The 112578-nt window shown below is 59.1% G+C and carries 106 protein-coding genes and 2 pseudogenes; 49 read left to right on the top strand and 59 right to left on the bottom strand.

What is annotated here, in order from left to right:
• Nucleotides 1–355: 355 nt before the first annotated feature.
• From FBZ97_RS19550 to FBZ97_RS19530, 6 genes and pseudogenes are all read right to left on the bottom strand, one after another.
• Nucleotides 356–715, bottom strand: coding sequence for a hypothetical protein (locus FBZ97_RS19550; protein WP_113421319.1), 360 nt, complete (start codon nucleotides 713–715; stop codon nucleotides 356–358).
• A gap of 157 nt (nucleotides 716–872) precedes the next feature.
• A complete protein-coding gene (gene adhP / locus FBZ97_RS19545) occupies nucleotides 873–1946 on the bottom strand; it encodes an alcohol dehydrogenase AdhP (protein ID WP_246661803.1) in 1074 nt (357 codons plus the stop codon).
• A 96-nt stretch (nucleotides 1947–2042) separates the two neighbouring features.
• A complete protein-coding gene (locus FBZ97_RS19540) occupies nucleotides 2043–2558 on the bottom strand; it encodes a GNAT family N-acetyltransferase (protein ID WP_186449512.1) in 516 nt (171 codons plus the stop codon).
• Nucleotides 2559–2878: 320 nt separating this feature from the next.
• A pseudogene (locus tag FBZ97_RS19535) lies at nucleotides 2879–3061 on the bottom strand (hypothetical protein); the annotation flags it as partial.
• A gap of 24 nt (nucleotides 3062–3085) precedes the next feature.
• Nucleotides 3086–3226 (bottom strand): hypothetical protein, encoded by a 141-nt coding sequence (locus tag FBZ97_RS34470; protein ID WP_156090759.1) that lies wholly within the window; start codon nucleotides 3224–3226, stop codon nucleotides 3086–3088.
• A 66-nt stretch (nucleotides 3227–3292) separates the two neighbouring features.
• Nucleotides 3293–4477 carry an acetate/propionate family kinase gene (locus FBZ97_RS19530; RefSeq protein ID WP_145321124.1) on the bottom strand — a complete coding sequence of 395 codons (1185 nt, stop codon included), beginning with the start codon at nucleotides 4475–4477 and terminating at the stop codon, nucleotides 3293–3295.
• Nucleotides 4478–4751: 274 nt separating this feature from the next.
• On the opposite strand from FBZ97_RS19530, the gene FBZ97_RS19525 reads away from it, so the two are divergent.
• Both FBZ97_RS19525 and FBZ97_RS19520 read left to right on the top strand, forming a co-directional pair.
• Entirely contained in the window at nucleotides 4752–5585 is an 834-nt protein-coding gene (locus FBZ97_RS19525; RefSeq protein ID WP_113391330.1) for a universal stress protein, read from the top strand.
• 66 nt (nucleotides 5586–5651) lie between these two features.
• Nucleotides 5652–6092, top strand: a complete 441-nt coding sequence (locus tag FBZ97_RS19520; protein WP_113355809.1) for a hypothetical protein — start codon at nucleotides 5652–5654, stop codon at nucleotides 6090–6092.
• Nucleotides 6093–6117: 25 nt separating this feature from the next.
• Here the strand turns inward: FBZ97_RS19520 and FBZ97_RS19515 are convergent, their stop codons facing one another.
• Nucleotides 6118–6843, bottom strand: coding sequence for a response regulator (locus FBZ97_RS19515; RefSeq protein ID WP_113355808.1), 726 nt, complete (start codon nucleotides 6841–6843; stop codon nucleotides 6118–6120).
• A gap of 142 nt (nucleotides 6844–6985) precedes the next feature.
• Between FBZ97_RS19515 and FBZ97_RS19510 the strand changes: the two genes are divergently transcribed.
• Entirely contained in the window at nucleotides 6986–7744 is a 759-nt protein-coding gene (locus FBZ97_RS19510; protein ID WP_113355807.1) for a helix-turn-helix domain-containing protein, read from the top strand.
• Nucleotides 7745–7765: 21 nt separating this feature from the next.
• Nucleotides 7766–9685: a PAS domain-containing sensor histidine kinase gene (locus FBZ97_RS19505; RefSeq protein WP_113391331.1), complete on the top strand. Its 1920-nt coding sequence runs from the start codon at nucleotides 7766–7768 to the stop codon at nucleotides 9683–9685.
• A gap of 9 nt (nucleotides 9686–9694) precedes the next feature.
• Here the strand turns inward: FBZ97_RS19505 and hemN are convergent, their stop codons facing one another.
• The 13 genes from hemN to FBZ97_RS19440 form a co-directional block, all read right to left on the bottom strand.
• On the bottom strand, nucleotides 9695–11041 hold the full coding sequence (gene hemN / locus FBZ97_RS19500; protein WP_113391332.1) for an oxygen-independent coproporphyrinogen III oxidase: 1347 nt from the start codon (nucleotides 11039–11041) through the stop codon (nucleotides 9695–9697).
• 79 nt (nucleotides 11042–11120) lie between these two features.
• Nucleotides 11121–11234, bottom strand: coding sequence for a cytochrome bd-I oxidase subunit CydX (cydX, locus tag FBZ97_RS19495; RefSeq protein WP_113391333.1), 114 nt, complete (start codon nucleotides 11232–11234; stop codon nucleotides 11121–11123).
• An 18-nt stretch (nucleotides 11235–11252) separates the two neighbouring features.
• Nucleotides 11253–12407, bottom strand: a complete 1155-nt coding sequence (gene cydB, locus FBZ97_RS19490; protein WP_145321126.1) for a cytochrome d ubiquinol oxidase subunit II — start codon at nucleotides 12405–12407, stop codon at nucleotides 11253–11255.
• Nucleotides 12408–12413: 6 nt separating this feature from the next.
• Nucleotides 12414–14009, bottom strand: a complete 1596-nt coding sequence (locus FBZ97_RS19485) for a cytochrome ubiquinol oxidase subunit I (RefSeq protein WP_145321128.1) — start codon at nucleotides 14007–14009, stop codon at nucleotides 12414–12416.
• An 80-nt stretch (nucleotides 14010–14089) separates the two neighbouring features.
• Complete coding sequence (locus FBZ97_RS19480) at nucleotides 14090–15778, bottom strand: ATP-binding cassette domain-containing protein (protein WP_113388850.1); 1689 nt, start codon at nucleotides 15776–15778, stop codon at nucleotides 14090–14092.
• A complete protein-coding gene (gene cydD / locus FBZ97_RS19475) occupies nucleotides 15775–17535 on the bottom strand; it encodes a thiol reductant ABC exporter subunit CydD (RefSeq protein ID WP_145321130.1) in 1761 nt (586 codons plus the stop codon). Before cydD ends, FBZ97_RS19480 begins: the two co-directional genes overlap by 4 nt.
• 458 nt (nucleotides 17536–17993) lie before the next feature.
• Nucleotides 17994–18695: a CBS domain-containing protein gene (locus FBZ97_RS19470; RefSeq protein WP_113353526.1), complete on the bottom strand. Its 702-nt coding sequence runs from the start codon at nucleotides 18693–18695 to the stop codon at nucleotides 17994–17996.
• Between the two features lie 219 nt (nucleotides 18696–18914).
• On the bottom strand, nucleotides 18915–20231 hold the full coding sequence (locus FBZ97_RS19465) for a divalent metal cation transporter (RefSeq protein WP_113353525.1): 1317 nt from the start codon (nucleotides 20229–20231) through the stop codon (nucleotides 18915–18917).
• The gene (locus tag FBZ97_RS19460; protein WP_113353524.1) at nucleotides 20228–20932 is read right to left on the bottom strand and encodes a CBS domain-containing protein; all 705 of its coding nucleotides are present in this window, start codon (nucleotides 20930–20932) and stop codon (nucleotides 20228–20230) included. The genes FBZ97_RS19465 and FBZ97_RS19460 overlap by 4 nt, the downstream gene beginning before the upstream one ends.
• A gap of 91 nt (nucleotides 20933–21023) precedes the next feature.
• A complete protein-coding gene (locus tag FBZ97_RS19455; RefSeq protein ID WP_145321132.1) occupies nucleotides 21024–21335 on the bottom strand; it encodes a hypothetical protein in 312 nt (103 codons plus the stop codon).
• A 141-nt stretch (nucleotides 21336–21476) separates the two neighbouring features.
• The gene (locus FBZ97_RS19450; protein WP_113388845.1) at nucleotides 21477–23411 is read right to left on the bottom strand and encodes a heavy metal translocating P-type ATPase; all 1935 of its coding nucleotides are present in this window, start codon (nucleotides 23409–23411) and stop codon (nucleotides 21477–21479) included.
• A 183-nt stretch (nucleotides 23412–23594) separates the two neighbouring features.
• Nucleotides 23595–24350, bottom strand: coding sequence for a glycosyltransferase family 25 protein (locus FBZ97_RS19445; protein WP_113353521.1), 756 nt, complete (start codon nucleotides 24348–24350; stop codon nucleotides 23595–23597).
• Nucleotides 24351–24353: 3 nt separating this feature from the next.
• Nucleotides 24354–25208: a glycosyltransferase family 25 protein gene (locus FBZ97_RS19440; RefSeq protein ID WP_113388844.1), complete on the bottom strand. Its 855-nt coding sequence runs from the start codon at nucleotides 25206–25208 to the stop codon at nucleotides 24354–24356.
• Nucleotides 25209–25571: 363 nt separating this feature from the next.
• On the opposite strand from FBZ97_RS19440, the gene FBZ97_RS19435 reads away from it, so the two are divergent.
• From FBZ97_RS19435 to FBZ97_RS19405, 7 genes are all read left to right on the top strand, one after another.
• Nucleotides 25572–26249, top strand: a complete 678-nt coding sequence (locus FBZ97_RS19435) for a response regulator transcription factor (RefSeq protein WP_145321134.1) — start codon at nucleotides 25572–25574, stop codon at nucleotides 26247–26249.
• Nucleotides 26246–27583: an ATP-binding protein gene (locus tag FBZ97_RS19430; protein WP_145321136.1), complete on the top strand. Its 1338-nt coding sequence runs from the start codon at nucleotides 26246–26248 to the stop codon at nucleotides 27581–27583. Before FBZ97_RS19435 ends, FBZ97_RS19430 begins: the two co-directional genes overlap by 4 nt.
• A 206-nt stretch (nucleotides 27584–27789) precedes the next feature.
• Nucleotides 27790–28437, top strand: a complete 648-nt coding sequence (locus FBZ97_RS19425; protein ID WP_113420640.1) for a BON domain-containing protein — start codon at nucleotides 27790–27792, stop codon at nucleotides 28435–28437.
• A 41-nt stretch (nucleotides 28438–28478) separates the two neighbouring features.
• A complete protein-coding gene (locus FBZ97_RS19420) occupies nucleotides 28479–28778 on the top strand; it encodes a hypothetical protein (protein ID WP_113353516.1) in 300 nt (99 codons plus the stop codon).
• Nucleotides 28779–28790: 12 nt separating this feature from the next.
• The gene (locus tag FBZ97_RS19415; RefSeq protein WP_113353515.1) at nucleotides 28791–29219 is read left to right on the top strand and encodes a universal stress protein; all 429 of its coding nucleotides are present in this window, start codon (nucleotides 28791–28793) and stop codon (nucleotides 29217–29219) included.
• Between the two features lie 201 nt (nucleotides 29220–29420).
• Nucleotides 29421–29951, top strand: coding sequence for a cytochrome c (locus FBZ97_RS19410; protein ID WP_162748845.1), 531 nt, complete (start codon nucleotides 29421–29423; stop codon nucleotides 29949–29951).
• Between the two features lie 33 nt (nucleotides 29952–29984).
• Entirely contained in the window at nucleotides 29985–30752 is a 768-nt protein-coding gene (locus FBZ97_RS19405; RefSeq protein WP_113353513.1) for a cytochrome b/b6 domain-containing protein, read from the top strand.
• On the opposite strand, the gene FBZ97_RS19400 is transcribed toward FBZ97_RS19405, so the two are convergent.
• On the bottom strand, nucleotides 30749–32092 hold the full coding sequence (locus tag FBZ97_RS19400; protein WP_145321138.1) for a HAMP domain-containing sensor histidine kinase: 1344 nt from the start codon (nucleotides 32090–32092) through the stop codon (nucleotides 30749–30751). The two genes, FBZ97_RS19405 and FBZ97_RS19400, sit on opposite strands and share 4 nt — an antisense overlap.
• A complete protein-coding gene (locus tag FBZ97_RS19395; RefSeq protein WP_113353511.1) occupies nucleotides 32085–32768 on the bottom strand; it encodes a response regulator transcription factor in 684 nt (227 codons plus the stop codon). Before FBZ97_RS19395 ends, FBZ97_RS19400 begins: the two co-directional genes overlap by 8 nt.
• Nucleotides 32769–33161: 393 nt before the next feature.
• Here FBZ97_RS19395 and FBZ97_RS19390 point away from each other — a divergent pair, with 393 nt between their 5' ends.
• From FBZ97_RS19390 to FBZ97_RS19380, 3 genes are all read left to right on the top strand, one after another.
• Complete coding sequence (locus FBZ97_RS19390; RefSeq protein ID WP_113353510.1) at nucleotides 33162–33425, top strand: DUF982 domain-containing protein; 264 nt, start codon at nucleotides 33162–33164, stop codon at nucleotides 33423–33425.
• A 157-nt stretch (nucleotides 33426–33582) separates the two neighbouring features.
• Complete coding sequence (locus FBZ97_RS19385; RefSeq protein ID WP_069614715.1) at nucleotides 33583–33774, top strand: hypothetical protein; 192 nt, start codon at nucleotides 33583–33585, stop codon at nucleotides 33772–33774.
• 371 nt (nucleotides 33775–34145) lie between these two features.
• Complete coding sequence (locus FBZ97_RS19380) at nucleotides 34146–34394, top strand: hypothetical protein (protein ID WP_145321140.1); 249 nt, start codon at nucleotides 34146–34148, stop codon at nucleotides 34392–34394.
• On the opposite strand, the gene FBZ97_RS19375 is transcribed toward FBZ97_RS19380, so the two are convergent.
• Nucleotides 34391–35368: an ABC transporter transmembrane domain-containing protein gene (locus tag FBZ97_RS19375; protein ID WP_113388867.1), complete on the bottom strand. Its 978-nt coding sequence runs from the start codon at nucleotides 35366–35368 to the stop codon at nucleotides 34391–34393. The genes FBZ97_RS19380 and FBZ97_RS19375 overlap by 4 nt on opposite strands.
• Nucleotides 35369–35430: 62 nt before the next feature.
• Nucleotides 35431–35553, bottom strand: a complete 123-nt coding sequence (locus FBZ97_RS35075; protein ID WP_267903952.1) for a hypothetical protein — start codon at nucleotides 35551–35553, stop codon at nucleotides 35431–35433.
• A 255-nt stretch (nucleotides 35554–35808) separates the two neighbouring features.
• Between FBZ97_RS35075 and FBZ97_RS19370 the strand changes: the two genes are divergently transcribed.
• A complete protein-coding gene (locus tag FBZ97_RS19370) occupies nucleotides 35809–36801 on the top strand; it encodes a zinc-dependent alcohol dehydrogenase family protein (RefSeq protein WP_113388841.1) in 993 nt (330 codons plus the stop codon).
• A 37-nt stretch (nucleotides 36802–36838) separates the two neighbouring features.
• On the opposite strand, the gene mgtA is transcribed toward FBZ97_RS19370, so the two are convergent.
• Nucleotides 36839–39439, bottom strand: a complete 2601-nt coding sequence (gene mgtA / locus FBZ97_RS19365) for a magnesium-translocating P-type ATPase (RefSeq protein ID WP_113388840.1) — start codon at nucleotides 39437–39439, stop codon at nucleotides 36839–36841.
• 259 nt (nucleotides 39440–39698) lie between these two features.
• Complete coding sequence (locus FBZ97_RS19360; RefSeq protein ID WP_246661814.1) at nucleotides 39699–40625, bottom strand: universal stress protein; 927 nt, start codon at nucleotides 40623–40625, stop codon at nucleotides 39699–39701.
• Between the two features lie 181 nt (nucleotides 40626–40806).
• Between FBZ97_RS19360 and FBZ97_RS19355 the strand changes: the two genes are divergently transcribed.
• Nucleotides 40807–41313: an Hsp20/alpha crystallin family protein gene (locus tag FBZ97_RS19355; protein WP_113388839.1), complete on the top strand. Its 507-nt coding sequence runs from the start codon at nucleotides 40807–40809 to the stop codon at nucleotides 41311–41313.
• A 97-nt stretch (nucleotides 41314–41410) separates the two neighbouring features.
• On the opposite strand, the gene FBZ97_RS19350 is transcribed toward FBZ97_RS19355, so the two are convergent.
• Nucleotides 41411–42058: a BON domain-containing protein gene (locus FBZ97_RS19350; RefSeq protein WP_113388838.1), complete on the bottom strand. Its 648-nt coding sequence runs from the start codon at nucleotides 42056–42058 to the stop codon at nucleotides 41411–41413.
• Between the two features lie 326 nt (nucleotides 42059–42384).
• Nucleotides 42385–43218 (bottom strand): universal stress protein, encoded by an 834-nt coding sequence (locus tag FBZ97_RS19345; protein ID WP_113388865.1) that lies wholly within the window; start codon nucleotides 43216–43218, stop codon nucleotides 42385–42387.
• Nucleotides 43219–43344: 126 nt separating this feature from the next.
• On the opposite strand from FBZ97_RS19345, the gene FBZ97_RS19340 reads away from it, so the two are divergent.
• The 8 genes from FBZ97_RS19340 (at nucleotide 43345) to FBZ97_RS19305 (ending at nucleotide 54380) form a co-directional block, all read left to right on the top strand.
• A complete protein-coding gene (locus FBZ97_RS19340; protein ID WP_145321142.1) occupies nucleotides 43345–44946 on the top strand; it encodes an MBL fold metallo-hydrolase in 1602 nt (533 codons plus the stop codon).
• 18 nt (nucleotides 44947–44964) lie between these two features.
• Entirely contained in the window at nucleotides 44965–45324 is a 360-nt protein-coding gene (locus FBZ97_RS19335; protein WP_113388836.1) for a hypothetical protein, read from the top strand.
• Between the two features lie 708 nt (nucleotides 45325–46032).
• Nucleotides 46033–46203: a hypothetical protein gene (locus tag FBZ97_RS34465; protein ID WP_156090760.1), complete on the top strand. Its 171-nt coding sequence runs from the start codon at nucleotides 46033–46035 to the stop codon at nucleotides 46201–46203.
• Nucleotides 46204–46478: 275 nt separating this feature from the next.
• The gene (locus FBZ97_RS19325; RefSeq protein WP_145321144.1) at nucleotides 46479–47513 is read left to right on the top strand and encodes an HlyD family efflux transporter periplasmic adaptor subunit; all 1035 of its coding nucleotides are present in this window, start codon (nucleotides 46479–46481) and stop codon (nucleotides 47511–47513) included.
• Complete coding sequence (rbbA, locus tag FBZ97_RS19320) at nucleotides 47510–50227, top strand: ribosome-associated ATPase/putative transporter RbbA (RefSeq protein WP_113388833.1); 2718 nt, start codon at nucleotides 47510–47512, stop codon at nucleotides 50225–50227. Before FBZ97_RS19325 ends, rbbA begins: the two co-directional genes overlap by 4 nt.
• A 1-nt stretch (nucleotide 50228) precedes the next feature.
• Nucleotides 50229–51350, top strand: coding sequence for an ABC transporter permease (locus FBZ97_RS19315; RefSeq protein WP_145321146.1), 1122 nt, complete (start codon nucleotides 50229–50231; stop codon nucleotides 51348–51350).
• A gap of 72 nt (nucleotides 51351–51422) precedes the next feature.
• Nucleotides 51423–52682 (top strand): MgtC/SapB family protein, encoded by a 1260-nt coding sequence (locus FBZ97_RS19310; protein WP_348642379.1) that lies wholly within the window; start codon nucleotides 51423–51425, stop codon nucleotides 52680–52682.
• A gap of 207 nt (nucleotides 52683–52889) precedes the next feature.
• Nucleotides 52890–54380, top strand: a complete 1491-nt coding sequence (locus tag FBZ97_RS19305) for an acetyl-CoA hydrolase/transferase family protein (protein ID WP_145321151.1) — start codon at nucleotides 52890–52892, stop codon at nucleotides 54378–54380.
• Between the two features lie 212 nt (nucleotides 54381–54592).
• Here FBZ97_RS19305 and arcC read toward each other — a convergent pair whose 3' ends face one another.
• The 11 genes and pseudogenes from arcC to FBZ97_RS19250 form a co-directional block, all read right to left on the bottom strand.
• Entirely contained in the window at nucleotides 54593–55531 is a 939-nt protein-coding gene (gene arcC / locus FBZ97_RS19300; RefSeq protein ID WP_113353494.1) for a carbamate kinase, read from the bottom strand.
• Nucleotide 55532: 1 nt separating this feature from the next.
• Nucleotides 55533–56534: an ornithine carbamoyltransferase gene (gene argF / locus FBZ97_RS19295; protein ID WP_113388829.1), complete on the bottom strand. Its 1002-nt coding sequence runs from the start codon at nucleotides 56532–56534 to the stop codon at nucleotides 55533–55535.
• A gap of 17 nt (nucleotides 56535–56551) precedes the next feature.
• Complete coding sequence (locus FBZ97_RS19290) at nucleotides 56552–57769, bottom strand: arginine deiminase (RefSeq protein WP_145321153.1); 1218 nt, start codon at nucleotides 57767–57769, stop codon at nucleotides 56552–56554.
• 14 nt (nucleotides 57770–57783) lie between these two features.
• Nucleotides 57784–59250 (bottom strand): arginine-ornithine antiporter, encoded by a 1467-nt coding sequence (gene arcD, locus FBZ97_RS19285; protein ID WP_113388864.1) that lies wholly within the window; start codon nucleotides 59248–59250, stop codon nucleotides 57784–57786.
• A 167-nt stretch (nucleotides 59251–59417) separates the two neighbouring features.
• Nucleotides 59418–59912: an NUDIX domain-containing protein gene (locus FBZ97_RS19280; protein WP_113353491.1), complete on the bottom strand. Its 495-nt coding sequence runs from the start codon at nucleotides 59910–59912 to the stop codon at nucleotides 59418–59420.
• Nucleotides 59913–60191: 279 nt separating this feature from the next.
• Nucleotides 60192–61400: an MFS transporter gene (locus FBZ97_RS19275; RefSeq protein ID WP_145321155.1), complete on the bottom strand. Its 1209-nt coding sequence runs from the start codon at nucleotides 61398–61400 to the stop codon at nucleotides 60192–60194.
• A gap of 57 nt (nucleotides 61401–61457) precedes the next feature.
• A complete protein-coding gene (locus tag FBZ97_RS19270) occupies nucleotides 61458–62447 on the bottom strand; it encodes an AraC family transcriptional regulator (RefSeq protein ID WP_183809921.1) in 990 nt (329 codons plus the stop codon).
• A gap of 143 nt (nucleotides 62448–62590) precedes the next feature.
• Nucleotides 62591–63211, bottom strand: a complete 621-nt coding sequence (locus tag FBZ97_RS19265) for an NAD(P)-binding domain-containing protein (RefSeq protein ID WP_145321159.1) — start codon at nucleotides 63209–63211, stop codon at nucleotides 62591–62593.
• Nucleotides 63212–63221: 10 nt separating this feature from the next.
• A complete protein-coding gene (locus tag FBZ97_RS19260; RefSeq protein ID WP_145321161.1) occupies nucleotides 63222–63821 on the bottom strand; it encodes an NADPH-dependent F420 reductase in 600 nt (199 codons plus the stop codon).
• 28 nt (nucleotides 63822–63849) lie between these two features.
• Nucleotides 63850–64617 (bottom strand): SDR family oxidoreductase, encoded by a 768-nt coding sequence (locus FBZ97_RS19255; RefSeq protein ID WP_145321163.1) that lies wholly within the window; start codon nucleotides 64615–64617, stop codon nucleotides 63850–63852.
• Between the two features lie 60 nt (nucleotides 64618–64677).
• Nucleotides 64678–65411 (bottom strand): annotated as a pseudogene (locus tag FBZ97_RS19250) (SDR family oxidoreductase).
• A gap of 138 nt (nucleotides 65412–65549) precedes the next feature.
• Between FBZ97_RS19250 and FBZ97_RS19245 the strand changes: the two are divergent.
• Both FBZ97_RS19245 and FBZ97_RS19240 read left to right on the top strand, forming a co-directional pair.
• Entirely contained in the window at nucleotides 65550–66128 is a 579-nt protein-coding gene (locus FBZ97_RS19245; protein WP_145321165.1) for a TetR/AcrR family transcriptional regulator, read from the top strand.
• Nucleotides 66129–66454: 326 nt separating this feature from the next.
• Nucleotides 66455–68056: an ABC transporter substrate-binding protein gene (locus FBZ97_RS19240; RefSeq protein ID WP_145321167.1), complete on the top strand. Its 1602-nt coding sequence runs from the start codon at nucleotides 66455–66457 to the stop codon at nucleotides 68054–68056.
• A gap of 36 nt (nucleotides 68057–68092) precedes the next feature.
• Here FBZ97_RS19240 and FBZ97_RS19235 read toward each other — a convergent pair whose 3' ends face one another.
• The 4 genes from FBZ97_RS19235 to FBZ97_RS19220 are packed head-to-tail and all read right to left on the bottom strand — an operon-like array spanning nucleotide 68093 to nucleotide 73113.
• On the bottom strand, nucleotides 68093–69241 hold the full coding sequence (locus FBZ97_RS19235; RefSeq protein WP_145321169.1) for an acyl-CoA dehydrogenase family protein: 1149 nt from the start codon (nucleotides 69239–69241) through the stop codon (nucleotides 68093–68095).
• A gap of 16 nt (nucleotides 69242–69257) precedes the next feature.
• Nucleotides 69258–70295, bottom strand: coding sequence for an ABC transporter substrate-binding protein (locus FBZ97_RS19230; protein ID WP_145321171.1), 1038 nt, complete (start codon nucleotides 70293–70295; stop codon nucleotides 69258–69260).
• A gap of 11 nt (nucleotides 70296–70306) precedes the next feature.
• Nucleotides 70307–71485: an LLM class flavin-dependent oxidoreductase gene (locus FBZ97_RS19225; protein WP_113353480.1), complete on the bottom strand. Its 1179-nt coding sequence runs from the start codon at nucleotides 71483–71485 to the stop codon at nucleotides 70307–70309.
• 23 nt (nucleotides 71486–71508) lie between these two features.
• Nucleotides 71509–73113 carry an ABC transporter substrate-binding protein gene (locus FBZ97_RS19220; protein ID WP_145321173.1) on the bottom strand — a complete coding sequence of 535 codons (1605 nt, stop codon included), beginning with the start codon at nucleotides 73111–73113 and terminating at the stop codon, nucleotides 71509–71511.
• Between the two features lie 288 nt (nucleotides 73114–73401).
• Between FBZ97_RS19220 and FBZ97_RS19215 the strand changes: the two genes are divergently transcribed.
• The 7 genes from FBZ97_RS19215 to FBZ97_RS19185 all read left to right on the top strand — a co-directional run bounded on the left by FBZ97_RS19215 (nucleotide 73402) and on the right by FBZ97_RS19185 (nucleotide 81092).
• Entirely contained in the window at nucleotides 73402–74391 is a 990-nt protein-coding gene (locus FBZ97_RS19215) for an ABC transporter permease (protein ID WP_145321175.1), read from the top strand.
• Complete coding sequence (locus FBZ97_RS19210) at nucleotides 74388–75392, top strand: ABC transporter permease (protein ID WP_145321177.1); 1005 nt, start codon at nucleotides 74388–74390, stop codon at nucleotides 75390–75392. Before FBZ97_RS19215 ends, FBZ97_RS19210 begins: the two co-directional genes overlap by 4 nt.
• Nucleotides 75389–76384: an ABC transporter ATP-binding protein gene (locus FBZ97_RS19205; RefSeq protein WP_145321179.1), complete on the top strand. Its 996-nt coding sequence runs from the start codon at nucleotides 75389–75391 to the stop codon at nucleotides 76382–76384. The genes FBZ97_RS19210 and FBZ97_RS19205 overlap by 4 nt, the downstream gene beginning before the upstream one ends.
• A complete protein-coding gene (locus FBZ97_RS19200) occupies nucleotides 76362–77297 on the top strand; it encodes an oligopeptide/dipeptide ABC transporter ATP-binding protein (protein ID WP_145321181.1) in 936 nt (311 codons plus the stop codon). Before FBZ97_RS19205 ends, FBZ97_RS19200 begins: the two co-directional genes overlap by 23 nt.
• Nucleotides 77298–77311: 14 nt before the next feature.
• On the top strand, nucleotides 77312–78370 hold the full coding sequence (locus tag FBZ97_RS19195) for an aldo/keto reductase (RefSeq protein ID WP_145321183.1): 1059 nt from the start codon (nucleotides 77312–77314) through the stop codon (nucleotides 78368–78370).
• Between the two features lie 61 nt (nucleotides 78371–78431).
• Nucleotides 78432–79667 (top strand): acyl-CoA dehydrogenase family protein, encoded by a 1236-nt coding sequence (locus FBZ97_RS19190; protein ID WP_145321185.1) that lies wholly within the window; start codon nucleotides 78432–78434, stop codon nucleotides 79665–79667.
• A gap of 3 nt (nucleotides 79668–79670) precedes the next feature.
• Nucleotides 79671–81092: an FAD/NAD(P)-binding protein gene (locus FBZ97_RS19185; protein ID WP_145321187.1), complete on the top strand. Its 1422-nt coding sequence runs from the start codon at nucleotides 79671–79673 to the stop codon at nucleotides 81090–81092.
• Between the two features lie 61 nt (nucleotides 81093–81153).
• On the opposite strand, the gene FBZ97_RS19180 is transcribed toward FBZ97_RS19185, so the two are convergent.
• Nucleotides 81154–82770, bottom strand: coding sequence for an ABC transporter substrate-binding protein (locus FBZ97_RS19180; protein WP_145321189.1), 1617 nt, complete (start codon nucleotides 82768–82770; stop codon nucleotides 81154–81156).
• A 316-nt stretch (nucleotides 82771–83086) separates the two neighbouring features.
• On the opposite strand from FBZ97_RS19180, the gene FBZ97_RS19175 reads away from it, so the two are divergent.
• Nucleotides 83087–84097, top strand: coding sequence for a LysR substrate-binding domain-containing protein (locus FBZ97_RS19175; RefSeq protein WP_145321191.1), 1011 nt, complete (start codon nucleotides 83087–83089; stop codon nucleotides 84095–84097).
• An 8-nt stretch (nucleotides 84098–84105) separates the two neighbouring features.
• Here FBZ97_RS19175 and FBZ97_RS19170 read toward each other — a convergent pair whose 3' ends face one another.
• The 6 genes from FBZ97_RS19170 to FBZ97_RS19145 are packed head-to-tail and all read right to left on the bottom strand — an operon-like array spanning nucleotide 84106 to nucleotide 90420.
• Nucleotides 84106–84954: an NADPH-dependent oxidoreductase gene (locus FBZ97_RS19170; protein WP_145321193.1), complete on the bottom strand. Its 849-nt coding sequence runs from the start codon at nucleotides 84952–84954 to the stop codon at nucleotides 84106–84108.
• A gap of 12 nt (nucleotides 84955–84966) precedes the next feature.
• Nucleotides 84967–86295 carry an LLM class flavin-dependent oxidoreductase gene (locus tag FBZ97_RS19165; RefSeq protein WP_145321195.1) on the bottom strand — a complete coding sequence of 443 codons (1329 nt, stop codon included), beginning with the start codon at nucleotides 86293–86295 and terminating at the stop codon, nucleotides 84967–84969.
• Complete coding sequence (locus FBZ97_RS19160) at nucleotides 86292–87512, bottom strand: acyl-CoA dehydrogenase family protein (protein WP_113395170.1); 1221 nt, start codon at nucleotides 87510–87512, stop codon at nucleotides 86292–86294. The genes FBZ97_RS19165 and FBZ97_RS19160 overlap by 4 nt, the downstream gene beginning before the upstream one ends.
• 12 nt (nucleotides 87513–87524) lie before the next feature.
• Nucleotides 87525–87863 (bottom strand): DUF3088 domain-containing protein, encoded by a 339-nt coding sequence (locus tag FBZ97_RS19155; protein ID WP_113395169.1) that lies wholly within the window; start codon nucleotides 87861–87863, stop codon nucleotides 87525–87527.
• Between the two features lie 11 nt (nucleotides 87864–87874).
• Entirely contained in the window at nucleotides 87875–89230 is a 1356-nt protein-coding gene (locus FBZ97_RS19150; protein WP_145321197.1) for an LLM class flavin-dependent oxidoreductase, read from the bottom strand.
• An 11-nt stretch (nucleotides 89231–89241) separates the two neighbouring features.
• The gene (locus tag FBZ97_RS19145) at nucleotides 89242–90420 is read right to left on the bottom strand and encodes an acyl-CoA dehydrogenase family protein (protein ID WP_113395167.1); all 1179 of its coding nucleotides are present in this window, start codon (nucleotides 90418–90420) and stop codon (nucleotides 89242–89244) included.
• 307 nt (nucleotides 90421–90727) lie between these two features.
• On the opposite strand from FBZ97_RS19145, the gene FBZ97_RS19140 reads away from it, so the two are divergent.
• The 5 genes from FBZ97_RS19140 to FBZ97_RS19120 are packed head-to-tail and all read left to right on the top strand — an operon-like array spanning nucleotide 90728 to nucleotide 95640.
• The gene (locus FBZ97_RS19140; RefSeq protein ID WP_113395166.1) at nucleotides 90728–92083 is read left to right on the top strand and encodes an LLM class flavin-dependent oxidoreductase; all 1356 of its coding nucleotides are present in this window, start codon (nucleotides 90728–90730) and stop codon (nucleotides 92081–92083) included.
• Nucleotides 92084–92089: 6 nt separating this feature from the next.
• Nucleotides 92090–92920: an ABC transporter ATP-binding protein gene (locus FBZ97_RS19135; protein ID WP_145321199.1), complete on the top strand. Its 831-nt coding sequence runs from the start codon at nucleotides 92090–92092 to the stop codon at nucleotides 92918–92920.
• 14 nt (nucleotides 92921–92934) lie between these two features.
• The gene (locus FBZ97_RS19130) at nucleotides 92935–94011 is read left to right on the top strand and encodes an ABC transporter substrate-binding protein (RefSeq protein WP_113353461.1); all 1077 of its coding nucleotides are present in this window, start codon (nucleotides 92935–92937) and stop codon (nucleotides 94009–94011) included.
• A gap of 31 nt (nucleotides 94012–94042) precedes the next feature.
• Nucleotides 94043–94861 carry an ABC transporter permease gene (locus FBZ97_RS19125; protein ID WP_145321201.1) on the top strand — a complete coding sequence of 273 codons (819 nt, stop codon included), beginning with the start codon at nucleotides 94043–94045 and terminating at the stop codon, nucleotides 94859–94861.
• 2 nt (nucleotides 94862–94863) lie between these two features.
• Entirely contained in the window at nucleotides 94864–95640 is a 777-nt protein-coding gene (locus tag FBZ97_RS19120) for an ABC transporter permease (protein WP_145321203.1), read from the top strand.
• Between the two features lie 233 nt (nucleotides 95641–95873).
• On the opposite strand, the gene FBZ97_RS19115 is transcribed toward FBZ97_RS19120, so the two are convergent.
• Complete coding sequence (locus tag FBZ97_RS19115; protein ID WP_113353458.1) at nucleotides 95874–96716, bottom strand: DUF1236 domain-containing protein; 843 nt, start codon at nucleotides 96714–96716, stop codon at nucleotides 95874–95876.
• Between the two features lie 311 nt (nucleotides 96717–97027).
• On the opposite strand from FBZ97_RS19115, the gene FBZ97_RS19110 reads away from it, so the two are divergent.
• Together FBZ97_RS19110 and FBZ97_RS19105 are read left to right on the top strand one after the other, a co-directional pair.
• Nucleotides 97028–97402, top strand: a complete 375-nt coding sequence (locus FBZ97_RS19110) for a hypothetical protein (RefSeq protein ID WP_112721678.1) — start codon at nucleotides 97028–97030, stop codon at nucleotides 97400–97402.
• A gap of 235 nt (nucleotides 97403–97637) precedes the next feature.
• Nucleotides 97638–97892, top strand: coding sequence for a DUF982 domain-containing protein (locus tag FBZ97_RS19105; protein ID WP_113353456.1), 255 nt, complete (start codon nucleotides 97638–97640; stop codon nucleotides 97890–97892).
• Between the two features lie 140 nt (nucleotides 97893–98032).
• On the opposite strand, the gene FBZ97_RS19100 is transcribed toward FBZ97_RS19105, so the two are convergent.
• The gene (locus FBZ97_RS19100; RefSeq protein WP_113395165.1) at nucleotides 98033–100027 is read right to left on the bottom strand and encodes an ABC transporter ATP-binding protein/permease; all 1995 of its coding nucleotides are present in this window, start codon (nucleotides 100025–100027) and stop codon (nucleotides 98033–98035) included.
• A gap of 333 nt (nucleotides 100028–100360) precedes the next feature.
• Here FBZ97_RS19100 and FBZ97_RS19095 point away from each other — a divergent pair, with 333 nt between their 5' ends.
• From FBZ97_RS19095 to FBZ97_RS19085, 3 genes are all read left to right on the top strand, one after another.
• The gene (locus FBZ97_RS19095) at nucleotides 100361–100609 is read left to right on the top strand and encodes a hypothetical protein (RefSeq protein ID WP_113331860.1); all 249 of its coding nucleotides are present in this window, start codon (nucleotides 100361–100363) and stop codon (nucleotides 100607–100609) included.
• A 232-nt stretch (nucleotides 100610–100841) separates the two neighbouring features.
• Nucleotides 100842–102635 carry a thiamine pyrophosphate-requiring protein gene (locus tag FBZ97_RS19090; protein ID WP_113353454.1) on the top strand — a complete coding sequence of 598 codons (1794 nt, stop codon included), beginning with the start codon at nucleotides 100842–100844 and terminating at the stop codon, nucleotides 102633–102635.
• Nucleotides 102636–102792: 157 nt separating this feature from the next.
• Complete coding sequence (locus FBZ97_RS19085; RefSeq protein WP_069614031.1) at nucleotides 102793–103062, top strand: hypothetical protein; 270 nt, start codon at nucleotides 102793–102795, stop codon at nucleotides 103060–103062.
• Nucleotides 103063–103087: 25 nt separating this feature from the next.
• Here FBZ97_RS19085 and FBZ97_RS19080 read toward each other — a convergent pair whose 3' ends face one another.
• The 6 genes from FBZ97_RS19080 to FBZ97_RS19055 all read right to left on the bottom strand — a co-directional run bounded on the left by FBZ97_RS19080 (nucleotide 103088) and on the right by FBZ97_RS19055 (nucleotide 108259).
• Nucleotides 103088–103981: a DUF72 domain-containing protein gene (locus FBZ97_RS19080; protein ID WP_113353453.1), complete on the bottom strand. Its 894-nt coding sequence runs from the start codon at nucleotides 103979–103981 to the stop codon at nucleotides 103088–103090.
• A 71-nt stretch (nucleotides 103982–104052) separates the two neighbouring features.
• Nucleotides 104053–104262, bottom strand: coding sequence for a hypothetical protein (locus FBZ97_RS19075; protein WP_113331686.1), 210 nt, complete (start codon nucleotides 104260–104262; stop codon nucleotides 104053–104055).
• A gap of 106 nt (nucleotides 104263–104368) precedes the next feature.
• Nucleotides 104369–104689 carry an oxidoreductase gene (locus FBZ97_RS19070; protein ID WP_113353452.1) on the bottom strand — a complete coding sequence of 107 codons (321 nt, stop codon included), beginning with the start codon at nucleotides 104687–104689 and terminating at the stop codon, nucleotides 104369–104371.
• A gap of 169 nt (nucleotides 104690–104858) precedes the next feature.
• A complete protein-coding gene (locus FBZ97_RS19065; protein WP_113353588.1) occupies nucleotides 104859–106952 on the bottom strand; it encodes a catalase in 2094 nt (697 codons plus the stop codon).
• Between the two features lie 88 nt (nucleotides 106953–107040).
• The gene (locus FBZ97_RS19060) at nucleotides 107041–107478 is read right to left on the bottom strand and encodes a PPC domain-containing DNA-binding protein (protein ID WP_113353451.1); all 438 of its coding nucleotides are present in this window, start codon (nucleotides 107476–107478) and stop codon (nucleotides 107041–107043) included.
• A 16-nt stretch (nucleotides 107479–107494) separates the two neighbouring features.
• Complete coding sequence (locus FBZ97_RS19055) at nucleotides 107495–108259, bottom strand: SDR family oxidoreductase (RefSeq protein ID WP_113353450.1); 765 nt, start codon at nucleotides 108257–108259, stop codon at nucleotides 107495–107497.
• A gap of 176 nt (nucleotides 108260–108435) precedes the next feature.
• Between FBZ97_RS19055 and FBZ97_RS19050 the strand changes: the two genes are divergently transcribed.
• From FBZ97_RS19050 to FBZ97_RS19030, 5 genes are all read left to right on the top strand, one after another.
• Nucleotides 108436–109290 (top strand): SDR family oxidoreductase, encoded by an 855-nt coding sequence (locus FBZ97_RS19050; RefSeq protein ID WP_173002519.1) that lies wholly within the window; start codon nucleotides 108436–108438, stop codon nucleotides 109288–109290.
• 190 nt (nucleotides 109291–109480) lie between these two features.
• Nucleotides 109481–109663 carry a hypothetical protein gene (locus tag FBZ97_RS34760; RefSeq protein WP_083258237.1) on the top strand — a complete coding sequence of 61 codons (183 nt, stop codon included), beginning with the start codon at nucleotides 109481–109483 and terminating at the stop codon, nucleotides 109661–109663.
• Nucleotides 109664–109673: 10 nt separating this feature from the next.
• The gene (locus FBZ97_RS19040) at nucleotides 109674–109880 is read left to right on the top strand and encodes a hypothetical protein (RefSeq protein ID WP_113353448.1); all 207 of its coding nucleotides are present in this window, start codon (nucleotides 109674–109676) and stop codon (nucleotides 109878–109880) included.
• 130 nt (nucleotides 109881–110010) lie between these two features.
• On the top strand, nucleotides 110011–110460 hold the full coding sequence (locus tag FBZ97_RS19035; protein WP_145321206.1) for a DUF2231 domain-containing protein: 450 nt from the start codon (nucleotides 110011–110013) through the stop codon (nucleotides 110458–110460).
• Nucleotides 110457–111800 carry a sorbosone dehydrogenase family protein gene (locus FBZ97_RS19030; RefSeq protein WP_145321208.1) on the top strand — a complete coding sequence of 448 codons (1344 nt, stop codon included), beginning with the start codon at nucleotides 110457–110459 and terminating at the stop codon, nucleotides 111798–111800. Before FBZ97_RS19035 ends, FBZ97_RS19030 begins: the two co-directional genes overlap by 4 nt.
• A 185-nt stretch (nucleotides 111801–111985) precedes the next feature.
• Here FBZ97_RS19030 and rpsU read toward each other — a convergent pair whose 3' ends face one another.
• Nucleotides 111986–112189, bottom strand: coding sequence for a 30S ribosomal protein S21 (gene rpsU / locus FBZ97_RS19025; RefSeq protein ID WP_095438691.1), 204 nt, complete (start codon nucleotides 112187–112189; stop codon nucleotides 111986–111988).
• Between the last annotated feature and the right edge of the window lie 389 nt (nucleotides 112190–112578).

Raw genomic sequence — 112578 nt, 5'->3', positions numbered from 1 at the left:
TCCGCCTTTCACGTTGTCGCACGACGTGGCGGTGTCTTTATAACGTCAGGCGCAATCCCACAGAACGCAATATTGTTGTTCGCGTTTGTAATAGTCTTCGTCAGCTCTTCCACCGTCATGACGCCCGCCCTCCCTGAGATCTAGTGCGTTATGGAGCTCCCCGGTAGAACCTCGAATTGCCAGAATTTGTCCGGGGTAAAGTAAACTTTCATTGGCGCGCACGGTTTGCATCGTCACATTCTCATAGTCATTTCGATTGCTGCGTAGAAAGTCGATGTAGCGGGCAACTTGCCCTTCGCTAGGGCCAATCGCTCCGCGGTCATCCTGTCACGCGCTGCAGGATCGCGAATGCTCACTACTTGCGTCCTATCCTTGGAGTTCTTGACGCGAAGGCCAGTCCACTCACGATGATCAGCAGCATCGCCGCACAAACGAAACTTGAGGTGAAGAAGATCAGCCCACTGAAGCCAAGAAACCACGGTGCCGCGAGCAGGGCTAGGCCTAGCCAAAATTTCAACCAGTCGATCCAGGCTTCAGGATTGAAAATCCCGAGGATGGAGACGTTCACAATCGTCAGACCAACGGCTGTTCCGGTTGCATATACCATCATCGATGCGGTAGCCACCGAAAGAAGATCAGGCGCCAACCACGGCGTCAGGAAGATAAACGTTCCAAGAAGAAGGCCGAACCAGTTTTGCCAGCGTGGTTCCTGCATGGAAAATCCTCCATGGTGACGGATTATTCTTGTATTTTTCAACCATAACATCAGTGACATGCATCAATGCCTTCGCGGTTTTTTGCCGCTTCGATTCGATGTCGGAGGCCGATGAAACTGGACGATGCGAGATGCTGAGGTGTCTCATGCGCCAAGTTCAGACTTGAAGTGCTTTCCTTGCGGATAGCTCTTCAGCGGTGTCCATAGCCATGTCGAGGACGACCCGCCCGCCTATGCGGCCCTGCTTCAAATCGGACAGCACCTTATTTATGTCCTTCAGCGGCGCGCGTCGAATAGCTGCCTTGACCTTGTGATCCGCGGCGAAAGCGATCGCCTCATCGAGATCGCGACGCGTTCCCACGATCGATCCACGGATGGTGATGCGTTTCAGGACGACGTCGAAGATCGGTGTCGCAAACTGGCCCGGCGGAAGACCAACCAGGCTCATCGTTCCCCTCTTGCGGACCAGCGATAAGGCCTGTGAGAAGGCCGATGGTGATACCGCCGTTACAAGAACGCCGTGAGCGCCGCCTTGAGTTACTTTCATTACCTCTGATACCGTATCCGGGACTGCGGCGTTGATGGCGAAGTCAGCTCCGGCCATACGCGCGAGGTTCAGTTTCGATGGCGCGATATCGAGGGCGATCACCTTTAATCCCATTGCCTTGGCGTATTGGATGGCGATATGCCCGAGCCCTCCGACACCTGAGATCACAACCCACTCGCCGGGACGGGCCTCGGTCTCCTTGAGGCCCTTATACGTCGTCACGCCGGCGCAAAGAATGGGCGCGATTTCGGCGAAATCAACATGCTCAGGCAGGCGGGCCGCGAAGCCGGCATCGGCGATGACATAGTCGGCAAAGCCGCCGTCGCAGCTAAAGCCGGTATTGTGCTGATGGTCGCACAGGGTTTCCCATCCAGTCTCGCAATATTCGCATTTCAGACAGGCGTCATGCAGCCAGGCAATCCCAACGCGATCCCCCTCCTTGAGATTGGTAACGCCAGCGCCGACAGCCGCGACTATGCCTGCTACCTCGTGTCCCGGCGTAAATGGAAGCGAGGGGCGGACGGGCCAATCGCCCTCGGCTGCATGCAGATCGGTATGGCAGACACCGCAGGCCTTGACCCTCATCAGGATCTTTCCTGGTTCGGGCCGTGGCACCGGCCTATATTCGATCGACAAGGGCTTACCAAATTCCGTGACAATGGCAGCCCGCATCATCTTGTCCATTTGGACCTCCTGTTGATATCGGCACTCGTGTGGTGATTAAGGCGGCCTGTGCGCAGGGGGCAGACGGTGATCCGAGGCATCATCGCCACGGCCTCCCTAGGCGACCAATGACTTCGATAGCAGCACAAGCCTTGGATCATCGGGATAGGGTTTGACCCTGAAACCCATGTTCTGTTCGATCTCAACAGCGTCATAATTGTTTCTGTCTTCGATGGATTCGATCGTTTGCAGACCCCGGTTCTTGGCTTCCCGTACCATCAGGCTCAGAAGCTCCCAGCCGAGACCATGCCCCTTGAGATCGCTCCGTACGGAAATGGCGACTTCGGCTCGCTTCTTGTCCCGGTCGCAGGCGAGCACCGCCGTTGCGATCGGTGTTGCGGTATTCCTGGCGAAAGCAATATAGCTTTCCACGGCGCCATGATCGACGCCGATCAATTCCGCGATCTGCTTGCGGGAAACATGCTTGATCGCCGAGAAAAAACGGAAACGAAGATCTTGCGGACTGACGTGATCGAAAAGTTCGGTGAGGAGTCCTTCGTCGCCATTTGTGGCCGGTCTGACCGAGACCCGCAAACCATCACGCGTCACTATATTCCACTGCTGTTCCGGCATGACCGCTTCTCCATTCGTGCGATATTTCACTTGCTTAGACTGGTTGGTAATTGACCTTGATCTTAGATCTGCGAAGGAAGTCCGCATTGACGGGGATCAAATCCGCAAAGGTTCTGACAAGAATAATGAGGGAACACCTTCAGGCGCCTCGCAGCATTTATCTACACGATAGCTGGAAAACAGGACCAATCGCCGCGTTGAACCGTGAGAGATCTGATAGGCCAATCGTCAGCCGGTCGGCCCGTTGCGCTTTGGGATGCCAGTTCGCCCACCGACTCCCTGGCGACGCGGCAACGCTTCACAATCCTGGATGCCTATTCCTACCGTAGGGCCAGGTAGGGATAGCCATGATAGGCGAAGATCACGGGCCGATCCCGCGTAAACAGCCTGTCGAAGACGTCATCGGCCAATCCATGCGGATGCTGTTCCTTCGACTGCAACGCTAATAGATCGACGACGTTGACCACGCGAGTTGAGAGTTCCAGAATATTCTCGTGGAAAAGATCGACGGCGGCGGGCGTCCGCCTTCAACGGTTCGCGTAGCGGATTGTCGAGGAGATAGATTGCCCGACCGAAAGATCATTGGCAGCGCGCCGATAGCGGTCGATGAGACGGAGCTCATTGGTGTCGAGCGAATGCGCAAGAATGGCACTTGGCTGGTTTTCCATATCACTACTCCAATTCGAAATGGTCAAATGCGGACTTCGATTGAAGCGGTGAGCCATTGATCTCGATCATTTGCTTGTCAGGAGCGACAAGGCCTCGTCGCCGATGATCTGTTCCTCGTCGGTCGGAATGACGAAGGTTCTAATCTTGCTCGAAAAGGTGCTGATGATTGGGCCGTTGGCGATGTTTTTATCAAGGTCGCGATCCACTCCCAGCCATCGTAGGCGGTCGCAGACTGCGGCTCGGATCTCTGGCTGATGTTCCCCGATCCCGGCGGTGAAAATGAGACCATCGAGGCCGCCGAGAGTTGACGTCATGCGACCGATTTCCCCGGCTATCCGCAAGGTAAAAAGGTCTATCGCCTCGCGTGCCTCCCCACGCGTGTCTTTCAGGAGATCGCGGGTATCGCCGCTGATCCCCGATATGCCGAGCAAGCCAGACCGATAATAGAGCATCTCTTCAAGGTTTCGAAGCGTCCTGCCACTCGTTCCGAGAAGGTACAGCAGCGCACCTGGGTCGAGGGTACCGCAGCGTGTCGCCATCGGAACACCGTCGAGCGTTGAAAATCCCATGCTGCAATCACGACTTTCCCCATTGTCGAGAGCACATAGGCTGGCACCGTTACCGAGATGGGCAACGATGACCTTGCCAGCAGCAATCTCGGGAGCGCGACTGCGCAATTCGCCGATGATGAATTTGTAGGAGAGCCCATGAAAGCCGTAGCGCTTAATGCCACGATCGTGCAAAGCCCTTGGTAGGGCAAATCGGCGAACCAGGTCGCTTTGGGTTGCGTGAAAAGCCGTGTCGAAGGAAGCGGTTTGCTTGAGCGCCGGTCGCAAATGTTTTACCGCGCGGATCACGCGAAGCGCCTGCGGCTGATGTAACGGCGCGAGCGCCACCAACTTGTCCAATTCGCCGATGGTGGTCTCGTCGAGGATGACGGGGCCCGCGAATCGATCGCCCCCATGAACCACGCGATGGCCCGCAAAGTGAACAGCCGACATGTCAAAATGGGCAGCCAGCGCCTCGAATACTTCCGCGACGACATCCCGCAGATCCTCTCCTCCCTCCGCGTATAGCTGAATATCAAAGGAAGCGGGTCCTTCGCTCAGATGAAAGGTGAGGGGTCTTCTGCCGAAATCCACCAGTCCTTTGCCAATGCGACACGCGCCGTGGACGTCGCACTGAAACAGACCGATCTTCAATGTCGAAGAGCCCATGTTGAATGTGAGAAGCAGGGTCGTGTCCGCCATGACTTTTCAATCTGTTCAAAGTCCGCTCTTTTCAAGAGCTTGCTGAAAGTAGTTGGGCACGGTGGACTCTCTATCAGAGATGTCCGCTGCGCATATCGCCCAGCGATTATCGTTTCTTTTGACACAAGTTGGCGGAGGTGGCTTTGACCCATGTCAAGCCGACGAATGCCCGCGATTTCTGATGGTTCCCTCATCTTGACGAAGATCAAGGCGGACTTCCTTTTGTTGCTTAAGCTCGCCTCCATCGACCAACGTCCAAACAGGAGGTGCGACCATGCAAGCCAAGACTATCCTGAGCGTCATCGGTGTTGATCAAAACGACGATGACCTGCATTCCGCAATCGAATTGTGCCGGGCATCCAAGGCCCACCTGTCGGTGCTGGTGACGGCACTTGCTGCTCCGCCGATTGGCGGACATGGCGAAGTGACGTCCACGGTATGGCTCGAGGAGCGTGAGCGCCAGACGGAAAACCTTCGTCGGAAGGTCGCTGCCGCCAATGCCATTCTCAAGGCTGATGATGTTTCGTTCGACGTGACCAGCCTCTTTACGGAATACGGATGGGCGGAGAATGAAATCGGACAACGGGCGCGCTATGTCGACCTGACGCTGATCGGCGGCGGCTTTCTGGCCCAGGACGATATGCGGCAGGAAATTCTGAACGGAGCCCTGTTTCGGTCGCCGGCGCCGATCCTTCTTGTGCCCAAAGGGCATGCCGCTTCTCTTCGGCCGAAAACGGTCTTGGTTGCCTGGGACTCCCGCAACGAAGCAAGCACGGCCGTGCGGGCCACGATGGAGCAGCTGATCGCGGCCGATAGCGTGTGTGTCGCCATGGTCGATCCATCCGCGACGATCGGCAGCAACGGCGAAGAGCCTGGAGCCGATGTTGCGACCTTTCTCGCAAGACATGGCATCCGAGTCTCGGTGGATGTCTTGCCCAGCGCTGGTCGCGCTGTTGCGGACGTTCTACGTCAGCATGCGATCGACATCGGCGCCGAGCTGATTGTCATGGGTGCTTACGGGCATTCGCGGGTGCGTGAGTGGATCTTCGGAGGGACGACGCGCTCCATGCTGGAGCACACGCCTGTTCCATTGATGATGACACGCTGATGCCAATTGGCTCATGACCCAGCCGACAAGCGGGGTCGATTGCTTTATTCTTGGAAAGGAAGAAGAATGGCTGGCACTTATGTTATCGCGGCGCTGCGGCCGGATCAGATCGTGCAAGCCTATCCACTTGTCCAGGCAGCAGTTCCAAACCTTGGTATGGTTGCCTGGCGCCGGATGGCATCCGACGCCAATCGTCACGACGAAATCCTCGCCGCGGTCAACCCTCGAGGTTACATACAGGGTCTAAGCATCTATAGGCTCTGCCATCATCCCGCCGTCGGGCGGCTGCTCGACGTCACTTTTCTGATTGTCGCGAGCGCAGCTGATGAACGTGGCATTGCGCAAACCCTGTTTGCCAGCATTCGATCGCGGGCCAGGGAACTCAAGTGCAACCAAATTAGATTCTGGAATCAAAATCCGGGCAATTGGGAGCAGATGCACAACGAGGAGCGAGTCTATCGATTGGATCACGGGCTTATGATGGTCTGCAACGAAAACGACCGATGAGGATTCGTTCGCAGCAAAGCCGCCTTTATCTCTTCGCGGTGAAGACGTAGCCCACCCCGCGTACCGATTTGATCAACTGTGGATGCGTGGGGTCGGCCTCGATCTTCTTGCGCAGTCGCGCGATTTGGGCATCGATCGTTCGATCATAGACTTCCAGATTACGGCCGCGCGTCAATTCCATCAGGAACTCGCGACTGAGGACACGTCCGGCGTGGCGTGCGAATACAACCAGCATGTCGAATTCGCCGGTGGTCAATTCGATTTCCTTTTTGTCCGGTGATAGAAGCTGTCGTTTGCCGATATCGAGCTGCCAGCCTTCAAAACCAATTATGTCCGTTCGCTCGTTTTCTCGAGCTTTCGTCATAGGCTGGCGGCGGCGAAGAATAGACTTCAGTCGAGCATGCACTTCCCGGAGATGAAAGGGCTTGGCGATATAGTCGTCGGCGCCGACTTCAATCCCGACGATTCTGTCGACCACATCGTCGCGACCGGTCAGCATGATGATCGGAATGTCCGACTGTGCGCGGATTTCGCGGGCAAGGTCCAATCCGTCCTCACCGCCGGGCAGGACCCAATCCAATAAAATGATATCAAAATTCGCTTGCTGCAGAGACGCCCGCATCTCAAGGCCGTTCGATGCTGCGCTAACAACATACCCTTCGTCCTCGAAGTAGCGTGTCAGCATCTGACGGATTCTGGGGTCGTCATCCACGACCAGAAGATGTTCACGCCGTTGCTGATCGATGGCCATTGCAAGGTTTCCAGTAAAGACGGGCTGCGACCTGTGACAATCCGTTACAAAATTGCACGATCTCTAACACGCGTGGCATTCGGCTGTCACTCGGAAGGCATCAATCTACCCGGCATCGGAACAACATTTGAGAGGGATTGTCATGTTGTCGGCAAATAGCGCTGAGCGGGCCCAGAGTTACAATGAGGTTGTTGTTGCCTTCGATGCCGAACCGGTCTGTCTTCAATCATTATTCTCGAAGCAACCACTGGAGCAATTGGATGCCGGCGCAACGTTGTTCTTCGAAGGCGACCAGGCAAAACATCTCTTTGAGCTGGTGGAGGGGGTTTTACGCATTTTCAAGATCATGGCGGATGGCAGGCGCGTCATAACAGGCTTCCTCTATCCTGGCGATCTTGTCGGCGTTTCGCTCAGAAATCACTATCTCTATAGCGCCGAAGCCGTGACCCCTGTCAGATTGCGCCGTTTCTCCCGGAGAGCCTTCGAGGATACGGTCGGCAGTTCGCCGGAACTGAGGCCGCAGCTTCTTGCCCGTCTTTGCGACGAAATGGCGGCGGCCCAGGATCAGATGGTGTTGCTCTCCTGCAAGAATGCCGAAGAGCGGCTTTGCAGCTTCTTGCTGCGGCAGCTACAGCGGAAACGAGAACAGGATCGCTCGTGCGGTGTCGTTGATCTTCCGATGACTCGTCTCGATATCGCCGACTATCTGGGCCTCACGATCGAAACGGTTTCCCGAACCATGACGAGGTTGACAAACAAGGGTATCGTCAGCCCTGTGGGTCGCCATTCCATCCGCGTTTTAAAAGCCAGGATGCTTGCACATCTGGCGGGAGAGGGTGATGAATGCGACGATCGCTATTCGCCCGTCATTTCCTTGGATAATGCCCGGCGGCGCCATTAACCGAATGCAGATGGAAATTCGATGAACGATCGGTCGTCAGGACAGCAAGCCCCAGAAACCAGGTTGGACGAAATCGCCCAGATCCTCGATAGCGCGAATATTGTCGTGCACACCTTCGACGGAATCATCCGGAGGTGGACGTCGGGATGCGAGCGGCTCTACGGCTGGACCCAACAGGAGGCCATTGGCCAGGTGGTTCATGAGTTGCTGTCGACTATTTTCCCGGAGCCTCTCGAGGAAATCCGCGGCAAGGTCGCCCGGCAGATTGCCTGGCAGGGGGAGCTTGTGCATCTGCACAAGGATGGCAGGCCCATCGTCGTGACGAGCCGTTGGGTCGCGGCATCCTCTGACGATCCAGACGAACACGTCATTGTCCAAACCAATAATGACATCAGTCACTTAAAACAGATTCAGGCGGATTTGGCCGAGCGTGAGGCTCATTTGCGGTCAATTCTCGCGACCGTCCCCGAATCGATGATTGTGATCGACGAGTTGGGAGCGATCGCGTCCTTCAGCACCGCTGCGGAAAAGCTGTTTGGATATTCGGCAGAGGACGTCCATGGAAAAAACGTTTCGATGCTGATGCCTTCGCCGGACCGCGAGGCCCATGATGGATATCTCTCGCACTATCTGACAACCGGCGAGCGCCGCATCATTGGTTATGGTCGCGTCGTCAGTGGGCAGCGCAAAGACGGCACGGTCTTTCCGATGGAGTTGTCGGTTGGCGAGGCGGTCACCAACGGCAAGCGGATATTTACCGGCTTCATCCGAGATCTTACGAGCCGCCACAAGATCGAAGAGGAACTTCGACAATCACAGAAGATGGAAGCCATAGGCCAACTGACTGGCGGCCTGGCCCATGACTTCAACAATCTGCTGACCGTCATCAGCGGCAACCTGGAAATGATCGAGGCGCGACTGCAGGATACGAAGTTGCTGTCGCTGGTTGCCGAGGCACAGGCAGCGGCCGAGGACGGAGCCAAGCTGACCGCTCAACTCCTTGCCTTTGGCCGTCGCCAGCCCCTCAATCCCAAGCTTATGGACGTCGGTAGGTTCGTATCCGGCTTTTCCGATCTCTTGCGCCGCACGTTGGGCGAGGCGATCGAATTGCGAACCGTCATTACCGGTGCCGCGAACGAAGCGCTCGTTGATGGCTCGCAATTGCAAAATGCTCTCCTCAACCTTGCAATCAATGCACGGGACGCGATGCCCCGCGGCGGGCTTTTGTCGATCGAGATTTCCCGCCTGCGGCTGGATGCCGACTACGCCCGCATGTATCCGGAGGTCCGGACCGGTGAATACGTGTTGATCGCGGTGACCGACACCGGTGTTGGCATGTCGAGCGAGACAAAGGAGCGTGCCTTCGAGCCGTTCTTTACGACGAAAGGGATGGGGGCTGGCACCGGGCTTGGCCTCAGCATGGTCTATGGCTTTGCCAAGCAGTCAGGTGGCCTTGTCCAGCTCTATAGCGAGATCGGCCAAGGCACGAGCGTCCGTATCTTCCTGCCTGCCGAAAAGGCACGAACGGAAATGGAGCCAGTTCATGCAGACGACAGGAAGCCTGACATTATTCCAAAAGGCTTCGAGCGTATCCTCGTCGTCGAGGACGATGCTCGTGTTCGTCGCGTCACAGTCTCCCGTCTTCTCGACGCCGGATACAGTGTCATCGAGGCAAGCAATGGAACCGAGGCTCTCGCTCTTTTCCAGGAAAATCATGACATTGCACTGCTGTTTACCGATGTCGTGATGCCCGGCGGCATGGCTGGGGATGAGCTCGCACATAAAATCCGGGCCATGCGCCCTGAAATCAAGGTGCTGTTCACATCAGGATATGCGGAGCCCACGATCGCCGGGCGCGAATTGGCGGAGGCTGGCAGTTGGTTGAAAAAACCCTACACCGCCCGCCAGCTCGCCGTCCGTCTGCGCGAGCTCCTTGATTGACTGTCTGCCTCAAACGGCGGCGCTGTGGCGCGCCATGTCACGTGTCAGGTAGCGATCGAAGCGGGAGGCGATCGTGCGAACGAAAGGTTTTCCTTCCGGCTTCACCGAGAATGTATCTCCGTCGAAGGAAACAATAGCGCCTTCCAAAGCGGCAATTGCCGCCGCCTCGACGAGCAGGGAGCCGATCTCGGCTCCGAAAGCTCGCTTCAGATCGGAAATGGAGAAGGAGAAATTGCACATGAGGCTCTCGATCAACCTGCCGATGATGCGATCGGTAGGCGAAAGTGCGAAGCCGCGCATGGTAGGAAGCTCGCCGGCTTTGACCTTGCGGATATAGTCCGCTGCAGAAACCGAGTTCTGGACATAGCCTTGTGGCAGCCTACCGATCGAAGATGCTCCGAATCCGATCAGCGTCTCGGCATCGTCCGTCGTATATCCCTGGAAATTGCGTCTCATCCTTCCATCGCTGGCCGCGGCGGCAAGATTGTCGTCCTGGTCGGCGAAATGATCGAGACCGAGTGCGATATAGCCGGCTTCCGCCAATTGAGCAGCACCACCGCTTGCCATGTCGAACCGTTCGGCCGGACCGGGAAGGGTATCTTGATCGATAAGGCTTTGGTGTTTTTTCACCCAGGGAACATGCGCATAGCCGAAAAGCGCAATACGATTTGGCCGCATCGACACCGCAAGATCGATCGTCCGTCGCAGCGTCTCCGTCGTCTGCAGCGGCAGACCGTAGAGAATGTCGAGATTGATCGAGCCGACGCCGGCGTTGCGCAAGGCTCCCACGACGGCTTGTGTCTGCTCGAAACTTTGTGGCCGATTGATTGCCCTTTGAACGTCGGGATCGAAATCCTGGACGCCGAGGCTTGCACGCGTGATTCCCAAGCGGTGCCAAGCTTCGAGTTTGTCATGGTCCGCGTTGCGCGGATCGATCTCGACGCTGATCTCACAACCCGCATCAAGGTGGAAAGCACCGTCGAGTCTTGCACGAAGATTGTCGATGCCGTCAGGCTCGATCACGGTCGGTGAGCCGCCACCGAAATGAATGGCACTAACCCGTCGCCGACCGGAAAGTGCCGACGCGGTAAGCGCGATCTCAGCCCCAAGCGCGTCGAGATAATCGGCAACAGGATCGTAGCGTCGTACCTGCTTGGTATGACAGCCGCAAAACCAGCAGAGCTGATCGCAAAAGGGCACATGCAAGTAAAGCGAAACGGGTTTATGTGGATCCGTCTCGCCAAGCCATCTGGCATAGCACGCGCCGTCAATACCATTATGAAAATGCGGCGCCGTGGGATAGCTGGTGTAACGCGGCACGGGTTGGGCGTAGCGGGCAAGCGAGCTGGTGAACACGGGAGGGGTCTTTCAATAGATGAGGCAGAGGGATCGGTCGGCGGGCATGGGCCGGGCGACATACCCGGCCGCCCGGGCGCTATCCACGATTGTTCGTCTCGGTATTGTCGTCAGCGAGTTCGTACCACATGGCGTTGAGGACAGCGAATGCTGCAGCAAGAGGGAAGCCGAGAAGCCAGGCAAAATACCACATGCGAAATCTCCTTGCAGATCAGTAGGCGTGGCCGCCCTTATCGTTCACCGTCGCCTCGTCAACCTTGCCCCACAGCACGCGATAAACCCATGCGGTGTAGGCAAGCACGATCGGCAGAAAGATGACGGCGACGACGAGCATGATGAAGAGCGTCAGATGACTGGACGAAGCGTCCCAGACCGTGAGGCTGGAGCGCGGATCAAGTGAGGACGGCAAGATGAAGGGAAACATCGACAATCCGACCGTCGAGATGATGCCGAAGATGGCAAGCTTGCTGAACAGCAGCGCGGTCACTTCACGCCGCCCGAGCATGGCAAGCAAGGCCACTGCCGCACCCAGGAAACCGAGAGCCGGCGCGATCATCATCCATGGATGGCTGCCATAATTGGCAAGCCATGCGCCCGCGCTGTGTTCGACCGTCTTCAGAAGCGGATTGGATGGGCCTTCGACATCGATTGCACTGGCGATGCGATAGCCGTCTATGCCCATCCAAAGGAACAGGCCGCCGAGCGCGAAGAGCACGATCACAACCAGAGCCGCCACCATGCCAAACCGACGCGCGCGTTCGGCGACAACTCCATCTGTCTTTACGAGAAGCCAGGCGGCGCCGTGCATGACGAGCATGGCAACCGACAGCAGACCACAGAGGAGTGCATATGGATTCAGAAGCGCGAAGAAGGAGCCTTCGTAGAAGATGCGCATATCGCCGTCGAACCGGAACGGCACGCCCTGCAGCACGTTACCGACCGCTACGCCGAAGATCAGCGATGGAACGAAACCGCCAACGAACAAGGCCCAGTCCCAGCCCGCCTTCCAGCCGGCGCTATCGCGCTTGGAACGGTATTTGAACGCAACCGGCCGCAGGATCAGCGCCAACAGGATGGCGAACATGGCGAGGTAGAAACCGGAGAAGGACACGGCATAGAGCGGTGGCCAGGCGGCGAAGATAGCGCCGCCGCCGAGGATCAGCCAGACCTGATTTCCCTCCCAGGTCGCGCCGATCGAATTGATGGCGATGCGTCGCTCCGTATCCGTCTTTGCAACGAAGGGAAGGAGCGTGCCGACGCCGAGGTCGAAGCCGTCGGTGACGGCAAAACCGATCAAAAGTACGCCGAGAAGCAGCCACCAGATGATGCGCAGGGTCTCATAATCGATCAATTCATGCAGGATCATGGTGGTTCACTCCGCAGCCGGAACTAGGTTTTCGGAAATCAGCTTGGCCTCCGGCTCGTCATCCGCTTCGGGGCCATTGCGGATCGCCTTGATCATCAGCATCATCTCGATGACGATGAGGACGGTGTAGAGCGCGGCAAAACCGAGGATGGTGAGAAGCACGGTGCCGGCGCCAAGATTGGAGACGGCCGCAGCCGTTGGCAGCACGCCTTCGATGATCCATGGCTGACGGCCGAATTCCGCAACGACCCAGCCAAGTTCGATGGCGACCCAGGGCAGCGGAATGGCGAAGACCGCGATCCTCAGCAGCAGCGGATAGCGATCCAGTTTCCGGCGAGCCGAGAGCAAGAAGAAGACCGTCATCAGCAGGATGAAGAACATCCCAAGGCCGACCATGATGCGGAATGACCAGAAGAGCGTCGGCACATTCGGAATGGTGTCGCGAGCCGCTTGCGCAATCTGCTCCTCCGTCGCCTGGCGAGGATCGTCGACATAGCGCTTGAGCAGCAGAGCATAACCGAGCTCGTGGCCGATATCCTCGAAGGAGGTGCGCGCAGTGGCAACATCCTGCGAGACTTCGCCGGGCGTTGCCGGCTTGGCTGCGCGGATCTTCATCAGCGCGTCATAAGCCTTGATACCCTCCCGAATATGGTCCTTGGCCTGTTCCTCGAGCTTGTCGATGCCAGGGATTTCCGTCGTCAGCGATCGCGTCCCGATCAGGCCCATGGCCCAGGGAATGTGAATGGCATAATGGGTCTCGCGGGCCTCCTGATCTGGGAAGCCGAAAGCGGTGAAGGCGGCCGGCGCCGGTTCGGTCTCCCACATGGCTTCGATTGCCGCGAGCTTCATCTTCTGATGTTCGGTCGTCAGATAGCCGCTTTCATCGCCAAGCACGACGACCGAAAGCGCCGAAGCCAGGCCGAAGGATGCGGCAACCGTCATCGAACGCTTCGCGAGCTCGACGCTGCGGCCCTTCAGGAGATACCAGGCCGAGACACCAAGCACGAAGACCGAGGCACAGACATAGCCGGCCGAGACGGTGTGCACGAACTTCGCCTGCGCCACCGGATTGAAGACGACATCGAAGAAACTGACGATCTCCATGCGCATGGTCTGCGGATTGAGCGCCGAGCCAGCCGGGTTCTGCATCCAGCCATTGGCAATCAGGATCCACAGCGCCGAGAAGTTCGATCCCAGCGCCACCGCCCAGGTCGCGACCAGGTGGCCAACCTTCGACAGCTTGTCCCAGCCGAAAAAGAACAGACCGACGAAAGTCGCCTCCAGGAAGAAGGCCATCAATCCTTCGATCGCCAGCGGCGCGCCAAAAATATCGCCGACATAATAGCTGTAGTAGCTCCAGTTCATGCCGAACTGGAATTCCATCACGATGCCCGTTGCAACGCCGAGCACGAAGTTGATGCCGAAGAGCGTCCCCCAGAACTTCGTCATTTGCCGCCAGATCTGGCGGCCGGTCATGACATAGGTCGTCTCCATGATGGCAAGCAGCACGGAAAGGCCGAGCGTCAATGGCACGAACAGAAAGTGATACAGCGCCGTCATGGCGAACTGCAGGCGCGACAGCGCCACGATATCGAGTTCCATAGTCTTTCCCCACGCTCCAAAAGGTGGTTGATGCACCGCGGCCTTGAACGGCCTTGGCTATGATTGATCGGTCAGATGTCTCAGTCCTGCCTCAGTCGGGCGAGCACTGCATCAAATTCGGTTTCTCCCCGCCGCGCGGTCGCGACGATGCGGCCCTTCTCAAGAACAATGATCCGGTCGGCGATCTCGGCTTCACGGCGAATATGCGTGGCGATCATCAGTGAACGCCCGCGGCTGCGGTCGGCGATGCGGTGCATGACATCACGTCCGGTTTCGCGGTCGAGGCCTTCCGTCGGCTCATCGAGAAGCCAGAGCGGCGTATCGCGCAACAGGAGCCTTGCGAGTGCCAGGCGACGGGATTGCCCGCCGGATAAGCCAAGCCCGCTTTCGCCGAGGCGCGTGGAAAGGCCTTTGGGCAGGGCCTGCACGTCTGGCAGGAGGCCGGCATCCGCAAGCGCCGCGTAGAGCATCTCATCGTCTGCGTCCGGGGCAGCAAGGCGCAAATTATCTCGCAGACTGTCTTGGAACAGCTCCGTGCGTTGGGGGAGCATTGTCGCCGGAACGGTTTCGACCACGCCGCGTTCGATGGCGAGTTCGCCGGCTAGGATGGCAAGCAGCGTCGACTTTCCGGCTCCGCTCGGGCCTATCACCGCGAGATGCTCGCCCAGTGTCAGGGAAAGCGCGAGATCTTCAAGCGAAGCCACCGCCGCTGCGTCATGCCGTGCGGATATGCCGGAGAGCCGAACGGCCAAGCCCGCGGGCGGCATCTGATGCGCGGGGGCCCGGGCAACCTGTTCCAGACGCGGTGAAATGCGACGGGCAGCAAGCATGGTGCGGCCGAGTTCCAGCGCCCCACGGCGCAGCGCTGCAAAGGGTTCGAGCGCTGCAAGGGCCACCAGCAGGCCGAGAGCGGCAATCGGCGCACCGATAAGGCCGCGTTCTGCCAGGGCGGTGAGCGCCAGCAAAGTGCCGGACAGCAACGCGGCCGAGGCGAAGCCGAAGCCGGCGACAACACCGCTTTCGATCCGGTTCAGCGTATCATCTGCCTTTCGTAAACGATAATCGGCGACAGCGAGCGCCGCGCATTGTGCCTGCAATCTCCCGGCCATGAGGAGTTCGGTCTGTCCGGCGACGAGATCGATGGCACGCGAGCGCAGTGCTTCTATGGCGTGCGCCCGCTGTCGCGCCGGTTTCAGCGCCAGGCATCCCGCAAGGGCCGGAATGCCAAGACCGGCAGCGACAAGCCATAGGCCAACGAGCAGCCCGAACGGGACCGAGAGCAGCATCAACGCGATGCTGACCGCCAGGGCGGAGACGATGGCGACGGTAGCCGGCACCAGAACGCGCAAATAGAGGGAGTCGAGCGCATCGATGTCCGCCGTCAGCCGGAAAAGCAGCTTGGCAGGCCTCTGCATCAAAATCGTTGCCGCCCCAGGTGCTGCCCAACCGCGAAACAGATTTTCGCGAAGAGCGGCAAGAACGCCGAGCGTCGCGTCATGGGTCGTCAGCCGCTCGCCGTAGCGCGCGCCAGTGCGAAGGATCGCCAACAGCCTGATGCCGGCGGACGGGGCAAAGACATCAAAGGTAATGGCCGTCGCCGTCAGGCCGGCAAGCGACGTCGCCGTGATGAACCAACCCGAGAGCCCGAGCAGGGCGATGCCAGCGAGCACGGTGAGGGCCGACAGCAGCGCGCCGAGCAACAATACGCGTCCCCGCGCTGCCAGGAAAAGCCGACAGATGGGATAAAGAGTGGAGAATGTCGACGTCATGCGGCTTCCTCCCGGACCGATGCGTCGATATGGATTACCCGACCCATTCTTGCGGCCAGAACGGGGTCATGTGTGGCGACAACGAGTGTCCGCCCGCGAGCAATTGCCAATAACGCATCGGTGACTTCACGTGCGGTTTCGGTATCGAGATGTGCGGTCGGCTCGTCCGCGAGAATGATGTCAACATGCGGGGCCGCGGCGGCACGGGCAATCGCTAGCCGGAGGGCCTCGCCGCCGGACAGACCCGCCCCACCTTCGCCGATGGACGTGGCGCCGCGCTGGGTCACAATTCGCCGTAGATGGGCAAGGTCAATCGCTTGTTGTACCGCGCGCGGGCTGACTTCGGGGCGGCCGAGCGTGATGTTGCCGGTCATCGTGCCGGCAAAAATATGCGGCCGCTGCCCGATCCAGGCCATGCGCCGTCGGACCGCGGACGCGGAAATATCATCAAGCCGCCGCCCGCCGACGTGGATCATTCCACTCTGCGAAGGAACGAGACCGGCAATCATCGACAGCATGGTCGTCTTGCCAGCACCGCTTTCTCCCAGGAGAGCCACATGCTCACCGGCTGCGATCGTTAGGCCGAAATCATGGAAAACAGGCGTTTGTTCGGGCCGGTGCCGGAAACAGAGCCGACTGATATTGATTGAAGGCAATGTATGCTCGCGGCTGGTTTCCTCCACCTTTTCATCGCGCCGGCCCGGCAACCTCGTGCCAGCGCCGGATAGGGCGTCTAGAGCTTCCAGGGCTGCCTCTCCGGCCGCCCGGTCGTGCCAGACCGCCGACAGCTCTCGCAGAGGTTCGAAGAAGCTCGGAGCCAGCAGGAGAATGAACAGACCTTGGGTCAGGCTCAATCTGCCGGACCAGGTGCCGACATCGAGCGCGCCGAGCATATTGAAGCCGACATAGACGGCCATTGCGGCAACGCCCAGCGCGGCGAACAGCTCAAGCACCGCGGAAGATAGGAAGGCGATCCTCAGCACCGCCATGGTGCGCATCTTGAGCTGTTCTGCATCGGCCCGCAATCGCAAGGCGGTGAGATCGACGGCGCCGAGCGCGCGAATAGTGGCAAGGCCGCGCAGCCGGTCGAGGAGAAAAGCATTGAGTCCGCCGGTCTCGGCCAGTTGCTGTTCGCTTGACGCCTTGGCTCGCCAGCCGATCAGGGCCATGAACACGGGGATCAGTGGTGCCGTAAGGAGCAGAGCGAGGGCCGCTATCCAGGAGACCAACGCAACACAGATGAGGATGGCCGGTGGGACGGCACTTGCTTTCAGTCGCGCCGGCCGGAAGCGAGCAAGATAGGGTACGATGGCTTCAGCCTGCTCGGCGATCAGGCTGGCTGCGAGACCGGACGCTGGACGATCGCTGTCCAGTGGCGATCGGGCGGCGAGTGCCGCAACTGCAATATCGCGCCGCCGGCTCAGTTCTGCGCGCGCGGCTCGAAAAGCCAAACGTCCGCCCAAGGCATCGAGTCCGGCACGCAAGGTGCCAAGAAGAAAGACGAGCAGCACACTTACCGCCGTTGCCATCATGCTATGCCTGTCAGCGATCACGCCTATTCCACTGGCAAGCAAGGCTGCTTGAGGAATCCAGAGGAGTGACGCCAGCGTTTGCACGAGAGCGGCCCGTGACAATTTGGCACGCATTGTCCTTGGCGACCGGTCTTTTGTGGAAGACGGTGGGATTGAGCTGTAGGTGCGGTCGGTCTCCGCCTCTCGTTTGACTTGCGATCCCGTATTGAAGAATGCGGTGGTCATCGTGCCTGCCTCTTGTCGATGGGGTTGGCGCTCATGCGCGTGCCCTCGAGTAAACGGCGGGCGTCTTAGCTGCCTCGACAAGCCCGAGATGACTGGGAAAGGATTGGACGAGAGGCGCAGGGCTCATGGTGATTTCCGTCGCTTTAGTGCCTTTAGACGATTCTAAAACGCACTTCATCCGGTGCGAGATTTTTGGGTTGTCTGACCGTCTGCACGGTGAACTTGACGTTTAGTAACCTGCCCGTGACGCTTCAGCTTTGACCTAGGTCAACTTCGAGAAACTATGACAGACGGGTCTTGCTAGGCACGGTCTCCGTCGGTGCGGGAAACGTTTGGTCGTCACCAGCAGCCGATTTTGGGTGACCGAGGAATCCAGACGGCGGCCAAGGCAGGGCGTCGAGCTATTCGTTCGCCGCCCCTCCATGTCGTCTTTCTTGCGCCTATAGAGATTGCGTTGTTCAGACCGCCGGCATGGCAACGCCGAGATAGGGATCGATCCATGTGATGTGGTCGGTAACGGACTTGACGCCTGGCACGTTCTCCGCCGCCACCTTGGCGGCCAGTCGCTCTCTTTCGTCGAAGATTGTACCCGACAATTCGACGACGCCGTTGTGAACACTGACTTTTATGAAGCCATTCTGGCTCCAGTCCTGATGGGACAGCTCGGCAATGACGGCCTCGGCGATCTGATCGTCGCTGGCTTGTCCCTTCTCCTTTGGCAGCATGTTGGCCAGCGCGCGCAAGAGGTCTGATCGGCAGGCCATTCCGATCACTTTGCCTTGTACGACGACGGGCAAGCGCTTGACCCCATGCTTTTCCATCAGGTCGACGGCAACCGAGAGCGAGGCATTGGGAGCAATAGTGACAACTTCCGACGTCATCACTTCCTCAATGCTGCGGCCATGCGAAAGAACATATTCGTCAGCGAGCTTGCCGGGGCTGGTTAGAAACTCGAGCAGCCAGGGTCGCTTGCGCTCCGTGTGCAATTCCGAGCGGCGAAGGAAATCGCCCTCGCTGACAATGCCGACAATATTTCCGCCGGCATCAACGACTGGAAGACCGCTGATGTGACGGTCGAGCATGATCGTCGCCGCATCCACAACGGATGTTTTGGGGCTTACGGTGATAGCTGGTGCGTTCATGATTTCTTGAATGAGCATGGTCTTCTCCGGCGATGGATTGGTTTGCGGTGCCGATAGGGGTTGGGTTGTTCCATGCCGACAAGGTTACACAGCGCACGATTGCCACGCTTTGATCGACATCAAACGAGCGACGCTAGTAGCGATCATCGGCAAGCCGTTTTGTGCGACATTGAAGCGCCTGTTTAAGAGATACCCGGTAACTTCGATTGACCAAGGCTGGAGAGCTCCACTAGAAGCCTATTGTGGAACGAGCATCATCCCGGCTGCGACCGCCATCAAGGCGACCGTGCCCCAGCCGATGCATACGGCCCCTTTCCCGATTGTGTATGGACCCATGATCTTGCGGTTTGCCGCCAGCAGCAGAATGACGGCAATGAGCGGGACGGCGAGCAGACCATTGATCACAGCGCTCCAGAACAATGCGTTCATCGGAGTGATCGGCGAATACTGAATGATCAGCGCCAGCAGCACACTTATGGCGATCACGCCGTAAAAGCCCCGAGCGTCATTTGGACTGCGTTCCAGGCCGAATTTCCATCCCATGGCCTCGGCAAGTGCATAGCCGGCCGAGCCCGCGAGAACGGGCACGCCGATGAGACCGACGCCCAGTATTCCGAGCGCGAAGATAAGTGCGGCAAAGGGTCCGGCTAGCGGCCGCAGCGCGCTTGCTGCTTGCGCGGCGGTGTCGATCTGCGTGATGCCGGCGACATTGAGCGTCACGGCGGTCGCCAATATGATGAAGAAAGCCGTGAGATTGGAGTAGAGCATGCCACTCCATGTATCCCAGCCAATACGACGAAGTTCCTTGGGAGCTGTCGCACTGTCTCTGGACAAAGGCACTGAACCGGGAGCGGCATTCATCTCCTCCACCTCTTCCGATGCCTGCCAGAAAAAGAGGTAAGGACTGATCGTCGTACCGAAGACGCCGACGACGACCGCGGCATAGGTCGACGTCGGAGTGATCCTTGGCCAAATCGTCCTCAAGGCGACTTGCTGCCAGTCGATGTGGACGGTGAAAAGGACCGCCGCATAGGCCAGGAGCGAAATTGTCAGCCACTTCAAGAACGCGACATAGCGGTGATATGGGATGAAGACCTGAAGCGCGAGCGTTCCGAAAACGAAGAACATTGTCATCAGGTGCCGGTTGAAGCCTGTCACCAGCTCCGCGACCTCGCCCATGGCGGCAACATCGGCGGCGATATTCAGAATATTGGCGATCAGGAGCGAGAAAACGACGGCATAGAGGACCATCGGTGGAAATGCGGTCTTTATGTTCGCCGCCAGGCCCTGCCCAGTCACACGACCGATCCTTGCGCACGTCGCCTGGACGACCGCCATCATCGGAAATGACACCGGCATGGTCCATAGCATGTTCAGACCGAATTGCGCTCCGGCCTGGGAGTACGTGGCGATGCCGCTCGGATCATCGTCGGCGACACCGGTGATCAGGCCTGGACCCAAACTCGCGAGTGGGTGCTCTCGTAGGCGAGCAAGACGACCCGACAATCGCGATCGCCACGAGGATCGTCCAACGGTGACGAGTTCCTGACTCATTGGCCGCTATCTCGCGTCGTTGAAACGCTGACGGCGTCCGAAGGCAGGAGCGTCGTGCGATCGACATATCCATTGATTCCTCGAATTCCCTCGATAAGCGTTCGGATCGCCTTTTGTTGGATATTGGACTCGACGATTCCCTGGACTTGTACCTGGCCGTCTTTGACGGCGACGTCGATCTTGTTGCTATCAATCCCAAGATCCGCGGCCAGCCTGGTCTTGATGGCGAGCTTTATGGCGTCATCGCCCTTAGCGATGTGTCGACCAGGCGCGTCGATGACTAGATTGATCAAATCGCATCGACTGACGATACCGACAAGACGATGGTTGCTGATAACAGGAACTCGCTTGATTTTGTGAGACAGCATCAGGTTGCCGATCCGCCCGACATCCGTCTCGGGGGTAACGCTGATAACCTCACGGTTCATCGCCTCGCCAACCGACCAGCCGTAAATTTGAATATAACTGTTCAAACCATGCCGATCGTCTTGCTCTGGTCCGTCTTTGGCCGACGACGCCCAATTGTCGCCGACGCGTCGCATGAGATCCCCTTCGGTCAGGATGCCGCAGACCTCGCCATTGTCGTCAATCACGGGAAGACCGCTGATATCATTGGCGCGCAAGAGCAGCGCCGCGTTTCGGACGCTCATCGTTGGAGTGGCTGTGATGACATTCCGTGTCATGATGTCCTTGGCTTGCACGACGACTCTCCATCTTCACTTATGTTAGGGATTCCCGCTATAGTGACGCCCACGGAATCGCAGGCACGCCAGAAGCCGCTCGATGCCATCCTCAGGCATCGTTTCGGATTGATTCCAGAACGATCGCCTGCTCTTGGGCCGAGGCCAGCAATTCTTCCGCATATTCCTCAGCGGATTTCGTGTCGGTTCCGCACAGTCTGGCGTCATGGCATTTGCGATCGATGGCGTGCCGCATTGCTTTGACGAGATCTGCTCTCTCTTCGATATCGTGAAGACGTATCAGACGGGTGAGCGCCGTCTGCGCGATGAGTTCAAGAACCATCATGCGGCCCTCCACCTCGCCGAGGGAGGGAATGGCTTTAGAGGCTGCACCGCCCAGGCTGTCGCGTTTGGCTCTCAGCATTGGTTTGTTCCTTCATCGGTTTGGTTGCAGAAAGCAGTCTGCGGATATTCGCCGCTGCGGCATTGATCAGAATCAATGAGGGGAAGGATCTTCCCGACGAGACGCGGAGCGGCGTGGTGATGTGATCCGGCGATCTGTGCTTCAGGATAATTGCGTCTTGGAGGCAGGGCTGGTCGGTATATTCGCGAACTGGCTGTATGGACCATCCTCCGATTTAGAAGGGCCAAGCGCACGCAATGCATTCAGGATAACGGCGACATCGATGACTTCCTGAAGCAAAGCGCCGTGCAGCGGCGGTAAATAGCCGAATGCCGCGGCGATCATGCCGGCAACCGAAAGGCCAAGTCCCGCAACCACGCTCTGGCGGGCGATCGCAACAGTCCGGCGGGCGACAACAAGGGCGGCTGCTAAGGGATCAAGCCGGTCCACGAGCAGTACGATGCTTGCCGCCTCCGAAGAGGCCGCCGCCCCGCGCGCGCCTAATGCAACACCTACGTCGGCCGCCGCAAGTGCCGGCGCATCGTTGACGCCGTCACCCACCATCATCACCGGACCGAAGCTTTTAGCCGCAATAACGGCCTCCACTTTTGAAGCCGGTGTCTGCTCGCCGAGCACCTGTTCGATGCCGAGGATGTTGCCGACATGCGAGGCAACATCCAGGCGATCGCCGGAGGCAAGAACGATTTTCGCGATTCCGGCGCTGCGCAATCGCTGCAGAACGCCGATAGCCTCCGCGCGCACCGGATCGGCCATGATGATATTTCCCGCGACAACGCCGTCGATTGCGACTGTCACCGTCGCTTCACCGGATCGATGATGATCTTCAAGGTCTTGGGAAGTGCCCCGAACACTTCGGCTTTTCACAAAGCGGCTACCACCGATCACGACGCGGCGTCCGTCGACCATTCCTTCAAGCCCCAGTCCGCCGACTTCCTCGACATTGGTCGGCGGCGAGAGCCGCAGATTGCGCTCCTGCGCTCCCGTGATCAAAGCGGCAGCCATGACGTGGCTCGATGCTTGATCCAAGGAGGCGGCAAGACGCAACAACTCGTCCTTATCGATCCAAGCGTTGCAGCCGACCGCCACGATTTGCGCCTTGCCGTGCGTGAGTGTGCCGGTCTTGTCCAGGACAGCAACCCGTACGCGGCTTAAGGCTTCAAGGGCGCCACCGTCTTTGACTAGGCAGCCTATCGTGGCACAGCGCGAGATGCCCGACATGAGCGCGACCGGTACGGCCAGGATAAGCGGGCAGGGCGTGGCGATGACGAGAACGGCAAGAGCACGTCGCGGATCGTCGGACAGCAGCCAGGCCGTCAACGCTATCGCTACCGTCATAAGCAAAAATGCCAGGCCATAGCGATCCGCAAGGCGCGCCATCGGCGCCTTGCTTTTCTGGGCCGTCTCGACGAGGCGCACAACCGCAGCATATGTGCTTTCAGAGGCGGGGCGGAGTGCCTTGAGGGTAAAGACAGGACCTACCGATGCGCTGCCGCTGAGAACCTCTTCACCAGCTCGATGATCCACAGGGAGTGGCTCTCCCGTTAACGCAGACTCGTCAAGAATGGCGCGGGGAGACAGAAGAATACCATCGACGGGCAGCACTTCGCCTTGACGGATCATGATATGGTCGCCGGCAACAATCTTCTCGATAGGAGTTGGTTCCAACCGATCGCCAACATAGCGAAATGCAGTTCGTGCCACTCGTCCCATCAGTAACGTCATCTCACGGGCTGCGCGGCCGGACGCATATCCCTCCAGCATCTGTCCACCTGCATACATCAGCGCGACGACGTTGGCTGCAAGGCTTTCGCCAAAGCAGAGGGCGAACGCCATCGACAGGGCGGCGACGATATCCAACCCGAAATCGCCGTGATGCAAGGAACGGAAGGTCTGCAGCAACAACGCGCCCAGGATCGGCAAGGTGGCGAGTGCCCAGACAAGAGAGGCAAGCGCGACGTTGTCGATCAATATGAGGGTAAAGCCTGCCAAAAGCCCGAATGCCGCAATCAGCACCAAAGATGACCCACTGGTTTTTAGCAGGAAAACTACCGTGCTAGTCACGCTGGAGAATGTCATCCTTGGCTCCGGTGGCTGAGTTTGTATCCGATATGACGTTGCACTCGATCGGCCGATTAGAACCGTTTCCTTCGATCAGACATTGATCCGCCTCAATGCGACCCGTCCGAGAGATGCGAATTTTATGAAAAGCCGCGAATAGATCGCTTCTTCCGCTCCGCAGTGCGATTCATGGTGTGTTGGTCAAATCTCGAGCGCATATTTAATCCGTCGTGAATAGTCCAGCGCACGTAGAACATGCGTCGGTAATCGTCGTGCTTCCGAGAATTTTATCGCCCTGTAGTCGGCTCTGGTTCCGATCTGCGTGTTTTGGCTATGATTGCCGAGTTCGACGATGTTTTCTCTCACCGTAAGAATATTGGCGCCGTGGTCCCACCCACGTTCCAAGGCGACATCAAAGGGGAGGATCATGGTCCGCATTGCTGAGGCAATCGCCCGCGCACCGTTGCGGGTGACGATGTAGCATGCGGCGGATCCCTGGGGACCGTGCAAACAACGGCCGATCTCATCTCCAGAAATCGTCGTGGTGAGCAGCCGGAACCCGCGGATCCTGTGGTTGAACAGCTTGACGATGTCAGCGGTCGGCGCCGCGGCAAGTATCTGCGAGGTCCGCTCCAGCAAATCGCCGACGATTTCCACGTCGTCCTCGATAACGATGGATGCCTCGAACGTGCTGGATAGGAACATGTCCACGGCGCGCAGGTGGCTTCGGTAGCAGCCGTACTCGCCCGGCAGTAATTGTCTACCGCCATGTCTGAAAAAACTGGCGTGATCGACGTCGACATAGCCCGTGGGAGCGACACTATGCCCGTCAATGGCGGGAACCCGTATGATATGAATACCATGGGCGAGTGCCTGCGAGCGGATAGCTTTCCACCTGTCAACACATCTGGCCAGGTTAATGACATAGACACCGAGGCTCTCGGGTAAAACAACCATTGATCAGTCACCCCTGCTCCCATCCGTCAATGACAAGGGTTTTGTGCGGGTTCCTGAGGAAAGGCTGTCCATTCTTCGTAAGAAGGCATGCTTCAGCAAAAGCCACGTCAATTGCCGAAGACGACATATAAAGCGCGACGCTTCCAGCCATGCGCGATAGGGCTGAACAGTCACGTGGCGCCATCGCCGCAAATGATAGGTTCGGCGTTTGGCCTGGATCTGGGACGGCAATCCGGTATCCTGGTTGATCGGCACGGGAAAGACAAAAGCGGCCTTCAGGCCCGCCAGATATTCAAGGTCGAAGGCAAGATCGAACGGCAAACGCATCGGAACGAGCTTTTCGACAAACCACGTGGCGGCTCGCCGGTTGAGCAGATAGGCGCCCGATCCTTTCTCGCGAGTAAGCGCCACGGCAAGGGAGCGTTGGGACGTCAAGTCGGCAAACGGGTATTTGCGACCGCGATTGACCGTCGAAAGCCGCAGGATGTCCCAATCGGCGTTCGCCTCGATTGCGGCCCTCAAGAGTTGTTTCAAGTCGGCGGGAAATTCGAGATCATCCTCCAGTATCAGGGCGAATTCTGACTCCGAGGCAAGCAGGCGCTTTGCGCATTCAATATGGCTGAGGTAGCAGCCGACCTCTGCGAGATTGCCCATTCTTCCATGCAGAAGTCTGTAGGCTCCCTCGCGGAAGTCCTTGATGGGCAATTCAAGCGCTTGTCCGTCGACGGCGGCAACTCGTTCGAACGGCAGTTGTATACTATCGAGCTTGTCCCGCATGGCGGACAGCCGATAAGCAGCACGGTCGAGATTGATGAGGTAAGTCTTCATGGGAAGATCGCTAAGATCTTTGTCATTCATGCTGGGCGCTCGTTCCGACAGGAATGGTGGCGATTGTGTTTGTCGGAGCGGACATTGTTTGGCCTGGCTTACGGGCGGCTTACAGAAACTTGTCAAAAAAGTGAAAATAGCCCTCAGGTTGGATTTCCGGCGCAAGTTTAGCTGGAGCGCCCAGCCCATCGCCCAGGCGGGAGTGATATGGAGGCTTTTCTCGTTCGCCTGCCGCCGGGATATCGAATTGGACATCGCGACCCGCGATGCCGCGGGATCGAGGCGGGTGCCGCAAAACGGATGCCAAGAGGCGTGCCTCGAATTCGCCAAGAACAAAGAGGCTTTTGCGCTTAAGTCACCCTACGGATCAACGCCAAAGTTTTGGACTGGCTCATGCGCGTGCTGCTCGTTGAAGACAATGCCAAGCTCGCATCGCTGACAAGCGAGGCAATGCGTTCGCATGGCTTTGCTGTCGATTGGGTCGGTTCAGCCAGCGATGCCGAGGAGGCTATCTCCACGATCAGCTATGAGGCGGTCATTCTCGATCTCGGCTTGCCAGATCGCGACGGCTTGTCCTTGCTCGAACCTGTGCGTCGCCGGGCGCCCTCAACGCCTATTCTCATCCTGACGGCGCGCGATGCCGCAAGTTCGATTATCGATGCGCTCGACAGCGGTGCCGATGACTATCTCGTCAAGCCCTTCGTTATGGGCGTGCTGATCTCGCGCGTTCGTGCCTTGATGCGTCGCCCAGCCCTCCGCCACGATACGATCCTTAGCGAGCGCAACGTCCATCTTGATCTTTCACAGCATGTTGCCAAAGTCGGGGAGACCGAACTGCAGCTCAGCCGCCGCGAGTTTGCCGCGCTGGAATTGTTTCTTCGGAGATTCAACAGGGTCCTCTCCAAGGGCGAGGTCGAGGAATCGATCTATGGCTTCGGCGAGGAACTGAACTCCAACGCGGTCGAGGTTCTCATCCACCGATTGCGTAAAAAGCTCCAGGCTGCGGGCGCTGCGATCGATATTCATAACATGAGAGGTGTCGGCTATATGCTGACGGAGGGACGTTCATGACATTTCGCCGACTGACGCTATTCAGGCGCCTCGTCGTTGCGATGTCTATTGTCGCACTGGTTGCAGTCTGTGCGAGTGTTCTTTTCTTGTACGTCCGTTTTCAGGCGGCCAACGATGCTTTTCGTGAAGAGACGCTCTCGACTTTCGCGCAAGACATGCAGCGCCAGTTCACCTCGGATCCGCAACTTACAGGCGGGCCGGCAACTGCCTTGAAAGCCCGAATCAACGAACTGGGTGGACAATTCGCCATAGTGACCGATACAGGTAGGGTTCTTGCCAGGTCGGAGACGTTGGAGCAGCCATTAGTTCCTGTCTCAAAGCAGGAAGTTCGGTACTTTTTGCTCCCGAGTCACGGCAAGGTCAGGGCCCTTTTTGGCATCTCAATGCAGCTTGATGGCACTAATCCCATGCATTTCGTGCAAATCGCCTTCCCGCGGGAGCACGTCATTTTCGATACCGTGTTGGAGGAGTTCGTCACTGACATCGCGTGGATATGGATCCCATTCGTTTGTCTTCTTCTCCTGGTCAACATCCTCGTGCTGAAGTTCGCGCTGAAGCCATTAAGCCAGGCGGCGGAGGAGGCACGGCAAATCGGGCCCTCCAGCATAGCCGCGCGACTGACGGAAACCCGGATGCCGGAGGATGTGCTGGCGTTGGTGAGCGCGGTCAACGAGGCGCTTGATCGGTTGCAGGCGGGTTTTCTGTCACTTGAGCAGTTTTCGAGCCATCTTGCCCATGAGCTCCGGACGCCGCTCGCGATTATCAAGGCTCGCCTTGCGCTCTCGCAAGATGCAATCGCACGGAAAGTCGAGGAAGATTTTGAGGGTGTAGAGCGACTGGTCGGTCAATTGGTCGATCGCGTCAGGATCGGTGGCCTGCATTTTGAGGCGAGCGACCGGGTCGATCTTGGTGATATCGGACAGCGGGCAGCAGCATTCCTTGCGCCGGTCATTCTTTCCAAGGGCCGCGACATCGAATTGCAGTCGCCCTTAGAGCCCGTCGTGGTTAGCGGCGCGTTTGATTTCATCTTTCGAGCCCTGCGCAATCTTATTGAGAATGCACTGAACCACACGCCTCCGGGCACGACGATCAGGGTGACGATCTTTCAAGGCGGCATCACGGTCTCTGATTCCGGCCCAGGATATCCCGTCCGATGGCTCGAGCCGGCGGCGGTTGTCGGCAAACCCGACAGCGGAGCAGGTGGTCTCGGCCTTGGCCTGTCAATCGTGAAGGAGACAATGATCGCCCACGGAGGCGATCTCAAACTCACCAATTTGCCGGAGGGTGGAGCATCCGCGACCATGGAATTTCCAATCCATCGGAAAGCGGTCTGAGAATGGAGCTTTCATGTTCCGCAAAGATTATCTTGGCAGAAAGCTAGGGCTTGGCAGTCGTCGGACCTGCTGATGCAGCTCCTTGCCCGGGTTTACTGAGCTCCGGCCTTTTTTGGAATGGCCACCAGTTCCTTGACCTCGATCAATGCTGCCACCTTTGGCTAGTCCTATCCTTTTCCCGCTAACGGAATTTCAAGGAGACGGTCATGGACGACATTACTCTCAGACAGAATATTCTGGATGAACTGGAATTTGAGCCGAAAGTGGATGCGGCCGAAATTGGTGTGACCGCACGCGACGGTATCATCACTCTCACCGGACATGTTGGCACATATGCGGAGAAGGACGCTGCCGAGAAAGCCGCGAGACGCGTCAAAGGCGTCCGCGCCATAGCCCAGGAAATAGACGTTCGAATCCTTGGCCCACGGCGGACAGACGACGACGACATCGCCCGACGGGCAGTCAAGATATTGGACTGGAATATCTCCATTCCAAAGCAGATGGTGCAGATCCGCGTATGCAAGGGCGTCGTTACGCTGACCGGCAACGTGGAATGGCAGTACCAAAAGAATGCCGCCGCTGCCGCTGTCAGGGATCTCGCGGGTGTCGTTGGCGTCTCCAATCTCATAGAGGTCGTTCCCGGCATCAGCGCCGATGACGTCAAGAAGCGCATCGAAAATGCACTGGAACGGGATGCGGAACTGGAGGCGCGGGCGATTCAGGTCGATGTCTCCGGCGGCAAGGTCACCCTGAAGGGCAAGGTCAGAACATGGTCCGAGCGGCGCGCGGCGGAGCGTGCCGCATGGTCGGCACCGGGCGTCTGCGCTCTCGACGATCAGCTGGCCATAACCTGATCCGTCATCTCTGCCGATGACATAAGAGAGGATGCAAAATCATGAGCACGGATTGCACACGAACGGAAGAGGCGCTGCTTGCCGGTGCCGGGTATCCACTCCCGCACCATCAGGACTGCGACTTTCGCCTCGACCGAACTGACAGCGATGAATGGGAAATTACAGTTGTGTCGTCCCGTGCTCGGGCATGGGTTCATGAAGAGTTCTGCAATCCTCTCGCCCAGTGTCTGAGTGACAGATTCAAGGTGGATGTGCTTAGCGCAGATCAGTTCCTGAAGCAGGTGCACGTCCTTGGCTTTCGAACCGAATTCGTCGGCGCGGGCGGCAAGGATCTCTTTTGAAGGGGTGGAGCTATGTATAGGTCGATTGTCTGTGCGGTTGGCCTCGGCTCGAAGGAGAAAGCCGAGCATCTGGTGCACATGGCCTCGCAGCTTCTCGATGCCGATGGAACCCTGCATGTCGCTCATACCGTCGAGCGCTTTCCCTCCCTTGTCCGACAGGGGCCGGATGAGTGGGCGGTCTCCGTAATCGGCGAGGCGGAGGAAAAGCTGTCGTTGCTTTGCAGGGAGCTTTCAACGCCGGCGCTTGTTCATGTCCGTACCGGCCGCGCCGCCGATACGATCCTGGCCATTGCCGCCGAAACAAAGGCCGATCTCATCATCGTGGCGGCCCATGCGACCGATATATTCGATAGGGTTTTCGGATCCACCGTCGATCACATTGTGCACCATGCAAAATGCTCCGTTCACATTGATCGGATTCTAACTGCGCCGAAATCGTAAATCCAATCTATCCAACACTCGGCTCAGTCGTCCGCAGTGACCGCCTGATTGTGCAGGCATGGAGCTGAGAATGGATGTGGCGGCTGGTCACAGCGCTCGATATCAAGCCATGCAATTTGACGTCAGGTCGTCCAATCAATGAAGTCGCGACCGGCGAACCTGTCAAAAGCCTGTCATGGGACGATGAAAGCGGCCCGCAAAATGAGCACGATCGTGGATTTCGCCGCAATTGCTCCCCCAGATGTCAGGGCTCTTGGGAGCCGCACTTGGTTGTTACCGTCAATCATCCGGCGCCTGCCAAACAACCCCTTTGGAAATGAACGAAAATCGAGCGTCATGACAGAAGCGCAAAAATCACTCTCCAAACTCAATCGCTATATTGGAGCTGGTCTTGTTCTCGCCATGCTAGCGGGGCCGGCCGTCGCTGCCTCGCTCAAGAGTATCATGGGCGACATGGGCGACAACACTACCTCGGCCAAGGCAGTGCTTGCCAACTTCGATAGCAAGGCCGCCGAGCAAGTCTTGCGGCGCTATGCGGCGGATGCCGCGGCTGCCGACGCCCTGTTTGCCAACCAGAGCGGCGCCAAGGAGAAGGATCTCCATGCCCGCTTCAGCAGGATGGCGATGATTGCCAATGCCGCGAGTCAGCAGGCGCAAGATAAAGCCTCGTTTCGCAAGGCATTCGTGGCCATGGCAGCCGAGTGCAAGTCCTGCCACACGGCCTACAAATAGCCGCTGCAAATCTTCCCGAACAGGAAACTCCACATGAGCGAACAACGATCCGCCTATGAACCCTATTGCGACCCATCCACCGGAAATGGCGGCAAGATTTCACCTGCCAACAGCGATGTCGTGCGTGCCTGGGACCTTCCCACGCGTCTATTCAAATGGTCGCTCGTCGCATTGATCCTGACGGCCTGGGTTTCGAGTGGCTTTGACGATCCGGACATGACTGTTCATAAAGCGGCTGGTTACGGCATTCTCGTCCTCTTGGTTTATCGCGTCCTGTGGGGTGTTTTCGGCAGTTCAACGGCACGGTTTTCCGGCTTCGTACGCCCGCCCGCCGCTGCCTGGGCCTATCTCAAGGCGTTACGGCGCAACAGGACTGAGCGTTATCTCGGCCACAATCCCGCCGGCGGGCTAATGGTTATCGGTCTCCTCGTCGCCTGCGGCGTGCAGGTTTTGCTTGGATTATTCTCCAGTGACGGAGTGACCGCCGCGGGGCCTTTTGCTGGACTGGTAGGAGACGCCGTTTCGAGCTGGGTCGCTTCCATCCATGCTGCGTGGTTCTACTTCGCCATCCTGGTCCTGGCCGGATTGCATATCGTCGCGAACCTCTACTATCAGTTCGTCAAGCGCGAAGACCTCATCGGCGCCATGATCACTGGCCGAAAACGGCGCGAAGCCTACGTCGACCACGATGAGGCGACCGGTGGGTCGTTGCCCGCCGCCGCTGTCTGCCTTCTGATCGCCTTTGGCCTGGTTTATGGCGCCGTCACGCTCCTTGGCGGAAGCTTCTTCGCTTCAATCTAGAACTTGGCCTGGTCAAACACGAGCGTCATGGCTGTAAGATGGCCAGGCTCCACTTCAATCTCCAGCCGCCCCTTGTGCAGCGCCATGATCCGGCGGACGATCTCAAGGCCGATACCCATGTGATCGGCCTTGAGATCGCCAAACGGGACCTCCATCGGAGCGTCAAAAACACCAGCGTCATCCTTGACCGTCAGGCGCGGACCAGGACCCGCGACAACGTCGATGGCCGCACCTTCAGGGGTATGTTTTACGGCGTTTTCGATGAGGTTGCGCAACGCGTCCTCAAGCAGCGGCGCATGACCTTCAACAGAGCGGGCGCCAAGATTGCTGTAGGCTATGGTGTGATTGAGGTCATAGACTAGGGGTGCGATATCGGTGACCACCCAATCGGCCAGCTTTGCCAGATCGAGCGGCCGGAATAGGGCGCGGTCTGCACTTTCTAGCCGCCCGAGCGCCGTGATCTGCCCAACAAAACCCGCCAGCGCGTCGAGATCTCCCTCGATCTTGCGCGCACGGGGATGGTCGATATTGCCAAGCTCCAGCTTCATCATAGCGAGCGGCGTGCGGATCTCATGGGCAACAGCGGTGGTGAACAGGCGCTGCGATTTCATGAGCGCGCCGATGCGCGCAAGGCTCCTGTTGACGGCAGCGGCAAGATCGGCGATTTCCCGCGGCATGCCGGTCTGGTTGATCAGATGGCTGGGGTCCAGCGGATCGAGATGGCCGGCCTCTCGCGCTGCTTTTGCAACGGGGCGCAGGGCCTGGCGGATTGACAATAAGGTGCCACCGAGGACGAAGAGCAGCATGATGGCCATCGGGGTGGCGAGATGATCCGCAAACTCACGCCCGATCACCGCCCACATGATGCCGTCGCTGTCGTGCAGGATCGCGATCTCGATAAAAATCTTGTCCCCATGGATTTCATAGGTCTTGCCGCCGGCGACGGCGAGCGGTTTGCCGTCGCTCAGCATGCGAGACCAGAGGTCCGGCGGATTGACCTCGTGCGGCAGAAGCTGATTGTCGCAGCGCGCATCGCAGTTCGTGTAGAGAATCTGACCGGTCGGTGTGCGGATGCGGGTGATGTAGAAGCCACCCTGGATGCCGTAACGGACGAGGTCGTGCGGCAACTTGTAGGGCCCTTCGTCATGGCGGCGTTCGAATCCCTTCGACAGCTTTCCGGTTTCACGTTCGATCATCAACGTCGCCAACTGTTCGTTATCGAAATAATAGTCGGCAAAGACGAGTGCGGCCTGCACCGCCATTGCCAGCGCTGCAAAGAGCGCGATGCGCAGCGTGATGATGCGGATCAGCGTTGGCGGCCGAACAGATCGATCAATCATTTTGGCGCTTTTCCCGCAGCAGATAGCCAATGCCGCGTATTGTTTCGATGCTGAGGGGCAAATCAAACGGGGCGAGGCGGCGGCGCAGGCGTGAGATCGCCAATTCCACGGCGTTGGTCGAGATATCGTCGCCAAATTCGGAGAGCTTGCTTTCGATCAATTGCTTGGGAGTGACCCGGCCCGCGTTGCGAATAAGCAGTTCCAGGACGGACCGCTCGCGTGGCGCGACCGAGAGCGGTTCACCGCCCGCGGTCACCACGCCGTTCGTGGGATCGAAGGACAGGCCACCGACGACAATGGCTTCGATATAGTGCGGCGCTCTGCGACGCAGAAGGGCGCGGCAGCGCGCGAGCAATTCGATGTGATTGAACGGTTTCACGAGATAGTCATCGGCACCGCCGTCGAGGGCCGCTACACGATCCTCAATCGAACCGCGCGCCGTGATCACGAGGATCGGTGCGGTAAAACCGTCACGACGTAGTTCCCGGATAAGATCCAAGCCGTCGCCGTCCGGTAAGCCTAAGTCCACCAAGGCCAAGTCGTAGCTGACAGTTTGTGTTGCCAGCAGCGCGGCGCCTACCGTTGCCGCACTATCAAGGCGCCAACCCGCCTGATGGACACTTTCGGTCAGCAAATCGCGCAGACGGGCACTATCTTCAACCAGTAACAAGCGCATATGGACCCCGATTGCGACCACGGTGGTTGCGGATCACGACGACAACTTACTGGTGACGCTTCCGGACCTATCAGGGGCCACTCTAGACGAATGAACCACGCTGTTCGACTGGGATCTTGTAACAACATCGAAATCTGAACCGTACCGCATAGTGGATGTCTAAATCGACGCCCGGATACCCTAACGCACGAATTGCCGAAGCTGTTTTCCAGTTAACGACAGCGGATACCCATGAAAGTCGTCATGCTGTAATGCCGTCACTGGCTCGTAACCTCAATTGAGGCATGTCAAAGTAGCCATCCAAGTGCCTTGATAAACCTAGTATTCGCAATCTTTCAGCGAGGTTTGCCTGTGCGGGTTGCCGATATTCTCGCGCCCGGGGGATCATGCGCTATGAAATGGCATATATCGCATCAGTTTCCTGCCCTGTGGCTCGTCGTGCGCTCCGGCGAGAGGTATCGGGTCATCAAGACCGTCCGGGATGCGGCAGTAACATTGATCTCGGATTGGCCGAGCGACGATGGCGAGGAATATGTCATGGCGATCAAGGCATGCCTTGATGCTCTGAACGACGTCATCCCCCCGGAAGTAGCCAGAGAGGCCCTTATCCGTGCCGCTGCGGAAGAGCGTATCCTTTATATTTCAGTCATCGGATGATGTTGGGTTCGCACGGCATGCGCTCCCACCTCGGCTATTGATGTAGATCAAGGTCCGAAATCGCCACAGAGCCTACCAATTGATCACGAATGCAAAGCGGACATTTTTGTTGTTCCCTTTGACTTCGGTACGGCAGATCCGTGACAAGGAGAAGAACATGCGTGTAGCTTTGCTGGCCGTCGCAATAGCCGGCGTTATCTTCGGTGCCTATGCTTACCAATCCAGCGGTTCCGACAAATCAAAAGAGCCAAGGCAACAGTCGTCGACGAATACGGATAGCACGACCGCCAAACCTAAGCTCGGTTATCCAGATCCCTATATTCCCCCCACAAAGGGCAACGGCTTTTGAGTGAGGCGACAATCAGAGGATGAAATAATGTCAAGATGTAACCCGACCGTCGTGGTCAAACGTCGGCGCCCGCGTGCACCGCTATTGGCCTCCAGCCCATCGAAGACTTCGGGCTCTCTTGCAGCAGTCGGTTCTCCATCGAATATGCAAGATCCGCCAACTCGCCGCGTGCTGCATCTGTCGACGGCGTCGTCCCGCGACGTGACGAGTCAATTTTCGTGGCCGACCGCCCGCGTCCTGGCTTCCGACGAGGCCTGACGCCCTGTCGGCCTTTGGGTCTCCGACACGGCGCCACAATCTGCGCGGCCGTCGACCGATTTTCCAATGTGCACGGATGAAGAATGTCGGTGGTGCGACATCCGCGACCAGGCATGCTGTCGCTGCTCCTCATTGAGTTTCCTCTCAATACCCATGCAAAGATGCTCTCCGCGCCGTTGTCCCATCCTTCTCAGCAAAGCTGGCCGGATGGACGATCCAGGATCACCACCGGCGCGAATGGCGTTGGCGGCAGCACGATTGCCATTCGATGCGACAAATCGAAACATAAGTTCGCCGCTTTCCCCAATATCCCCGCGCCAGTGGCAGATATCGTCGGGGAGCTTTACACATCTTCACATTAAAGAAGCGGGTCGCCAGGCAATGGAGAAGGGCCTGGCAATTCACCCGCTGACGCGGTACCAATCTGGGCGGAGTTGTATATGAGGCCGTACTTAACCTGTGTCACGCGCAGATCGCGGTACCAGTTGATGAGATCGCCCCAAGGGTCATTTATTTTTGAGAGACCAGACACGAAGGCGACGACTGTTCCGATTTCGGTCTTCCCGGTGACCACGAAATAGCCGCCCAGCGCGAAGATGCCTGCGTAACCCATTTGTGTCATCAGATTCATCATGAAATTCATCGTGAACTTGATTTTGTAGATGCTCATGTTGATCCGGAAGACATCTCCGATACGCGATGCCTGATGGCCGTCTGTGTCGATTGCGTGGCCCATTTGGACGATGTCCTCGCTAACATTGCGCATGATGCTGATCTTTTTTCCGACGCGACGGTTGATCGCTGCCTGCATGATCGGGACGAAACCACTTTGCGGAAGGAAGATCGTGACGACGACGATCGTGATGAGTGGCTGCAGATAGACCAGATAGCCACAAACAGCCGTCAATATGCCGATCTGCAACAGAGGCTCCGAGATACTCGTGCCGACGAAGCCACCGACGGGTTCGGCTTCGGCCAGGATGATCGAGAGCTGGACACCTTCGCTGGTCATCATGGAGTCGCCTGTCTCCGATGTTCGCGATGCCTCGAATACTTGCAAACGCAGCCATCGGACGGCCGCTTCTCCGATCCAACTGCTGTAGATCTTCAGTACGAGTTTCACGGCTCCCTCGGTCACGGCCAAAAGGACGTATATCAACACCAAAAAGGCGATCGTTCGATAGGAGCCGTTCTGCGTTGCCGCATTCACGACCCGTCGCTGTACCTCCAGCGGAATGGTTCCCGCTGTAAAGAGCACGATGGATAGGATCGCGGTGGCCAGTTGATGCCATCCCGATGCCCGAAAAACGAAACCATATAGCGTTCGAGGAAGCATTATTTCCTTTGGGACCGGGCGCGATAGAGCAGCCTTCGGATGGCGAAATGTTTTCAGGATGGTCATCGCGTTGCCGACTTCTCAATTGGCGTCTGTCGCCCGGTGCCGGTAATCGGCTTCACCCATAAAATGCCGATGATCGTGGCGATCATGACGATCAATATGATCAGCAATAGCTTTTGCACCGATGCCCTCCTGACGTGTCACACAAGTCGCCACGCCCTTGGACGTTTTCACGTTTTTGCTGTGTGCGCGTTGATTCGGGTCAAGGCCGAACCACCATTTGTATGGAAGGAGAAGGGTGGTAAATAACACCGCTCGCCGAAAGTCGTTCAGTTGGCGGAAAAGGTTGCTTGAAACGCAGATGGACGTGCCGTTTCCCGGCTTTTTCTTCCGACATTTAGCTTCGAAACGAGCCCCAATTTGGATGGGTTTCAGCCATGAAAGCGATGGTTCTTCAACAAATCGGGAAACCGCTCATATTTGTCGAACGTGATGATCCAGAGCCCGGCCCAGGCGAGCTGAGGATCAAGGTCGAGGCCTGTGCCGTCTGTCGAACTGATCTTCACGTCGTGGACGGTGATCTCGACAATCCAAAGCTTCCGCTCGTGCCGGGTCATGAGATCGTGGGTATTGTCGATGCCGTGGGCCCCGGGATCGAAATCGCCAAACTCGGTCGCCGCGTCGGCGTCCCCTGGCTCGGTCATGCATGCGGAACATGTTCTTTCTGTCAAATGAAGGCTGAAAACCTATGTGACAGGCCGCAATTCACCGGCTACACGCGTGACGGCGGTTTCGCGACGCATGTTGTGGCCGACGCAGCCTTTGCATGCGATCTCGATGCGGACGCCGATCCAATATCCCTCGCGCCTCTTTTGTGTGCCGGATTGATTGGCTGGCGTTCGCTCAAGAAGGCCGGCGACGGCAAGCGCATCGGTCTTTTCGGCTTCGGAGCCGCCGCGCACATCCTGACCCAGCTCTGCATCTGGCAAGGGCGCGACGTTTATGCGTTCACGCGCGGAGGCGACCGTGCAGCGCAGGAGTTTGCGCTGGAGCTTGGCGCGGTATGGGCTGGCTCATCGGAAGGAAGCGCACCGGTTCCGCTCGACGCAGCCATCATCTTTGCACCGGCAGGCGATCTCGTGCCGATTGCGCTCAAGGCGGTTCGCAAGGGCGGAGTAGTTGTGTGTGGCGGAATTCATATGAGCGACATACCGGCGATGCCTTACGTCGTTCTGTGGGGGGAACGCGAGCTTGTCTCAGTGGCCAATTTGACACGTGCGGACGCAGCTGAGTTTTTCCCGATTGCCCGGATGGCCGGCGTGCGAACCCACACCAAGGTCTATCCGCTCGCGAGGGCCAATGAGGCGCTCGCCGACCTGCGCGCCGGGCGTCTCGTCGGCGCAGCGGTATTGGTGCCCGAGGCAAGTTAACCCGATTAAGCTGCCCTTGCCAATATTGCCGGCGCAGTCATCGCGGACGAAAATAAAAGCGTTTCACCAGCTCGAGCGCAGCCGCGTAAATCGCGGAGATTGCGATCAGACCTGCCATCAACGGCGCCGGGAGCGGCGTGAAATCGAATATGATCGCAGCCATTGGAATGTAAGGAAGGACAAGCGCAATGAGTATAATGACTACGGTCGAGCATAGGAGCAAACGGCCCGGCTTGTCTTTCCATGCCGTCATGGTCGTACGAACGACCAGCATGGTCGCAAGCTGTGTAATGAGCGACTCCACAAACCAAGCCGTGCGGAACTGGTTCGTTGATACATGCACGACGAAAAGCAGAAATCCGAATGTCGCGAAATCGAACAGCGAACTGATCGGACCGAAGAAGATCATAAAGCGCTGGATGCTGCGGATGTCCCAGCGCCTTGGGTGCTGCACTTGCTGTCGATCAACCCGATCCGTGGCAATGGCCATGGCTGGAATGTCGGCAAGGAGGTTGTTAAGCAGAATTTGCTTGGCGAGCAGCGGTAGGAAGGGGAGGAACAGAGAGGCGATCGCCATGCTGATCATATTGCCGAAGTTCGCGCTGGTTGCGATCGATATGTATTTCATGGTGTTGGCGAAGGTTCGCCGACCGTCGTCCACTCCGCGAATCAGCACATTGAGGTCCTGCTGCAACAGGACGAGATCCGCAGCCTCCCGGGCGACATCGACCGCACCCTCGACAGAAATGCCGACATCGGCCTCATGAAGGGCTGGAGCGTCATTGATGCCGTCACCCATATAGCCGACGACATGGCCGGAACGCCGCAGCGCTTTGATAATGAGCTCTTTCTGATTGGGATCAATCTCGACAAACAGATCTGTCTTTGGCGCACGGGCAAACAGGGCATCACTGCTCATCGACGCCAGCTCCGCGCCGGTCAAAATTTGTTTCGTTTTCAGCCCGATCGTGTCGGCCAGATGTTTGACGATGTAGCGGTTGTCGCCGGATATGATCTTGATGCCGATGCCGCGATGTCTCAACCCCGCCAGTGCGTTCTTGATACCTGCCTTCGGCGGATCAAGAAACAATAGAAAGCCTTCGAGGCACAGCTCGCGCTCGTCGTCCGTGTCATAAGATCCCTTGTCTTGCGCGAAACGCCTGGTGGCGATTGCGATTACCCGAATGCCGTCCTCGCCCCATTTGCGATAACGCGCGTCGATGTCCGCATGCCACCGGTCATCAAGGGGCTCGATAGCATTGCCCGTCCTGACAGCGGTACAGCCGGAAAGGATGTTGGCGACCGCGCCCTTGCAGACCATCATCGTACCTTGACCGACCTCACCAACGATGACCGACAACCGCTTGCGCATGAAATCGTATGGAATCTCGTCTTTCTTCACGAAGGCTTTCAGATCCGCGTCAGTCTCGCCGGATGTCAGTATGGCATCGTCGAGCGGGTTTTTGAGGCCGGCCTGCAACGAAGCATTCAAAACGGCGAGCAAGCGGACGCGTTGCGAGTGCATGCCGCCTGGATCAACGCAATCGTCGAGTTTTATAGTGCCTTCCGTCAGCGTGCCGGTCTTGTCGGTACATAGAAGATTCATGCTGCCGAGATTTTCAATCGCGTCGAGCCGGCGAATTATGACGCCGCCAGCGGCCATGGCGTGCGCGCCGCGGGCGAGAGTCATACTGATAATCGCCGGCAAAAGCTCTGGAGTGAGCCCGACCGCCAGCGCCAGAGAAAATAGCAACGAGTCGATCAACGGCCGATGCAGGAGCAAGTTGGCAACAAAGACCGTAATGACGATCATCAACATGATCCGTGTCATCAGATAACCGAAGCGCCGTATGCCTCGCGAGAAATCCGTTTCGGGGATCTGTCCCGCGATTGCGCCGGCGATGGCCGCATACTCGGTGCGCGCGCCCGTATCTACAGCGATAACGGTTGCCGTGCCGCTGCGAACGGATGTGCCGGTAAAGACGCAATTGGTCCTGGCGGCGATCGGGGCGTCGGGAGGACAGACACCCACCACCTTGCCAACCGGGAAGGTCTCGCCCGTCAGAGCGGCCTCACTGATGTTCAAGTCACGTGACGAAAGGATCATGCCATCGGCCGGCACAAGACTGCCGGCAGCAAGCTTGACGATATCCCCTGGGACGACGGTGCTTGCCGGGACAAGGGTTTCCATCCCGCCCCTTACGACCGTCGCCCATAATGAAATACTTTTCTTCAGCGCCTCTAGCGCCTTGGTTGCCCCGTATTCCTGAGAAAAGCCAAGCAAGCAACTCGCGAGGACAATGAGGCTTATGATGATGGCATCATGCATCTCCCCGACCAGCGAAGATACCGTCGCGGCAAAGATAAGAATGAGAACGAGGGGATTCAGAAATTGTCGCACCAGAATATGAAGTGCATTCGTGTGCGTCATCGCGACGACCGTGTTCGGACCGTAGCTTTCTAACCGCGAAATTGCCTCTTGAGCCGAAAGGCCTTTTGTCCGCGAGCCGAGATCGTGCAGCAGAACATCCTCGCTCTTCGACCAAAAAGGCGACGGCGACACCGTCGTATCTCGGTTTGAGGAAGCCGGTCCTTTAGGCGGAGCGTTCTTGGTGGTTTCGTCAATTTCAATAGCCATCGGCGGTCACCTCTGATGGCTTAATAGTCATTGCACACGGCGCGCGCCTTGACCTTTGTCAACAGGCGATCATCTGTCGGCAATCCGCCCGCTGAAGCCGTCATGCCGTGATTATCTACTGGGATGCGCCGCCGCTGCGACGGTACGGGAAACGCGCTGGTCGAAATGTAGAGATTGGCCTGAGCCGGAACGATAGATATCCGGCATCCGAAGTTCGGGAGCGGGAAGTAAACGTTGATATCAATCTTCCGCTGCTTGATCAGTGAGCAACAAGAACGGGCATCTCAAGATCGACTAGCAGTGATCGAGTGACCCCTCCAAGGGCAAATTCGCGGATTCTGGAGTGCCCGTAGGCTCCGGCGACAATCAGATCTGCGTGCAAGGCTCTCGCGGTCGATTGGATAGCGACGGCTACCTCTTCGCCATTTGCGCCGGCCACGATAATTTCTACATCCAAGCCGCTGTTGCGTAGCACCTCCGCGTATCGGGCCCGGCTCCTCTCATTCATTGAGCCATCATCGGTGATCGATATCAAAATGATCTTCGATGCGCCTTCCAGGAATAATCTGGCGCCTGTCAATGCTGTCGACAGCGGCGCGCTTCCATCCCATGCGATTGCCACCGTGTCGATCCGCCCGCACACGTGGTTCGCAGGGAACAGGACGAGAGGTCGGCCGCTTTCGAACAGAAGCTTCTCAAGCAATGGCATCATGGTCTCGGACGCCTCGATAATTGACAGGTCATAAGCACGCGAGATTTCTACCAGAGTCTCACGGATTTGCGGCTCTGATGCTTCGAATGCCTGAATAACGGCGCGTATGCCTGCGCTGTGGGCGTGGTCGCAGAATGCTTCGCTCAATGTGACACCGCTGTCGCGGCTGAAGCGTTTTGCCTCCGAGCCCAATCTTTCGATATCGTCGACCCATGGGGACGATTGACCGACGAGCGGCATCTTGATCTGCGGGAGGCTCGCGATGAGATCCGCTTTTTGATGTCGCGCCAAATCGATCGCGTTTTGAACGACGGAAAGCGAACTGGCTGTGGGATAGGTGATCAACGGCAGATGAAATTGCGGTTTCATGTCAGTCTCCTCCAAGGGGCGGCCGTAATGATCGCGTCGGCGCCTCGCCTTCGCCTTGATGAAGATCAAGGTGTCCGGCCCGCAGACGGCGCCGATCGATTTCATGATCGTCAAAATGACGATTCCAATCCCATCGGTCGCGCGATTGCACGTCATTTTGATGCTAATCAATGAACAGTCTCGCGACACCGTCTTTGATGACACCACGTCTTATTAAAGACGGTTTGGAAAGGGGCCGAGGCAAAGTCGCCCTCCAATGGTCCCCGTCACGAAGAGGAGAAAAGATATGGCCGATATGGCAAGAAAGCTTCCTGTGAGCACGGAGAAGAAGACGGCGCCCGCTATGGAGCGCTGGGCGCCATTTGAGAGCCTGCGATCGGAAATTGATCGCGTCTTCAATGACTTTACTCCGGGTTTCTTCGACCGGACGTTTGCTCGTTTCCCGAATACCTTCACGCGCGGCGTGCCGGCTGCTGACTTCGTCGAGTCCGACAAGACCTATGAGCTCACAGTTGAGCTTCCGGGGATCGACGCGAAGGAGCTGGATTTGACGCTCGCGAACGGCATCCTGACGGTCAAAGGCGAAAAGCACGAACGCAAGGAGGAAAAGGAGAAGGAATACTATCTCAGCGAACGGCGCTATGGGTCGTTCCAGCGCAGTCTCCAACTTCCCAACGGTGTCGATGCAGACAGTATCAACGCGTCCTTCGAAAATGGCGTATTGAAGGTCGTTTTACCGAAGACAGCCAATGCTCACAAGAATGACCGGAAAATTGCAATCAAGGCAGGCTAGCCCACAAGCGCTTTACACTTGTCCGTCGCGGCTCAGCTGTAGGTTGCCAAGGGGGCCGGGGGCAGAAGAAGGGAGGGGCTAACCCCTCCCTTCGGCGTTAGCCGACATGAAGATGATTTTCAACAATGGCGACGCCGGGGACGGACCATGCTGCTTGCTCTGCCGCATGACGCTCGCTCCAGGCATGAACGTCGCCTTCAAGAACGACTTTGCTGTCGGCAACGCGAACTCTGATTCCATCCGCCTCGATCTCAGCGTTTCGCCGTAGCGCCTGCTCGATCCGTTCCTTGATATCCGATGCGCCGACAAGTTGCCGGATGGTTAGGATATTCGTCACGCCAACAACGCCGCCAAGCTTTTTGACGGCATTTTCCGCCGCCATGCGCTGGAAGTGCCAGCGTACTTCGCCAGAGAGTGTTACCCACCCGCGCTGGACCTTGACGTCAATGGCGCCATCGGGCAACGCAGTGTCCCAGGTAATGATATCAAGCGCGCGGGCTGCGATTTCATCGTCGGCATGCCTTTTCTGCTCGGGCCAACGCACATCGATCTCATCGGCAATCGCCCGGACGCCTTTCACCCGCCGAGTAACTGCCTCCGCCGCCATTTTCTCAGCACAGCTCCTGACATGGCCAGATAGTGTCGCGACGCCATTCTGCACCGAAACGCCGATCGCGGCGGCGTCAATGCTGGGATCAAATTCCAGTTCATCGAGAATATCCCGACGTATCTTCAGATCACTCATGATGTCCTCCTTGAAGACAATTGATCGAGGCTCGCGCCTCAAATCAAATCTCGTCAATCTGGCGTCCAGTGTCATTGCGTTGGGTCAAAGACGAAACCGTGTCTTGGCGAGCTCCGTCTGGTCGGTCGGGACCGGTGGGTACACCCGGGGTCGTCTGGAACTGGGTCCCCGGGTGCGCGGATTCAGGGGCTATCAAGTTTCGTCTTCAGTCGATGGCTGACTGGCCGCGCTTGCTCTCTTATCGGGCTATCTGTTGATCATGCGACGTCTACAATGCTGGCAAGCATCAAGGAGGCATGCCAGGAAAACAGCATTGGCGCTTGCTGTCAGTGGGCAAGAAACAACGGTATGTCCGAGTCTTTCAGCATCGATCGTGTCACTCCACCGAACAGGCGTTCCTGCAAGCGTGGATGACTATAGGCTCCCATGACGATCATGTCTGCTGCGATGTCTGCTGCGTGTTGTCGCAACGTTTCATCGACCAATCGACCGCCGCTCGCAACGCAATCGACATCGACCTTGACACCATGTCGCGTGAGGAAAGCAGCGATATCTGCGCCAGGCTCTTCGCCATTGACGGAGCGCGCAGCAAGGGGATCGACAAGCGTGACATGAACCGTTCCGGCGGCTTGCAAGAAGTCGATCGACTGGCGCGCGGCGCGCGCGGCCTCCTCGCCAGAGTCCCAGGCCAGCAAAATTGTTTTCGGCGGGAGCCGAACCATCTTGTCGCTCGGGGTGACAAGCACCGGTGCGGGCGACTGAAATAACGCCCCGTCGATCACTCTTCGCCGAAGTTCCTCGTTGCGGGCGGCCTCCGGACCGATGAGGACGAGATCGGCATAAAGAGCTCGCTCGGCTATGTCATCGTCTGCCCAGGCAAATTCCGTGTAGATTTCCTGCACGTCATAGGAGGACGCGCTCCCGCTGAGCAGCGTTTTGATATCGGCTGCTCTTTCGGTCAATCTATCTATTTCACGTTGCTGCTCACCGAGCCTGATCGTGGAGAGGGCATCATGTGCGGTGAGTGGAGGCGTGGCGCACATCGAAACCACCAATGCGGTAAGATGGGCACCGTGCGTTTGGCAAAAATCGACGGCGCCCTTCAGGTCATCCTTGAATTGATTGACATCGAGGATACTCAAGACGGTTTTGATGGACATGGTCGGATCGCCTTTCTTGTTTGGAGGAAAGGACAGCAAACCTCACTTTCAATCTCATTTCCTTGATCTTCCGCAAAGCGAGCCTGATCCGCTGCGCATAAGGTTGGATGCATGCGAGGGAACCAGATGACGGATTCAGTTTTACATTTCCACGGTGCGGCCGGATCGGTAACCGGCTCGTGCTTTGTCCTTGAGCACCGCGGCACCCGCATAATGGTCGATTGTGGCATGTTCCAGGGCTCCAAGACCGAGAAGGAACTGAATTACAGGCCGTTCCCATTCGATGCGTCTCTGATTGACGCCGTCATTCTGACCCATGCGCATATCGATCATTCGGGACTTATCCCGAAGCTGGTGAAAGCCGGCTTCGAAGGGCCTATTCATTGCACGCCGGCGACCTTGGATCTGTGCTCGATCATGCTGCAAGACTCCGGACATATTCAGGAATCGGAAGTCGATCAGCTGAATCGCCGCTACCGGCATAGATCGCGCGACACGTTACAACCCATCTACACCGCAGAAGACGCGCGCGCCGCGATGATGCAGTTTCGAGCGGTCGCCTACAAAGAATGGCAGAGATTGGAGGGCGGACTTGGATTTCGGCTTTGGGACGCCGGACATCTGCTCGGTTCGGCTTCGGTCGAGATCGAACTCGCGACCGAAAATGGCCCCATCCGCATACTGGTTTCCGGTGACGTTGGTCCGCAACACAAGCTTTTGGAGGCCCGACCGGATGCTCCCAAGGATTTCGATTACGTCATCTGCGAAAGCACGTATGGGGATCGTGAACGAGACGAAGTTTCCGACGTCGCTCGTCGCGGGCAACTTCGCGAGATCCTTCTCAAGGCCTATCATCCCAACGGCGCTCTGCTGATTCCATCATTTGCGGTCGAACGCACACAGGAATTGGTGGCTGATATCAATGGGCTGATGGATGCTGGTGAGATATCCCGCTGTCCCATCATCATCGACTCTCCATTGGCTTCGCGCGCGACCGCAATCTTCAAGCAGCATGCGCATTCCATCCCCAACGGCGACCTACTGATCAAAGCATTGAATGCCAAAAATGTACGCTTTACGGAAACGGCCGAGCAATCAAAAGCAATCGACCTCATTCGCGGCTTCCATATCATCATCGCTGCCAGCGGCATGTGTGAGGCCGGCCGCATTCGTCACCGTCTCAAGAACTGGCTTTGGCGCGATGAAGGCACTGTGTTGCTCGTCGGATTCCAGGCAGCCGGCACCCTCGGGAGAATTCTTGAAGACGGCGCGCGCACCGTAAAAGTCCAGGGTGAGGAGATCATTGTCCGCGCGACTGTGCGATCACTGGATGCCTATAGCGGTCACGCCGACGCCAGCGAATTGAGAGCTTGGATAGGAGCCAGGGAACCGATTCGCTCGGGGCTGTTTCTGGTTCATGGCGAGCCTGCCGCGCGCGACAGTCTGAAATCTCGTCTGTTGGTCGAGAAGCCGGAAGCGACCATTGTCGTGCCATCGCTCGACGACAGCTACAGTCTGACGAAAACAGCCGCCGTACCGCTCGCACGCGGTACGCCGCCTCCGCGCCTAGCGCCCCAGGATGTCGGCCATTCGGATTGGCATAATGATTATCAATCGATCGTCCTCGATCTCGAGGAGCGGTTGCGTCAAACCGCCGACCGGAAAGCGCGCGCCGTTATTCTTCGGCGCGTCAAAAGAGCTATTGAGGATGACGGGCGTTCAAGCTAGCCACAACGGAGTAAGACCATGCTGATGACGGATCGCGATTGCAGAAGGGGAGGGCAGCGATTTGCCATTCCGACGCTCGGAGAGGTCGAGGGCAAGGTCATCGCGTCGGAGATTGTCGCCTCAATTTGCCTGCATGAGCTTTCGGCCTATTCCGGCAGCACGGGAATGCTCTCTATCAAGAATAGGATCAGACAAGCCCTTGATGCGCGCTGCACAAACGCAAGCCTTTGTCACGAGGACACCGATGCGGGGGTAGTATATGCCTTGGAGCTACTTGATGCGGCAGCCGAAGTCGCAGGCAACCAGGCTGATACCACCGCGAAGTCCGGTGGTTGCGAGACCGTCCGCCGATTGCGGCGCATAGCGAGCATGAAATGACAGCGCACGGCAGCAACCAGCCGGAATAAAGGCAGCGCCGCAAGCCCACGCGTTTCTCAAATCGCGGTTTGCCGGTGTTCGTCTTGTTAAGCTACGCGGCGCTATTTGATTGCTGTGGGCGCTCGGGCCAGAGCGACCCAAGGGACGGGTTCATCGCGAGCTTGACTTTCTTGATCGCAGGTGGGCTCAAGCGATGATCCAGCAACTTGAAGACATTCTGTGCTGCCTGCTCGACGCCTATGTCATTCAGCCTCACTGATCGCGTGCCTACGCTCGCAAGGAATGCCATTCTATTTGAGCACGGTTGGGTGTGCTCAGGCCGCCAGTTTTCGTAGAATAATCCGCGGATCAATGGCGGCAGATGCGCTGAGAAGTCAGCCATTGCCTTCTGGCTCATTGAATCTCGAAGCGCGTGTAGGACGGAGCGCAGGCACTCATAGGCCTCATTCCGTTCACAATGGAGATATTCGGACAATTCTACGACCCATGTTTCGGCTTGGTGCGCAGAATCCGAGAAGGTCTGGGAAGGGATAAAGTTCATGATAAGCCTCCTTGATCGAGACTATCGTCACCGAATTCCCGATGATGCGCGTTGTCCTGGATCAACATCGCGGTTCTATTTGCATGGGATGTTGAGGCGACGTCTTGCCGGCTTTGACGATGACAGAACTATCTCCCCCCGAGTTGAACGGTCTCCATGGATTACTTATGAAGAGCGACCTTCGGCGCCATAGAGCCGCTGGGAACTTCCCGCCACGGATCAGCGGGATCCTCGTGGATGACGACCTCAATCTCGGTAAGTCCACCGTCCGTCTGTTCGATCACAAGGGCGTCTCCGCCGCCCGTGCAGGCGGCGGTCATGCCGTGATCGACCAGTAGAGACGAAGCGAGACATGTCTATCAGGCCGAAAGAATGGCAGAGGGATGTGAGATCCCGTGGCCTTTTGCTGCTTCCGGCCAGCCGAAGTCTCTTCTCAAAGGACGGAAGATCTCTCTTCACGGATCGGATCGAACAATGACTGATCGCGACGCTTGCACTGAGCAGATGATCTACGTCAATGACGAGGAATCCCACCCGTGAATAATGAACGCAGCGCCTGAGTGGTTCGCCACGCCGGCAGCACCCATTCAGTTCGTTCTTCGGGAGCCGTTTCTTGCACAAATCCCATGTCCCTTTTCTTTTTGCCGTTGTTGCGATCCTGAGCCTGAATGCAGGAAGCCACGACGCCGTGGCGCGTGATGCAGCAACGTTGAGCGACCACGTGCAAGAGCTCTGGAACAAGCTGCGCGGCAGCGAGCAGGTGCCCGGCATCGCGACGTCCAACGGCCGCATCGAGGCGCAACAGGTTCTGGTTTCCGCGAAATTCGCTGGCCGTGTCGCCGACGTTCTTGTCGAGGAGGGACAGATAGTCGATCCCGGCGCTGTCATTGCGCGGATGGACACGTCCGAGCTTGATGCGCAGCTTTCGGGCGCGGAGGCGGAAGTTCGGCGTTCCGAAACCGGCGTGGCAACTGCCGAGGCGACCATCGCGCAGCGTGGTAGCGAACTCACACTTGCGCGCCTGGAACTTGAACGAGCCTTCGATCTCAGTGCCACCGGGAGCGGTACGCGGCAACAACTCGACCTGCGTCGCAGCCAGCTCGCCGTTGCCGAGGCGGTCTCTCGTTCCGCGCTCGCAAGCCGCGATGAGGCTCAGGCTGGGCTGGACGCCGCCCGCGCCGAGGTTGCGCGCATTCGCTCGCAGCTCGACGATGCGATCCTAAAGGCGCCCAGACGAGGGCGCGTGGAATATAAGTTGGTGCAGTCGGGCGAAGTGGTGGCAGCCGGTGCGCCGATCGCGACACTCCTGGATTTGACTGACGTCTATATGACCGTTTTTCTGCCAGCGAGGGCCGCTGGGCGCCTCGCTTTTGGTGATGAGGCGCGAATCATTCTCGATCCAGCGCCCGGTTATGTCGTACCTGCGACCATCTCCTTCGTTGCCGCGGAGGCGCAGTTCACGCCGAAAACGGTCGAGACCGAGGACGAGCGCGAGAAGCTGATGTTCCGCGTCAAACTTCGTATCGCCTCCGATTTGCTCAAGCAGTACGAAACCCGGGTGAAGACGGGGGTTCGCGGCGTGGGTTACGTGCGCACCGATCCTGCCGCTGCATGGCCGCCGCAACTCGCCGTGAAGTTACCCCAATGACGGGCGAAGTTATCAGCCTCGCCGGCGTTACGCATCGCTATGGGAAGAAAGTGGCACTCGACGGGGTCGATCTCGTTGTTCCGGCGGGCTGCATGGCAGGCGTCATTGGCCCGGACGGCGTTGGAAAGTCGACGCTGCTCGCGCTCGCTGCCGGGGTGACAAGGTCGCAACAGGGGAACATCCACGTCCTCGACGGCGATATGTCCGACGCGCATCAGCGCCGTCTCGCTGGTGCCCGCATTGCCTATATGCCCCAGGGTCTCGGCCGCAATCTCTATCCGACGCTGAGCGTTGCGGAAAATCTCGATTTCTTCGGTCGCCTCTTCGCGATGGATCGCAACGAGCGCCGGGAACATATGGACGAACTGCTCAAGATCACTGGGCTTGCTCCGTTTCGGGATCGCCCCGCCGGTAAGCTGTCAGGCGGCATGAAACAGAAACTTGGCATCTGCGCCGCTCTTATTCATGATCCGGACATTCTTATTCTCGACGAACCGACGACAGGCATCGACCCGCTGTCGCGTCGGCAATTTTGGGAATTGATCGCACGCATGCGGGCCAGACGGCCGGGGATGAGCGTCATCGTCGCCACTGCCTACATGGAAGAAGCCGAACGTTTCGATTGGCTCGTCGCCATGCATGGCGGCCGGGTCATCGCGACGGGGAGCCCTGCTGAGATCAAACGCAGCTCAGGACAATCCTCCCTGGAAGATGCCTTTGTTGCACTCTTGCCGGAGGAACTGCGTAGAGCCGATGCGCCGCTTCTCGTGGTCCCGCGCCTGGCTGGAGATGGTATCCCCGCGATCGAAGCTGAGGGACTTACCAGACGTTTTGATGACTTCACTGCGGTCGATCACGTAAGCTTTCGTATCGAAAGGGGCGAGATTTTCGGCTTTCTCGGCTCGAATGGCAGCGGCAAAAGTACCACGATGAAGATGCTGACGGGTTTGCTTCCCGCAAGCGAAGGCGAGGCGCGCCTCTTCGGTCAGCCGCTCAAGGCCGGGGATTTGGAAACGCGTCGCCGCGTCGGCTATATGTCACAGGCATTTTCTCTTTATAGCGAACTGTCGGTCCGCCAGAACCTGGTGCTGCATGCACAGTTGTTCGGCCTTCCGGCCGAGCAGGTAACGGTTCGTGTCAAGGAAATGCTTGCCGATTTTGAACTGACAGCCGTTGCCGATCGTCGCCCGGAGAGCCTGCCGCTCGGCATGCGACAGCGCCTGCAACTGGCGGCGGCGGTCATCCATCGCCCGGAGGTACTGATCCTGGACGAGCCGACATCCGGGGTCGATCCCGTCGCCCGCGACAGTTTCTGGCGTTCGCTCCTGAGCTTGTCACGCAAAGATGGCGTGACGATCTTCCTCTCCACGCATTTCATGAACGAAGCCGAACGTTGTGATCGTATTTCCATGATGCACGAGGGCAAGGTGCTCGCCGTCGGCAGTCCGGCGGAGTTGAAAAAGCAGCGCGGTCGCGAGGTGCTGGAGGATGTCTTCATCGACGTGCTCACTGAGGCGGGGATGGGACGGGACGACACGCCGCCAATCGCAACTGCGGCGAAGGCTGCCGACGTCTCGAAGCCGGGCATCTTCGACCTTCGCCGCTTATGGGCCTATGCATGGCGCGAAAACCTGGAAATACGCCGCGACCCCACGCGTTTGATCTTCGCATTTCTAGGTCCGGTCATTCTCCTCCTGGCCTTCGGCTACGGCATCTCCTTCGATGTGGAGCGTCTTCCCTTCGCGGTCTTCGATCAGGACCAATCGGCTGAAAGCAGGCAACTTCTGGAGAGCTTTCAGGGTTCGCGCTATTTTGATGAGCAACCGGCGGTGTCCTCCATCGATGACCTTGAGACTCGTCTCAAAAGCGGCGAGCTGAAGCTGGCGATCGAGATTCCGACCGATTTCGGCAGGGATCTGCTGCGTCAGATCCATCCGGAAGTCTCGGTCTGGCTCGATGGCGCCATGCCTTTCCGAGCGGAGACGGCGCGCGGCTATGTCTCAGGGCTTGCCACGAGCTACATGACGGATAATGCCGCCCGTCAAAGCGGTCGCGCCACATCCCCCTATCCCATAGAAATTGAACGTCGTTTTCGCTACAATCAGGCTTTCAAAAGCGCCAACGCCATTGTGCCAAGCGTCATCGTGCTGATGCTGGTGCTCATTCCCGCCATCATGACCGCGCTTGGCGTCGTCAAGGAGAAAGAGACCGGATCCATCGCCAACTTCCAGTCGACGCCCGTCACGAAGATCGAATTCCTTCTTGGCAAACAGTTGCCCTATGTCGCGATCGCGTTCTTGAGTTTCATTCTTCTTGTGCTGATGACTCGTTTTGTCTTCGCAGTGCCGGTCAAAGGTTCCCTCCTGACCTTTGCTGCCGGATCGCTGCTTTATGTTTTCGCGACGACCGGCTTCGGACTGTTCATATCGAGCTTTGTCCGCAGTCAGGTCGCCGGCATTTTCGCGACAGCCATCATCGCCATTATCCCGGCGGTGAATTTTTCCGGACTGCTCGTCCCAGTCTCGTCGCTTTCGGGGGGCGGACGGCTCATGGGGCTTGCCTTCCCGTCGGCATGGTATCAGCCGGTCAGCGTCGGTGTCGTAGCAAAGGGGCTGGGTTTTGCCGATCTCTGGTTCGATATGTTGGTGATCGGCCTCTTTGGATTCGGGTTCATCGCGGCCGCGATTATTTCACTGCGAAAGAGAGGGGCCTGACATGGCTGCCCGTCTTTTCCGGATCCTTCGCCTGGGCATCAAGGAGCTCTACAGCCTCAAGGCCGATCCTGTCCTTGTCGCGCTGATCGTCTATACATTTACCTTCGCCATCTACGCCGTGGCGACGGGCGCGAAATTCGAGGTTGAGAATGCCGCGGTGGCGATCGTCGATGAAGACCGTTCGATGCTGTCCGCACGATTGCGCGATGCCCTGCTACAGCCATTTTTCAAGCCTCCGGAATTGATCGATGCCGACGAGATCGATGCTGTGATGGATGCCGGCCGCTTCGTTTTTGTCGTCGAGATTCCACCCAAATTCGAGCAGGACGTGATTGCCGGGCGCCATCCATCGGTCCAGATTGATATCGACGCGACCGCGATGTCGCAGGCCGGCAATGGGGCTTCCTATATCCAGAATATCATCCTGCAGGAGGTGCTGACGGCAATGCCCGGAGTTGATCAGAAACAACCGATCAATCTGATCGTACGGGCGAAATTCAACCCCAACCTCAAATCCGAATGGTTCACGGCCGTGATGCAGGTGATCAACAATATCACCATGCTCTCGGTTATCTTGACGGGCGCGGCACTGATCCGCGAGCGCGAACATGGAACGATCGAGCACCTGCTCGTCATGCCGGTCACCCCGATCGAAATCATGCTCGCAAAAATATGGGCGAATGGCCTCGTCATCGTCGTGGCTGCGATCTTCTCGCTTATCGCCGTCGTCGAGCGCCTGCTCGGTGTGCCCGTCGCCGGATCTGTGAGCCTCTTTGTAACCGCGGCCGTCCTCTACCAGTTTTCGGTGACGTCACTCGGCATCTTGATTGCCACCGTTTCCACTTCGATGGCGCAGTTCGGACTGATTGTGATGCCGGTGCTTATCATCATGAACCTCTTATCCGGAAGCACGACACCCATGGAGAGCATGCCCGGTTGGTTGCAGAATGTGATGCAGCTTTCGCCATCGACACATTTCGTCGCCTTATCCCAGGCCGTGCTTTATCGGGGAGCCGGATTTGCGATCATATGGCCGCAAATGCTGGCGCTCTTCGGCATCGGAGCGGCATTCTTTGCCGTGGCTACGCTGCGTTTTCGCAAGTCGCTTCTCAGCGGTCAGTGAGGTGCCTCCCGGTGGAATTTGGTAGTCCAGATTGCTTGTGCATTCGCTCGTTACTATTGTCATGAAATGGATATGATCGAAGCGTTTCAGCGTCTCAGCCTCGCTCTTGCCATCGGCATTCTGGTCGGGGTTGAGCGCGGCTGGCAGGAGCGCGAGACGGAGCCCGGTAAAAGAACGGCCGGTATTCGCACCTTCGGCCTGTCCGGCTTTCTCGGCGGCTTGGCAGGTTTCCTGCAGGTCAAGCTCGGACCGATCCTGCCGGCCGCCGTTTTCGTTGTTTTCGGCATTGCATTTGTCGTCTTCAGCAGATACCAGGCCGAGCAGGAAGAAGACTACAGCGTCACCAGCGTCATAGCGGCTCTCGCCGTCTTCGTCCTTGGGGTCATAGCGACCGTTTCCGACATGACCGTCGCTGCGGCCGGAGGCGTCGCGGTGACTGCGTTGCTGGCTGCTCGCTATAGTCTGCATGGATTTCTGCGAAACCTGACATGGCTGGAATTTAGAGCTGCACTCGTGCTGCTTGCCATGACACTCGTTGCGCTGCCCCTCCTTCCCGACAGAACAATCGATCCCTGGAATGCCATCAATCCATTCCAGCTATGGCTGCTGACAATCATGATTGCCGCCATCTCCTATGTCGGCTATCTGGCGGTCCGCATCGCCGGAGCAAAACATGGAATCCTTTTTAGTGGCGCTGCAGGCGGGTTCATTTCGTCAACCGCTGTCACCTTGTCCTTCGCGCGTCTATCGTGCCGCAGCACTCAGGCGACCCACAGCCTCGCTGCCGGCGCGTCGATCGCCGGAGCAATGTCCATCGGACGGGCACTGGTCATCAGTGGCATATTGGCGCCTGTACTCATTCCCAAGCTGGCTGTCGCGTTCGTTCCCGTCATTCTTGTCTTTCTTTCGGCGACCTTCCTGATGCTCAGGGGAGCGAAGGCCGACGATAAGGCAACCGACATCAATCCAGATAATCCGTTCGAATTGCTCACGGTTCTCCGTTTCGGAGCATTTCTCGGCGTCATAAGCTTCCTATCGAAATTCACGATCGACCAGATCGGGCCATCGATCATATTTGTCGTCGCGCTGCTTTCGGGACTTGCCGATCTTGATGCCATCACCCTGTCGACGGCACGCATGGCGGGCTCGGTGCTGACGACGGAGGTTGCGACGATCGCGATCTCTCTGGCCGCGGCCGCCAATCTGATAGTGAAGATGGTGCTGGCCATCATGTTCGGAAGTCGCGCCTACGCCACAGCATTGAGTGTGACAACGTCGACGGCGCTCGTCGTCGCCGTTGCTGCCTATTTCGGGTTTAGCACCTTGGCGTGACCGCCGGCCGGGGAGCCAGGACATCGCGATCCCCCATGAAATCATGGCCGGCACCGAGCTCAATTGACGCAAATCAATGCAGCATTGCGTACTCGGCTTAGAAAATGTCCCGACTTCTCGTCCCATTTACCCCGAAAGACCGAGATGCAGCGCATGTCGCAAACTCGGCTCTTGTTCCTGATATCCATGATCTGAGGAAGGATCGCCATGTTTCGCGGGCGCATAAGAAACAGGGAGCTGCTCGAACGCATTGTAAGCGCGGACGATGCCGCCCGGCTGATCAAGGACGGAATGACCATCGGCATGAGCGGCTTTACGCGCGCGGGCGAGGCAAAGGCCGTGCCCATGGCGCTTGCCAAGCGCGCCAAGGACGATCCGCTGAAGATCACGCTGATGACCGGCGCATCACTGGGCAACAATCTCGACAAGGCTCTGGTCGAGGCGCATGTGCTTGCCCGTCGACTGCCTTTTCAGTCCGATCCGGTTCTGCGAAACGCGATCAATGCCGGCGAAGTCATGTTTATCGATCAGCATCTGTCCGAGACGGTGGAACTTCTTCGCAGCCGCCAGATCTCGCCGGTCGATATTGCCGTGATCGAGGCGACGGCCATCACCGAAGACGGCGGGATCATTCCGACGACATCGGTCGGCAATTCGGCAAGCTTCGCGATCCTGGCCGATAAGGTCATCGTCGAAATCAACCAGTCGCAGCCACAGGAATTGGAAGGGCTGCACGATATCTATATCCCGACGCGCCGGCCAAGCCGCGAGGCAATTCCCGTCATGTCACCAGACCGCCGGATTGGCGTTCCTTTCATTCCGGTTCTCCCGGAGAAGATCGCCGCTGTCGTCGTCACGCAAAACAGCGATAGTTCTTCGACCATCCAGCCGCCGGATGCTGAAACGCGGGCGATTGCCGGGCATCTGGCTGAATTCCTGATGCATGAGGTCAAACTCGGACGCTTGAGCCAAAGCCTGCTGCCGCTTCAGGCCGGCATCGGCACGATCGCAAACGCCGTACTCCACGGTTTCATCGATACGCCGTTTCACGATCTGACCATGTATTCCGAGGTCCTTCAGGATTCGACCTTCGATCTGATCGACGCCGGAAAGCTCACATTTGCATCCGGTTCCTCAATGACCTTGTCCGCCGACATGTATCGCAAGGTCATTCCAAATATCGCAGCATATAAACCGCGGCTGATCCTGCGCCCGCAGGAAATCAGCAATCATCCGGAAGTCATTCGTCGCCTTGGGATCATCGGAATCAACACCGCGTTGGAGTTCGACATCTACGGCAATGTCAATTCGACCCATGTCGGTGGAACACATATGATGAATGGTATTGGCGGCTCGGGCGATTTTGCCCGTAACGCCTACATGTCCATCTTCGTCACGAAATCGACGGCAAAGAACGGGGCGATTTCAAGGGTCGTGCCCATGGTCAGCCATGTGGACCATACCGAACACGACGTCGATATATTGGTGACCGAAACCGGACTGGCTGACCTTCGCGGTCTCGCGCCGCGGGAACGCGCTACCACCATCATCGCCAATTGTGTGCATCCGGCCTACCGCGGAGCCCTGTTCGACTACCACAAAAGAGCCCTTGCGCGGGGTGGACAAACGCCGCACGTCATCGAAGAGGCACTCAAATGGCACAGCTCACTGCGCGAAATTGGCCGGATGCTGGCCTAGCTTGGATATCGAGGATCATTTATTCACGATCGGCCTCTGACGGACGCTCCCGACGGCATCTGTGTGCCAGAATGGAAACGTTCATCACTATCCGGAGGAAGCGTCTAGACATGCCTGCGGAAACAGGGAGTTTTTGAAATCGGAGTGTCGACGCATGCAATATTGATCGTTGCTACGAGGGAGATCGAATCTCGCATACGGAATGAACCGGCTTATGCCTGCTGCCTATAGCAACCTTTTGCCGACAGACGCGGGTCGAGCAAGGTTCCTTTCTCGCCGCAGGCGATGGCGCCCGCGTCCTCCAGCCTGCCGATGCCGGCCGGTCTATCCATTTCCTTTGCGAACTGGATCGCGGCGGCGACCTTTGGCGCCATCGAGCCTGGTGGGAACCTCACGTCAGATAACATCTCCGGATCAATGCGACCCAAGCGTTGAGCCTTTGGTGTCCCGTAGTCCAGATAGACCGCATCGACATCTGTCAGAAGGAGCAACATGTCGGCATTCAGCTGCCTTGCCAGCAGCGCACTGGCGGCATCCTTGTCGATCACGGCTTCTATCCCGGTAAGTCTGCCATCAGCCTGCTCAATCACGGGGATGCCTCCGCCGCCGGTGCAAATGACGGTCACGCCGTGATTGACCAGCAAGGCGATGGTTTTTGCCTCGACGATTGCCAAGGGTTTTGGCGAGGCGACGACGCGCCGCCAGTTTTCACGGTCTGGCGCAACTCTCCAACCGCGCTCTCTGGCGAGCCGTCGCGCGGTTGCTGCATCGTAAACCGGCCCGATGAACTTGGTCGGATGTGAAAAGGCGGGGTCGGCCGCCTCTACCCGCGCCATGGTCAGCAAGGTTGCGATTGGATTGTTCTCCAGGAGATTTCCTAGCTCCTGTTCGATCATGTAGCCGATCATCCCCTCTGTTTCGGCGCCCAGAATATCCAAGGGGAAACCATTGCCGTTGGAGGCTTCCGCCTGCAGAGCAAGAAGCCCGACCTGGGGACCGTTGCCATGGGTGATGACCAAAGAGTGACCGGCATGAATGAGATCAGCCAAGGCGGCAACAGCGACCCGGATATTGGCGCGCTGATGTTCAGCGGTCATCGGCTCGCCGCGGCGCAGAAGTGCGTTCCCGCCGAGCGCAGCGACGATCAGCATGTCAGCCTCCAATCGTCGCGACGAGTAAGGCCTTGATCGTATGCATGCGATTTTCGGCCTGATCGAAAACAATGGAGGCATGAGACTCGAAAACCTCGTTCGTCACCTCCATGCAATCAATGCCATATTCCTTAGCGATGCGGGCGCCGACTTCCGTCTCGGTGTCGTGAAACGCTGGAAGACAATGCATGAATTTCGCATAGGGGTTTTCGGTCGCCTCGATCACCTGGGCGGTAACCCGGAATGGGGAAAGAAGCCCGATGCGCTCTTCCCAAGCCGATTCACTCTCGCCCATTGAAAGCCAGACGTCCGTATAGACAAAATCGGCCCCCAGTACCCCTGAACCGACATGTTCCATCAAAGCGAACTTGCCGCCGCTCTTCCATGCCTCCGATTTCACATGATCGACAAACGCTTGGTCCGGCCACAAGGCCGTCGGCGAGACGAGGCGAAAATCGATTCCGACCTTGGCGGCGCCTAGCGCCAGCGACATCGCCACATTGTCGCGCCCGTCGCCAAGGAAGGCCACGACCATGTCAGACAGATGCTTGTGGGTGAATTCGCGCATGGTCATGAGATCGGCGAGAATTTGCGTCGGATGAGAACCGTCGGTCAGCCCATTATAGACGGGCACGCCGGAATAGGTTTTCAGCGTCTCGACTGCACGCTGCGCGAACCCGCGATATTCGATGGCGTCATAAATGCGGCCGAGAACGCGTGCAGTATCCTTCATCGATTCCTTGTGGCCGATATGGCTGCCGGTGGGACCCATGTAGGTGACGTGGGCGCCCTGGTCATAAGCTGCCACCTCGAACCCGGTTCGGGTGCGTGTCGAGTCCTTTTCGAAGATAAGTGCGATGTTCTTTCGCGTCAGGCGCGGCACTTCGTAACCGCCCAGTTTGGCGGCCTTGAGTTCGGCGGCAAGGCGTAGCAGATACCGAATCTCCTCGGCATCCAGATCATCGAGGGACAGAACGCTGCGACCATGAAGATTGATAGGCATGACAAGTTCCTTCGCAACTAAAGGGGGGCACGAGCAATCGGGCACGTCATGCAATGACCGCCGCCGCGGCCACGGCTGAGTTCCGCTCCGTCGATGGTGATCACCTCGATACCTGCACGACGCAGTAGCGTGTTGGTATAGACGTTACGGTCGTAGCCGATGACAACGCCGGGCTCGATGGCGATGACATTGTTGCCGTCATCCCACTGCTCGCGCTCGGCTTCATAGCGGTCGCCGCCGGTCGCAACGACACGCAAGCTCTTCAATCCAAGCGCTTGCGCAACCACGTCGGTAAACGGAGATGTCTCCTCCCGAGTATCCACCGAACCTTCGGCATCGCCCGGCCGCAGCGAGAAACTCCGCAAGCGATCGACGACGGGAGGATACATGGTCACCAGATCCCGGTCGCAGAAGGTGAAGACGGTATCGAGATGCATGAAGCTGCGATCGCGCGGCATAAGGGCCGCGATGACGCGTTTTGCGATACCGCTTGCAAAGAGACTTCGAGCAAGCGTGCCGACCGCCTGCGGAGTGCTGCGCTCACCCATGCCGGCCAGGACGACACCATCACCAATCGGCATCACGTCACCACCTTCAAGACTGGTTACGGTGACCGAGCTCTCGGGCGAGATGAATGTGAAGTCGGCTGCGTTGAACCGAGGATGAAAACGATAGATCGCCTCGACATTTGCAGCCTCTGGCCGCCGCGCCTGCCAATACATGGCATTGACCGAAACGCCACCATAGATCCAGCAGGAACTGTCACGGGTAAAGAGCTGGTTCGGCAGCGGTGGTAGCACGAAATCCTGCGGCGCCAGTGTCCGTCCAGTCAGCCCAAGCGGTTCAAATGGCAATTCGGCACGCGCGATGCCGCCGACGAGGCAGGTCGCTAGCTGATCCGCTGGCATCTCATTGAGCCAGCCGCGCAGTTCGTCGACCATGTCACGTCCGACAACCGCGGATTCGACCCGGCGATCGAGCAGCCAGCGGCGCGCCTTGGGCAAAGCCATCGTTTCCATGAGCAATTCGCCCAATGATTGCACAATCACGCCGCGTTCGCGCAATGCATCGACGAAGACGTCATGCTCCTGGCGTGCACGCTTGACCCAAAGCACGTCGTCGAAAAGCAGGGCCCTGCAATTGTCAGGTGTCAGGCGCCGAAGGCTCAGATCAGGGCGGTGAACCATGACTTCGCGGAGACGACCGACTTCCGAATGAACCCCGAGAACATTCATGACGCTGCTCCTTGTCAAAATGGGCTGACGAGGCCGGCCCACATTTCGTAGGCAGCAAGGAGGGCCACTGCCACAAGCGCGGCGGCAAGCACGGCTTCGAATAGACGGAAGGGCCTTTGACCTGACTCTCTGCGGGCCAGAACATAGAAGAGAATGCCCGGCGCATAGAGGATCGCACACATGAACAGGTAGGCCGGGCCGGCCGCGTAGACGAGCCACAACCCATAAAACGTTGCCAGAAGGCCGACGAGCATTGGAGCGGTGCGCTGCTCACCCAGTGCATAGCTTTCGCCTGATATGGCAAGCTTCGCAGCATAGGCGCCCGAGAAGATGTAGGGCACGAGGATCGCGGTTGATGCGATGGAAAACAACGCCTGATAGGTGCTATGAGCAAAGAGCGTAACGACCAGGAACGTCTGGACAAGAAGATTGGTGATCAGCAGCGAAGCCCATGGGACGCCGCGGTCACTTTCCGAGGCGAGGAATTTCGGCATGGTCCCGTCCTTGGCCGCCGCGAAGGGAATCTCGGCTGCAAGAAGCGTCCAGCTCAGAAAGGCACCGATCACCGAAATGACAAGCGCGATATTGATGAGAGCCGCACCCCAGGGGCCGACCACCGCCTCAAGTACCCCGGCCATGCTCGGATTTTTCAGCGCAGCAAGCGCAGGTTGGTTGAGGATGCCGAGCGAGAGAAGGGACACGAGTGCGTAGAATGCGAGGCAGGTGAAAAAGCCGAGCACCGTTGCTGTCGCAATATCGCTCCGTCGCTCTGCCCTGGCCGAGAAGACGCTGGCACCTTCTATGCCGATGAATACCCAGAGAGTGACCAACATGGTGCTCTTGACCTGGGTGGTGATCGAGCCGAGGCTAGCATTGCCCAGACCGGTGAAATCGAGCGAGAAGACATTTAGCTTGAAGGCGACGACGCTGACCCCGACGAACAATACAATCGGCGCGATCTTTGCGATGGTGACAATAAGATTCGCGACCGCCGCCTGGCGGATGCCCGCAAGGACAAGCGTGTGGATCAACCATAGCAGGATCGACGCACCGAGCACCGCCTGCCAAGTGTTTCCATCGCCGAAGGATGGGAAGAAATAGGATAGGGCGCTAAAAACGATAACCGCATAGGATACATTGCCGATCCATGCGCTCAGCCAGTAGCCCCAAGCGCTGTTGAAGCCAATAAATGGTCCGAAGCCGGCTTTTGCATAAGCATAGGGACCAGCGTTAAGGTTTGGTTTGCGGGTGGCCAGGGACTGATATACGAAGACCAGCGACAGCATGCCAATCGCCGTAATCCCCCAACCGATTGCGATGGCCAACGGGCCGGCGCCTGCGGCCATGTTCTGTGGCAAGCTGAAGACACCGGAGCCGATCATCGAGCCGATGACCAACGCCGTTAATGAACCCAGTCGCAATTTCCCATTAACCGCGACCGGCTCGGTCGAGGTAACAAGTTTTATGCCGATCGAAGTCATGATCTTCTCCCAAGGATCGAAAATATCCATGGGAGACACTGGACACTGGGCGGCGGCGATAAACCTTGATCCTGGTCAAGTAAATTGTCATTTTTCGCGAACGTCGACGTCCTGTCGTTCGAATGTCAGCCGGCGATCTCGGAGTTCGCCACAGCTATAATACAGCATTACTTTTTGCCCGTCTGGTCGACGACGCGTCGCGCGGCTGCCACATGGAGCTCCTCCAGACGTTCCAGGAAGGGGGCCTGGCCGCTGACGATCTTTTGGCGCGCCTCGGCCAGGGCGAACCACTCGGCGCGATCGACTTCGGGGAATGCTTGCATGCGTCCGCTTCGCGGCGGCCACTCGATTTCGAACATGTTGCTGCGCAGGCTGGAGGTGTCGAATTCCCCCTCCAACGCAAAGGCAATGACATGCTTACCGCTCTTCTGGCGTAATTGGCCAAGCGGTTGCAGCTTGCCTTCGGGCACGTGTCCCATTTCTTCGGCAAATTCCCGCCGGGCCGCGGCCTCAGCTTCCTCATCCTCCTTATACTCGCCCTTGGGAATGGACCACGCGCCCTCATCTCGCTTGTGCCAGAAGGGGCCGCCTGGGTGGACAAGCAGGATCAAAAAACCGCTTTCCGCCTCTTTGTACATTAAGATGCCAGCGCTTTTCTTCATGGCTGATCATTTCCGCCGGGAGGCGAGACTGGCCCTTATGCAAATTCGGATTTGTTGACAGCCAGAACCGCGTTTGAATGTGCTAATAAAGTGGTTAACCCACCCACACTATCCTGATCAGCAAGATATTCACAGGCCTCCAACAAAGGTACGAACAACGGCAGAGAATTGTTTCTCGCCGCAGCACAATGATTGTCGGATCGTCAGGATGGCTATGCCGCCACTGACGACATCTCGCGACTTTTTCTTCGATTGTTATACTGTTTTTCAAAAAACAGATTAGCCGCGAGGTTGTGTCAGCGCCAAGGCGAGTGTCCATACGGCCAGGATGGCGGTAAGCGTCAGAGGGCCGACAGCGCCATAGCGATCGACGATATAGCCGCCGAAAACCGCGCCGATGCTGATGGCGACCTGAAAAGAGACGACCATCAGGCTGCCGGCAGCCTCCAAAGCGTCGGTTGCCCCGCGGGAAAGATTGGTCGGCAGTACAACCGGTGCCATGCCGAAGGCGAAGCCCCAAAGCGCCACGAGGCCGAAGGCAATACCGGTTTGAGCGCCCCAAAGAACCAAGGCAAGTGTGGCAAACGCCATCAGCGCCGCCGTGAGAGCCAGGGCCAGGCGGATGCTGGCGTCGGCCATTCGGCCACCGGCGACATTGCCGATCACGGAAGCGATGCCAAACCCAAGCAGAGCCAGGGCGATCGATCTGGTTTCAAGGAGCGTCACTTGTTCGAGGAAGGGACGCACATAGACCGAGCCGGCAAAATGGCCCGTCATCAGCAAAAGAATGGCAAGCATCCCCAGCTGAATGCTACGCCGCCGTGTCAGCCGGAAAACGTCGGCGAGGCTGTTGCTTGTGCTCGCGGGCAGTGTCGGTAGGCTCAGTAGCTGCAGCAGCATGGCGAGCGCGGCAAGTCCGGCGGTCATCGCCATTGCCACGCGCCATCCCAGCCAGTCGCTGATCAAAGCTCCAACCGAGGGCGCTGCTATGGTGGCGAGCGAGACGCCGAGGGTGACGATGGCCATGCCCCGACCCGTCGAATTGGCGCCGACCAGTCTCGCCACGACGGCGACTGAAAGCGCCCAGAAACCGCTCAGCGCGATGCCCAGGCCAGCCCGGCCCAACAATAATAGCCAAAAATCCGTCGCCAATGACGCAAGGACATTGGAGGCGATCGCCAAGGCGCTGAGGCCGACCAACACCGTCTTGCGGTTCAGCCTGCCGATCAGAACATTGCTCAATAGGGCGGTGACAGCGCCGACGGAAGCTGTGGCGGTGACGACCTGTCCGGCTGTTCCCTCGGTAATCGCAAGATCACGCGCCAGCGGGGTTAACAGACCCGCCGGCAGGAATTCAGCCGATACCAGCGCGAAGCTGGTGGCCGCCATTGAAAGGACGGCGAACCAGGTCGCCGCGCTCCACGTGGATGGTTCCGGGGTATCCGGGTCAATCGTTACCCCATCAAGTTGCGATGTCGTGTCCGTCATAGGTATCTCCTTGAGTTAGGAGAGGTCATAGACGAACTATTCGGGACGGTATGTATCCTAAAATCCGAAATCCATGTCCATTCGTCCGGAACTTGTGCGTCGCACAACGCCCGGTGAGACGCTGGTGATGCGTTTGAAGGCGCGAGCGAAGGATGCCTCGGATTCATAGCCCAACCGAGAAGCAACTTCGGCGACTGACATGCCGCTTTGCCCCAACAGGTCGCGGGCAAGCTGCATCCGCAAACGGGCGAGATAATGGGCCGCGCCTTCTCCTAACATGGCATTGAAGCGCTCGGCGAAGATCGAACGCGATTGACCCGCCAAGCCCGCGAGACTTTTGAGGGTCCAGTTACGGCCGGGGTCTCGGTGCATGGCCGCCAGCACACGTCCGACATGGGGATCGCGGATGGCGGCGAGCCAGCCGGTGGTCGAGCCCCCGCTGCAATTGACCCAGCAGCGGATGAGCCGTGCCGCGAGCAAGTCGGCCATGCGCGACAAGACGGTCGCGCTTCCCATCTGTGGCTGTGTCGCCTCCGCCGACATGGCCGCCAGCAGGGGGCCAACGATCGGGTCATTGCCGGCCACATCGCAGCCCTTGATGATTGGCGGCATCAAGGCGACCAAGGGATTAAGTGCATGCGCCCCCAAGACCATGGAGCCGCAGAAGAGGGTGCTCGTCGCACCCGTTCCGTCCCGCACCACGTCGCATACGTTGCTTCCCAATCTTGTTATCTGGCAGCTCTTGCGCGAGTCACCCTCGACATCTGGCGCGCTGGCCAACCGGTGCGCGACGCCTTGCGGCAGCAGAACCAGATCGCCATCGTTCAACTCCTGCCATCCTTGCGCTTCGGTATGGATCCAGCACGGACCCTGGCTGACAAAGTGAAAACGAAGCAGCTGTTGTTGCGGAAAGGCGATGTTCCATGGATGTCTGAGTTCGCAGCGTCCATAATTGACGCCACTCAAGCGAAAGTCTTGCAGGACTTCGCTTAGGGCGTCCATTGGGACATTTGACGGCGACAATGGTTGAGACGAATGATCAAGCATCGAGCCAATTTAGGTCCCAAGCGTCCAGCATTCAAGCGGGTCAGCGATGCAAATGTGATCGCTCCTAGCCAGCAAGGAACGCTGTCTCAATCATACGAATGCCGTCAAACGCGGGCTCCCGATATCCGGCCCGCGCCGATGGTTCAGCCAAGATCGATTTTCATGGCGAAATCCCAGGTACCGGCGCCGTTCCTGGCCAGGCTGATCATCATCAAGCCGAGCGCTTCCAGCGTCTGGGCCATGTGCAAGCCACCAACGTCAAACGGACGGAGCCCTAGACTTTCAAGGAAGGTCGAGACGCGTGCCTTCGCCTTCGTGTCGTCGGCTGCGATGAACGCGTCGAGGCGTTCACCCTTGGCCAGCACGTGACCGAAGATGGTGTTGAACGCCTTCACGACAGGCGCGCGGGCGGGGAGGTGCTTGGCGATCTCCTGCGCGCCAGAACCGCCATGCGGAGTGACGAGACCCGAAAGGTCGGTGGCAACGGGGTTGGTGATGTCGATAATCACCCTGCCGTCAAGCGAGTTCCCGTAATCGGCGATCACAGCCGCGGCGCTGGTGTAAGGCACTGCCAGGACGACGATATCCCCGGTCGGAGCGGCGCCATAAGTCGCCGTCGTCGCTCCGGCTCCGATCTGCTCGGCGAGCGCCCGCGCCTTGGCGGGATCGCGGCTGGCCACCTCGACGGTATGCGCGGCCTTGGCGGCAAGGCCGCCGATTGCCGCGGCCATGCCGCCGGATCCAATGATGCTGATAGTGCTCATGCATGATTCCTCAATCGAACTTGACCAGATCCTTAAAGATCAGATGACCCCAGTCGTTGCCGCGCGCCTGAACGAGCAGCCCACCTCGCGAAAGGCCGCCAAGGTTGATCGGCGCGAAACCGAGTTGTTCGGCAAGCGCGGCAATCTCCGCTGTCGCGCCGCCGTCGTCGCTCGCCAGGAACACGACTCTCCTGCCACCATGCATGGCCGGATCTTGGTCGAGCACGGCGGCAGCCAGATGATTGAAGCCCTTGACCAGTCTTCCACCGGAGAAGGCCTGCGCAACGAATTTGGACGACGGCTGCCCTCCCAGTTTCTCGGGAGGCACGCCGTAGGCATTGGTCACATCGACGATCGTCTTCCCCTGCCACGTGGACACCACCTTGGCGACGTCCGGGTGCTGTTCGAAGCGGACAGCTAGAAAGATAACATCCGCCCTTATAGCTTCCGTCAGGGTCTTGGGAATAATCTCGGGCCCGATCGCGGCTGCATCGGATGCGAAGCTTGCAGGGTCGCGCGTGGTTGCAACGGACACCTCGATGCCGTTGCGGGAAAACGCTTTGGCCAGAGCTCGGCCGATATTGCCGAAGCCGATAATCGCGTAGCTCATCACATTCTCCTTCGATTGTTCGGCGCGGTCAGAGCTTGTAGCCGCCGCTTGCTTCAATCGTCTGGCCCGTCACCCAATGGCCGTCATCGGAGGCCAGGAACGCGACGACGGCGGCGATTTCCGAAGGCTCTCCAAAGCGTCCCATCGCGATTTCGGCCTCGACCGCCTTGACGAGTTCGGGGTTTTCTCGAATGGCGGCGTTCACATCCGTTCGCGTGTAGCCGGGCGCGACAGCGTTCGCGGTAATTCCGCGCGGTCCCAGTTCCGCCGCCAGCGCATGGGTCAGGTTGTTGATGGCCGCCTTGGCCATCGAGTAGACAGGCGCGGCCGTCACGGGCTTCGTGGCGGCGGCGGAAGAGATGTTGATGATGCATCCGCCGTCGGCGAGACGCTTCAGGGCCGCCTGAATGATAAAGAAGGGCGCGCGGGCATAGACCGCGATCAGGGTGTCCCAACTGTCCGGCGTCGCGTCCTTGAAGCCAACCCAGCCGGAGTTGCCGGCGTTGTTGACCAGAATGTCGAGGGCTTTGCTTCCGTTTCGCTTGGTGAACTCGTTGTCGAGTCTCTCGAATAAGATCGGGACGGTCGCCGGGTCAACGAGGTCCGCGTGGATCGCAAACGCGGTGCCTCCAGCATTCTCGATGGCCGCCACCACCTCGTCGGCGCCAGATTTGGAGGTGTTGTAGGTTAGCGCGACCGTCGCGCCATCCTTTGCGAGGCGCTCGGCGATGGCACGACCAATGCCGCGCGACGCCCCGGTTACGAGAGCGGCTTTTCCTTTGAGAGGATGTGCCATTTCATTTCCTTCCGTGGATGTATGCATAATTGGATGACTGACCCGGCAGTGTGTGGCACGTCAGAGTTGAGCCAGGCCGCCGTCGACGGCGACTTCGCTGGCGGTCATGAAGCTGCTGTCGTCGGATGCGAGGAAGGCGGCCACCGCTCCGATCTCCGCCGGATCGGCCATGCGCTGGAGCGGTGTCATCGCGGCGAAGGCCTTCTGGCCTCCTCGCCGAGCGCTTCCTTCGCGAGTTCGGTCGCCGTCGCCCCGGGCGACAGCACGTTCACCCGGATGCCCGTGCCCTTCAGGTCCTCGGCCCAGGTCCGCGCGAGATTGCGCACTGCCGCCTTGCTCGCGCTATAGGCGCTGAATGCCGGGGCGCCCGTGGTGCCGGCGCTCGATCCGGTCAGGATGATCGAACCGCCCCGGCCCATCAGCGGCAGCGCCTTCTGGACCGTGAAAATCGTGCCTTTCACATTAGTGTCGAAAGTCTCGTCAATATGCTCTGCGGTGATCTTGCCGAGCGGAAGCGAGCTGCCCGCCCCGGCATTGGCGAAGACGATGTCAAGGGTTCCGCGCTCCGCCTTTACCGCCGCATAGAGCCGATCCAGATCGGCTTCATCGGAAACCGAGCCCGTCACCGCGCGGGCATTCGGCCCGAGATCGACCACGGCGGCATCGAGCGCTTCCTGCCGGCGGCCGAAAATGAACACGAAGGCGCCTTCCTCGATGAACCGCTTCGCCGCGGCGCGACCGATGCCGGTGGCGCCACCCGTAATGACTGCAATCTTACCCTCAAGCTTTCCCATGACGTCTCCTTACGCCCGGTCGACAGCGCCTGTTGTCATTTGCGCCGACGGACGCTATCTAATGGATCACTGATCCGATTCATAACCGGATCACCGATCCACATATATGGATCACTGATCCATTTAGCAAGGTAGTCCATGCGAGCCGACGCGGAAAAAAATCGCAGCCAAATTCTCACCGTCGCGCGTGACGTTGTCGCCGAGCATGGTGTGGACGCGTCGATGCGTGACATTGCCCGCCGGGCCGGCGTCGGCTTGGCCACGCTGCTCCGTCATTTCCCGACGCGGGAAGCGTTGTTCGAAGCGCTGCTGTGTACCCATCTGGACGCACTGACCCGGAGGGCAGCCGAACTCGAACTGTCGACTTCGGCCGACGAAGCACTTCTCTCCTGGTTTCGAGAATTGGTGGAATTCACCCAAAGCTCTAGGGGCGTTGTCGCCATGATGGCGGCCGCTCACACGAACCCCGACTCCGCCCTTTATGCCTCGTGCGCGGCCGTGCACGCGGCGGGCGCGCGACTACTGCTGCGCGCCCAGGCCGAGGGAACGGCGCGCCCCGATATGAATGGGGACGACCTGTTTGCCTTGATAACGGCTCTCGGCTGGGCGGTCGATCAACCCTCATTCGCGCCACGGGCGGATCATCTCGTTCACCTCGTGGCGAGCGCCATCCTGACACATTGGCCTCGCGATGATGTGAAGAAGGCAGCGGGTTGAATAAGGTCCGGGCACTTTTCCTCAAATTGCCCATGCAACGAAGCGGACTGGATCGCCGCCTGGCACAAAGCCACGCCTTTGAGTAGCGGAAACCTGACGCGGCCGCGCGAACGCCATGAAATGCGGCCGCCAACCCACGTGATTTCTTGTGATCGGAAGGGGAGTGGACGTCTGCACCGCTCCATGCGGCGAACGCCAGATAATGCTGGCGGGAAGGATTGCTTTCGCCTCACGCGAGAAAAACTGCCTTTGGATCTTCGGGTTTCGACACGATCATTTCCGCGACGGGACTGGTGCCCGGTAACGCCAATTTTCGGAGCGAGCAAATGTCGATCAATCGCCGTCACTTCAACCAATTGCTGCTCCTTGGCGGCGCGGGTCTTGTCTGGGGAGGCTCTCCGTCATGGGCAAGCGCCGCGGAAACGCCGGTGAGCGGCGGAACCCTGAACTGGGCCTACTATCCCGATCCGACGGCGCTGATCGCGATTAACACGTCCTCCGGTACGGGCCAGGCGATCGGACCGAAGATCAACGAGGGACTGCTCGATTTCGATTACGATCTCAACCCGAAGCCGCTTCTGGCGACGTCATGGTCGGCAAGCGACGATGGTCTGCGCTACACCTTCGCGCTTCGCAAGGGCGTCAAATGGCACGATGGCAAGGACTTCACGTCCGAGGATGTAAAGTTCACCATCCTTCGCCTCAAGGAGGCGCATCCGCGCGGGCGCATTACGTTCCAGAACGTGACATCCGTCGAAACGCCCGATCCGCTCACAGCCGTCATCGTTCTGTCCAAACCGGCTCCCTATCTGATCTCCGCGCTCGGCAGTTCGGAATCACCGATCGTGCCGAAGCATGTCTACGAGACCTTCAAGCCGAGCGAGCAGCCGACCCTCGCGCAGACGATCGGCACAGGTCCCTTCATCCTGAAGGAATGGGTGCCTGGCAGCCATCTGATCTTCGACCGTAACCCGAATTATTGGGACGCGCCGAAACCCTATCTCGACCGCGTCGTCCTGCGCGTCATCCTCGATCCAGCGGCAAGGGCCGCGGCTTTGGAGACGGGAGAGATCGATATTGGCGCGAATCCCGTGCCGTTATCCGACATCGAGCGGCTGAAGGCCAATACCAACCTCGTTGTCGATACCACGACCTACGCCTATTCCGGGCCACAGCAGCAGCTGTTCTTCAATTATGAGAACGAGATTCTCAAGAAGAAGGATGTGCGATTGGCGATCGCGCATGCCATCGATCTGCAGAAGCTCGTGGACATCGCCCTCTTCGGTTATGCGCAGGTCTCACCGAGCCCGATCAGCACAGCCTTGCCGAAATGGTACGATCCCAGCATCAAGGCCCGCGTGCCCGATCCCAAGCTCGCCAACAGGCTGCTCGACGATGCCGGCTATCCGCGCGGTGCCAATGGCACGCGCTTCAAGCTGCGGCTCGCCTATAATTCATTCCTGCAGCCCTCCTATGCCGACTTCATCAAGCAGTCGCTTGCCGCGGTCGGCATCGATGCCGAGATCCTCAAGCTCGATCTCGCCACCTTCCTGAAGACGGTCTATACGGATCGTGCATGGGATCTGGTGATCGAATCCTTGTCCAACACCTTCGATCCGACGCTTGGCGTACAGCGCGCCTACTGGTCGAAGAATTTCAAGATCGGCCTGGTCTTCTCCAATGCCAGCCACTATTCAAACCCGGAGGTCGACGCGGTTCTTGAAGCGGCCGCCATCGAGCCGGACGAGGCCAAGCGCCGGCAGCTCTGGTACAAGTTCCAGCATATCATCCACGACGACGTCGTTTCCGTCGATCTGGTGGCGGCAGGCGCGCAGATCGTTGCCAACAAGCGCGTGAAGAATTTCGCGCCCGGGGCACAGGGCATCAACAACAGTTTCGGCCAGATATGGCTGAGCCCGAATGCCTGAACAGGTAGGCAGGGCCGATTGTGAACGGGAGCCGGCTTATCCAAGCCGGTTCAATGCGTTCCTGGCCGCGATCGCGCGGATCATATGGCTTTGCGGTGCGTGCGCCCGGGCGGTGATCGCATCGCGATGATGGCGTTCAAGCTGGAAGTCGCGATTGAGGCCGGGATTGCCGGCGAGCTCCAGCGCAAGACTGGTGACCGCGACGGCGTTGTCGATGACGACATGGCGAACATGCATGCCGTCCATTCCCACCGGCCGGCCGGCATCGACATCTTCCCCAAGCGAGCGCAGCAGCCGGGCGTTCGTCGCAAGCCGCACCTCGATTTCACCGAGGCCGTCCAGGACGCGCGGCACCGTCGCGATTGGTGCGCCAAGGCTGGCAGGGCTATGCGTGCTAGCAAAGCCAAGAACGCGGTCCCGCGCTGCTCTGGCAACGCCATGATAAACCGCACCGATCAAGCCGAAGAAGAAGGCGGCGGCATGCTCGTCGCGACGGATCGGTTCGCTGGCCGGTTGCGCCTCGATGAGATCATCGAGCGGTACCGATACATCTTCGAGAATGATGTCATCGCTCGCCGTGGCGTGCATGCCGGCCGCATTCCAGCTCTTCTCGATCCGAAAGCCGGCGGCATCGGTCGGCACCAGAAACGAAGCAAGGCGCGGTTCCTCCTCGTCGGTAACGGCCAAAAGCGACACCCATTTCAGCACGGGGATGCCGGTCACATAGCTCTTATGGCCGGAAATGCGCCATCGATCGCCGTCACGGCGCGCGATCGTCTCGGGCAGGGCACCATGGGCGGGCGAACCGATGCGCGGCTCGGCTTGCGCATTGTTGATCAGCGCCACACCCTGCCTGTTTGCCGACAGGACGCGCTCCACGAGATGGCGGGGCCATTTGCCAAGGCGGCGGATAGTAAAATGCGAGGTGTAGTGCATGGCGAGCACCAGCGCGGTCGCGGGTTCACCACGGGCGATCTCGCTGATGATGGCCTGCGCCGATGTCAGGCCCTCGCCGTGGCCGCCATGATCCCGGTCGCTGACGAGGCCGAGCAGGCCGGCATCGAAAAGCCGGTCGAAATTCTCGAAAGGGAAGGCGCCCGTTGCATCGTGATGCGCGGCCCTCCTGGAAAAGTCCTCGGCAAGGTTTTTCGCCTTGCCGATCAGATCATCAATGGTGTCTGTCATTTCGTTACAACGTGGTTCAGGCGACGGCGCGTGTGGCGAAACCCTCGAGGTGACGGCGGTCCACCCATTCGCCAATATCGAAATCGCCGGCCAGGAAGCCGAAGTCGCGCAGGAAATTCTTGTAGTGTTCGACTGCGCTGACGAGTTCCGGTTCCAATCCCAGGCCGAGATGGCGATGGATCTCCGGCCCATTGGCGGCAAGAACCTGCTCCTCCGTCGCTCCGGACTCACGCGCCACGAAGCGGCGGGTTTCTTCCGGATGGGCTTCCGCCCAGGCGCCTGCCTTGAAAATCGCGTCGATCAATCTGCGCACGAGATCGGGACGCTCGTCGGCCAATCGATCATCGACGGTCAGCACGCGCGGCGAGCCGGAATTGATGCGGATTTTCGGATCGGGATGAAAACCGAACTCGGCGACCTGCACCGCGCCGATGAGATTGGCGACATTGATACCGGCGGTTCCCTTGACGTAGATCGCGTCCACCTCGCCGCGCAGGAGAGCGGCAATCTCCTCGCCATAGGCCTGTCGGCGCTTAAGACCGAAGAGGGAGGGGCCTTCCTGGCTGGCGAGCACGGAATCGGTTAGCGCGATCTCGACGATCTCAACATCGTTGATGGATAAGCCTTCGAGCGACAGGGCCGAGATCAATCCCTTGAGTGCCGTGGCACGCATGAAATCGACGATCCCTTCGGGGCGGCGGGCGATGCCGAAGCGTCGGCCCTTGAGATCCCTGGTCGTCTTGATGCCGGTTCCCGGCAGTGTGATGATCGCCTGAAACTCATCCGTCCAGGTAATGCCGACAAGGCGCGTGCGCCGGCCTTCGGAGCGCGCACGAATGGGCGGCACGTTGCCGCCATGGCGGAAGGACCAATCGAGCGTATGGTTGAAATGGCTCTGCCGGATGTTGCGATCCGGAGAGTCGATAATGGATTTCAGCGTGACGCCTTCGCCGCGAAAACCGTCTTCGAGATAGCCGAGCTGCGCTGCAAGGCCCACAGGGGTCGGAACGGGGCAGCGCGTGTACCAGATTTCGGAAATGGCATTGCTGGTCATGATCGTTCCTTTCAGTGGCGCAGGCCGGCTTGTTTCATCAGCGGCAGGACATCGCTGCCGAAGAATTCGAGATCGTCGCGGAAATCGAAGAAGCTGAGCTGCAGGCCGTCGATCCCGGCCGCCCTCAGCTTGACGAACTGGTCGACCACCTGCTCCGGCGAGCCGATGACACGGATGTTACCGCCGATGAAGCGATAGGGATCCTGTGCGTCGCGACCCTTCCAGGCATGGGCGTCGGAATCCAGCGACTGGAAGCCCTTACGGGAACGCTGGTCGGCATGGGCGACGATCCGGTCGGCGAGTTCCCATGCCTCCTTCTCGGTCGGACGGCAAATGACCATCGGATTGAGCAGGGTGCGCACGCTGCGTCCGACATCGGCGGCGGCATCCTTCACCTTCTTGCTATGAGCCGGAAGGGAGGCGAGGGCGCTGTCGATGTCAGCACCGGTCGGGCTGGTGATGAAGACGATATCCGAGTAGCGGCCCGCAAAGGCGATGCCTGCATCGGATCCGGTGGCGTTGACGAGGATCGGTCGGCCGAAATTCGGTTTCGGTGTCACGTAGCCGCCACCGAGCTTCCAGCTGCTTTCGCCTTCGAAGGAGTAATTCTCGTCGTCGCTCCAAAGCCGCTGCACGACCTCGAGAAATTCCGCCGCGAGCTCATAGCGCCTGTCATGCTCGATGCGCTGCCAGCCGAACATTTCGTGCTCGACGGCCCTGTGCCCGGTGACGACGTTGATGCCCCAGCGGCCGCCGGTGATGTGGTCGAGCGTGGCGCCGAACTTGGCAAGGTGCAGCGGATGCCATGGACCATAGAGAACATGCATTGTCGAGATGAGCATGATCTTCTTGGTGAGGCCCGCGAGCGCTGCGGTCGAAACGAAGCTGTCGAGTGCGTGACCGTCGAAGACGCCGCCATAGCCACCCTTGGGAAGCCATTGCGACAGGGCGAACACCAGATCGAAACCCAGTTCCTCCGCGCGCAGCGTCAGCGCCTTGTTGTAGTCGAAGCGCCAGTCGGTCGAGCGTTCCAGGGTCGACTGCGTCCAGCCGCCGGCCTGGATCGGCAGGAAGAGGCCGAGCAGAACGGGTTGTTTCAGTGCCTGTGACAGCGGGCTATCTGGAAAATCGGTAGGTGCTGCGAATTTCGGCAGGCCCACGATGGAACCGGGACGGTGCTGGATCGACATGGCGTTTCCTTGCTTTCGATGCTTCAGGCGGTTGCGATGTAGGCATGGGCAAGGCTGCCGGCGATACCTTCGCCGCCGAGCGTATGGTCGGCGATACGCTTGTTGTAGATGGTCAGTTCCGGCTGGCTGACGATGTCGAGGGCCGGCAGATCCTCGACGAGGATCTTCTGAATCTCGCGCCATTGCTCGACCCGCTTCTGGGGATCGACCTCGATGGCGGCGGCCTCAAGAAGGGCGTCGACCTTGGGGTTGCTGTAAGCCGAGCCATTGGAGAAGGGCACGCCCGGCTTGAAGTTCTTGCTCCAGTAAAGCCGCTGCACGCCGACCGTGGGGTCGAAGAGATTGCTCATTCCCTCATAGGCGAAATCGAAATCGCGATCGGTGTAGATGCGCTTGGTGTAGGTCGCGAAATCCTGGCTGCGCACCGTCACCTCGACGCCGACCTTCGCGAGTGCCTGGCGGATATATTCCGAGCCACGGCTGTAGGGTTCGCCGCTCGGCACATAGTCAAGATTGAGGCGCAGGCGCACACCGTCCGAACCGCGCGGATGGCCGGCCTCGTCGAGCAGCTTCTCCGCCGCGGCAAGGTCGATCGGATAGGTCTTGAGATCGGCGACAAACCATTTCGCCAGATTGGGATTGATCGGGCCGGGGATCGGTTCGCCATAGCCGTAGTTGATGGTGTTGCGGATCACCTTTCGGTCGATGACATGCGCGAAGGCCCGCCGGACGCGGATATCCTTGAAAACCGGCCTTTCCAGATTGAATTCGATACGACTGACGCCGTTGGAATATTGATAACCCCTTGTTTCGAAGGCGAGGCTCGCCACGTCCTTGAGGCGATCGAGATCGCTCAAGGGGACGGGCGTCGATGGCGCGAGATCGATCTCGCCGGTCTCAATCGCGATCGAGCGTGCGGCGGCGTCGGGAATGAAGCGGACAATCAGCTGGTCGAGATAGGGACGAGGCTGGTCCCAGTAGTCGGAATTGCGCTCGTAGACGATATGGCTGCCGCGCACCCACTCCTTGAACTTGAAGGGGCCCGTGCCGACTGGCGCCAGATTGACGGGATTTTCGGCGGCCTTCGTGCCTTCATAGAGATGGCGGGGAACGATTGGCGATTCCGACGCGGCGAGCGCGGTAATCAGATAGGGAGCCGGTTTGGACAGGACCAGGATCGCGGTCAAGGGATCGGGTGTTTCGATCTCGACGAGGTTCAGAAAGGTATTGCGTCCGCGCGGGTGGACATCCTTGAGCGTCCTGATCGAGAAGACGACGTCATCGGCGGTAAAAGGCTTGCCGTCGTGCCATTTGACTCCATCGCGCAGCTTGAAGGTGTAGCGTAGCCCATCATCGCTGATGGACCATTGCTTGGCCAGCAGCGGCTGTGGGTTAAGATCGAAATCATAGGTCAGCAGCCCCTCTGTTACCTTCGGGGAGACATAAACCGAGTTGAAGGCCGTATGGGCGATCGTCGTCAGGACCGGCGGCTCGGCCGAAAGCAGAAGCGTCGCGGTGCCGCCACGTGACGGAGCCGCATGGACGGCTGTTCCCGTTACGGCGATCGCACCGAGCGCTGCCGACGAGAGCAGGAAACTCCGGCGTGTAATCGTGGAAAGTCTGGTCATCTGAAGTTGCCTCACCCGTCTAAACTCGTGTTGCCGTGTCTGAACTGCCGTTGGTTTTATGTTCTCGAAGGGAGCCGTTCTCGTAGGTTGCTTTATTGCCTCGTGCTCACTTCTTGGGAAAATTGATGCGTAAATTTTATCTTTCTGCAAACATTTTCTAATTTACCTCATTGATCTAACAAATTTCGGAAATATCTACCAATAACGATTTGACAAAACCTACAGATTTAGTCAACTACTATTGCGATGCAGCGCTCGGAATTTCGGTGGCGCTGCCGAGGAGTTTCGATGTCGGCTTACATGCGGATAGGAAGAACGCTACGTCGGACGGCCACGCAGGCGGTGCCGACGATAGTTGGCATCGTCATCCTGAATTTCTTCCTGCTTAAGCTGGCGCCCGGCGATGCGGCCGATGTCATGGCGGCCGAAGCCGGATCGGCAACGGTCGAGACGATGGCGGCGCTGCGTGAGCGCTTCGGCCTGGACAATCCGATCCTCGTGCAGCTCGCGAACTATTTGAACAATCTCGCGCATTTCAGTCTCGGCTTCTCGCCGCGCTACGGCATGCCTGTCGCCGATCTGATCGGCCAGCGATTGCCTGGTACCCTGACGCTGATGGTGGCCGCGCTCGCCGCCGCGATCGCGATCGGTCTGATCCTCGGATCGCTGATGGCAACGTTTGCCGGGCGGCTGCCGGATCGGTTGATCTCGATCATCTCCCTCCTCTTCTATTCGATTCCGGGTTTCTGGATCGGGCTGATGCTGATCCTGCTGTTTTCCGTCAAGCTCGGATGGCTGCCGAGCGGCGGCGACAGCACCATCGGTTCACGGCTCACCGGCCTGCCGGCGCTGCTTGACCGGGCGCGCTACATGGTGCTGCCGGCCATATCGCTCGCCCTCTTCTACCTGGCGATCTATGCACGGTTGACACGCGCCGCCATGCTGGAGGTCAAGTCACAGGATTTCGTTCGCACCGCGCGGGCGAAGGGCGTCTCGCCCTTCATGTTGACAACCCGACACGTGCTGCGCAACGCGCTGATCCCGATCACGACCATGGCCGGGATGCATTTCGGCGGCATGCTCGGCGGCGCCGTCGTCGTCGAGACGGTCTACAGCTGGCCCGGCCTTGGACGGTTGGCTTTCGAGGCCGTCATGGCTCGCGACTTCAGCGTTCTGCTTGGCATCCTTTTGCTCTCGTCACTTCTCGTCATCATCGCCAACGCTGCCGTGGATCTTCTACAAGCCTGGCTCGACCCGCGGATCGGAGCAAGCCGATGAAAGCGCAGGAACTCAAGATCTATGCGGACACGGCGCGTGATTTCAGTGCCGAGGAGCCCGAAACAGCGGCAAAGGCCGCGCCCGTTCCCGAACGCCGTTGGACCCACATCCATGCGCCCGATGCCCGCACGACGGCTGTTTCGGCCCCGCGCTGGCAAGGGCGTCGGCGTGAGCTCAGGATCTTTCTTTCCAACCCCAACGCGCTCTTCGGCATCGCTGTCCTGGCGGCAATCGTGTTTGCGGCCCTGCTTGCGCCGATCCTCTATCCTGGTGATCCCCTGGAGATGGTGGCGCGACCCTTCCTTTGGCCGGGCCAAAATCCGGTCTATCCGTTGGGAACGGATTCCATGGGGCGTGACGTGCTGGCGGGCATTCTTCATGGTGCCCAGATTTCGCTGACCGTGGGCATCGCCGCGACCCTGCTCGGCCTGGGCGCCGGCGTGACGATCGGCGCGCTTGCCGGCTACTTCGGTGGCGTCGTCGATGACCTCCTCGTCAAGCTCATCGAGATTTTCCAGACCATGCCGAGTTTCGTCCTGCTTGTCGTGCTGGTTGCTATCGCACAGCCGACCACGACGACGGTGACGATCGCGATCGCGCTCGTCAGCTGGCCGACGGTCGCGCGCCTGACGCGCGCCGAGTTTCGCGGCATAAAGGAGAAAGACTATGTTCTCGCCGCCCGCAGCCTCGGCTTCGGTCATGCCCGCATCATTTTTCGAGAAATCCTTCCGAATGCCTTGCCGCCGCTGATCGTCACATCATCCGTGATGGTGGCGAGCGCGATCCTGATGGAATCGGCGCTTTCCTTCATGGGGCTTGGCGATCCCAATCGTGTCTCCTGGGGATCGATGATCGGCGCGGGGCGCGATGTCATCCGCACGGCCTGGTATCTCACCGCCTTGCCGGGCCTTGCCATTGTCTTCACGGTTCTATCGCTCAATCTCATTGGCGATGGCCTGAACGATGCCCTTAATCCGCGTTTTTCGGAGGAGCGTCGATGACGGAACTTCTCGACGTTCGCGATTTCTCTGTGGGTTTCGGTAGCGCTCAGCCCGTCAAGGGCGTCAGTTTCACCGTGGCGGCCGGCGAGATGCTGGCTGTTGTCGGCGAGTCGGGCTCGGGCAAGTCGCTGACCGCGCTCGGCCTCATGGGTCTCCTGCCCCGGCACGCCAAGACGGCGGGCGAAATCCTGTTCAACGGCCGCGATCTCCTGAATTTGCGCGAACGGGAGATGCGGGGCATTCGCGGGCACGACATCGCCATGATCTTCCAGGAGCCGATGACGTCGCTCAATCCCGTGCTGACGATCGGCGCCCAAATCGTCGAAGTCCTGCGCATCCATGAAAAACTGAGTGGCAGGCAGGCGCGCCAGCGCGCGATCGACCTGCTGGATCTCGTGAGCATTCCAGAGGCGGCAAAACGTATCGACGACTATCCGCACCAGCTTTCGGGCGGCATGCGTCAACGCGTCATGATCGCCATCGCGGTCGCCTGCAGTCCCCGGCTCCTGATCGCCGACGAGGCGACCACGGCGCTCGACGTCACGATCCAGGCACAGGTGCTGCAACTGCTCGATCGCCTGCGCGGTCAGCTCAACATGGCGGTCATCCTCATCACGCACGACCTCGGCATCGTCGCGCAATGGGCCGACCGCGTCGTCGTGATGTATGCGGGGCGAAAGATCGAGCAGGGCCTGCCCGGTGCCTTGTTCGAGACGCCGTATCATCCCTATACGCAGGGGCTGCTCGCGGCTTCGCCGCGATTGAAGGCCGACTATCATTATCGCGATGGGCCATTGACGGAAATTCGCGGCTCGATCGTTTCGGCGACCGGCGAACAGGGCTGTTCCTTCCGACCGCGCTGTCCGGTGGCGCGAGCGGCCTGCGGGCAGTCCGTGCCGGCGCTCGTCGAGGTGTCGGCCAGCCGCGAGGTGGCCTGCCCCCATGTTCCAGTCCATACGGAGAAAGCCCATGTCGCTTCTGTCGGTCGATAGGCTTTCCACGCATTATCCGGCCGGGGCCGGAACGGTGCGGGCCGTGGATGACGTATCGCTCGAGATCCTTGCGGGCGAGACCGTGGCGCTGGTCGGCGAATCCGGCTGCGGCAAGTCGACGCTCGGCAAATCCCTGATGCGCCTCGTCGATCCAACATCCGGGCGTATCGCCTTCAAGGGGCGCGATGTCGCCGCGATGTCGGGCAAGGAGTTGCGGTCGATCCGCCGGCATATCCAGATGATCTTTCAGGACCCGTTCGCCTCGCTTAATCCGCGCCAGACGATCCGCTCGATCCTGACGGCGCCGCTCGCCGTCCATGGCATCGGTGATCGCAGGGGCCGGGACGCCATCGCCGCCGCGATGGTCGCCCATGTCGGCCTGCCGGCGGATTCGCTCGACCGCTATCCGCATGAGTTTTCCGGCGGCCAACGCCAGCGCATCGGTATTGCCCGCGCGCTGATCCTGCAGCCGGAGCTCGTCATCTGCGATGAGCCCGTTTCCGCGCTCGATCTGTCGATCCAGGCGCAGATCCTCAATCTTCTCGTCGAGATGAAGACGGAGCTTTCGCTTTCCTACCTCTTCATCTCCCATGACCTGTCGGTCGTGCGCTATTTCGCCGATCGCGTGCTGGTCATGTATCTCGGCCGCATCGTCGAAAGCGCACCGACGGCAAGGCTCTGGAGCGATGCCAAGCATCCCTACACGCGCGCGCTGCTTACCGCCGTGCCTGATCCGTCGCGGCGCAAGCAGGCCGCCCCGATCACAGGCGATCTGCCGAGCCCGCACAACCCGCCATCCGGCTGTCGCTTTCATACGCGCTGCCCGCTCGCAACAGACATCTGCCGGAGCGACGATCCGGTCTATCGGCAAATCGGCAGTGGCCACATGGTCGCCTGCCATCACGCACAATGAAATGGAGAAATGACATGGTCGACTATCGCTATCTCGGGCGTAGCGCCCTGAAGGTATCGCCTCTCACCCTTGGGACGATGATGTTCGGAGGGCCGACGCCTGACGACGTCGCCTTCCGCATTATCGACAAGGCCCGTGACCAGGGCATCAATTTCATCGACACCGCCGATGTCTACCATGATGGCAAGTCGGAAGAGGTCGTCGGTCGCGGCATCAAGGCAAATCGTGATCATTGGGTGCTTGCGACGAAGTTCGTCAACTCGCACAAGAAGGGCCCCAATCTCGGCGGTCATTCGCGCAAATGGGTAATCGAGACGGTCGAAAATTCGCTGCGCCGTCTCAATACCGACTATATCGACATCCTTTATTTCCATCGCGCTGTCTTCGACGCGCCGTTGGAGGAGCCGGTGCGCGCGATCGCCGATCTCATCCGCGCGGGCAAGCTGCGCTACTTCGGCGTCTCGAATTTCCGCGGCTGGCGCATCGCCGAGATCTCGCATCTCGCCGATCAGCTCGGCATCGATCGCCCCGTTGCAAGCCAGCCGCTCTACAACATCGTCAACCGCACCGCCGAAGCCGAGCAGCTGCCGGCTGCCTATCATTACGGTCTAGGCGTCGTTTCCTACTCGCCGCTGGCGCGTGGCGTGCTGACGGGCAAGTATGAGCCGGGCAAGGAGCCCGCTGCTGATACCCGCGCCGGCCGCGGCGACAAGCGCATTCTTGAGACCGAATGGCGTCCGGAATCGATCGCCATTGCCAAGGAAATCGCCGCTCACGCCGCCGCCAAGAAGGTCACGCCGACTGAATTCGCGATCGCCTGGGTACTGAACAACAAGTTGATCACCTCGGCGATCACCGGTCCACGCACGCAAGAGCATTGGGATAGCTACATCCGTGCTCTCGACGTCAAGCTGACCGCCGAGGACGAAGCTCTGGTCGACCGTCTGGTCACGACGGGCCATCCATCGACCCCGGGGTTCAACGATCCGAGCCACCCGGTCGAGGGTCGCGTTCCCGCCAGCGCCGCCCGCGACAATGAAAACGTCGTGCCGCTTGCTCGCGCCGTCGCCTGATTGCCAAGCCTAGAGCCCCGCTTGAGCGGGGCCGTTCCCTTCCGGCGCAAAGAGCCTCTTCATGCCCATGACAGTTTCATCAACCGCGCCCTCCGTACCCGTTGAGACCAATCGCACGACGTTGCTTGCAAGAATACCCGATCTTGCCGCGGAGATCGCAAAAGGCGCTGCGCGTCGAGACCTCGAACGCGAGCTGCCCCATGAGGCTTTCAAGCTGTTCAAGGAGGCCGGCCTTGGCGCGTTGCGTATACCGACGGCGCTTGGCGGGCCGGGCGGATCGGTGCTCGATTATATCGAGATGGTGATGACGCTCGCCGCGGCCGATTCCAATGTTGCCCACGCGCTCCGCAGTCATTTCAACTTCACGGAAGCGCTGCTGCTCAATCCGCACAGTTCGGTCGATCGCACGCAGCTTGCCCGCGTCCTTAGCGGTAAGCTCTTCGGCGGCGCTCATACGGAGCAGGGGACGAAGCGTCCTGGTGATGTCACAACGCGGCTGACGAAATCCGGCGAGAGCTATAGGCTCAACGGGCGCAAATGGTATGCGACCGGCACGGCATTCGCCGATTTCGCCTCCTTCAGTGCCAAGGATGATGACGACCAGCTCGTCAGCGTGCTTTTACCCATCGACCGTAAGGGGATCAGCATCCTCGACGATTGGGACGGCATGGGTCAGCGTCTGACGGCAAGCGGTGGCGTCCTGCTCGATGACGTGGAAGTGCTGCCGCACGAGATTTCGAGGCGCGGGCTGAGCACGCTGGTCGGCAGGCACACCTCGACCCTACGTCAGCTGCATCTTGCCGCCTCGATGGCGGGCGCGGTCCGCGGCGCGCTGACAGAAGGCACGGATTACGTGCGCAGGCAGGCGCGTTCGGCAGCCCACAGCGCCGCCGAGACGGCCAATGCCGATCCTTTCGTCCAGAAGATATTAGGCGAGATCGCAGCAAACTCCTTTGCCGTCGATACGCTGATCCGCGAGAGCGCTCGCGCGCTCGATCGGACGGCCGCGACCTTCGCAGGGGATGATCCGCGGATCTTGGAGACGGCTTTGGTCGAAAGCGCGCTGACGACGGCGCGCACCCAGATCGTCGCATCGCAGCTCGCGCTTACCGCCGCGACCAACGTCTTCGAGCTCGGCGGCGGGTCGGCGACGTCGCGCCATTTCAATCTCGATCGCCATTGGCGCAACATTCGCACGGTGCTGAACCATAACCCTTTGCTGCACAAGGCGCGGGTGGTTGGCGATTACTACATCAACGGCACCACGACCCATCTGGAAGAAGGCAAGGTCTTCTGAGCCATGTACATCGACCCGCATTCCCACCAATCCGTCGTCATTATCGGTGGCGGCTTTGCCGGTGCGCTGACCGCGATAAAGCTGCTCGACAAGACGGAGGTACCGCTTTCGATCACGATATTGGAGCCCCGCGAGGAGCTTGGGCGTGGGGTCGCCTATAGCACGACCGAGGCCGTGCATCTCGTCAATGGCCCCGCTGGTACCTTTTCCCTTCATCCGGAAGAGCCCGACCATCTCACTCATTGGCTGGCGGAGAACGCGTTACGTTACGGCTGGACACCGCCCGCCGATATCGCAGGCAGTTTTCCGCCGCGCCACCTTTATGGAACCTATGTCCGCGATGAGCTGCGCCGGGCGATATCGACAGCACGCTCCGGATCGACATTCCGGCATGTCAGGGCCATCGCGAGCCGTCTCGTTTCCGCTCCACACAGGGTGGAGATCACGACAAGTGAAGGCGAGACTATCGAAGCGGACGAGGTGATTCTGGCCCTCGGCGTCTTCCAGCCCGATCTTGCGCGACAGGAAGCCGCCGTCGCCCGTCATCCAGGTTTTGCGGCATCTCCGTGGGATGCCGCAGCTCTCGATCGCTTGGTGGAAGCAGACGAAATACTGCTCATCGGCTCGAGCCTGTCGATGGTCGATGCGGTCGCAAGCATGGAAGCGCGAGGCTTCCAGGGCCGCTATCAGGTCATATCCAGGCGTGGTCAATTCATAGAGGATCGGCGCAATGTCGCGCTGGAGCGTGATTTCCTCGCAGAGAGACCTCTACCGACCACAGCGCGGTCCTTGCTCTCGATCGTCAAGGCCGAACGTCGCGCACTGGCGGCCGAGGCCAAGGATTGGCAGGCGCTGCCGCTCGCCATCCGGCCCTACATTTTGCCTTTGTGGCAAAAGGCTGACGATGTCGAGAGAGCGCGGTTCGCACGTCATCTGCGGGCATTCTGGGATGTTACGGCGCATCGCGCCGCGCCTGACAGCTATCGCGCCGTCTCCAAGGCGATTGCCGATGGCAGGCTCCGGCACGGGACCGCGCGATTGCTTTCCATGAAGCCCGCTGGCCGCTTGATCACGGCGACGTTGAAGACGCGTTCGGGTACCGAGTCCCATTCTTTCGGCGGCGTCATCGATTGCCGTGGCCATCAGTTGCACGACTGGCGACGCATTTCCGATCCCTTCGTCAGGAGCCTCATCGAAAGCGGAGAGGTTCGCCCGCACAGCACCGGTTTCGGCATCGATGCCACGGAGCAAGGGGATGTCATTTCGGAAGAGGGGCGTGTTCACCGCAACATCAGCGCCATCGGCCATCCGCTGCGCGGCGTTGCCTGGGAGTCTAGCTCGATCTCGGAGCAACGAGCGCAGGCGATTGCGCTGGCCGATCGTATTCTCGCCAAACTGACGCCGCTCGCCCGTGCCGCCTCGTAATCCGACATAAAGGAAGGGGGCGCCGCATCGCCCCCGCAAGCAGAACGGGCTGCTTTTAGTGTCAGCCTTCGCCCTCCTTGATATAGACATCGGCGAAATTCGATTGCACGCCTTCCGCGCCGATCGTGTGGTTTTTGACGCGCTTATTGAAGACCGTGACGTTTTCGAGCGAGATCAGATTGATGACGGGCAGCTCATCGGCGATGATCTTCTGGAAGTCGTTGAATTCCTGCTTGCGCTTTGCCTCGTCGACTTCGATCGAAGCTGTCTCGAGCAACCTGTCGACCTCCGGATTTTGATAGTGGCTGGCGTTGGAGAAAGGCAATCCGAGCTTGAAGTTCTTCGACCAGTAGATGCGCTGCACGCCGAGCGTCGGATCGAACTGGTTGCCGAGATATTCCGCCGTGAGGTCGAAGGCGCGCTCGGTATAGACCTTCTGGATATAGGTCGAGAAGTCGTAGGAATCGATCCTCGCGTCGATACCTATGCGAGCGAGGTTCTGCTTCAGATATTCGGCGACGCGTTTGAAGCCTTCATTGTAGGAATTGTGCGTCAGGCGAAGCGCAAACCGAGTGCCGCCGCCGTTTCGCTTATAGCCGGCCTCGTCCAGCAATTGCTCCGCCGCCTTGAGATCGAAGGCATGGGGCTTGATCGCGGCATTGAGATATTGCGGCAGGAAGGTGCTGATAGGCGTTGGCGAGACGTGGCCATAGCCATACCAGACCGTATTGAGGATGACGTTGAGGTCGATGGCATGCGCGATCGCGCGACGCACGCGGACATCCTTCAGGTATTCATTATCGAGGTTGAGGATGAGCTGCGTCTGGTCGCCCTTCGTCTCGTAGCCGCGGGAATCGATGCCGATATTCGGCAGCGCCTTGATGCGCTCGAGATCGGCAAGCGGAATGGGATTGTCGCCACCGAGATCGAACTCTCCGGTCTCGAAGCCCGCCGCGCGGGCGGCGCCATCAGGCACGAAGCGAACCACAACCTGGTCGAGATAGGGTTTGCCGGCATCCCAATAACCGGGATTGCGCTCAAGGATGATATGCGAGCCGCGCACCCACTCCCGGAAAACAAAGGGACCGGTACCGATAGGGGCGCTACCGTTCGGATTGGTCGGAACATCGGCGATCTTGACACCTTCGTAGATGTGTTTCGGCACGATCGGAGATTCGGCCGCGTAGAGCGCTTTCAAAAGGTAAGGCGCTGGCTTGGAGAGACGGAATATCGCCGTCAGGGGGTCTGGCGTGTCGACCGCGATGACGTTGGCGAACGTGCCTCGTCCACGCGGATGAACCTGTTTCAGGAGCTCGATCGAATAGGCGACATCGGCCGAGGTGAATGGCTTGCCGTCGTGCCATTTGACGTTGGGTCTAAGCTTGAACGTATAGGTGAGGCCATCTGAGGCCACCGACCATTCGGTCGCAAGCTGCGGCTTCGCCACGAGACCGAAATCATAGGTAAGCAGCCCCTCGGTGATCTTCGGACTGATCTTCTGCGTGCCGCCAGCGGTATGGGCGAGCGCCAGGATGGTAGGCGGTTCGGGTTCGACGATGAAATTAAGCGTGCCGCCGCGCGGCGGTGTTTCGGCCGCGCGCATCGCGGCGGTTGGCAGAAGGGTTGCTGCGGTCGACAGCAGAAGCAATTGGTTGAAACGGCGGCGGTTGATGGTCATTCGCTTTCCTTGCCGGTTGAACGGATCGGTCCTTCGGTGAACCGCTGGCGGAGATGTCCGCGATCGGCGCATCTTCGGGCGCCGGGCGGGTAAAACGGAAGAATGTTTTTCTGATCGCCCGCGAAAGAAAAGCTTCGCCGGATCGCCTGAAACGGCCCGGTCAAATCTTTTGTCCATTAAAAATATAGACTATTTTGCATTTTTAGTTTTTGCTTCCCCCACGCCGTCTGGGCATGGAAGAAAATATCCATCCGCTCACCGGTAAACGCAAAGCGCGTTCTCGTCTTGAGATGGCCGATTGTGCTGCAATCGGCTAATGAACACGATTGCCGACACTCGGAGAAAGCCCATCCAGCCGACCTTGGCGCGGTTGCCGCCATTGACTTCGTTGCGCGCCTTCGTGGCGACAGCGCGGCACCTGAGTTTCCTTGGCGCCGCCGAGGAATTGCACGTCACCTCGGCGGCCGTCGGCCAACAGATCCGGCTTCTGGAGGACTATCTGGGGCAGTCGCTGTTTCACAGGGTCCGCGGTCAACTCCAGTTGACGGCTGCCGGCATGGCACTTGTACCGGGACTGACAAACGCGTTCGATGTGGTTCTGGCGACGATGACGCAATTCATCGCCAGCGATCACGATCTTCCGATCCGCGTATCGGTCGCGCCGTCCTTTGCCAGTAAATGGCTGATCCCGAGACTGGATGGTCTGAGGCAAGCAGCCCCTGGCCTGGAGATTCTGGTCGATGCCTCGATGCATTTGACCGATTTGAATAAAGGCGACACGGATTGCGCCATCCGCTATGGCAGCGGCGTTTATCCCGGCCTTGTCGTCGATCACCTTTTCTCCGAGGCCGTCGTGCCGATCTGCAGCCCTGAATTCGCCGAGCGGCATTGGCTGTGGAACGGCCCGCGGGCGATCGAAGGGGTGCCTCTCTTGCACGAGGATGGCGCGGAGCATGATCATTCCTGCCCGGATTGGAATGGCTGGCTGCGTGCCGAAGGACTATCCCTGCGTTTGCCACAGGGCGGCTTCCGCCTCAGTCAATCATCTCTCGTCATAGATGCCGCGTTGGCGGGGCAAGGACTTGGTCTTGGGAAAATCCGCCTGGCGGAGGCCGAGCTGAAGGCGGGACGTCTGGTGACGCCCTTCGGCGGTTCGCAAGCCGTGAGCTTTTCCTATTTCTTCGTCACGACGCCGGCCAAGGAGCGCCTGATGCGCGTCGAACTGTTCCGCAACTGGCTGCGGGCAGAGGCCAAGGTCGTGCGGACGATCGGCGACATCCTGTCGCGCGATATATTGCGCGGGCTCGACATTGCCGCCGCCGAATAGCCGGCCGATTATTTCAGTCTGAAGCCGAGGCGGCGAGCCGCCACGCCGAGAAGGTGTCGTCCCTTCAGGGCTTCGACGGATCCGATCCTGTTTTTCACTTGCACCGTCCAATCAATGCGCGGCATGCGCTGTTCGGTCTGAAAGTCCTGCAGGACCGTGTTGTAATGTCGTAGGTCCTCCGACCGCCGGCGGTGATCGTAGCGTTCGCTATGGAGCACGCTCGTTTGCGGTAGCCGCGGCTTGACGGCGGCCCGTATGGCCGGGTCGGGATAGCCGACCGTCAGGCCGAAAACTGGAAAGACACCCTCCGGCAATTCCAGCTCACGCGCCACGGTCTCCGGGTCGTTGCGGATGGCACCGATATAGCAGGTGCCGAGACCCTGCGATTCCAGGGAGACGACGGCATTTTGCGCCGCGAGCGCGGCGTCGATGACACCGAGCAGGAAGCTTTCGACATAGTCGAGGCCATCGGCGGCTGAACCCTGGTCCGCCGCGATGCGGCGTGGCCTCGAAAGATCCGCGAGCCAGATCAGCAAGAGCGGCGCCTGCGTGATCTGCCTCTGTGTTCCGGCAACGGCATTCAGCTTTTCCTTGCGCGTATCGTCCCTGACGGCAATGACGCTCCAGGCCTGCAGGTTGGACGAGCTCGGCGCCGATTGGGCAGCGGCGACCGCGAGGTGGAGAATGTCATCCGGAACCGGCTTTGGCAGATAGTCGCGCATGCTACGGTGGGACAGCAACGTTTCGATCGTCTCATTCCAGTCGGCGCCGATATGATGGCTGTTGCGATAGCGCTCGCCGACGAGAGAGGCGAGCCGATCATCGTCGGGAAGTTTCGCCGTCGTTGCTGATGTCATGCTGTTTCTCCTTTATTCGGCGGCAATGGCATAGGGGTTGGCCGGCCGGGAAAGGCCGAGATGGTCCCGTAGGGTATGCCCCGTATATACTTTCCTGAACAGGCCGCGGCGGCGCAGGATGGGCACCACCTCGTCCACGAAGACCTCCAGGCCATGCGGCAGCACATCGGGCATCAGGTTGAAGCCATCGGCCGCGCCCGCCTTGAACCATTTTTCGATATCATCGGCAATCGCGTCGGGCGTGCCGACAATGGTGCGGTGTCCGGTCCCGCCATTCAAGGCGCGGATGAGGCCGCGTACGGTCAATTTCTCGCGCTGGGCAAGAGCAAGCGTTGCCCGGAAAAAGGTATGCCCGCCGTCAGCCGGCAAGGGAATATCGTCGGGCAGGGGCTCATCGAGTTTCAGCTTGCCTGGATCGACCTGCAGGACGCCGGACAGGCGCGCAAGGCTGTATTCCAGCGGAATGAGGTCCCGCAGCTCCTCTTGCCGTCGCCTGGCCTCCGCCTCCGTGCTGCCGATGATGGTGGCGAGGCCGGCGAGCACCAGCAGGCTGTCGGGCGCGCGGCCATGGCGGGCGGCCCTTGTTCGGAGGTCGCGCGCGTAATCGAGCGACTCCTCCAGGGATTGCGAGGCTGAGAACACCGCTTCAGCGTGCCTCGCTGCCAACCCCCGCCCATCATCCGAGCCGCCGGCCTGCACGATGACGGGATGTCCTTGCGGCGGGCGTGGGACGTTGTGCGGGCCATGAACGGAAAAATGCTTGCCGCGATGTGCGATCGCATGGACCTTGTTGGTATCGACGAACCGGCCGCTTTCGACATCGCCGATGAAGGCATCTTCCTCCCAGCTGTCCCATAGGGCCTTGACGACCGATGCAAATTCCTCGGCGCGCTCATAGCGGCCGTGATGCGCGACCGGCTTTTCCAGGCCGAAATTCCGGCTTTGCGAGAGATCGGCGCTGGTGACGATGTTCCAGCCGACGCGGCCGCCGCTGGCGTGATCGAGGGTCGCGAAGCGGCGAGCGATATTGTAGGGCTCGTTATAGGTGGTCGATGCGGTGGCAATCAGGCCGATATGCTCGGTATGGGCCGCCACCGAGGCCAGCACGATGGTCGGCTCGAGAGACGTCAGCGGGCGGAAATCGACGCGATCGGAAATGGCTGCCTGATCGGCAAGGAAGATCGCGTCGAAGGTACCGCGTTCGGCGATTCGAGCGACATTGATATAGTGATTGATATCGAAGGACGCGCGCGGGTCACTTCCCTGCATACGCCACGCCGCCGGCGAAAATCCTGAGTGCAATATGTTGATGTTGAGATGAAGTTCGCGTTTTCTGCTCACTGGAATATCCCCGGTTCGGGAAACTCGCCGTCGAGGAACCAGGTCCCGACATTGCGGGTCTTGTATTCGGCGGGGTTATGAAGCGTGTGGATGCGCACGTTGCGCCAGAAGCGATCAAAACCGAGTGGCCTGACGGCGGATCGTGCACCCATGACCTCGAAGATCTCGCTCGTCACCTCCAGCGCGACGCGTCCGGCAAGCACATTGGCGGAGGCGACCGCGATCGCCGCTTCACCGCGCTCCTTCGCCGTCAAATCGTGTCCCTTCGCATAAACGGCATCAACCGCCGCCAAAGCCCGGTCGGCAAGCGCCGTTGCCGCCTGTACCTTGATCCACAGCTCGCCATATTGCCTCTTGATCCATGGATCGTCCGAATGGCGCTCGACACCGGAATAGATCCAAGGCCGCGATTTCGTGACGGTATAGTCGCGCGCCGCTGCCAATGCTCCCTGTGCGGAGCCGACAAACACGTTGAGAAGCACGCTCTGCTGCTGCAATGGTGCCAATAGGGCGATCGGATCCTGCGGGCGCTCCGGCAGGATCTCTTCGTCGCTGATCTCGACATCCTTGAAGAGAACACGGCCGCTCCCGGTCTGCCGCTGGCCGATCCCGTCCCAATCGTCCGTGATGGTGATGCCGTTGCGGTCGGCCGGTATATAGGCAAAGCTCCGCTTGTTGGTGTTCTCGTCTTCCCAGGCGACCATCAGATAGTCGGCGACATGCGAACCCGAGGCGAACGGCCTGAAGCCGTTGAGGATGACCTTTTCCCCTTTCTTTCGACCGAACAGACTTTTCGAGAAACTGTTCGTCGTGTTGCCCCAGAACCAGCGACCGGTCGCGGAGCGGCGCAGGATGTCTTGGGATCGCTCATCGCGGAGCGTGGTAACGGCGTTTTGCAGCGGGCTGAAATGATAGCCATAGAGATGACCGAGCGAACCGTCCACCTTGGCGAATTCACGCACGATGCGCATGGCGGTGGAGTAGGGTTCGCCGGCACCGCCGAATTCCTTCGGGATGACCAGATTGACGAGGCCGCTCTCCTTCAGGAGCCTGATCTGCTCGGCGGGCCTGCCGCCAGATTGATCTCTCTCGATGGCATCGAGGGCAAATATATCTCGAAGCTCCACGGCTTTGGCGAGATGGGGATTCGATTGATCCGCCTCGAAAAGGGAGGGTGGAGGATAGGGTGGCTCGAAGCCATCTGGTTTCATGGTCATGACGGCCTCGTTCTAATGTAGGCGCGGAAAGCCGTGCCGTTCGGCAAGCAGCTCGAGGATGCGATTGGTCGAATTGATGAAGCGCGTTCCGTTCCAGTCGCTGGCGTCATCAGGCGGGTTCTCCGCGAGAATGAGAAGCGGCAGCGACTGGTTTTCCTCGCCGGCAACCTCGATCACCTTTTGCCGTGGTCGCGGGAACGCGACCCTTTCGACATCGATCGCCGAAGCAAGATCCGGGAATGAGGCGAGCAGTCCCTCGATCGCGTTGCAATAGGGGCAGACGAAGCTGACGCCTGGATGTTTCGGATCGGCAAAGCCGGGGGAAATGAGGAACAATTTGTCACGAGCCACTTGATCTTCTCCTATTCCGCCGCGACCGCATTGCCTGCGGAAAAACGATTGGCCGGACGCTTGAGCCCGAGATTTTCGCGCAGCGTCGCGCCTTCATAGTCGCTGCGGAACAGGCCGCGGCGGCGCAGTTCCGGCACGACAAGCGTGATGAAATCGGCAAGGCCTCCGGGCATGATGGGCGCCATGATGTTGAAGCCGTCGGCGCCAAAGTTTTCGAAGCGTTCTTCCATGACATCGGCGATCTGTGCGGGCGTCCCAACAACCTGCCAATGGCCGCGTGCGCCCGCAATGCGCAGGTAGAGCTGGCGGATGGTCAGGTTTTCGCGGCGCGCGAGATCGAGCACCAGTTCCTGGCGGCTCTTGCCGGCATTGGTGACAGGCGGCTCGCGGGGCACGGGACCGTCAAGCGGATAGGAACTCAAGTCGACGCCGGTCAATTGCGAGAGGAGATTAAGACCGACTTCCGGTTGGATGAGGTTCTGCAGGGCCTGGAATTTGTCTTCGGCTTCCGCTTCGCTTCGCCCGACGACAGGAAAGATTCCCGGCAGGATCTTCAAGTCGTCGGGCGAACGGCCATATTTGCCGAGCCGGCCCTTGACGTCGGCATAGAAGGCTTTTGCTTCGCCAAGCGTGATCTGCGCGGCGAAGATCGCCTCGGCGGTGCGCGCGGCCAGTTCCTTGCCGGGCTCGGAGGCTCCGGCCTGCACGACAACCGGCCGCCCCTGCGGCGAACGTGGAATGTTCAGCGGCCCGCGCACCTTGAAGTGGCGCCCCTTATGGTCGAGCCTATGCAGTTTGCCGGGATCGAAATACCGGCCGCTCTCACGATCGCGGATGAAGGCATCGTCCTCGAAGCTGTCCCACAGGCCCAGCACGACATCGGCGAATTCTTCCGCTCGGTCGTAGCGGTCGGCATGCAGAACCTGCGCGTCATGGCCGAAGTTGAAGGCGGCGTCCGGATCGGAGGAGGTCACGAGGTTCCAGCCGGCGCGGCCGCCGCTTAGGCGGTCGAGTGAACCGAACTGGCGCGCGAGGTTGAAGGGATCGGAAAAACTTGTTGAGGCGGTTGCGATCAGGCCGATATTGCGGGTGACGCTGGCAAGCGCCGAGAGCAGCGTGATCGGTTCGAACGGATAGATGCCGCTATGCGCCTTCCGGCTTGCCGCATCCAGGTCCCTCAGACGAGCGGCAACACCGTCCGCAAAGAAGATGGTGTCGAACTTGGCGGCTTCGGCGAGCTTGGCGAGCTCGAGATAGTTCTCGAACTCGGTACCCACCGATGCTTCCGGATGCCGCCAGGCGGCGACATGGTGGCCGGTGAAGAGCAGGAAGGCGCCGAGCTTGATCTGATCCTTTCGTCTAGCCATGGAATGTCCTTTCAGCGATACATCGCCGGAACGGGGAACTCGCCCGTCAGCAGCCATGTGCCAAGCGTGCGCTTCTTGTACTCGGCGGGATTGTGCAGCGTATGGGTCCGCACGTTGCGCCAGAAGCGGTCGAAACCGTTTGCCGTCGTTGCCGATCGCGCGCCCATGACCTCGAAGATCTCGCTGGAGACGGCAAGCCCGACTTCGCCGGCATAGACATTGGCCGTGGCTATATCGATGGCGGCGGCGCCACGATCTTCATGCGTCAGGCCCGGTCCCTGGTTAAAGGCCTTATCAAGGCTCAGCGCCGCCTTGTCGGCGAGCTCGATGGCAGCGAGCGTGCGGATGTAGAGATCGCCATATTGCCGCTTGATCCAGGGGTCGTCGGTGTGTTTGTCGACGCCGGAATAGATCCATGGCCGAGACGATGTCGTCGTGTAAGCCCGGCCTTCTTCCAGCGCGCCCTGGGCGCTGCCGACGAAGACGTTGAGCAGCACGCTTTGCTGCAGCAGGGAGGTCAGCGACGTATAGGGTGTCAGCGGGACCGCCGGGGAACTGATGAGTTCGTCATCCCCAATCTCGAGGTCGTGAAAGCTGACCGTGCCGCTGCCGGTCTGGCGCTGGCCGATGCCATCCCAATCGTCCTCGATGACAATGCCGTTTCGATTGGCGGGAACGACCGCGGTCAGGCGCTCGCCCTCGTCATTTTCGAAGGAGATTTGAATATAGTCTGATATGTGCGAGCCGGAGGAAAACGGGCGCTTGCCGTTGACCAGCCAGCCGCGGCCGATCCGCCTTCCGGACGAGGTTTTCGACATGGCGTTGCCGGAATTGCCCCAGACGAAATTGCCGGCGGCGGATGCCCTGAGCAGGCGCTCCCGCTGCACGTCCGACCCCCGAAAGAGCACGAGGTTCAAGGGGAGGTGGTGGTAGCCGAAGAGATGCGCCAGCGAGCCGTCGGTACGCGCGAATTCACGCACGATCCGCAAGATGGAGAGCCAGGAAGCGCCGCGACCGCCATATCGGGTCGGAATCTGCGCCGAAGGCAATCCGCTCTCCTTCAGCAGGCGGATCTGTTCGGTCGGCCTGCCACCCAATTTGTCGCGCTCGACCGCGTCCCGGTCGAATGCCCGCCGGAGCTCGACGGCTTTTGCGACAAGGGGATCGGATGTGTGTGATGGGAAAGACATGTCTGCTTCACGCCTATGGATTTGAACGGCGCATCGCCGCTTTGAGGCCTGAAGGGTTCGGTGATTGCGGGCCCAAGTCCAGCAATATCTATTTGATCCGTTGGGAAGAAATTCTTCTCCCCGCTTATCGAAAAAACTTAGGCGTCCGCAGTTTCCAGCCGTTACGTGTCGCCGCGAAATGATCTCCGTCGGTTCGACATGTCGCGTGACGAAGGAATCCGAACTGGTGGCGGTAAATAGAATATAATTTCTATAGATTATAATCTTTAACGTTTAGCCTTCTTCCGCAGCCATGATGGAGAAGACGATGACGGACAGACAAAGGCAACTGAAGCTCGGGGCTTTTCTTTATCCGACCGGGCACCACATTGCCGCCTGGCGGCATCCGCTGACGCAGGCCGACGCCGGTTCGAATTTCGCCCACTATGTCGAGCTGGCGCAAGTCGCCGAAGCTGCGAAGTTCGATCTGATCTTCATGGCTGACGGCGTGGGAACGCGCGGATCCGATACGGAGGCGCTCCATCGCACGGCCCAGCGTTATGTCGCCCAGTTCGAGCCGATCACCCTGCTTTCCGCTCTCGCGGCGGTGACGAAGAATATCGGCTTCGTGGCGACCGCCTCGACCTCCTTCAACGAGCCCTATCACATCGCCCGCAAATTCGCTTCTCTCGATCATATCAGCGGCGGCCGCGCCGGCTGGAACCTCGTGACATCGTCCAGCGATCACGAAGCGCATAATTTCGGCAGGGACGAGCATTATGCCCATGCGGAGCGTTACGAACGCGCCGAGGAGTTCGCCGATGTCGTGCTGGGCCTCTGGGACACCTGGGAGGAAGACGCATTCCCCCGCGATCAACGGAGCGGCGTCTTTTATGAGCCTGAGAAGCAGCACATCCTCAATCACAAGGGTAAGCACTTCAAGGTGCGGGGGCCGCTGAACGTGTCGCGCACGCCGCAGGGCCACCCAGTGCTCGTGCAGGCAGGCTCGTCCGAGCCGGGAAGGGAGCTCGCCGCCCGCACCGCGGAAGTCGTCTTTACCGCCCATCAGACCATCGAGGATGCGAGAGCCTTCTACGCGGATATCAAGGGTCGCCTCGCGAAATATGGTCGGGACCGAGATGACCTCAAGATCATGCCGGGCATCTTCCCGGTCGTCGGCAGAACGCGCGAGGAAGCGCAGCAAAAATTCGCCGAACTTCAGGATCTCGTCCATCCGGTGGTCGGCCTCTCAATGCTGAATGGCATGGCAAGCGGTGTCGATCTCTCCCAATATCCGCTCGACGGCCCCGTTCCGGATCTGCCTGAGACCAATGGCAGCAAGAGCCGCCAGAAATTGTTGCTCGATCTTGCCAGGCGCGAAAGCCTGACGATCCGGGAACTTTATCTCCGTATCGCCGGCGCGCGTGGTCATTGGCAGATCGTGGGAACGCCGATCGAGATCGCCGATCAGATGGAAGAATGGTTTAGGACGGGTGCTGCCGATGGCTTCAACGTCATGCCGCCGCAACTGCCGACCGGTCTCTATGATTTCGTCGAACATGTGTTGCCGGAGCTGCGACGCCGCGGCCTCTTCCGCGGCGATTACGAAGGTTCGACACTACGCGAAAACCTCGGATTGAGAGTACCTTTGCATCCGGCGCGGCATGCCGTCGCCGCGGAGTAGTCGGCCATGGGCAACTCCCTGCATCTCCAGATCAGCCACGTCACCCGCCAGTTCAAGGTCAACAGTGAGATTTTGACCGCGCTCGACGATGTCAGCCTCGATATCGCCGAGGGTGAATTCGTGACGATCGTCGGAGCGAGCGGCTGCGGAAAGTCGACGCTGTTGCGCCTTGGTGCCGGCCTTGATCTTCCGACATCGGGATTCGTTGGTCACGCAGGCCGGCCCGTCAAGGAGCCGAGCCTTGAGCGCGGCATCGTCTTTCAGGAGCCACGGCTTTTCCCCTGGTTGACCGTCGCCCGCAATATCGCGCTCGGGCTCGAGAATTCCGGGCTGTCCAAGGCAGAGAAGAACAGGCTCGTCGAATCCCACCTCGAACTTGTCGGGCTTTCCGGCTTCGCAAAGGCCTATCCGCACCAGCTTTCCGGTGGGATGGCGCAGCGCGCCGGCATCGCGCGGGGATTGGTCAATCGCCCGAATGTCCTATTTCTCGATGAACCCTTTGGCGCGCTCGACGCCATCACCAAAGCAAGGCTGCAGGACGAGTTGCAGACGATCTGGGCGAAGGAACGCATCACCATGGTTCTGGTGACGCACGACGTCGAGGAGGCCGTCTATCTCGGCGATCGCGTCGTCGTCATGTCACCCCGGCCGGGTCGCATCCGTGACATCGTTCCGGTGGACTTGGCGCGCCCACGCGATCGCACCTCCCCGATGCTGGTCGAAATCCGCAATCGGGTGCTTGAGAGCCTCAACGCCACGACGTCAACGCCTCGCCCGCCAGCGAGCATCACAAGTCCGGCGGTTGAAATCCGGCCTGCGGTCGTCGCAGCAGAATAATCACGGAGCAACAGATGAAACTGTCCATTATTTCCCGCTTGGTCGCCGGCGCGACGGTCGCCCTGGGCCTGTTATCCGCCCCGGCCTGGGCGCAGGATCCCCTCGTCATTCACGTTGGCTACGCCGCGATCGGCGTCGACAACAAACCCTATGCCGAGGGAACGTCGGCTGCGACGGCTCGCGCCGGCGAATTTCTGGAAAAGGAATTCGCCAACGATCCGAACGTCAAGATCGAATGGACTTTCTTCAAGGGTGCCGGGCCGGCGGTGAACGAGGGCTTCGCCAACGACCAGCTCGACTTCGCCTATCAGGGCGATCTTCCGGCGCTGATTGGGCGGGCAACCGGCCTGAAGACGAAGTTTCTGCTGGCGAGCGGCGCACGCAAGCCGCTTTATCTCGCTGTCGCCAAGGGATCCGGCATCAAGACGATCGAGGATCTGAAGGGCCGCAAGGTCGCGCTGCAGCGCGGTACCAACGGCCACCTCTCCGCAATCAAGATCTTGCAGGCACACGGATTGACCGAGCGTGACATCCAGGTCGTCAATCTGGATACCGCCGGCACGGTCGCGGCCCTGACCAGCAGGGACATAGATGCGGCTTTTGGCGACACGCAGCTCATCAATCTCGCGGCGAAGGACAGCGCCGATGTCATCTACACGACGAAGGGTGACGATCCGCGTTTCGGGCGCAATGCCGGCATCATCGGCCGCGAGGCCTTCATCGACGCCCATCCGCAGATCACGCAGCGTGTCGTCGACGCGTTCGTCAAGGCGGCGCAGTGGTCGTCGGAAGAGCAGAACCGTGCGGCCCTCTTCGAACTCTGGCACAAGTCCGGCACGCCCGTTCCGATCCTGGAGGAATATTTCCGCAACGATACGCTCACCTATCGCAACTCGCCGCTGATCGACGATCTCCTGGTCTCGCAGTACAAGGAGCAGGCGATCAAGAGCAAGGAATACGGCCTGATCCGGCGCGATGTCGACCTTAACGGCTGGTTCGAACCGAAATATCTCAACAATGCGCTGGAAAAGCTCGGGCTGACGAAATTCTGGCAGCCCTATGGCGCCGACGGAAAGCCGGTCGCCTCCTGATCGGAGACGCGATCAAGACTAGGAGATTGGCGTGAGCGCTGTTGTCGAGACTACCGGGCGGGCCGGCTTGCCGCCATCGCCAGCAAGGCTCCAGCGCCTTGTCCTTTTCGTGACGGGCCTGATCTTTCCGCTTGGCCTGTTTGGCCTCTGGTGGGTTGCCTCCGCCAGGGGCTGGCTGCCGGAGCAGATCCTGCCGCCGCCAGCCTATGTCTACCAGGCCGGCCGCGACATGATCCTGAGCGGCGAGCTTCTCTATCACACCGGGGTCAGTCTCGGCCGTGTCGTCGTTGGCTTTACCATCGGCGCCGGGCTCGGCCTGTTGCTCGGCATTGCCATGGGGCTTTCCGAAAGGGTCGAGGACTATGTGAAGCCGCTCTTCCTCGCCTTCGCGCAGATCCCGACGCTCGGATGGATCCCGCTTTTGATGCTGCTTGTCGGCATCGAGGAGAGCTTGAAGATCATCATCATCGCCAAGGGCGCCATCGTGCCGATGACGATGAACACGCTCGCCGGGGTCCGCGGCGTCCCGCCGAAATATCTCGAGGTCGGCAGAGCGCTTCGCTTCAGCCGCTGGCAAACCCTGCGCTTGATCGTGCTGCCGGCTGCCGTTCCCTCGATATTCACCGGTATCCGTTATGGCCTTACCCATTCCTGGACATCGCTTGTCGGTGTCGAGTTGCTCGCCTCGTCCGAAGGGCTCGGCTACCTGTTGGTCTGGGGGCGGCAGATGTTCTGGCTCGATACCGTCATCGTCGCGATGATTGCCATCGGACTTGTCGGCTTCGTCATGGACAAGGGGCTGGATCGCACCGAACTGCTGATCCAGCGGTGGAAGCGGCGGGAGCTTTGACAATGGCAAGAGCAAGCCGTTTCGTACGTTTCCGGCGCGGCATGACGTTGCCGATCCTCCTCCTCGTGGCCTGGGAGGTTTCAAGCCGGACGGGTCTCGTGGACGCGCGCTTTCTGCCGTCGCTAGAGGATGTCGTCGGCACGGCCAAGCGTGAGCTGATCGACAATGATCTTATCGGCGAACTGGGTTTCAGCCTGATGCGCAATATTGCCGGCTTCCTGATTGGATGCGTGCTCGGCATCGCTTTTGCGAGCCTGCTGGCGCTCTCCCGGATTGCCGACCGCCTGATCATGCCGACCTTCAATGGACTGAAGCAGATCTCCCTTCTGGCCTGGATACCGCTGATCTCGGTCTGGTTCGGCTTTGGCGAACAGGCGAAGATCGTCTTCGTCGCGCTCGCCGCCTTCATTCCTATCGTTCTCAATACCTATGGTGGCATGCGTGAGGCGCCGGCCGAACTGCTTGAGGTCGCAACGGCGCTAAGGTTCAATGCGCGGCAGAAGGCATTGCGGATCTATATTCCGGCGGCGATGCCGTCGATCGCCACCGGCGTGCATCTCGGCTTGATCTATGCCTGGCTGGCAACGGTCGGCGCGGAATATTTCCTGGCCGTCGGTCCGGGCATCGGCGGCCTGGTCATCGCCGGTCGGGAGCGGTTCGACATGGCGCTCGTCATGGTCGGCGTCCTGGTGCTCGGCTTCGTCGGCTTTACACTAAATCGCCTTGCCTCCGCGCTTGAAGCTTATTTGTTGCGCTGGCGGCCTAAGCAGACCGTATAGGCTGCGAACATCATGCGCTTCAATGTATCAAGCAGCTAAACCCGGTTCCTCGGCTGCTGTTCTCGAGACCGTTCTCGATCTTGGCCCCGCGGACACGTTCAATCGCCCACTGTTGATGCAATGAGCGGCCGGATCGAAATTCCTGCAACTTCTGCCTTGCCTGCCTGACGGCATCGGGCAAGACATATGTTTGCGGACGCCATGAAAACTCTGGCGCCCGCAAACATCCAGAACTAGGCATCGATGATATAGACGATCGTGAATGTCGAGGGATCGACGATGACGATCCGTCCGTCCGCTAGGACGAAGAATCGATACGCCTTATATTGCGGAACGATCTGGACGATGCGCGGCGGCAGCGGCTCCAGCTCGATCTTCCGGGGAATGGTTGCGCCTACCGATACCGAGAAATCCGTCTCGCGAACGGGGGTGACATGGACCTCTTTAACCACCTGCCGGATCTGTGTTTGTTGCTCAACGGAGACCTGGACTTGCGAGCCGCCCTGCGTGTTTGTTTTTGTTGTGGTTTTGCTTCCCGTCTCACCTCCGGTCGTGTCCGTCTGTTGATTCTGCTTGGTGCCGCTAGGGGCTTTCATATTGCTGCCGGAGCTTCCCGCGGAACCCGCTTTGTTGGTGTCTGTACCACCTTGACCAGTCCCTTGCTCATCGTTCGAGCTGTTGGTGCCTCGGGACTGGGGAGATGCTGATTTGTTGTTGGTTCCTGCCTTGGTACCATTGCCTTCTTGAGTTTGGTCTCCGGATTGGCTTCCTGTCTGGCCTGTTGCTCCGGTGTTTGTCGAGCTGTTGTTCTGACTGCCATTCGACTTCGAATCCTGATTGCCTTGAGTGGATTGGGCCGGTGCCTGGCCGGGAGAATTATCTGAATTTCCCTTCAAGTCCTTGGTGGATGTTCCGGACTGTGGCTGTTGCTCGCTGGTCGATGGCTTGCTGTCGCGCGTCGTGCCGCTTTTGGGGATGACCTGGGTATCCTGCGCGCTTGCGGGTGTGATGGCTGCGAAGGAAACACCGATTGAAAGCGCCGTCATCAGAACGGCAAGTCTGTTCGTCGTCTTCATGATTTTCTCTTTTCTCGCTGTTGAGTACATAACGGCGTTTATCCGCCGCTATAGGACGAACAAGGTGACGGGCCTCCATGTTCCGGCATTGGACTTCAGTCGCACGGGCATCCGACTGAAGGCTCGGCCGTGAGCTTCCAACATGCCGCAGCTATTTTTTGCGGTGGGTAAGCCTTGTCGGACTGTGTCGGCATGGCGCAACTTTGATCACTCCGAGCGGGCTCTTTAAAGGAACTTTGCAACGCGATCGGCATTCCCTTCTTTGTTATTTGCGTTCTGAAACAGCGGAAACCTCGCTGAAGGAGCTTACCGTGATCAAACCTTTGATTCTATTTGGCCTCGCGCTGATGCCGGCAGCGGCTTTCGCGCAGTCGGCCGATCTTGAGGCAACCTGCAAGATCGTAGCCAAGAACTTCTTCCTGTCGGATAGCCTCGCGATCGGCGCTATCCAATCCTTTCCGGAACTGAAGCCGCCTGGTGTGCGCATGGCCTATTCCACCCGTCAGGGAACATCTCCCGCGGAAATGACCGACACCTTCGAATGTGAATTCGACAAGCCCGACAAACCCCATAATCTCGCTAAGTTCTGCGTATCAACCACTTGCTATACTGCGAATGAGAGCGATGCGGACCGCAAGCGACGCTTCGAGGAAATGCGCGTTCTCTTGCAACGAGCGGAAAAATAGCCGCTGTGAGTGGTGAAGGAATGTTAGATTTGGTGCCCGCCTTTGAAGCCAAGGATTTGCCTGTCGGTCAGAGCGACCGTTCGGTCGGAATGATCACGGTCCATGTGGCGGGGAAAGGCTCCGCCGAGTTCGCTCAGGTGAAAGCTCGAGCTTGGGTGGCTTTGGCTTGCGGCTTTGGTGACAACCTCGGCGGAACATTCGGATCGCGGTGCCGTTTCGCCGCAAGAGGACAATCATGACACAACAATTGTGGAACAAGCCAATCACCGTCGAGACGCGCAAACCCGGTCAGCGCCTGACGATCGCCAACACGGAGACCGCCACCTATTACCTGCTGCGGAACTGGCCCGCAAAGTCGCACGGGATCGCCTTCAAGAATGCGAAGCGAACGTTGATCAGTGCGCACCAAGGTCACGTGGAGGCCCTGGTAGCAAGAGCCGCGTTCCTCGCCGCGCTTAAAGAAAGCGGTATCCAAATATTTGAAGCGTGATGGGCGAGCACGACGCGCTCGATCCGACTTTGTAATGACAGCCATATTCCTAGCGGCCATGCGCTCTATCAGACTACACGAAAGATCATGTGTTGCCCTCGGTGCCACCGGACTGATGATGAGGCAAATGTCAGTCTTTCCTAACGGTGCTGTTTCCCGTGAGCCAAGTTGCCTCTTGCTGCGGGCCGTTGGTCATCCAAGAGGCGCAAAAGCAGGTTCCGTCTTTTCCCGCGCTGGGCGAGATCAATGTCGCTGACAAGCATCGCGCCACCCTCACGTCGCTCAAGGGTGATCTTGCGGCTATGGAAGGCCTCCAGCTCGGCTCTGTGCCCGACGCTGATAATGGTGACCTTCGGCAGTTCGCGGATCACCATCTCCATCATCTTGTCCTGGCTTTTTTCATCGAGCGCTGATGTGGCCTCATCCAGGACGATGATATCGGGATCGTGTAGCAGAAGACGCGCGAATGCGAGCCTCTGTTTCTCGCCGCCCGAGAGCGTCTGGTCCCAAGGCGCATCTTCCTCAATTCTGTCGTTGAGATAGTCAAGCCCGACCTTCTCAAGGGCCGCTTTGATCTCATCCAGCGTCCAGTCCTCGGCCGCTCGCGGATAGGCCACGGACCGGCGAAGTGTGCCCGATGGGATATAGGGTCGCTGGGGCAGCATGAACAATCGGCTACCGGGATGAAAATTGACGCTGCCATGACCCCAAGGCCAAAGACCGGAAATGGCCCGTACGAGCGTGCTTTTTCCCGTGCCGGATTCTCCGGCGACCAACACGCGTTCGCCCGGCTCGATCTCGACCTCCGTCTCCCTGACCACGGAGGTGCCGTCGTCGAGCGTCACGGAAAGATTATTTAAGCACAGCATCACCTTGCCTTCTGTTTCACCCTGCTTGATGCGTCCGAGGGAATCGCTCTTTTCGGCACGCTCCAATCCGTCGAGTGACGTCATGAGCGATGCGACGCGATGTGCGGAGGCATTCCAGTCGGCAAGCCGCGGATAGTTGTCCACCAGCCATCCGAACGCACTCTGGACGATGGCGAAGGCAGAGGCAGACTGCATCACTTGACCGAGCGTCATGCTGCCTTCGAGGAATTTCGGTGCGCAAAGCAGGACCGGCACGACGGGCGCGATCAGCATCGACCCTTGCGAGATAAGCGTCGTGCGCATGTATTGATGCGCCAACCGCGCCCATTGCCTCAGCACATTGCCAAAAGTTCGTTCGAGGTCATTACGCTCCTCCTCTTCGCCGCCGAGCAATGCGATGCTCTCGCCGTTTTCGCGCACATGTGTCAGCGTATAGCGAAATTCCGCTTCCACCTGGTTCTTGACCTCGGAAATCTCGACGAAGTGCCGGCCGATAACTGCCATCGAGGTGGACGTGACCACGGCATAGAGAACCGCGGTGACGACAAGAAAGCCGGGAATTGTAATGACTGAACCAGCGATCTGGAACGTCAGGGCTCCGCCGATCGTCCACAGGACGACGATGAAGGTCGATGCCGACAAGAACGCGGAAATGACGCCGGCCAGGAAATCGACCGGGGACTCCGTGGCGATGCGCAAATCCTCGGAGAGACGCGCCTCGGGGTTCTTGTGGCCTTCGCCGCCGATCAGGTTCAGCTGATAATAACGGCCGTTCGCGAGCCAGCGAGCGATGAGCCCGGTCGTCAGCCAGGAGCGCCATCGTCTCTGGATCATCATGCGAATGTAGACTTGTACCGTGACAAGGGCGACACTTCCGAGCACCAGCGGCAGAAACACCGCGCTCAGGACATAAACGGTGTGGGCGTTGCGTTGCTCAATGGCGTCAAAAATCGCGCGGTTCCAGATGTTAATGCCATACTGGAAGCAGACGTTCAGGCCGATCAGCGCAAGTAGTCCGATCGTGCACGGCCACGCGAAGCCATCTCCGCGGCGACTCCAGTAGCCACGCGCGCTGATCCAGAAACGTGCAAGCAAGTACCCTTTGCGTGCCCGTTCGGCCTCCTCGGGCGTCATGTCCGGATCGGATTCAATAATATTTGCTGGTGGCTCGACATCAATAGTCGGAGCTTTCTCCCGGCGCGACCTCTCACGCCCAGGCGACTTGGCGCCGTCGACCGATTTCGGATTGGATTTAGCGTCGGTCATAAGCACGACAACGGACTAAAATTCAAAAAGTTTCACAATAGGAATGTCGTCGATGGTGGCGGCCATGTGTCGGGACAATGAGGCAGTCGTCGCGCGAACCCTCGGCATGTAACGGAAGGTTCATGTAAAAGCGTAAGTCGGTTGATTACTGTATCTTATCCCTAGGAACGAAGGTGCACCTCGGTCAAGGAAGAATGCACCCCATGGGCGCACCACGCGCCCTTGGCTTGTGTTGGCCGGCGCTATCGCGCGGATGGCAGCGCGCCAATGATGAGACGGCTCCAGGGAACTCGTCCATCGCAAATGGCGTTTCAATATCAGGAGGAATTCATCATGTGCCCGCAAAAGCCAATCATAGCTTCGCTTTTCGCACCCGCGCTTGGGCTGCCGAATCCGATACAATATTACCCCGAGCAATCGCCTCGTCTTCCCGCTTCAGAAAGTGAAAAGGAAGCGTATGAAGAGGGAGTCAAGGCGGGAAAATGTGAAGCCGAGAATAGAAAGAACCCTTATCCTGACAATAGCGAACTGGCCAAAGCCTACGAGCACGGTTACCTTGATGGTCAAAAGATCCGGTCGTAGCCACACAATGGCGAGCGATGATCTCGCACGTGTTCATTGTGCAATGCGAGGGCTTTTCATGGATTAGCAGAGAGACGTGTCGAACGATGATCGATGCGTCCGATGGACGGCGACGAAGGCTTCGCATGCCCGGCTTTTCCAATGACTGCCTCTTCCGATAGCGGGAACATAAAGAGCCTCTGCTTGTTGGACCCCACGCGCTTTGATGGCGCGCGACAAGTGGAGATGGATCATGGCAAAGACGGTTGGCGACTTTATCGTGCAGCGCCTCTACGATTGGGGCGTGCGACGCATCTTCGGCTATCCCGGAGATGGCATCAACGGCCTCTTCGGGGCTTTGAACCGGGCCGATGGAAAAATTGAATTCGTTCAGGCTCGTCACGAGGAGATGGCCGCTTTCATGGCGTCGGCTTATGCCAAATTCTCAGGCGAGCTTGGCGTTTGCGTCGCCACCTCTGGACCGGGTGCCACGCATTTGGTGACCGGGCTCTATGATGCGCGGTTGGATCATCAACCTGTCTTGGCCCTTGTCGGCCAGCAGGCCCGTCGGGCGCTGGGCGGTCACTATCAACAGGAAGTCGATCTCGCATCGCTCTTCAAGGATGTTGCCGGCAACTTCGTCCATCAGGCCTCAGCTCCCGCGCAAGTACGCCATCTGGTCGATCGGGCCGCGCGCATCGCGCTGGCGAACAAGACGGTCACTGCCGTCATCCTGCCGAACGACCTGCAGGAGATGCCCTATGAGACGCCGCCACGCAAGCATGGCTCGGTCATGTCGGGCGTCGGCTATGTGGCACCGAGAACGGTGCCGCACGAGATCGATCTGAAGCGCGCCGCGTCCGTCCTGAATGCCGGAAAGAGGGTCGCGATGCTCGTCGGTGCCGGCGCGTTGGGCGCGAGCGACGAGCTGATCGCGGTCGCGGACCGGCTGGGAGCAGGAGCGGCGAAAGCCTTGCTCGGCAAGGCCGCCCTACCGGATGATCTGGCGTGGGTCACCGGCTCCATCGGCCTTCTGGGTACCGAACCATCCTGGGACCTGATGCGAGACTGCGATACCCTGTTGGTCGTCGGATCCGGTTTTCCTTATTCGGAGTTCCTGCCCGAAGAAGGCGATGCAAAAGGGGTTCAGATCGATATCCGGCCTGACATGCTCTCCTTGCGTTATCCCATGGAGGTCAATCTTGTCGGCGACGCCCGGGAGACCTTGCAGGCATTGCTGCCGCTTCTCAAGCAGAAGCAGGATCTTTCCTGGCGCAAGGAGATCGAGACGAGTGTCGGAAAGTGGTGGCGAACGCTGGAGGCGAGGGCGCACGTGGAGGCCAATCCGGTCAACCCGCAGCGTGTCGTCTGGGAGCTTTCGCCACGCCTGCCAGACGGCGTCATCGTCACGAGCGATTCCGGTTCATGCGCCAATTGGTACGCGCGCGATTTGCGCATGCGCCGCGGCATGATGGCCTCCTTGTCCGGCGGTCTCGCGTCCATGGGGGCGGCGGTGCCCTATGCGATCGCCGCGAAGGTCGCGCATCCGGATCGGCCAATCGTCGCCCTGGTCGGTGATGGCGCCATGCAGATGAACAACATGGCGGAGTTGATCACCGTGACGAAATACTGGCGCGAATGGTCCGACCCACGCATGGTCGTCTGCGTCTTCAACAACGAGGATCTCAACCAGGTGACTTGGGAGCAACGCGTCATGGAAGGAGACCCAAAATTTGATGCCTCGCAGCGGATCCCCGATGTCCCCTATCATCGCTTCGCCGACATGATTGGCCTTCAGGGGATTTTCGTCGATCGACCGGAGGCGCTTGGCGCCGCCTGGGATGAAGCGCTTACCGCCGATCGTCCCGTTGTTCTCGAGGTCAAGACAGATCCCGAAGTGCCGCCGATACCGCCGCACCTGACTTTCGAGCAGATGCGCAACCTGACCACCGCCCTGCTGAAAGGGGATCCTGAAGAAAGCGGTGTGATCAAGGGAACGCTAAGACAGGCGCTGAGTGCCATCCTTCCTAGTCGCGCCAACAGGTGACGACGGGCAAATGTCGGCTGCGCTGCGGGAACCAATGCTGGGAAGGGTGGTTTGGACCGATGTCAATCGACTAAGCCTTGGCTGAATGAAAGAGCATAGCGCGAGACGGCGAAGTGCTCTGGACGCGGCAACAGGCGACAACGTCAGGAGGTGTAAGGTGGAAACCTATCATAGGTATCGTAAGAACAACGTGCCGCCAGGCTCCATCGTCATCAAGTTCTACCATTCCGGCGATCAGATCCGAGGATTCCTGCGCAAGGTCATGTCGCCAGGAGAGGATGACACGGTTTTTCCTGGTGAGGAAATGGAGCCAGATGACGCCTTTCGGGCCGCTCGCAACAAGATGTCGAATGAGGTTATGCGGCCCATCTATGTCGAACTGTCGGAAGGCGTGAACTGGAATCCGGCCTGGGGGCGGCTTGAATAAGTATGATGCCGCCGCGTGCTCCTCCTTACGGACCTTTTTGCCAGACCAGCCCAAGATACTGGCTGAGCCGCCGCGCGTCGGCCGGCGCCCGCACCTTCACGTCATTATCGAAATAGACATAGACATCGCGACCCCGTCGTGACCGCTTCAATGGCTTCAGGACACGGTTGGCATTGTCCGGCTCGCGCCCGTGCGCCCAATCGGCGATGCGCTCCGCCCACATGCTCAACGCTTCATCATCGTAGCCGCTGACATAGAGTTCTTCCGAGCCATGCAGGCGGCAATAGATAAAGTCCGCGGTGACATCCATCAGCAACGGCCACTCGACGGTATCGGCGCAAACGAGCCCGATCCGATGCTTCCGCAAGAGTTCAATGAAATCGGCGTCCACGAAGCTCTCGTTGCGGATTTCGAATGCATGCCGGATCGGTCTCCTTTTGTCCGCCATCAACCAATCTCGGCCGTTCAAGCGCTCATCATGCCGCTTGGCCAAGGAAAGTGCCTCATCCGTGTCCTTTGGCAGCAGGTGGATGAAATTGGAGAACAGTTCTCGATCGAACCGCAGCCGGGGAGGAAACTGCCAAAGTATGGGTCCCAGCTTTGCTCCCAGCCGCAAGAGGCCGGAGGCCATGAAATTGGCAAGCGGCACCTCGATATCGCGAAGCCTTCGTAGATGGGTTATATAGCGTGATCCCTTGACCGCGAAAACGAAGTCGTCTGGAGTGGCCTCCCGCCATCTTGCGAAGGTGTCGGGTGTCTGCAGGCTGTAGAATGTGCCGTTGATTTCAATGGATGGAAATTGCGACGAGGCGTAGGACAATTCGTGTTTCTGGGTCACGCCCTTCGGATAGAAAACGCCGCGCCAGGGTGCGTACGTCCACCCGGAAATTCCGATGCGGATCGTTCCAGCCTTTACCATGGTTCATACCGCCTCCGGATCACCTTGCCTGTGCAAGAGACGATGTCGTAATTCAATGCCCGTCGATCCCGTCAGGTAACGTTGATGGACGGCAGGAACGACATGACCTCGTTGCGTTGTCTTGGTGCCAAACTCTCGATTTCCCTTTTCCAAAAGGCTTCAGCTTCGAGCGGATCAGCCTCCCAGCTGTTGGTCGACAGGATGTTGTCATCCATTACCAGAAGTCTTTTTCCACCGAGCCTTAGATATTCCTCGGCAAGTTCCTGAGCGCCATTCATCATGATTTGTCTCCTTGATTGGCCCTCCCGCTGCCGGTGATCCACGTCACGGACACCGACAGCCAAGAGGTGTGCGAAATGCGGGAGGCATTTCGCATTTCCACCATTATTATTGCGGGCAGTTCTGGCTGGACGTGCTGTCGCTCGACTGGCTATTGTTTTGCGTATCCGTACCTTGCGTCGTGTTCTTGCCGGTTTTCATGGCATTGCAGTCCTGGGACTGACCGTTGGAATTCGGAGTTCCGTTGGTTCCGGTGGTATTGCTATTGGCGCCTCCAGTTCCGTTGGAGGTGCCATTGCTCTGCGAACCGGTGCCGGCGCCGTTACCACTTCCGGAATTGCCTGTTCCGCCGGAACCTGATTGCTGAGCCATGGCTGCCGTGGCCATGCCGATCGAAAGAGCACAGACTGCGATTATTCTCGTCAACATTGGTATTTCCTTTCTTTGGATTTGCCACCTTCCAACTCCAATGGCGGGCAGTTGTTTCCGGATTTTCCGATATTTCCTCGCTGGTAATCAGATCAGGGAATGGCGCGACAATCGGTGGACACCGCTGATCACCAACGGAGGCAGGCAGCGACGTGAGGGAGCTTGCCCATCAGGCGAGCATCCGGACACGGGGCTCGCGGTCCCAATATCGCTTGGGCGCGGCACTCAGGAAGGAGGCGAGATCCACGACACCGGCGTCGGGTTGAATGCCCGCCTTGTCGAGAAGCGCCTTGGCGGCAGCGTCATGACCGATCGCCTTTAGGTGTCCGAAAGCATCCATCACCCATTGCACGGCAGCCCCTTCGTTGAGGAGCACAGCGGCGCCTTCCTTCGCGAGGATGACGGCAACGGCATCGAAAAGCTGCGAAGGCGAACCAAGGAGCTGCCCATCGGCACGGATCGTATTTCCGTCGGAAAGCTTCGTCTCCCCCACCTTGGGCGCCACGATGAAAGGCCTCGCCTTGGCGTCGTTGAGGGCTTCGACGAGATCGGAGATCGCCTTGGCGTCGCTTCCGTCGGCGATCAATATGCCGATCTGCCGCCCTTCGAGCGTCTCCTTCATGTTCTTATGGATGGAAAGAGCGGGGGAGGGGGCGAGATCGATCGGCTCACGCGCCGGCAAATTCCTGGTCGGGTTGACGAGCCCGAGGCCCGCGGCGACCCTGTTGGCAAGCCCCGCATCGACATTCATGAGGTTGCCGACCATGCGGGGCGGCACGTGCTGAAGCTGAACCTTCGATAATTCGAAGACGAAGGCCGATGCGATGTGAGCCTGTTCCGACGGTGTCTGGGACTTCCAGAAAAGACGAGCCTGACTGTAATGGTCGGCAAAGAGTTCACCGCGCACGCGCAGCTTATCGCCCTGCTCTTCCTTCCCGGCTTGATGCTCATAGGTGCGGAAGCCCGTCACCGGACATTCGCGCGGACCGCCGATTTCGCCGTTGTCGCCAAGGCTATTCGGTTCGTAGTTCGCGCGGCCCTTCGGCACTTGCATCTGCATCTGCCCGTCGCGCTGGAAGTTCATGACGGGGCATTTGGGCGCATTGATCGGCAGTTGATGGAAGTTCGCGGTCCCAAGGCGGGATTTCTGCGTGTCGAGATAGCTGAAGAGCCGGCCCTGCAGCAGGGGATCGTTGGTGAAATCGACGCCTGGGACGATGTTTGCCGGGCAGAACGCCACTTGCTCGGTTTCCGCGAAGAAATTGTCCGGATTGCGATCGAGAACCAGCCGTCCGACGATCTTTACCGGCAGTACCTCTTCCGGGATGATCTTCGTGGCATCGAGGACGTCGTAGGGAAGGTTTTCGGCAAAGGCATCGTCGAAGAGCTGCAGGCCCAGTTCCCATTCAGGAAAATGCCCGGCCGCGATCGCCTCGAAGAGGTCGCGGCGATGGTAGTCATTGTCGGCCGCCTGCAGCTTCAATGCCTCGTCCCAGACAAGCGATTGAATGCCGAGCTTCGGCTTCCAGTGGAATTTCACGAATGTGGATTTACCGGCATCGTTGACGAAGCGAAACGTGTGGACGCCGAAGCCTTGCATCATGCGCGGCGAGCGCGGAATAGCTCGATCGGACATCGCCCACATCAGCATATGCGTGGATTCCGGCATCAGCGACGCCCAGTCCCAGAACGTATCATGGGCGGTAGCCGCCTGCGGATACGCGCGGTCGGCCTCCATCTTCACGGCATGCACAAGATCGGGGAATTTCATCGCATCCTGAATGAAGAAGACGGGGATGTTGTTGCCGACAAGGTCCCAATTACCCTGCTTGGTATAGAATTTCACGGCGAAGCCGCGCACGTCACGCGGCGTATCCACCGAGCCGGCACCGCCGGCAACGGTCGAAAAGCGGACGAAGACCGGCGTCTTTTCACCCTTGCGCTGAAACAGATCGGCGCTGGTCACATCGGACAGCGATTCATAGAGCTCGAAGAAGCCGTGTGCGGCCGAACCTCGTGCATGCACGATCCGTTCAGGGATGCGCTCATGGTCGAAATGGAAGATCTTTTCACGCAGGACGAAATCTTCAAGCAGCGTCGGGCCACGGACCCCGGACTTCAGGCTGTTCTGATTGTCCGACACCCGGATACCCTGATTGGTGGTCAGATGCTCCGCGTCGCCATGGGGACCGCTTTCGGGAATATGCTGGTGCGTCTCCCCGCCTTCGCCGCGCGATGTTTCGAAGCTCGTGTCCTTCGCCATGATATCCTCTTTTTTGCCGTTGGAACCGCTGACCGAACCTTGTTCGACGGGCAATGTTCCGATTGGCCGGAGATGGCGGCTGGTGACCTCAAAGTTCGATCAGCGCGATGCCGAGATCCTCTTGATGCCGACGCTGCAATTCCGCCGGTGTTTCCACGATGGTCGCTTCCAAGGTCGGATGCACGATACCGTCGAGAAAGTGGCCGCCGCGCGTGGAGCCATCCTTCAGACCGAGGACGGCATGAAGATGGAGGCTCGCCTTGCCATCGTCGCCTGTCGCGATATCGCCGATCAGGCTCAGCACCTCGCATTGCTCGGTAATCGGGATCTTGCGGTAGCTTCGCTCGCTAAAATCGAACCAGCCGACAGTCGCGCGTTCAAACGCGCCTATCGCGGTGATCGAAGCCCCCTTCAGGTCCTGATCCGTGGCGAAGCGGGCGAGCGTGGAGAATGCTTCCTCATTCGCATCGAGCACGACGACATAGGTCTTCAGGCCGTTCCGCAGGTCAACTTTCTTGAAATTCATCGCGCTCGTCTCCCTTTCAATCCTGTGCCGGCTGGCCGTTGGAAGCCGACACGCCACCATCGACGGCGATGTTGGCGCCGGTCACGAAGCTTGCATCGTCGCTTGCCAGAAAGGCGATGACGGCCGCGACCTCGTCCGGCTCGCAGACACGACCAAGTGGAATGCGTTCCTTGAACTTGGCAACGAGGGCTTCATCCTTGAGCATGTCCTCCGTCATGCCAGTGCGCGTGAGGCTCGGGCATACGGAATTGACGCGAATTCCCTTTCGGCCGAGATCTAGCGCCAGCGCGCGGGTCAGATTGACGATGGCACCCTTGGCGGCGTTGTAGGGGCTCATACCCCAATCGCCGCCGGTGCCGGAGACGGAGGCAGTGTTGATGATCGACCCCTTGGTCTTTTCAAGATGCGGTATGGCCGCACGACAACCGAAAAACACGCCGTCCAGATCGGTCGCCATGACATCGCGCCATTGCTCGTTGGAAATGTCGGCGGGCGCGCCACCCTCGTGAATGCCAGCATTGTTCACGATGACGTCAAGGCGACCGAACCGTTCCACCACCGCCGCTACCATCGCGGCGACCGCCGACGATGCCGATACATCCACCAACTGCTTAAGGCTGCGTTCGGCTGGCAAATCCGCGATGACTTTTTCCAGCGCATCCTCGCGGCGGTCGACGAGAGCGACATTGGCGCCTTCCTTGGAAAAGCGCCGTGCCGTCGCCTCTCCCATTCCCGATGCAGCACCTGTTACGATGACGACCTTTCCTTCGAAGCGATGCATCGGGCTGTCCTTTCAAAATCGGCGAAACGGGATCTATCGAAACGTAGCTTTCGATAGGAACCAGGACCGGACTTGAATGTTCCCCGATGCACCGGGCGGATAGTGTGCCATGGATGGAACCGAAAGCGAGGTGGATGGTTTGGAATGACAACGCAATCATCTCCGGAAGCAAAGTCATGACACATCCACGACCACCATTTCCGCCGCAGCAACAGCCCATGCCCGGCTATACCGCCGACATGCATCCGAAACCCGATCATGGAGAGGTGACCTATCACGGATCAGGAAAGCTTGCCGGCAAAAGGGCTGTCATCACCGGCGGTGACAGCGGCATTGGCCGCGCTGTCGCGATCGCCTTTGCCCGCGAGGGCGCGGATGTTTTGATCGCCTATCTGAGCGAAGACGACGATGCTCACGAAACCAAGAAATGGGTCGAGGAGGCCGGCCGCAAGGCGGTGTTGATGGCCGGCGATATTCAGGATCCCAGACATTGTCGAGATATCATCGACAAGGCCGTCGCCGAACTGGGAGGGATCGATATTCTTGTCAACAATGCCGCGCATCAGGCGAGCTTTCAAGATATCGGCGATATCAGTGACGAGGAATGGGAATTGACCTTCAAGGTCAATATCCATGCCATGTTCTATCTGACCAAGGCGGCCGTACCGCACATGAAGCCGGGCAGCGCCATCATCAATACGGCGTCCATCAACTCGGACACTCCAAACCCCACATTGCTTGCCTATGCCACCACCAAAGGGGCCATCCAGAATTTTACCGCGGGGCTGGCGCAATTGCTCGCGGAAAAAGGCATTCGCGCCAATGCCGTGGCGCCAGGACCTATTTGGACGCCATTGATCCCTTCGACAATGACGTCGGAAGCAGTCGAGAATTTCGGAAAGCAAGTGCCGATGAAGCGACCGGGTCAGCCGGCTGAACTGGCAACGGCCTATGTCATGCTTGCCGATCCACTCTCCAGCTATGTTTCCGGCACGACCGTCGCGGTCACTGGGGGCAAGCCTCTCCTTTGAGTTCGGTGCATCTGCGCGACACGGAGCTGAGCCGCGCTCTTCAGATCGAAATCATGTGCTTATGTCCGCGAACGGCGCTCATTCTCGGAACATTCCGGGCTGGAAGTGGTTTGGCCATGACAACGAATGCAGCAAGACGGCCAAGATAAATCGTCCACAGCTTCTGGCAAGGCAATGACAGGAGGAGATGATGAACAGCAGACCACCACCGGTTCCCGAGGAGAATCGAAGCGATAAAGGTGTTGGTGACCACGCCAAGCCATCGATATCCGACCCCCATAAGCCTGACATGACGGTGGATCCCGACAAGAAAGGTCAGCAGGGAAATAGCCGGATCAATACCAGTCACCAGGGGCATCAACAGGATCGATAGGGAGGTGTCAATGTCCACGTCGACGAAAACACCGGCCAGTATTCGCCAAGGCGGCCCGGGAGCATCCCATGAAAATGCCAAGGCGCCCTTGAATATTCCAAAGCCGCCGGCCGAGCCCGATAAGCGGGACCGCAGCAAGGTTTCCGGCGGCGGCGGCGAACGAGATCGCCATCATGGCCACGATCCCAGCCGGAAAGGTGGCCACTCCGCAAGCTGAGGCCGAATTCCGCTCGTGTCGAGAAGCCGAGCGGAAGGCCCGATGCAGTCCGTAAGACCCCAATTGTCCGCCTGGAACAAAGCAAGTCGATAAATGTTTGGGTGCTCTCAGGAATATTGGAGACACCGATATGGTCGCACAGGACCTTCGCGCTGCACACCCTCTTCCGCCCCGCCCCCTTCACTCGCTCCTCATTCCGATCCCGATGGTTTGCTTCCTTGGCACATTGGCAACGGACCTGGCCTATTGGGCAACCGCCGAGATGATGTGGGCGGATGCTTCCGCGTGGCTGCTCGCGGTTGGCTTGCTGTTCGGCTTGCTTGCTATAATCGCCATGATAATCGATGCACTCGGCAGGCGCCTTTCCTTGATGCGCGGACCAGTCTGGCTTTATTCGATCTGCGGCGTTCTTATCCTCGTCTTGTCCTTCTTTAACGCGCTCGTGCATAGCCGGGATGCATGGACTTCCGTCGTTCCGACCGGGCTTATTCTTTCATCCGTGGTGGTCGTTCTCGTCCTTTTGAGCGGCTGGATAAGGCGGGTATTGATTTTCCGCAGAGATCCGGGAGCCGAGAGATGAAGATCGGTGTAGGTAAGTTGACCGCGCCATCCCCCGTTGCCGCGCTTATCTGCGGCACGATCCTTATCCTGTCTGGCTGCGGTCAGAACGAAGAGGATCCGAAGGATCAGGTCGGACCAAATCCGACATTGCCGGCCCAGACGCAATATCTCATCCCACCGATGCATGTCGCGAAGGTGATCGGCTGGCAAAACGGCGACAAGCCAAAGGTTGCGGAAGGATTGCAGATAAAGGCGTTCGCGACAGGACTGAAGCACCCGCGTTCGGTTTATGTGCTGCCGAATGGCGATGTTCTTGCCGTGGAATCTGTTGCGCCGCCCGCGGCATCGATCAAGCGTCCCAAGGATCTGATCATGGGCTGGATCGAGTCGATGGCGACATCTGCCGGCAGCAATGAAGGAAGCAACCGTATAACCTTGCTGCGTGACGCCGATGGGGATGGAGTTGCCGAAACGAAGAGCGTTTTTCTCGATCATCTCGCCTCCCCTTTCGGTGTCGCTCTTGTCGGTAGCGACCTGTATGTCGCGGAGACGGACAAGATCATGCGTTATCCATACAAGACGGGAGAGACGAGCATCCCCGATCCGGGAACGAAACTTACCGATTTGCCCGGCGCACCCATCGATCACCATTGGACCAAGAGCCTTGTGGCGAGCCCTGATGGTACGCTACTTTATGTCGGTGTCGGCTCGAACAGCAATATCACGGAAAACGGCATACAGGCTGAAATGGACCGCGCCTCCATCTGGGAGGTCGATAGAGCAACGGGGCGCCATCGCATCTTCGCGGATGGATTGAGAAATCCGAATGGTCTTTCCTGGGAGCCGCAGACGCACGCTCTCTGGGCAGTCGTCAACGAGCGCGATGAGCGAGGTCCCAATCTCGTGCCGGACTATATGACTTCGGTGAAGGAGGGCGGCTTCTATGGTTGGCCGTACAGCTATTTTGGCAAGAACATCGATCCCAGGGGCATGCCGCAAAGACCAGACCTTGTGGCGAAGGCAATCGTTCCGGATTACGCGCTGAGTTCGCACGTGGCGCCCCTTGGGATGGTCTTCTATACCGGTACCAGTTTGCCGGAAGCGTATCGCGGCGGTGCCTTCGTCGGCGAGCACGGGAGTTGGAATCGACACCAATTCAACGGCTACAAGGTGGTCTTCGTCACATTCGCGGACGGTCGGCCCAAAGGCCTTCCGCAAGACGTCGTGACCGGCTTCTTGAATGGCGACAACGAGGCGAGGGGCCGGCCGGTAGGTTTGGCGGTCGACAAGCCTGGCGCCTTGCTAATCGCCGATGACGTCGGCAATACGGTCTGGCGCGTTAGCTCGGCAGCGCCGTAAACTTTACCGACGCCGTCGAGAAAGCGGTGTGCTTGGCCCGCGTTTCGCGCAATGCCGGCGGATCGAAAGGCGCCTTGAAGCGCCAGCATAGTCGCGGTCATCATGGCAAAGCCGCCCTGAACGAAATGAACTTGCATGCATTATGATGTGTTCATCCGATTTCATGTCGGATCTGGCTGACCTAATCAGCCGCCATCGCGCTTCATTCTTTTGCGCATGGCTTTGCGATGTCTGCTGATGGCCTGCGCTTTTTCCCGAATACGCCGCTGGGATGGTTTCTCGTAGGCTCGTCGCTCCTTCATTTCCCGGAACAAGCCTTCACGCTGCATCTTTCGTTTGAGAACTCGGATTGCTTGTTCGATATTGTTGTCTCTTACCAGGACCTGCATTTTGTTCTCCTCACTATTGGTGATGAATGGCGGCCGTCAGCCGAGTTGCTCGGCTATCAGCTTCTGAAGCTCCTCGCGGGTGAGCAAACAGGGATAGGGTTTCCAGCTTTTGTCGGGGAGCTGGTTGATGGGTTGATCGCATCCGCGCGGCTTCACCGCCGCGAGCGCGTCGATTGCCTTTGATTTTTTCAATGAAATCTCCTGCGCCGGCCACTAAGCCAGCGCTCATGTCAATGGATGATGGAAGCGCCCGTCACGTCATCGGACGGAGGGCAAGGAACGGACCGCATGATGGGTCGGGCGATTAAGGCCTGGACCAGCCATTGCAATGCAACGGGCGAGCGGAACCGCATATCTCAAGCCGATAAATGGGTATCGAATTCCGATGT

Source organism: Rhizobium sp. ERR 942, from assembly GCF_007828395.1.
GTDB classification, from domain to species: domain Bacteria; phylum Pseudomonadota; class Alphaproteobacteria; order Rhizobiales; family Rhizobiaceae; genus Rhizobium; species Rhizobium dioscoreae.
The sequence above is the reverse complement of the archived record's forward strand: the minus strand, read 5'-3'. Positions and strand labels throughout refer to the sequence as shown.

What these genes read in the sequence shown, in the direction of transcription:
- FBZ97_RS19550 (WP_113421319.1), bottom strand. Translation starts at nt 715, where the DNA reads ATGCAGGAACCACGCTGGCAAAACTGGTTCGGCCTTCTTCTTGGAACG.
- adhP (WP_246661803.1), bottom strand. Translation starts at nt 1,946, where the DNA reads ATGGACAAGATGATGCGGGCTGCCATTGTCACGGAATTTGGTAAGCCC.
- FBZ97_RS19540 (WP_186449512.1), bottom strand. Translation starts at nt 2,558, where the DNA reads ATGCCGGAACAGCAGTGGAATATAGTGACGCGTGATGGTTTGCGGGTC.
- FBZ97_RS34470 (WP_156090759.1), bottom strand. Translation starts at nt 3,226, where the DNA reads ATGGAAAACCAGCCAAGTGCCATTCTTGCGCATTCGCTCGACACCAAT.
- FBZ97_RS19530 (WP_145321124.1), bottom strand. Translation starts at nt 4,477, where the DNA reads ATGGCGGACACGACCCTGCTTCTCACATTCAACATGGGCTCTTCGACA.
- FBZ97_RS19525 (WP_113391330.1), top strand. Translation starts at nt 4,752, where the DNA reads ATGCAAGCCAAGACTATCCTGAGCGTCATCGGTGTTGATCAAAACGAC.
- FBZ97_RS19520 (WP_113355809.1), top strand. Translation starts at nt 5,652, where the DNA reads ATGGCTGGCACTTATGTTATCGCGGCGCTGCGGCCGGATCAGATCGTG.
- FBZ97_RS19515 (WP_113355808.1), bottom strand. Translation starts at nt 6,843, where the DNA reads ATGGCCATCGATCAGCAACGGCGTGAACATCTTCTGGTCGTGGATGAC.
- FBZ97_RS19510 (WP_113355807.1), top strand. Translation starts at nt 6,986, where the DNA reads ATGTTGTCGGCAAATAGCGCTGAGCGGGCCCAGAGTTACAATGAGGTT.
- FBZ97_RS19505 (WP_113391331.1), top strand. Translation starts at nt 7,766, where the DNA reads ATGAACGATCGGTCGTCAGGACAGCAAGCCCCAGAAACCAGGTTGGAC.
- cydX (WP_113391333.1), bottom strand. Translation starts at nt 11,234, where the DNA reads ATGTGGTATTTTGCCTGGCTTCTCGGCTTCCCTCTTGCTGCAGCATTC.
- cydB (WP_145321126.1), bottom strand. Translation starts at nt 12,407, where the DNA reads ATGATCCTGCATGAATTGATCGATTATGAGACCCTGCGCATCATCTGG.
- FBZ97_RS19485 (WP_145321128.1), bottom strand. Translation starts at nt 14,009, where the DNA reads ATGGAACTCGATATCGTGGCGCTGTCGCGCCTGCAGTTCGCCATGACG.
- FBZ97_RS19480 (WP_113388850.1), bottom strand. Translation starts at nt 15,778, where the DNA reads ATGACGTCGACATTCTCCACTCTTTATCCCATCTGTCGGCTTTTCCTG.
- cydD (WP_145321130.1), bottom strand. Translation starts at nt 17,535, where the DNA reads ATGACCACCGCATTCTTCAATACGGGATCGCAAGTCAAACGAGAGGCG.
- FBZ97_RS19470 (WP_113353526.1), bottom strand. Translation starts at nt 18,695, where the DNA reads ATGCTCATTCAAGAAATCATGAACGCACCAGCTATCACCGTAAGCCCC.
- FBZ97_RS19465 (WP_113353525.1), bottom strand. Translation starts at nt 20,231, where the DNA reads ATGAGTCAGGAACTCGTCACCGTTGGACGATCCTCGTGGCGATCGCGA.
- FBZ97_RS19455 (WP_145321132.1), bottom strand. Translation starts at nt 21,335, where the DNA reads ATGCTGAGAGCCAAACGCGACAGCCTGGGCGGTGCAGCCTCTAAAGCC.
- FBZ97_RS19450 (WP_113388845.1), bottom strand. Translation starts at nt 23,411, where the DNA reads ATGACATTCTCCAGCGTGACTAGCACGGTAGTTTTCCTGCTAAAAACC.
- FBZ97_RS19445 (WP_113353521.1), bottom strand. Translation starts at nt 24,350, where the DNA reads ATGGTTGTTTTACCCGAGAGCCTCGGTGTCTATGTCATTAACCTGGCC.
- FBZ97_RS19440 (WP_113388844.1), bottom strand. Translation starts at nt 25,208, where the DNA reads ATGAATGACAAAGATCTTAGCGATCTTCCCATGAAGACTTACCTCATC.
- FBZ97_RS19435 (WP_145321134.1), top strand. Translation starts at nt 25,572, where the DNA reads ATGCGCGTGCTGCTCGTTGAAGACAATGCCAAGCTCGCATCGCTGACA.
- FBZ97_RS19430 (WP_145321136.1), top strand. Translation starts at nt 26,246, where the DNA reads ATGACATTTCGCCGACTGACGCTATTCAGGCGCCTCGTCGTTGCGATG.
- FBZ97_RS19425 (WP_113420640.1), top strand. Translation starts at nt 27,790, where the DNA reads ATGGACGACATTACTCTCAGACAGAATATTCTGGATGAACTGGAATTT.
- FBZ97_RS19420 (WP_113353516.1), top strand. Translation starts at nt 28,479, where the DNA reads ATGAGCACGGATTGCACACGAACGGAAGAGGCGCTGCTTGCCGGTGCC.
- FBZ97_RS19415 (WP_113353515.1), top strand. Translation starts at nt 28,791, where the DNA reads ATGTATAGGTCGATTGTCTGTGCGGTTGGCCTCGGCTCGAAGGAGAAA.
- FBZ97_RS19410 (WP_162748845.1), top strand. Translation starts at nt 29,421, where the DNA reads ATGAGCACGATCGTGGATTTCGCCGCAATTGCTCCCCCAGATGTCAGG.
- FBZ97_RS19405 (WP_113353513.1), top strand. Translation starts at nt 29,985, where the DNA reads ATGAGCGAACAACGATCCGCCTATGAACCCTATTGCGACCCATCCACC.
- FBZ97_RS19400 (WP_145321138.1), bottom strand. Translation starts at nt 32,092, where the DNA reads ATGATTGATCGATCTGTTCGGCCGCCAACGCTGATCCGCATCATCACG.
- FBZ97_RS19395 (WP_113353511.1), bottom strand. Translation starts at nt 32,768, where the DNA reads ATGCGCTTGTTACTGGTTGAAGATAGTGCCCGTCTGCGCGATTTGCTG.
- FBZ97_RS19390 (WP_113353510.1), top strand. Translation starts at nt 33,162, where the DNA reads ATGAAATGGCATATATCGCATCAGTTTCCTGCCCTGTGGCTCGTCGTG.
- FBZ97_RS19385 (WP_069614715.1), top strand. Translation starts at nt 33,583, where the DNA reads ATGCGTGTAGCTTTGCTGGCCGTCGCAATAGCCGGCGTTATCTTCGGT.
- FBZ97_RS19380 (WP_145321140.1), top strand. Translation starts at nt 34,146, where the DNA reads ATGCTGTCGCTGCTCCTCATTGAGTTTCCTCTCAATACCCATGCAAAG.
- FBZ97_RS19375 (WP_113388867.1), bottom strand. Translation starts at nt 35,368, where the DNA reads ATGCTTCCTCGAACGCTATATGGTTTCGTTTTTCGGGCATCGGGATGG.
- FBZ97_RS19370 (WP_113388841.1), top strand. Translation starts at nt 35,809, where the DNA reads ATGAAAGCGATGGTTCTTCAACAAATCGGGAAACCGCTCATATTTGTC.
- mgtA (WP_113388840.1), bottom strand. Translation starts at nt 39,439, where the DNA reads ATGGCTATTGAAATTGACGAAACCACCAAGAACGCTCCGCCTAAAGGA.
- FBZ97_RS19360 (WP_246661814.1), bottom strand. Translation starts at nt 40,625, where the DNA reads ATGAAATCGATCGGCGCCGTCTGCGGGCCGGACACCTTGATCTTCATC.
- FBZ97_RS19355 (WP_113388839.1), top strand. Translation starts at nt 40,807, where the DNA reads ATGGCCGATATGGCAAGAAAGCTTCCTGTGAGCACGGAGAAGAAGACG.
- FBZ97_RS19350 (WP_113388838.1), bottom strand. Translation starts at nt 42,058, where the DNA reads ATGAGTGATCTGAAGATACGTCGGGATATTCTCGATGAACTGGAATTT.
- FBZ97_RS19345 (WP_113388865.1), bottom strand. Translation starts at nt 43,218, where the DNA reads ATGTCCATCAAAACCGTCTTGAGTATCCTCGATGTCAATCAATTCAAG.
- FBZ97_RS19340 (WP_145321142.1), top strand. Translation starts at nt 43,345, where the DNA reads ATGACGGATTCAGTTTTACATTTCCACGGTGCGGCCGGATCGGTAACC.
- FBZ97_RS19335 (WP_113388836.1), top strand. Translation starts at nt 44,965, where the DNA reads ATGCTGATGACGGATCGCGATTGCAGAAGGGGAGGGCAGCGATTTGCC.
- FBZ97_RS34465 (WP_156090760.1), top strand. Translation starts at nt 46,033, where the DNA reads ATGAAGAGCGACCTTCGGCGCCATAGAGCCGCTGGGAACTTCCCGCCA.
- rbbA (WP_113388833.1), top strand. Translation starts at nt 47,510, where the DNA reads ATGACGGGCGAAGTTATCAGCCTCGCCGGCGTTACGCATCGCTATGGG.
- FBZ97_RS19315 (WP_145321146.1), top strand. Translation starts at nt 50,229, where the DNA reads ATGGCTGCCCGTCTTTTCCGGATCCTTCGCCTGGGCATCAAGGAGCTC.
- FBZ97_RS19310 (WP_348642379.1), top strand. Translation starts at nt 51,423, where the DNA reads ATGATCGAAGCGTTTCAGCGTCTCAGCCTCGCTCTTGCCATCGGCATT.
- FBZ97_RS19305 (WP_145321151.1), top strand. Translation starts at nt 52,890, where the DNA reads ATGTTTCGCGGGCGCATAAGAAACAGGGAGCTGCTCGAACGCATTGTA.
- arcC (WP_113353494.1), bottom strand. Translation starts at nt 55,531, where the DNA reads ATGCTGATCGTCGCTGCGCTCGGCGGGAACGCACTTCTGCGCCGCGGC.
- argF (WP_113388829.1), bottom strand. Translation starts at nt 56,534, where the DNA reads ATGCCTATCAATCTTCATGGTCGCAGCGTTCTGTCCCTCGATGATCTG.
- FBZ97_RS19290 (WP_145321153.1), bottom strand. Translation starts at nt 57,769, where the DNA reads ATGAATGTTCTCGGGGTTCATTCGGAAGTCGGTCGTCTCCGCGAAGTC.
- arcD (WP_113388864.1), bottom strand. Translation starts at nt 59,250, where the DNA reads ATGACTTCGATCGGCATAAAACTTGTTACCTCGACCGAGCCGGTCGCG.
- FBZ97_RS19280 (WP_113353491.1), bottom strand. Translation starts at nt 59,912, where the DNA reads ATGAAGAAAAGCGCTGGCATCTTAATGTACAAAGAGGCGGAAAGCGGT.
- FBZ97_RS19275 (WP_145321155.1), bottom strand. Translation starts at nt 61,400, where the DNA reads ATGACGGACACGACATCGCAACTTGATGGGGTAACGATTGACCCGGAT.
- FBZ97_RS19270 (WP_183809921.1), bottom strand. Translation starts at nt 62,447, where the DNA reads ATGCTTGATCATTCGTCTCAACCATTGTCGCCGTCAAATGTCCCAATG.
- FBZ97_RS19265 (WP_145321159.1), bottom strand. Translation starts at nt 63,211, where the DNA reads ATGAGCACTATCAGCATCATTGGATCCGGCGGCATGGCCGCGGCAATC.
- FBZ97_RS19260 (WP_145321161.1), bottom strand. Translation starts at nt 63,821, where the DNA reads ATGAGCTACGCGATTATCGGCTTCGGCAATATCGGCCGAGCTCTGGCC.
- FBZ97_RS19255 (WP_145321163.1), bottom strand. Translation starts at nt 64,617, where the DNA reads ATGGCACATCCTCTCAAAGGAAAAGCCGCTCTCGTAACCGGGGCGTCG.
- FBZ97_RS19245 (WP_145321165.1), top strand. Translation starts at nt 65,550, where the DNA reads ATGCGAGCCGACGCGGAAAAAAATCGCAGCCAAATTCTCACCGTCGCG.
- FBZ97_RS19240 (WP_145321167.1), top strand. Translation starts at nt 66,455, where the DNA reads ATGTCGATCAATCGCCGTCACTTCAACCAATTGCTGCTCCTTGGCGGC.
- FBZ97_RS19235 (WP_145321169.1), bottom strand. Translation starts at nt 69,241, where the DNA reads ATGACAGACACCATTGATGATCTGATCGGCAAGGCGAAAAACCTTGCC.
- FBZ97_RS19230 (WP_145321171.1), bottom strand. Translation starts at nt 70,295, where the DNA reads ATGACCAGCAATGCCATTTCCGAAATCTGGTACACGCGCTGCCCCGTT.
- FBZ97_RS19225 (WP_113353480.1), bottom strand. Translation starts at nt 71,485, where the DNA reads ATGTCGATCCAGCACCGTCCCGGTTCCATCGTGGGCCTGCCGAAATTC.
- FBZ97_RS19220 (WP_145321173.1), bottom strand. Translation starts at nt 73,113, where the DNA reads ATGACCAGACTTTCCACGATTACACGCCGGAGTTTCCTGCTCTCGTCG.
- FBZ97_RS19215 (WP_145321175.1), top strand. Translation starts at nt 73,402, where the DNA reads ATGTCGGCTTACATGCGGATAGGAAGAACGCTACGTCGGACGGCCACG.
- FBZ97_RS19210 (WP_145321177.1), top strand. Translation starts at nt 74,388, where the DNA reads ATGAAAGCGCAGGAACTCAAGATCTATGCGGACACGGCGCGTGATTTC.
- FBZ97_RS19205 (WP_145321179.1), top strand. Translation starts at nt 75,389, where the DNA reads ATGACGGAACTTCTCGACGTTCGCGATTTCTCTGTGGGTTTCGGTAGC.
- FBZ97_RS19200 (WP_145321181.1), top strand. Translation starts at nt 76,362, where the DNA reads ATGTCGCTTCTGTCGGTCGATAGGCTTTCCACGCATTATCCGGCCGGG.
- FBZ97_RS19195 (WP_145321183.1), top strand. Translation starts at nt 77,312, where the DNA reads ATGGTCGACTATCGCTATCTCGGGCGTAGCGCCCTGAAGGTATCGCCT.
- FBZ97_RS19190 (WP_145321185.1), top strand. Translation starts at nt 78,432, where the DNA reads ATGCCCATGACAGTTTCATCAACCGCGCCCTCCGTACCCGTTGAGACC.
- FBZ97_RS19185 (WP_145321187.1), top strand. Translation starts at nt 79,671, where the DNA reads ATGTACATCGACCCGCATTCCCACCAATCCGTCGTCATTATCGGTGGC.
- FBZ97_RS19180 (WP_145321189.1), bottom strand. Translation starts at nt 82,770, where the DNA reads ATGACCATCAACCGCCGCCGTTTCAACCAATTGCTTCTGCTGTCGACC.
- FBZ97_RS19175 (WP_145321191.1), top strand. Translation starts at nt 83,087, where the DNA reads ATGAACACGATTGCCGACACTCGGAGAAAGCCCATCCAGCCGACCTTG.
- FBZ97_RS19170 (WP_145321193.1), bottom strand. Translation starts at nt 84,954, where the DNA reads ATGACATCAGCAACGACGGCGAAACTTCCCGACGATGATCGGCTCGCC.
- FBZ97_RS19160 (WP_113395170.1), bottom strand. Translation starts at nt 87,512, where the DNA reads ATGACCATGAAACCAGATGGCTTCGAGCCACCCTATCCTCCACCCTCC.
- FBZ97_RS19150 (WP_145321197.1), bottom strand. Translation starts at nt 89,230, where the DNA reads ATGGCTAGACGAAAGGATCAGATCAAGCTCGGCGCCTTCCTGCTCTTC.
- FBZ97_RS19145 (WP_113395167.1), bottom strand. Translation starts at nt 90,420, where the DNA reads ATGTCTTTCCCATCACACACATCCGATCCCCTTGTCGCAAAAGCCGTC.
- FBZ97_RS19140 (WP_113395166.1), top strand. Translation starts at nt 90,728, where the DNA reads ATGACGGACAGACAAAGGCAACTGAAGCTCGGGGCTTTTCTTTATCCG.
- FBZ97_RS19135 (WP_145321199.1), top strand. Translation starts at nt 92,090, where the DNA reads ATGGGCAACTCCCTGCATCTCCAGATCAGCCACGTCACCCGCCAGTTC.
- FBZ97_RS19130 (WP_113353461.1), top strand. Translation starts at nt 92,935, where the DNA reads ATGAAACTGTCCATTATTTCCCGCTTGGTCGCCGGCGCGACGGTCGCC.
- FBZ97_RS19120 (WP_145321203.1), top strand. Translation starts at nt 94,864, where the DNA reads ATGGCAAGAGCAAGCCGTTTCGTACGTTTCCGGCGCGGCATGACGTTG.
- FBZ97_RS19115 (WP_113353458.1), bottom strand. Translation starts at nt 96,716, where the DNA reads ATGAAGACGACGAACAGACTTGCCGTTCTGATGACGGCGCTTTCAATC.
- FBZ97_RS19105 (WP_113353456.1), top strand. Translation starts at nt 97,638, where the DNA reads ATGACACAACAATTGTGGAACAAGCCAATCACCGTCGAGACGCGCAAA.
- FBZ97_RS19100 (WP_113395165.1), bottom strand. Translation starts at nt 100,027, where the DNA reads ATGACCGACGCTAAATCCAATCCGAAATCGGTCGACGGCGCCAAGTCG.
- FBZ97_RS19095 (WP_113331860.1), top strand. Translation starts at nt 100,361, where the DNA reads ATGTGCCCGCAAAAGCCAATCATAGCTTCGCTTTTCGCACCCGCGCTT.
- FBZ97_RS19090 (WP_113353454.1), top strand. Translation starts at nt 100,842, where the DNA reads ATGGCAAAGACGGTTGGCGACTTTATCGTGCAGCGCCTCTACGATTGG.
- FBZ97_RS19080 (WP_113353453.1), bottom strand. Translation starts at nt 103,981, where the DNA reads ATGGTAAAGGCTGGAACGATCCGCATCGGAATTTCCGGGTGGACGTAC.
- FBZ97_RS19075 (WP_113331686.1), bottom strand. Translation starts at nt 104,262, where the DNA reads ATGATGAATGGCGCTCAGGAACTTGCCGAGGAATATCTAAGGCTCGGT.
- FBZ97_RS19070 (WP_113353452.1), bottom strand. Translation starts at nt 104,689, where the DNA reads ATGTTGACGAGAATAATCGCAGTCTGTGCTCTTTCGATCGGCATGGCC.
- FBZ97_RS19065 (WP_113353588.1), bottom strand. Translation starts at nt 106,952, where the DNA reads ATGGCGAAGGACACGAGCTTCGAAACATCGCGCGGCGAAGGCGGGGAG.
- FBZ97_RS19060 (WP_113353451.1), bottom strand. Translation starts at nt 107,478, where the DNA reads ATGAATTTCAAGAAAGTTGACCTGCGGAACGGCCTGAAGACCTATGTC.
- FBZ97_RS19055 (WP_113353450.1), bottom strand. Translation starts at nt 108,259, where the DNA reads ATGCATCGCTTCGAAGGAAAGGTCGTCATCGTAACAGGTGCTGCATCG.
- FBZ97_RS19050 (WP_173002519.1), top strand. Translation starts at nt 108,436, where the DNA reads ATGACACATCCACGACCACCATTTCCGCCGCAGCAACAGCCCATGCCC.
- FBZ97_RS34760 (WP_083258237.1), top strand. Translation starts at nt 109,481, where the DNA reads ATGAACAGCAGACCACCACCGGTTCCCGAGGAGAATCGAAGCGATAAA.
- FBZ97_RS19040 (WP_113353448.1), top strand. Translation starts at nt 109,674, where the DNA reads ATGTCCACGTCGACGAAAACACCGGCCAGTATTCGCCAAGGCGGCCCG.
- FBZ97_RS19035 (WP_145321206.1), top strand. Translation starts at nt 110,011, where the DNA reads ATGGTCGCACAGGACCTTCGCGCTGCACACCCTCTTCCGCCCCGCCCC.
- FBZ97_RS19030 (WP_145321208.1), top strand. Translation starts at nt 110,457, where the DNA reads ATGAAGATCGGTGTAGGTAAGTTGACCGCGCCATCCCCCGTTGCCGCG.
- rpsU (WP_095438691.1), bottom strand. Translation starts at nt 112,189, where the DNA reads ATGCAGGTCCTGGTAAGAGACAACAATATCGAACAAGCAATCCGAGTT.